Origin of the sequence: Paenisporosarcina sp. HGH0030 (assembly GCF_000411295.1) — a bacterium.
In the GTDB taxonomy this organism is placed as follows: Bacteria; Bacillota; Bacilli; order Bacillales_A; family Planococcaceae; genus Paenisporosarcina.
In genome coordinates this window covers 373,324-488,666 of the sequence record NZ_KE150421.1, presented here as the reverse complement: position 1 = coordinate 488,666, position 115,343 = coordinate 373,324, and the positions used below count along the sequence as shown (strand labels likewise).

Annotated in this window: 120 protein-coding genes and 1 riboswitch (1 of these 121 running past the window's edge); of the genes, 17 read left to right on the top strand and 103 right to left on the bottom strand. The window is 39.0% G+C overall.

All coding sequences use genetic code 11. The features are described 5' to 3' along the window. On the top strand, nucleotides 1-19 hold the final stretch of the coding sequence (locus tag HMPREF1210_RS02465; RefSeq protein WP_016427018.1) for a heavy metal translocating P-type ATPase. The gene continues 2,090 nt to the left of window position 1, outside the view; 19 of the gene's 2,109 nt are visible here — the last part of the coding sequence; its start codon lies off the left edge, out of view; the stop codon is at nucleotides 17-19. Nucleotides 20-330: 311 nt separating this feature from the next. On the opposite strand, the gene tatC is transcribed toward HMPREF1210_RS02465, so the two are convergent. The 6 genes from tatC to speD all read right to left on the bottom strand — a co-directional run bounded on the left by tatC (nucleotide 331) and on the right by speD (nucleotide 5,181). Further along, on the bottom strand, nucleotides 331-1,059 hold the full coding sequence (tatC, locus tag HMPREF1210_RS02460; RefSeq protein ID WP_016427017.1) for a twin-arginine translocase subunit TatC: 729 nt from the start codon (nucleotides 1,057-1,059) through the stop codon (nucleotides 331-333). A gap of 37 nt (nucleotides 1,060-1,096) precedes the next feature. Beyond that, complete coding sequence (locus HMPREF1210_RS02455; protein WP_016427016.1) at nucleotides 1,097-1,288, bottom strand: twin-arginine translocase TatA/TatE family subunit; 192 nt, start codon at nucleotides 1,286-1,288, stop codon at nucleotides 1,097-1,099. Between the two features lie 60 nt (nucleotides 1,289-1,348). Then, complete coding sequence (locus HMPREF1210_RS02450) at nucleotides 1,349-1,582, bottom strand: helix-turn-helix domain-containing protein (protein WP_369757702.1); 234 nt, start codon at nucleotides 1,580-1,582, stop codon at nucleotides 1,349-1,351. Nucleotides 1,583-1,593: 11 nt separating this feature from the next. Further along, a complete protein-coding gene (locus HMPREF1210_RS02445) occupies nucleotides 1,594-2,763 on the bottom strand; it encodes a ZIP family metal transporter (RefSeq protein ID WP_016427014.1) in 1,170 nt (389 codons plus the stop codon). A gap of 14 nt (nucleotides 2,764-2,777) precedes the next feature. Then, nucleotides 2,778-3,794: a multicopper oxidase domain-containing protein gene (locus tag HMPREF1210_RS02440; RefSeq protein WP_016427013.1), complete on the bottom strand. Its 1,017-nt coding sequence runs from the start codon at nucleotides 3,792-3,794 to the stop codon at nucleotides 2,778-2,780. Nucleotides 3,795-4,374: 580 nt separating this feature from the next. After that, nucleotides 4,375-5,181, bottom strand: a complete 807-nt coding sequence (gene speD / locus HMPREF1210_RS02435; protein ID WP_016427012.1) for an adenosylmethionine decarboxylase — start codon at nucleotides 5,179-5,181, stop codon at nucleotides 4,375-4,377. Between the two features lie 280 nt (nucleotides 5,182-5,461). Between speD and HMPREF1210_RS02430 the strand changes: the two genes are divergently transcribed. Further along, the gene (locus tag HMPREF1210_RS02430) at nucleotides 5,462-6,718 is read left to right on the top strand and encodes a hypothetical protein (protein WP_016427011.1); all 1,257 of its coding nucleotides are present in this window, start codon (nucleotides 5,462-5,464) and stop codon (nucleotides 6,716-6,718) included. Nucleotides 6,719-6,936: 218 nt separating this feature from the next. Here HMPREF1210_RS02430 and HMPREF1210_RS17915 read toward each other — a convergent pair whose 3' ends face one another. The 7 genes from HMPREF1210_RS17915 to HMPREF1210_RS02405 form a co-directional block, all read right to left on the bottom strand. Continuing rightward, nucleotides 6,937-7,089 (bottom strand): hypothetical protein, encoded by a 153-nt coding sequence (locus tag HMPREF1210_RS17915; RefSeq protein ID WP_155974198.1) that lies wholly within the window; start codon nucleotides 7,087-7,089, stop codon nucleotides 6,937-6,939. A gap of 725 nt (nucleotides 7,090-7,814) precedes the next feature. After that, nucleotides 7,815-8,354, bottom strand: a complete 540-nt coding sequence (locus HMPREF1210_RS02425; RefSeq protein WP_016427009.1) for an MFS transporter — start codon at nucleotides 8,352-8,354, stop codon at nucleotides 7,815-7,817. Next, nucleotides 8,351-9,787: an FAD-binding oxidoreductase gene (locus tag HMPREF1210_RS02420; protein ID WP_016427008.1), complete on the bottom strand. Its 1,437-nt coding sequence runs from the start codon at nucleotides 9,785-9,787 to the stop codon at nucleotides 8,351-8,353. The genes HMPREF1210_RS02425 and HMPREF1210_RS02420 overlap by 4 nt, the downstream gene beginning before the upstream one ends. A gap of 274 nt (nucleotides 9,788-10,061) precedes the next feature. Further along, entirely contained in the window at nucleotides 10,062-10,196 is a 135-nt protein-coding gene (locus HMPREF1210_RS18470; RefSeq protein ID WP_016427007.1) for a hypothetical protein, read from the bottom strand. A 17-nt stretch (nucleotides 10,197-10,213) separates the two neighbouring features. After that, nucleotides 10,214-10,747: a GrpB family protein gene (locus tag HMPREF1210_RS02415; protein WP_036659650.1), complete on the bottom strand. Its 534-nt coding sequence runs from the start codon at nucleotides 10,745-10,747 to the stop codon at nucleotides 10,214-10,216. 38 nt (nucleotides 10,748-10,785) lie between these two features. Next, nucleotides 10,786-11,196, bottom strand: coding sequence for a hypothetical protein (locus HMPREF1210_RS02410; RefSeq protein WP_016427005.1), 411 nt, complete (start codon nucleotides 11,194-11,196; stop codon nucleotides 10,786-10,788). 105 nt (nucleotides 11,197-11,301) lie between these two features. Next, on the bottom strand, nucleotides 11,302-11,487 hold the full coding sequence (locus tag HMPREF1210_RS02405) for a hypothetical protein (RefSeq protein ID WP_016427004.1): 186 nt from the start codon (nucleotides 11,485-11,487) through the stop codon (nucleotides 11,302-11,304). Nucleotides 11,488-11,661: 174 nt separating this feature from the next. Between HMPREF1210_RS02405 and HMPREF1210_RS02400 the strand changes: the two genes are divergently transcribed. Next, nucleotides 11,662-12,339 carry a YdeI/OmpD-associated family protein gene (locus HMPREF1210_RS02400; RefSeq protein ID WP_016427003.1) on the top strand — a complete coding sequence of 226 codons (678 nt, stop codon included), beginning with the start codon at nucleotides 11,662-11,664 and terminating at the stop codon, nucleotides 12,337-12,339. Between the two features lie 53 nt (nucleotides 12,340-12,392). On the opposite strand, the gene rnz is transcribed toward HMPREF1210_RS02400, so the two are convergent. The 5 genes from rnz to mce form a co-directional block, all read right to left on the bottom strand. Then, nucleotides 12,393-13,340: a ribonuclease Z gene (gene rnz / locus HMPREF1210_RS02395; RefSeq protein WP_016427002.1), complete on the bottom strand. Its 948-nt coding sequence runs from the start codon at nucleotides 13,338-13,340 to the stop codon at nucleotides 12,393-12,395. A gap of 1 nt (nucleotide 13,341) precedes the next feature. Continuing rightward, nucleotides 13,342-14,607: a DNA polymerase IV gene (locus HMPREF1210_RS02390; protein WP_016427001.1), complete on the bottom strand. Its 1,266-nt coding sequence runs from the start codon at nucleotides 14,605-14,607 to the stop codon at nucleotides 13,342-13,344. Between the two features lie 87 nt (nucleotides 14,608-14,694). Next, on the bottom strand, nucleotides 14,695-15,819 hold the full coding sequence (locus HMPREF1210_RS02385; RefSeq protein WP_016427000.1) for a M20/M25/M40 family metallo-hydrolase: 1,125 nt from the start codon (nucleotides 15,817-15,819) through the stop codon (nucleotides 14,695-14,697). 12 nt (nucleotides 15,820-15,831) lie between these two features. Continuing rightward, nucleotides 15,832-17,379: an acyl-CoA carboxylase subunit beta gene (locus HMPREF1210_RS02380; RefSeq protein WP_016426999.1), complete on the bottom strand. Its 1,548-nt coding sequence runs from the start codon at nucleotides 17,377-17,379 to the stop codon at nucleotides 15,832-15,834. Between the two features lie 5 nt (nucleotides 17,380-17,384). After that, on the bottom strand, nucleotides 17,385-17,795 hold the full coding sequence (gene mce, locus HMPREF1210_RS02375) for a methylmalonyl-CoA epimerase (RefSeq protein WP_016426998.1): 411 nt from the start codon (nucleotides 17,793-17,795) through the stop codon (nucleotides 17,385-17,387). A gap of 126 nt (nucleotides 17,796-17,921) precedes the next feature. Here mce and prli42 point away from each other — a divergent pair, with 126 nt between their 5' ends. Further along, a complete protein-coding gene (gene prli42, locus HMPREF1210_RS17910) occupies nucleotides 17,922-18,017 on the top strand; it encodes a stressosome-associated protein Prli42 (RefSeq protein WP_016426997.1) in 96 nt (31 codons plus the stop codon). 24 nt (nucleotides 18,018-18,041) lie between these two features. Here prli42 and HMPREF1210_RS02370 read toward each other — a convergent pair whose 3' ends face one another. The 13 genes from HMPREF1210_RS02370 to HMPREF1210_RS02310 form a co-directional block, all read right to left on the bottom strand. Then, nucleotides 18,042-19,031 carry an aromatic acid exporter family protein gene (locus HMPREF1210_RS02370; RefSeq protein WP_036659647.1) on the bottom strand — a complete coding sequence of 330 codons (990 nt, stop codon included), beginning with the start codon at nucleotides 19,029-19,031 and terminating at the stop codon, nucleotides 18,042-18,044. Between the two features lie 169 nt (nucleotides 19,032-19,200). Next, on the bottom strand, nucleotides 19,201-19,641 hold the full coding sequence (locus HMPREF1210_RS02365) for a BrxA/BrxB family bacilliredoxin (protein WP_016426995.1): 441 nt from the start codon (nucleotides 19,639-19,641) through the stop codon (nucleotides 19,201-19,203). Between the two features lie 62 nt (nucleotides 19,642-19,703). Next, nucleotides 19,704-20,798: a methylmalonyl Co-A mutase-associated GTPase MeaB gene (meaB, locus tag HMPREF1210_RS02360; protein ID WP_016426994.1), complete on the bottom strand. Its 1,095-nt coding sequence runs from the start codon at nucleotides 20,796-20,798 to the stop codon at nucleotides 19,704-19,706. Beyond that, complete coding sequence (scpA, locus tag HMPREF1210_RS02355) at nucleotides 20,798-22,951, bottom strand: methylmalonyl-CoA mutase (protein ID WP_016426993.1); 2,154 nt, start codon at nucleotides 22,949-22,951, stop codon at nucleotides 20,798-20,800. Before scpA ends, meaB begins: the two co-directional genes overlap by 1 nt. Continuing rightward, entirely contained in the window at nucleotides 22,941-24,596 is a 1,656-nt protein-coding gene (locus tag HMPREF1210_RS02350; RefSeq protein WP_016426992.1) for a methylmalonyl-CoA mutase family protein, read from the bottom strand. Before HMPREF1210_RS02350 ends, scpA begins: the two co-directional genes overlap by 11 nt. 262 nt (nucleotides 24,597-24,858) lie before the next feature. Further along, nucleotides 24,859-26,175, bottom strand: a complete 1,317-nt coding sequence (locus HMPREF1210_RS02345; RefSeq protein ID WP_016426991.1) for a dihydrolipoamide acetyltransferase family protein — start codon at nucleotides 26,173-26,175, stop codon at nucleotides 24,859-24,861. A 20-nt stretch (nucleotides 26,176-26,195) separates the two neighbouring features. Continuing rightward, nucleotides 26,196-27,179 carry an alpha-ketoacid dehydrogenase subunit beta gene (locus HMPREF1210_RS02340; protein WP_016426990.1) on the bottom strand — a complete coding sequence of 328 codons (984 nt, stop codon included), beginning with the start codon at nucleotides 27,177-27,179 and terminating at the stop codon, nucleotides 26,196-26,198. After that, nucleotides 27,179-28,189, bottom strand: a complete 1,011-nt coding sequence (locus tag HMPREF1210_RS02335) for a thiamine pyrophosphate-dependent dehydrogenase E1 component subunit alpha (protein ID WP_016426989.1) — start codon at nucleotides 28,187-28,189, stop codon at nucleotides 27,179-27,181. The genes HMPREF1210_RS02340 and HMPREF1210_RS02335 overlap by 1 nt, the downstream gene beginning before the upstream one ends. Before the next feature lie 29 nt (nucleotides 28,190-28,218). Beyond that, nucleotides 28,219-29,649 carry a dihydrolipoyl dehydrogenase gene (gene lpdA / locus HMPREF1210_RS02330; protein ID WP_016426988.1) on the bottom strand — a complete coding sequence of 477 codons (1,431 nt, stop codon included), beginning with the start codon at nucleotides 29,647-29,649 and terminating at the stop codon, nucleotides 28,219-28,221. A 16-nt stretch (nucleotides 29,650-29,665) separates the two neighbouring features. Further along, nucleotides 29,666-30,754: a butyrate kinase gene (gene buk / locus HMPREF1210_RS02325; RefSeq protein WP_016426987.1), complete on the bottom strand. Its 1,089-nt coding sequence runs from the start codon at nucleotides 30,752-30,754 to the stop codon at nucleotides 29,666-29,668. Between the two features lie 302 nt (nucleotides 30,755-31,056). After that, the gene (gene bcd, locus HMPREF1210_RS02320) at nucleotides 31,057-32,151 is read right to left on the bottom strand and encodes a branched-chain amino acid dehydrogenase (protein ID WP_016426986.1); all 1,095 of its coding nucleotides are present in this window, start codon (nucleotides 32,149-32,151) and stop codon (nucleotides 31,057-31,059) included. 30 nt (nucleotides 32,152-32,181) lie between these two features. After that, nucleotides 32,182-33,087, bottom strand: a complete 906-nt coding sequence (yqiS, locus tag HMPREF1210_RS02315) for a phosphate butyryltransferase (RefSeq protein WP_016426985.1) — start codon at nucleotides 33,085-33,087, stop codon at nucleotides 32,182-32,184. A 135-nt stretch (nucleotides 33,088-33,222) separates the two neighbouring features. Next, nucleotides 33,223-35,274, bottom strand: coding sequence for a sigma-54-dependent Fis family transcriptional regulator (locus HMPREF1210_RS02310; RefSeq protein WP_016426984.1), 2,052 nt, complete (start codon nucleotides 35,272-35,274; stop codon nucleotides 33,223-33,225). A 268-nt stretch (nucleotides 35,275-35,542) separates the two neighbouring features. On the opposite strand from HMPREF1210_RS02310, the gene HMPREF1210_RS02305 reads away from it, so the two are divergent. After that, on the top strand, nucleotides 35,543-35,791 hold the full coding sequence (locus HMPREF1210_RS02305) for a DUF2627 domain-containing protein (protein ID WP_016426983.1): 249 nt from the start codon (nucleotides 35,543-35,545) through the stop codon (nucleotides 35,789-35,791). A gap of 45 nt (nucleotides 35,792-35,836) precedes the next feature. Here HMPREF1210_RS02305 and HMPREF1210_RS02300 read toward each other — a convergent pair whose 3' ends face one another. The 29 genes from HMPREF1210_RS02300 to HMPREF1210_RS02165 all read right to left on the bottom strand — a co-directional run bounded on the left by HMPREF1210_RS02300 (nucleotide 35,837) and on the right by HMPREF1210_RS02165 (nucleotide 64,682). Next, nucleotides 35,837-36,562 carry a glycerophosphodiester phosphodiesterase family protein gene (locus tag HMPREF1210_RS02300; protein ID WP_016426982.1) on the bottom strand — a complete coding sequence of 242 codons (726 nt, stop codon included), beginning with the start codon at nucleotides 36,560-36,562 and terminating at the stop codon, nucleotides 35,837-35,839. A gap of 454 nt (nucleotides 36,563-37,016) precedes the next feature. Further along, complete coding sequence (spo0A, locus tag HMPREF1210_RS02295) at nucleotides 37,017-37,808, bottom strand: sporulation transcription factor Spo0A (protein ID WP_016426981.1); 792 nt, start codon at nucleotides 37,806-37,808, stop codon at nucleotides 37,017-37,019. A gap of 260 nt (nucleotides 37,809-38,068) precedes the next feature. Further along, the gene (locus tag HMPREF1210_RS02290) at nucleotides 38,069-39,028 is read right to left on the bottom strand and encodes a SpoIVB peptidase S55 domain-containing protein (protein ID WP_016426980.1); all 960 of its coding nucleotides are present in this window, start codon (nucleotides 39,026-39,028) and stop codon (nucleotides 38,069-38,071) included. Between the two features lie 112 nt (nucleotides 39,029-39,140). Continuing rightward, a complete protein-coding gene (gene recN, locus HMPREF1210_RS02285) occupies nucleotides 39,141-40,835 on the bottom strand; it encodes a DNA repair protein RecN (RefSeq protein ID WP_016426979.1) in 1,695 nt (564 codons plus the stop codon). A 15-nt stretch (nucleotides 40,836-40,850) separates the two neighbouring features. Beyond that, complete coding sequence (gene ahrC / locus HMPREF1210_RS02280; protein WP_016426978.1) at nucleotides 40,851-41,300, bottom strand: transcriptional regulator AhrC/ArgR; 450 nt, start codon at nucleotides 41,298-41,300, stop codon at nucleotides 40,851-40,853. 101 nt (nucleotides 41,301-41,401) lie between these two features. Beyond that, on the bottom strand, nucleotides 41,402-42,220 hold the full coding sequence (locus HMPREF1210_RS02275; protein WP_016426977.1) for a TlyA family RNA methyltransferase: 819 nt from the start codon (nucleotides 42,218-42,220) through the stop codon (nucleotides 41,402-41,404). After that, nucleotides 42,217-44,127, bottom strand: a complete 1,911-nt coding sequence (gene dxs / locus HMPREF1210_RS02270; protein WP_016426976.1) for a 1-deoxy-D-xylulose-5-phosphate synthase — start codon at nucleotides 44,125-44,127, stop codon at nucleotides 42,217-42,219. The genes HMPREF1210_RS02275 and dxs overlap by 4 nt, the downstream gene beginning before the upstream one ends. Nucleotides 44,128-44,200: 73 nt before the next feature. Beyond that, nucleotides 44,201-45,082, bottom strand: a complete 882-nt coding sequence (locus HMPREF1210_RS02265; RefSeq protein ID WP_016426975.1) for a polyprenyl synthetase family protein — start codon at nucleotides 45,080-45,082, stop codon at nucleotides 44,201-44,203. Beyond that, nucleotides 45,079-45,321, bottom strand: coding sequence for an exodeoxyribonuclease VII small subunit (locus tag HMPREF1210_RS02260; protein ID WP_016426974.1), 243 nt, complete (start codon nucleotides 45,319-45,321; stop codon nucleotides 45,079-45,081). Before HMPREF1210_RS02260 ends, HMPREF1210_RS02265 begins: the two co-directional genes overlap by 4 nt. Continuing rightward, on the bottom strand, nucleotides 45,318-46,676 hold the full coding sequence (xseA, locus tag HMPREF1210_RS02255) for an exodeoxyribonuclease VII large subunit (protein WP_036659643.1): 1,359 nt from the start codon (nucleotides 46,674-46,676) through the stop codon (nucleotides 45,318-45,320). The genes HMPREF1210_RS02260 and xseA overlap by 4 nt, the downstream gene beginning before the upstream one ends. Before the next feature lie 90 nt (nucleotides 46,677-46,766). Continuing rightward, nucleotides 46,767-47,627 carry a bifunctional methylenetetrahydrofolate dehydrogenase/methenyltetrahydrofolate cyclohydrolase FolD gene (gene folD, locus HMPREF1210_RS02250; protein ID WP_016426972.1) on the bottom strand — a complete coding sequence of 287 codons (861 nt, stop codon included), beginning with the start codon at nucleotides 47,625-47,627 and terminating at the stop codon, nucleotides 46,767-46,769. Between the two features lie 19 nt (nucleotides 47,628-47,646). Continuing rightward, nucleotides 47,647-48,036: a transcription antitermination factor NusB gene (nusB, locus tag HMPREF1210_RS02245; RefSeq protein WP_016426971.1), complete on the bottom strand. Its 390-nt coding sequence runs from the start codon at nucleotides 48,034-48,036 to the stop codon at nucleotides 47,647-47,649. 288 nt (nucleotides 48,037-48,324) lie between these two features. Continuing rightward, on the bottom strand, nucleotides 48,325-50,184 hold the full coding sequence (locus tag HMPREF1210_RS02240) for an ABC transporter ATP-binding protein (RefSeq protein ID WP_016426970.1): 1,860 nt from the start codon (nucleotides 50,182-50,184) through the stop codon (nucleotides 48,325-48,327). Beyond that, nucleotides 50,181-51,905, bottom strand: a complete 1,725-nt coding sequence (locus HMPREF1210_RS02235) for an ABC transporter ATP-binding protein (RefSeq protein WP_016426969.1) — start codon at nucleotides 51,903-51,905, stop codon at nucleotides 50,181-50,183. Before HMPREF1210_RS02235 ends, HMPREF1210_RS02240 begins: the two co-directional genes overlap by 4 nt. After that, nucleotides 51,902-52,378, bottom strand: coding sequence for a MarR family winged helix-turn-helix transcriptional regulator (locus HMPREF1210_RS02230; protein WP_016426968.1), 477 nt, complete (start codon nucleotides 52,376-52,378; stop codon nucleotides 51,902-51,904). Before HMPREF1210_RS02230 ends, HMPREF1210_RS02235 begins: the two co-directional genes overlap by 4 nt. A 354-nt stretch (nucleotides 52,379-52,732) precedes the next feature. Further along, entirely contained in the window at nucleotides 52,733-53,140 is a 408-nt protein-coding gene (locus HMPREF1210_RS02225) for an Asp23/Gls24 family envelope stress response protein (RefSeq protein ID WP_016426967.1), read from the bottom strand. 15 nt (nucleotides 53,141-53,155) lie between these two features. Continuing rightward, nucleotides 53,156-54,508 carry an acetyl-CoA carboxylase biotin carboxylase subunit gene (accC, locus tag HMPREF1210_RS02220; RefSeq protein ID WP_016426966.1) on the bottom strand — a complete coding sequence of 451 codons (1,353 nt, stop codon included), beginning with the start codon at nucleotides 54,506-54,508 and terminating at the stop codon, nucleotides 53,156-53,158. Nucleotides 54,509-54,518: 10 nt separating this feature from the next. Continuing rightward, nucleotides 54,519-55,031 carry an acetyl-CoA carboxylase biotin carboxyl carrier protein gene (gene accB, locus HMPREF1210_RS02215; RefSeq protein ID WP_016426965.1) on the bottom strand — a complete coding sequence of 171 codons (513 nt, stop codon included), beginning with the start codon at nucleotides 55,029-55,031 and terminating at the stop codon, nucleotides 54,519-54,521. 262 nt (nucleotides 55,032-55,293) lie between these two features. Continuing rightward, nucleotides 55,294-55,836 (bottom strand): SpoIIIAH-like family protein, encoded by a 543-nt coding sequence (locus HMPREF1210_RS02210; protein WP_016426964.1) that lies wholly within the window; start codon nucleotides 55,834-55,836, stop codon nucleotides 55,294-55,296. Next, complete coding sequence (locus HMPREF1210_RS02205; protein WP_016426963.1) at nucleotides 55,833-56,273, bottom strand: hypothetical protein; 441 nt, start codon at nucleotides 56,271-56,273, stop codon at nucleotides 55,833-55,835. The genes HMPREF1210_RS02210 and HMPREF1210_RS02205 overlap by 4 nt, the downstream gene beginning before the upstream one ends. 56 nt (nucleotides 56,274-56,329) lie before the next feature. Beyond that, nucleotides 56,330-56,491 carry a hypothetical protein gene (locus HMPREF1210_RS17905; RefSeq protein WP_196930490.1) on the bottom strand — a complete coding sequence of 54 codons (162 nt, stop codon included), beginning with the start codon at nucleotides 56,489-56,491 and terminating at the stop codon, nucleotides 56,330-56,332. 2 nt (nucleotides 56,492-56,493) lie between these two features. Then, complete coding sequence (locus HMPREF1210_RS02200; protein WP_016426961.1) at nucleotides 56,494-57,396, bottom strand: stage III sporulation protein AE; 903 nt, start codon at nucleotides 57,394-57,396, stop codon at nucleotides 56,494-56,496. A gap of 409 nt (nucleotides 57,397-57,805) precedes the next feature. Continuing rightward, a complete protein-coding gene (locus tag HMPREF1210_RS02195) occupies nucleotides 57,806-58,006 on the bottom strand; it encodes a SpoIIIAC/SpoIIIAD family protein (protein WP_036659311.1) in 201 nt (66 codons plus the stop codon). A 271-nt stretch (nucleotides 58,007-58,277) separates the two neighbouring features. Beyond that, complete coding sequence (gene efp / locus HMPREF1210_RS02190; protein ID WP_016426960.1) at nucleotides 58,278-58,838, bottom strand: elongation factor P; 561 nt, start codon at nucleotides 58,836-58,838, stop codon at nucleotides 58,278-58,280. 16 nt (nucleotides 58,839-58,854) lie between these two features. Further along, on the bottom strand, nucleotides 58,855-59,916 hold the full coding sequence (locus tag HMPREF1210_RS02185; protein ID WP_016426959.1) for a Xaa-Pro peptidase family protein: 1,062 nt from the start codon (nucleotides 59,914-59,916) through the stop codon (nucleotides 58,855-58,857). Next, nucleotides 59,917-60,360 (bottom strand): type II 3-dehydroquinate dehydratase, encoded by a 444-nt coding sequence (aroQ, locus tag HMPREF1210_RS02180; RefSeq protein ID WP_016426958.1) that lies wholly within the window; start codon nucleotides 60,358-60,360, stop codon nucleotides 59,917-59,919. A gap of 60 nt (nucleotides 60,361-60,420) precedes the next feature. After that, entirely contained in the window at nucleotides 60,421-60,843 is a 423-nt protein-coding gene (locus HMPREF1210_RS02175; protein ID WP_016426957.1) for a hypothetical protein, read from the bottom strand. Nucleotides 60,844-61,104: 261 nt separating this feature from the next. Further along, entirely contained in the window at nucleotides 61,105-63,669 is a 2,565-nt protein-coding gene (locus tag HMPREF1210_RS02170; protein ID WP_016426956.1) for a vitamin B12-dependent ribonucleotide reductase, read from the bottom strand. 176 nt (nucleotides 63,670-63,845) lie between these two features. Continuing rightward, complete coding sequence (locus HMPREF1210_RS02165; RefSeq protein ID WP_016426955.1) at nucleotides 63,846-64,682, bottom strand: biotin/lipoate A/B protein ligase family protein; 837 nt, start codon at nucleotides 64,680-64,682, stop codon at nucleotides 63,846-63,848. A 110-nt stretch (nucleotides 64,683-64,792) separates the two neighbouring features. Here HMPREF1210_RS02165 and HMPREF1210_RS02160 point away from each other — a divergent pair, with 110 nt between their 5' ends. Together HMPREF1210_RS02160 and HMPREF1210_RS02155 are read left to right on the top strand one after the other, a co-directional pair. After that, nucleotides 64,793-65,173, top strand: coding sequence for a rhodanese-like domain-containing protein (locus HMPREF1210_RS02160; RefSeq protein ID WP_016426954.1), 381 nt, complete (start codon nucleotides 64,793-64,795; stop codon nucleotides 65,171-65,173). 82 nt (nucleotides 65,174-65,255) lie between these two features. Beyond that, nucleotides 65,256-66,524: an ATP-binding protein gene (locus HMPREF1210_RS02155; protein ID WP_016426953.1), complete on the top strand. Its 1,269-nt coding sequence runs from the start codon at nucleotides 65,256-65,258 to the stop codon at nucleotides 66,522-66,524. A 378-nt stretch (nucleotides 66,525-66,902) separates the two neighbouring features. On the opposite strand, the gene gcvPB is transcribed toward HMPREF1210_RS02155, so the two are convergent. From gcvPB to HMPREF1210_RS02095, 11 genes are all read right to left on the bottom strand, one after another. Next, nucleotides 66,903-68,393: an aminomethyl-transferring glycine dehydrogenase subunit GcvPB gene (gene gcvPB, locus HMPREF1210_RS02150; protein WP_016426952.1), complete on the bottom strand. Its 1,491-nt coding sequence runs from the start codon at nucleotides 68,391-68,393 to the stop codon at nucleotides 66,903-66,905. Then, complete coding sequence (gcvPA, locus tag HMPREF1210_RS02145) at nucleotides 68,356-69,702, bottom strand: aminomethyl-transferring glycine dehydrogenase subunit GcvPA (RefSeq protein WP_016426951.1); 1,347 nt, start codon at nucleotides 69,700-69,702, stop codon at nucleotides 68,356-68,358. Before gcvPA ends, gcvPB begins: the two co-directional genes overlap by 38 nt. A 24-nt stretch (nucleotides 69,703-69,726) precedes the next feature. Beyond that, the gene (gene gcvT / locus HMPREF1210_RS02140; protein ID WP_016426950.1) at nucleotides 69,727-70,830 is read right to left on the bottom strand and encodes a glycine cleavage system aminomethyltransferase GcvT; all 1,104 of its coding nucleotides are present in this window, start codon (nucleotides 70,828-70,830) and stop codon (nucleotides 69,727-69,729) included. 199 nt (nucleotides 70,831-71,029) lie between these two features. Next, a riboswitch (glycine riboswitch) is annotated at nucleotides 71,030-71,122 on the bottom strand. 142 nt (nucleotides 71,123-71,264) lie between these two features. Next, a complete protein-coding gene (locus HMPREF1210_RS02135) occupies nucleotides 71,265-71,783 on the bottom strand; it encodes a shikimate kinase (protein WP_016426949.1) in 519 nt (172 codons plus the stop codon). A 205-nt stretch (nucleotides 71,784-71,988) separates the two neighbouring features. Then, nucleotides 71,989-72,429: a competence type IV pilus minor pilin ComGF gene (gene comGF, locus HMPREF1210_RS02125; protein WP_016426947.1), complete on the bottom strand. Its 441-nt coding sequence runs from the start codon at nucleotides 72,427-72,429 to the stop codon at nucleotides 71,989-71,991. Further along, the gene (locus tag HMPREF1210_RS02120) at nucleotides 72,414-72,713 is read right to left on the bottom strand and encodes a hypothetical protein (protein ID WP_016426946.1); all 300 of its coding nucleotides are present in this window, start codon (nucleotides 72,711-72,713) and stop codon (nucleotides 72,414-72,416) included. The genes comGF and HMPREF1210_RS02120 overlap by 16 nt, the downstream gene beginning before the upstream one ends. Beyond that, nucleotides 72,706-73,137 carry a prepilin-type N-terminal cleavage/methylation domain-containing protein gene (locus HMPREF1210_RS02115; protein ID WP_255349280.1) on the bottom strand — a complete coding sequence of 144 codons (432 nt, stop codon included), beginning with the start codon at nucleotides 73,135-73,137 and terminating at the stop codon, nucleotides 72,706-72,708. Before HMPREF1210_RS02115 ends, HMPREF1210_RS02120 begins: the two co-directional genes overlap by 8 nt. Next, on the bottom strand, nucleotides 73,124-73,450 hold the full coding sequence (comGC, locus tag HMPREF1210_RS02110; RefSeq protein ID WP_016426944.1) for a competence type IV pilus major pilin ComGC: 327 nt from the start codon (nucleotides 73,448-73,450) through the stop codon (nucleotides 73,124-73,126). Before comGC ends, HMPREF1210_RS02115 begins: the two co-directional genes overlap by 14 nt. 15 nt (nucleotides 73,451-73,465) lie before the next feature. Beyond that, nucleotides 73,466-74,530, bottom strand: coding sequence for a competence type IV pilus assembly protein ComGB (comGB, locus tag HMPREF1210_RS02105; protein ID WP_016426943.1), 1,065 nt, complete (start codon nucleotides 74,528-74,530; stop codon nucleotides 73,466-73,468). Next, nucleotides 74,499-75,542 carry a competence type IV pilus ATPase ComGA gene (gene comGA / locus HMPREF1210_RS02100; RefSeq protein ID WP_036659304.1) on the bottom strand — a complete coding sequence of 348 codons (1,044 nt, stop codon included), beginning with the start codon at nucleotides 75,540-75,542 and terminating at the stop codon, nucleotides 74,499-74,501. Before comGA ends, comGB begins: the two co-directional genes overlap by 32 nt. Nucleotides 75,543-75,681: 139 nt before the next feature. Next, on the bottom strand, nucleotides 75,682-76,083 hold the full coding sequence (locus HMPREF1210_RS02095) for a Spx/MgsR family RNA polymerase-binding regulatory protein (RefSeq protein ID WP_016426941.1): 402 nt from the start codon (nucleotides 76,081-76,083) through the stop codon (nucleotides 75,682-75,684). Nucleotides 76,084-76,333: 250 nt separating this feature from the next. Between HMPREF1210_RS02095 and HMPREF1210_RS02090 the strand changes: the two genes are divergently transcribed. Then, nucleotides 76,334-76,576, top strand: coding sequence for a DUF2626 domain-containing protein (locus HMPREF1210_RS02090; protein WP_016426940.1), 243 nt, complete (start codon nucleotides 76,334-76,336; stop codon nucleotides 76,574-76,576). A 104-nt stretch (nucleotides 76,577-76,680) separates the two neighbouring features. Here the strand turns inward: HMPREF1210_RS02090 and HMPREF1210_RS02085 are convergent, their stop codons facing one another. Beyond that, nucleotides 76,681-77,319 (bottom strand): MBL fold metallo-hydrolase, encoded by a 639-nt coding sequence (locus HMPREF1210_RS02085; RefSeq protein ID WP_016426939.1) that lies wholly within the window; start codon nucleotides 77,317-77,319, stop codon nucleotides 76,681-76,683. 162 nt (nucleotides 77,320-77,481) lie between these two features. Here HMPREF1210_RS02085 and HMPREF1210_RS02080 point away from each other — a divergent pair, with 162 nt between their 5' ends. Further along, nucleotides 77,482-77,661, top strand: a complete 180-nt coding sequence (locus HMPREF1210_RS02080) for a DUF2759 domain-containing protein (protein ID WP_016426938.1) — start codon at nucleotides 77,482-77,484, stop codon at nucleotides 77,659-77,661. Nucleotides 77,662-77,859: 198 nt separating this feature from the next. Here the strand turns inward: HMPREF1210_RS02080 and HMPREF1210_RS02075 are convergent, their stop codons facing one another. From HMPREF1210_RS02075 to HMPREF1210_RS02010, 14 genes are all read right to left on the bottom strand, one after another. Next, a complete protein-coding gene (locus tag HMPREF1210_RS02075; RefSeq protein ID WP_016426937.1) occupies nucleotides 77,860-78,966 on the bottom strand; it encodes a hypothetical protein in 1,107 nt (368 codons plus the stop codon). A 115-nt stretch (nucleotides 78,967-79,081) separates the two neighbouring features. Then, the gene (locus HMPREF1210_RS02070) at nucleotides 79,082-80,980 is read right to left on the bottom strand and encodes an LTA synthase family protein (protein ID WP_016426936.1); all 1,899 of its coding nucleotides are present in this window, start codon (nucleotides 80,978-80,980) and stop codon (nucleotides 79,082-79,084) included. Between the two features lie 407 nt (nucleotides 80,981-81,387). Continuing rightward, entirely contained in the window at nucleotides 81,388-81,594 is a 207-nt protein-coding gene (locus HMPREF1210_RS02065; RefSeq protein WP_016426935.1) for a YqgQ family protein, read from the bottom strand. 4 nt (nucleotides 81,595-81,598) lie between these two features. Continuing rightward, complete coding sequence (locus tag HMPREF1210_RS02060; protein ID WP_016426934.1) at nucleotides 81,599-82,171, bottom strand: 5-formyltetrahydrofolate cyclo-ligase; 573 nt, start codon at nucleotides 82,169-82,171, stop codon at nucleotides 81,599-81,601. 55 nt (nucleotides 82,172-82,226) lie between these two features. Further along, nucleotides 82,227-82,376 (bottom strand): 50S ribosomal protein L33, encoded by a 150-nt coding sequence (rpmG, locus tag HMPREF1210_RS02055; protein WP_016426933.1) that lies wholly within the window; start codon nucleotides 82,374-82,376, stop codon nucleotides 82,227-82,229. Nucleotides 82,377-82,536: 160 nt separating this feature from the next. Continuing rightward, the gene (gene phoU, locus HMPREF1210_RS02050) at nucleotides 82,537-83,196 is read right to left on the bottom strand and encodes a phosphate signaling complex protein PhoU (protein ID WP_016426932.1); all 660 of its coding nucleotides are present in this window, start codon (nucleotides 83,194-83,196) and stop codon (nucleotides 82,537-82,539) included. A gap of 19 nt (nucleotides 83,197-83,215) precedes the next feature. After that, nucleotides 83,216-84,040: a phosphate ABC transporter ATP-binding protein PstB gene (pstB, locus tag HMPREF1210_RS02045; RefSeq protein ID WP_016426931.1), complete on the bottom strand. Its 825-nt coding sequence runs from the start codon at nucleotides 84,038-84,040 to the stop codon at nucleotides 83,216-83,218. 27 nt (nucleotides 84,041-84,067) lie between these two features. Continuing rightward, on the bottom strand, nucleotides 84,068-84,946 hold the full coding sequence (pstA, locus tag HMPREF1210_RS02040; RefSeq protein WP_016426930.1) for a phosphate ABC transporter permease PstA: 879 nt from the start codon (nucleotides 84,944-84,946) through the stop codon (nucleotides 84,068-84,070). A 1-nt stretch (nucleotide 84,947) separates the two neighbouring features. After that, complete coding sequence (gene pstC, locus HMPREF1210_RS02035; protein WP_016426929.1) at nucleotides 84,948-85,895, bottom strand: phosphate ABC transporter permease subunit PstC; 948 nt, start codon at nucleotides 85,893-85,895, stop codon at nucleotides 84,948-84,950. Between the two features lie 233 nt (nucleotides 85,896-86,128). Beyond that, nucleotides 86,129-87,064, bottom strand: coding sequence for a PstS family phosphate ABC transporter substrate-binding protein (locus tag HMPREF1210_RS02030; RefSeq protein WP_016426928.1), 936 nt, complete (start codon nucleotides 87,062-87,064; stop codon nucleotides 86,129-86,131). Nucleotides 87,065-87,215: 151 nt separating this feature from the next. Continuing rightward, nucleotides 87,216-89,417, bottom strand: a complete 2,202-nt coding sequence (locus HMPREF1210_RS02025) for a penicillin-binding protein 2 (protein WP_016426927.1) — start codon at nucleotides 89,415-89,417, stop codon at nucleotides 87,216-87,218. A gap of 232 nt (nucleotides 89,418-89,649) precedes the next feature. Further along, complete coding sequence (locus HMPREF1210_RS02020; RefSeq protein ID WP_016426926.1) at nucleotides 89,650-90,258, bottom strand: superoxide dismutase; 609 nt, start codon at nucleotides 90,256-90,258, stop codon at nucleotides 89,650-89,652. 119 nt (nucleotides 90,259-90,377) lie between these two features. Continuing rightward, complete coding sequence (locus tag HMPREF1210_RS02015) at nucleotides 90,378-90,857, bottom strand: DUF456 domain-containing protein (protein WP_016426925.1); 480 nt, start codon at nucleotides 90,855-90,857, stop codon at nucleotides 90,378-90,380. Nucleotides 90,858-90,937: 80 nt separating this feature from the next. Beyond that, a complete protein-coding gene (locus tag HMPREF1210_RS02010; RefSeq protein WP_016426924.1) occupies nucleotides 90,938-92,569 on the bottom strand; it encodes a Na/Pi cotransporter family protein in 1,632 nt (543 codons plus the stop codon). A gap of 203 nt (nucleotides 92,570-92,772) precedes the next feature. Here HMPREF1210_RS02010 and HMPREF1210_RS02005 point away from each other — a divergent pair, with 203 nt between their 5' ends. The 4 genes from HMPREF1210_RS02005 to HMPREF1210_RS01990 all read left to right on the top strand — a co-directional run bounded on the left by HMPREF1210_RS02005 (nucleotide 92,773) and on the right by HMPREF1210_RS01990 (nucleotide 95,441). Continuing rightward, nucleotides 92,773-93,261, top strand: coding sequence for a DUF1189 family protein (locus tag HMPREF1210_RS02005; RefSeq protein WP_036659642.1), 489 nt, complete (start codon nucleotides 92,773-92,775; stop codon nucleotides 93,259-93,261). A gap of 52 nt (nucleotides 93,262-93,313) precedes the next feature. Next, nucleotides 93,314-93,646 carry a hypothetical protein gene (locus HMPREF1210_RS02000; RefSeq protein ID WP_016426922.1) on the top strand — a complete coding sequence of 111 codons (333 nt, stop codon included), beginning with the start codon at nucleotides 93,314-93,316 and terminating at the stop codon, nucleotides 93,644-93,646. A gap of 95 nt (nucleotides 93,647-93,741) precedes the next feature. Beyond that, nucleotides 93,742-94,848: a flavodoxin-dependent (E)-4-hydroxy-3-methylbut-2-enyl-diphosphate synthase gene (ispG, locus tag HMPREF1210_RS01995; protein WP_016426921.1), complete on the top strand. Its 1,107-nt coding sequence runs from the start codon at nucleotides 93,742-93,744 to the stop codon at nucleotides 94,846-94,848. 14 nt (nucleotides 94,849-94,862) lie between these two features. Then, on the top strand, nucleotides 94,863-95,441 hold the full coding sequence (locus tag HMPREF1210_RS01990; protein ID WP_016426920.1) for a hypothetical protein: 579 nt from the start codon (nucleotides 94,863-94,865) through the stop codon (nucleotides 95,439-95,441). Nucleotides 95,442-95,471: 30 nt separating this feature from the next. On the opposite strand, the gene HMPREF1210_RS01985 is transcribed toward HMPREF1210_RS01990, so the two are convergent. Genes HMPREF1210_RS01985 through HMPREF1210_RS01975 form a run of 3 tightly spaced genes read right to left on the bottom strand, consistent with a single transcriptional unit; the run spans nucleotide 95,472 to nucleotide 97,515 of the window. Next, complete coding sequence (locus tag HMPREF1210_RS01985) at nucleotides 95,472-95,882, bottom strand: Fur family transcriptional regulator (protein ID WP_016426919.1); 411 nt, start codon at nucleotides 95,880-95,882, stop codon at nucleotides 95,472-95,474. Continuing rightward, entirely contained in the window at nucleotides 95,879-96,745 is an 867-nt protein-coding gene (locus tag HMPREF1210_RS01980; RefSeq protein WP_016426918.1) for a metal ABC transporter permease, read from the bottom strand. Before HMPREF1210_RS01980 ends, HMPREF1210_RS01985 begins: the two co-directional genes overlap by 4 nt. After that, on the bottom strand, nucleotides 96,742-97,515 hold the full coding sequence (locus HMPREF1210_RS01975; RefSeq protein ID WP_016426917.1) for a metal ABC transporter ATP-binding protein: 774 nt from the start codon (nucleotides 97,513-97,515) through the stop codon (nucleotides 96,742-96,744). The genes HMPREF1210_RS01980 and HMPREF1210_RS01975 overlap by 4 nt, the downstream gene beginning before the upstream one ends. Before the next feature lie 103 nt (nucleotides 97,516-97,618). Here HMPREF1210_RS01975 and HMPREF1210_RS01970 point away from each other — a divergent pair, with 103 nt between their 5' ends. Continuing rightward, nucleotides 97,619-97,858: a hypothetical protein gene (locus HMPREF1210_RS01970; protein ID WP_016426916.1), complete on the top strand. Its 240-nt coding sequence runs from the start codon at nucleotides 97,619-97,621 to the stop codon at nucleotides 97,856-97,858. A 52-nt stretch (nucleotides 97,859-97,910) separates the two neighbouring features. On the opposite strand, the gene HMPREF1210_RS01965 is transcribed toward HMPREF1210_RS01970, so the two are convergent. Beyond that, a complete protein-coding gene (locus HMPREF1210_RS01965; RefSeq protein ID WP_016426915.1) occupies nucleotides 97,911-98,798 on the bottom strand; it encodes a deoxyribonuclease IV in 888 nt (295 codons plus the stop codon). A gap of 12 nt (nucleotides 98,799-98,810) precedes the next feature. Continuing rightward, a complete protein-coding gene (locus tag HMPREF1210_RS01960; protein ID WP_016426914.1) occupies nucleotides 98,811-100,112 on the bottom strand; it encodes a DEAD/DEAH box helicase in 1,302 nt (433 codons plus the stop codon). Between the two features lie 123 nt (nucleotides 100,113-100,235). Between HMPREF1210_RS01960 and vrrA the strand changes: the two genes are divergently transcribed. Both vrrA and HMPREF1210_RS01950 read left to right on the top strand, forming a co-directional pair. Continuing rightward, nucleotides 100,236-100,790 (top strand): VrrA/YqfQ family protein, encoded by a 555-nt coding sequence (gene vrrA, locus HMPREF1210_RS01955; RefSeq protein ID WP_016426913.1) that lies wholly within the window; start codon nucleotides 100,236-100,238, stop codon nucleotides 100,788-100,790. 65 nt (nucleotides 100,791-100,855) lie between these two features. Next, complete coding sequence (locus tag HMPREF1210_RS01950) at nucleotides 100,856-101,833, top strand: 4-hydroxy-3-methylbut-2-enyl diphosphate reductase (RefSeq protein ID WP_016426912.1); 978 nt, start codon at nucleotides 100,856-100,858, stop codon at nucleotides 101,831-101,833. 33 nt (nucleotides 101,834-101,866) lie between these two features. Here the strand turns inward: HMPREF1210_RS01950 and HMPREF1210_RS01945 are convergent, their stop codons facing one another. From HMPREF1210_RS01945 to HMPREF1210_RS01910, 8 genes are all read right to left on the bottom strand, one after another. Then, nucleotides 101,867-102,985 (bottom strand): Nif3-like dinuclear metal center hexameric protein, encoded by a 1,119-nt coding sequence (locus HMPREF1210_RS01945; protein WP_016426911.1) that lies wholly within the window; start codon nucleotides 102,983-102,985, stop codon nucleotides 101,867-101,869. Continuing rightward, entirely contained in the window at nucleotides 102,982-103,680 is a 699-nt protein-coding gene (locus tag HMPREF1210_RS01940) for a tRNA (adenine(22)-N(1))-methyltransferase TrmK (RefSeq protein ID WP_016426910.1), read from the bottom strand. Before HMPREF1210_RS01940 ends, HMPREF1210_RS01945 begins: the two co-directional genes overlap by 4 nt. A gap of 240 nt (nucleotides 103,681-103,920) precedes the next feature. Further along, complete coding sequence (gene cccA / locus HMPREF1210_RS01935; RefSeq protein WP_016426909.1) at nucleotides 103,921-104,283, bottom strand: cytochrome c550; 363 nt, start codon at nucleotides 104,281-104,283, stop codon at nucleotides 103,921-103,923. 140 nt (nucleotides 104,284-104,423) lie between these two features. Further along, nucleotides 104,424-105,563 (bottom strand): acyl-CoA dehydrogenase, encoded by a 1,140-nt coding sequence (locus HMPREF1210_RS01930; RefSeq protein WP_016426908.1) that lies wholly within the window; start codon nucleotides 105,561-105,563, stop codon nucleotides 104,424-104,426. A gap of 138 nt (nucleotides 105,564-105,701) precedes the next feature. Then, entirely contained in the window at nucleotides 105,702-106,832 is a 1,131-nt protein-coding gene (gene rpoD / locus HMPREF1210_RS01925; protein ID WP_016426907.1) for an RNA polymerase sigma factor RpoD, read from the bottom strand. A gap of 29 nt (nucleotides 106,833-106,861) precedes the next feature. Further along, a complete protein-coding gene (dnaG, locus tag HMPREF1210_RS01920) occupies nucleotides 106,862-108,673 on the bottom strand; it encodes a DNA primase (RefSeq protein ID WP_036659641.1) in 1,812 nt (603 codons plus the stop codon). A gap of 302 nt (nucleotides 108,674-108,975) precedes the next feature. Next, on the bottom strand, nucleotides 108,976-109,779 hold the full coding sequence (locus tag HMPREF1210_RS01915) for a pyruvate, water dikinase regulatory protein (protein WP_016426905.1): 804 nt from the start codon (nucleotides 109,777-109,779) through the stop codon (nucleotides 108,976-108,978). 13 nt (nucleotides 109,780-109,792) lie between these two features. Further along, nucleotides 109,793-110,431, bottom strand: coding sequence for a helix-turn-helix transcriptional regulator (locus tag HMPREF1210_RS01910; RefSeq protein WP_147640277.1), 639 nt, complete (start codon nucleotides 110,429-110,431; stop codon nucleotides 109,793-109,795). Between the two features lie 330 nt (nucleotides 110,432-110,761). Between HMPREF1210_RS01910 and HMPREF1210_RS01905 the strand changes: the two genes are divergently transcribed. Further along, entirely contained in the window at nucleotides 110,762-112,144 is a 1,383-nt protein-coding gene (locus HMPREF1210_RS01905; RefSeq protein WP_016426903.1) for a glycine--tRNA ligase, read from the top strand. A 106-nt stretch (nucleotides 112,145-112,250) separates the two neighbouring features. On the opposite strand, the gene HMPREF1210_RS01900 is transcribed toward HMPREF1210_RS01905, so the two are convergent. The 4 genes from HMPREF1210_RS01900 to HMPREF1210_RS01885 form a co-directional block, all read right to left on the bottom strand. Continuing rightward, on the bottom strand, nucleotides 112,251-113,018 hold the full coding sequence (locus HMPREF1210_RS01900; RefSeq protein ID WP_016426902.1) for an alpha/beta fold hydrolase: 768 nt from the start codon (nucleotides 113,016-113,018) through the stop codon (nucleotides 112,251-112,253). 71 nt (nucleotides 113,019-113,089) lie between these two features. Continuing rightward, nucleotides 113,090-113,527, bottom strand: a complete 438-nt coding sequence (locus HMPREF1210_RS01895; RefSeq protein WP_016426901.1) for a GNAT family N-acetyltransferase — start codon at nucleotides 113,525-113,527, stop codon at nucleotides 113,090-113,092. Nucleotides 113,528-113,646: 119 nt separating this feature from the next. Then, nucleotides 113,647-114,156 (bottom strand): DinB family protein, encoded by a 510-nt coding sequence (locus HMPREF1210_RS01890; protein ID WP_036659640.1) that lies wholly within the window; start codon nucleotides 114,154-114,156, stop codon nucleotides 113,647-113,649. A gap of 123 nt (nucleotides 114,157-114,279) precedes the next feature. Then, nucleotides 114,280-114,825, bottom strand: a complete 546-nt coding sequence (locus HMPREF1210_RS01885) for a GNAT family N-acetyltransferase (RefSeq protein WP_016426898.1) — start codon at nucleotides 114,823-114,825, stop codon at nucleotides 114,280-114,282. Nucleotides 114,826-115,343: the final 518 nt, after the last annotated feature.

Below are 115,343 nucleotides of genomic sequence, written 5' to 3'. Positions count from 1 at the left end.
GATCCGAACAAAATATTAAAATATTTGAGAAGAAAAAAGAGCCATTACCAATACCTTTTTACTCAGGGTTACTGATAATGGCTCTATTACATTATTATGCAATAAATATTTTTTCTTTAATTTAGAGTGGCTCACTTCACGTATAAACTATTAAACGTGTCACTTTTTTTCACGGTTAAATTGGTGAAAAGTAATAAGATTACATGTAAAGTAAGATCGACTTAACCAAAAGCGATAAAATCACAGCCAACAGAATTCTTTCTGAGGGCTTTTCTTGTTTACTGGGTGAAATATGAAATGGTAATTAGACTTTTAGTGAAAAGTGTGTTCTTACGTAACTAATTTATCTAACATTTTTTGTTGTCGTTTAATCACAAATTTAGACAATGTGATACTGCTTTCATATAACAGGAGTAAAGGAATAATCACAAGAATATCTGACAAGAAATCTGGTGGTGTAATCAATACGGAAGTAACAATCAACACAAAATAAGCATACTTTCTTATTTTTTGTAAAACATTCGGATTAATTATTCCTAAACTTGTTAAAAACATTATCACGACTGGCAATTCAAATAGAAACCCAAAAGGTAAAGTCATATTCAACAAAAACCGGAAATATTTTTCTGTTGTGAAAAAAGTAGTAAACATGTCATTGGACAATGACATTAAAAAACTCATCACTAGAGGAAATAAAATAAAGTACCCAAAACTGATTCCTATTATAAATAGAATAAATAGTGCCGGTACATACGCAAGTGACACTTTACGCTCCTTCTCTGTCAAACCTGGACTAATATATCGCCAAACTTGATGTGCAGCAACAGGCATAGTAGCAGCTAACGCGACAACACTTGAAATCATTAAATAAACCATCAATATATCGCTTGGACCCAATAAAGCTAGCTTAAATGGCAAGTCTTTGACCAGCAAGTGATAAATATCCTGAACGTAAATGAAGGCCAGCACAAAAAACAGTAGAAAAATTCCTAGAGTAATCATAATTGCCTTGCGTAATTCTTCTAAATGTTGAACAACATTCATGCTTTGACCTTTCATCTACAATCCTCCTTAAACGTACTTCATTATCTAATATTTACTCTTTATTTACTTGTTCTTTGGGAGTCGCGCTTTTTTCTTCTGATAAAAGATCCTTAGTTGAATTCTTGAACTCTCTTAATGTGGAACCGAAAGCTTTTCCGATTTCAGGCAATTTAGATGGTCCGAAAATGATAAGAGCAATAACCAATACCAAAATCAATCCTGGAATTCCTATATTTTGCATCATGATTTCCTCCTATTAATTGTTATGTTTTGAATAGCTGTATCTAAGCAAGGTAAAGGTTACTCAAAGATAATCATTCACTTCAATATTCTTTCCGAGCATTTTTAAGCCATGATTTATTTTCGCAATGGTTGAAAATCTAGGTAAGTAGTTTTGGTTGTTACATAATTTTTTAATGGTTGCATAACCGATGTTTGATGCTTTTTCTAACGAATAAATATTTATATCTTCTTGTTTATCGAGCCAAGCACCAAAATTACTCCTGTTATTATTAAGGTCCTTTTGCAACGTCTTCACCTCAGAAAAATTTAATATTTAACGAAAAAGGCTGTAAGATACATGATTAGCAGACCGATTGTGAAACCACTGAAGTTTAACCAAGAAACAGTAGGTTCCAAATGTTTCTTATGATCGTTAATTAACATTTTAGTGATGACATAAATTACTTGTAAGATGGCACCTGCACCAATCCCTAAGAACAATGCGCCGAGAATCGGTGAGAAAATGAAGCCACCAACCCAGGTACCAATAATTGCTGGAGCACCTGCTATTACGCCTAATAATACAAAGTCTCTTATTCTAGGTTTAATCTTCAACAAGGGAGCTGCTATTCCTATACCTTCAGTAATGTTATGAAGAGTAAAGCCAATGACTAAGAATGTGCCTAGTGCAGCTTCGCCAAGAGAGAACGAAGTACCGATAGCCAGCCCTTCCCCAAAGTTATGGAGCCCGATTCCGACAGCCATTAATAAAGCGATATTAAAAGGAGAAGAAACTTTCAATGCTTGTTTTTTCTGTGAATACTGGTCAAATCCAATTAATAATAAGAAAGTAAGAACTGCACCTAGCATTACCACCATAGTACCTTGCAAGACTGCAGGCGCTTCAGCACCCATTTCAAAGCCATCAGCCAATGTACCAATAAATAAGAATAGAAGTAACCCAACGGTAAGAGCAAGAATAGCGTTAATCCATTTTCGTGAGAAACGTTTCATGAATGGATACCACAATAAACCTAATGTAATGGGTACGATACCAACATAAAACCCTATAAACCCGTAATTAAGAAAATTGCTCCAGCTTCTTTCAGGAGTGAGTGTCGCAGCTGCAATTTCACCTTCTGTAATAATTCCATTTTCAGTAATTATCTTAATTACATGTGGATCGCCTTGCACCCAAGGGTAATTAATCGTAATTTCCCCTTCTTCAAATCGTTTTAATGATTCTGATGGAGAGACACCAAAATTCCATATCGAATCATTCACTATTACTTGAGATATCGTTAGGGGCTCTGGCCCAGTATTACTGATTGATATTTCAAACCCACTGTATGTTGTGTTAATTCGTTCAATATTTAGTACTTCGATTGGGGCGGCAGGGTCTTTTTCAATACCAGCACCATTGATCATCACCCAAGCAACTACTGCCACAAGTAACAATAGGGGTACTAATCCTGATATAATCCATTTAACTTTCATCTATTAACCCTCCTTTACTCTACTTCGAAAAATCCCATCCAGCCTAACTCAGCGAACTCACTTACATGAGCATGAAACATATATTTCCCTTTATACGGAAAACGCACTTCCAGAATCCCTCGCTCACCCTGACATTGCATAATTGTATCTGTAAACTGTGAAGGGTTATCATTTCGACCTGTTGGATAATACGTAAAGTAATTAGCATGCAAGTGGAAAGAATTTAATAAGTCGAATTCAGTTAAATTACTTAAGTATATTCGGACAAGTTGATCTTTCTTGATTTTAATCGGATGGTTCATAAATGCATTCGCATATCCATTCACCGTATAAAATTCGTTTTCGCCGTCTAAATCCAAATCAAATCCATTCATGACCATGTTCAATTCTAACGCCGGTTCTCTTGGCTTTTTTGGATCGATAATAAAATTACCATATAACCCTTTATGAATATGTCGAGCTAAAGGCATGACATGGCAATGGTAAATTTGTAATCCATATGGTTTTGCTTCAAATTCATACGTGAATGTCTGTCCGGGATATATAGACTCCAATCCATCCATTTCTGGTGGGTGAATTCCATGAAAATGAATCGAGTGAGGATGACTGCCTTTATTAATAAAGTTGAAACGTAAAAGATCACCCTCTGTACAACGAAACGTCGGTCCAGGAATCGTTCCGTTATACGTCCAACCAGGAAATTTAATCCCTTTTGCAATTTCTATTTCTTTATCAATAGCTTCAACTTCATAAACACGTAACGTTTGCCCATTTGGTAGCACACTCACTGTGCCATAATCAAACGTTGTAAGTGCTTTTTCAGCCATCTTATAGCCTTCGCTTTTTGAAACATCCGTCATTGTATTACTGTGATTCATGTTGCCGTGCTTATTACCACTGTGTGTAGCTGCTTTAATGACGGGATTTAATCCAGTCATTGTACTTAACAAATAACTGCCTGCTACCCCAATGACCCCGGCAGATCCCAACTTTAAGATGTCGCGTCTAGAAACGTTGTTTTCTTCGCTCATTGTTTGACCCTCCTCAAAAAAGTTTCCCTTAGGAAAGTTTATTGTTATTACACATACTTTATTCCTGAAGTAATCTTTTTGTCAATGACTATTTTTTTTTATTAAATAAAAAAATGTTTTATGATTGCAAGGTTGTTATTTTGTTATATTCTTGAGCAGAAGAAAAAGCACCCAACTTAATTAAGAGTGAAACTTGTCCTATTTTTTAACCTCCAATAATTTGGATTGTTAGTTTGAAGATACTGTTTTCAATTCAGTCGGATTTATTGGATGCCAAACCCACGAAAACTCTTAGTCCAAAAGGGAATTACCGAATTACTGTTTGTTTGAGTTTTTTCAACCATTTCCCTTCCTGCTACATCATCAATTCAAGATACTTTTCAACAAATAGGTCACGTTATTCTCATAATAAATTCACCAATTTCTTGTAAAACCGAGTCCTATAAAAATGAAAAAGCACTGCAATTTGAATTGCAGTGCTTTTTGTTGTTATTTGATTAACGTTTTAATATGTTATTTCTTCTTTTGTACATCAAAACAGAACAGGGTACCCTTTTTGGGGGACCTTTTTTTTGTCTATTTAAGACATATTTTTCGCGTAGAAGATTTCATCCATTTCTTTTTTCAGTTTCTTCGTAATCTCAATCTTTTCTTCTTCAGATAACTCATCTTCCTTGTACCCGAATAAGTAATTGTTAAGGTCAAATTTCTTCAGTTTACATTTTGTATGGAAAATGTTTTCCTGATAGACATTCACATCGATCATTTGGAAAACGTCCTGAACACTTTTAGGAATGAAATTTTGAATGGAATTGATGTCATGGTCTATGAAAAGTTTATGACCTTTCACGTCTCTCGTAAAGCCACGCACGCGGTAATCCATGACCATTACGTCTGTTTCAAAAGAGTGAATCAAATAGTTCAGAGCTTTTAGAGGAGAAATCTCTCCACATGTTGAAATATCGATATCTGCACGGAATGTACTGATTCCTTCGTCAGGATGGTACTCAGGATATGTGTGAACCGTTATATGACTTTTGTCCAAATGACCTACTACTGTATCAGGAAACGGCCCAGGAGATTGCTTGAATGATTCCAATGGTGATTCATCGACCGGTCCTTCAGAAACAAGAATCGTCACACTCGCACCTTGAGGCTCATAATCTTGTTGCGCAATATTTAAAATGGTTGCCTCAATCATATCTGACACGTTGGTCAAGATGTTCGTAAGACGCTCTGCATTATATTGTTCGTCAATATAGTTGATATAAGCCTCGCGCTCTTCCTTAGTTCTTGTGTAGCATATATCGTACATGTTAAAACTTAATGTTTTGGTTAGATTGTTAAAACCATGTAATTTAATTCTTTCATTTGGCGTTAAACTCATATTATGTAATCCCCTTCTCAACTAAATTTTAGACAAATTTTGCACAGTAATTAAAAATTTTTTTGTGAAAAAAGCCATATTTTTTACATGCTATATTTTTCCCGAATTTATTATTGTGAAACATACAGTCAATTATATCACTTTTTACAAAATGGCAAATTCAATCATTTTATATTCTTTAAGTCACGGCATAATAGTATAGAAAACGTGAAAAACTTTCCCATTTACTCAAGTGTAAGTTTTTTAATAAGGCACAACATATGAACTAAGAGGTGATTGTATGGTGAAACTTATTCATATGTTAGTGATATTCTGTTTTTTATTTCCTACTATATCGAATGCGGCACCAACTGATTCTACAGTTAAAGTCGCCTACATTAAGGACGGCTATTTGTGGATAAACGATAAAGGTTTAGACAAAAAAGTGACAGATCAAAAATCAAATTATCCTTATCCCCCACAGTGGTCTTTTGATGGTAAAATGCTTCTTTATCAAAAAGAAGTAAGGGCTACCATTAATGAAAGTCAAGGTACTGAAAATGAATTGTGGGTATATGATTTACAAACCAAAAAGCACCGTAAAATTTTTTATGATGGACACGATCCAAAATGGTCGCCAACTGAAAGTATTGTGGCTTTTCAAAGTGACGGTGTTTTAAACATATCTGACTTAACCAGTTTTTATAATATCGCTCTAGGAGTCGACGATTATGAATGGCAGCCGAATGGAAAGGGCTTTATCGCATCATCAAGTGCTTCCTTGAGGCCAGATGGATGGACACATCCAATCCTCTATACCATTTCATTAAAGGGTGGTTATCAAAACATCAGCGACTTAACAAAACACGTGAAAAAATTTTTAGTTATTCCAAAAGAACTTAAGAAAAATGATGTAAAAATCCCTTCAATCAATGCCCAATCGTTTGCTTATTCACCAAATAACAAATGGATATCTTTTATTGTGTCACCAACTGCTTCCTTTTCTATGGACAGTGATATGCTTTGTGTAATTTCTGCAGAAGGGAAAGAATTCACCGTACTCGATGAGGTAATCCTCGAGTTCCAGCCGAAGTGGTCATTTAAGGACAGTTTACTCGGTTATATCGCAGGCGGAGGACGAATCGTATTTGGTTTCAAAGATAAAGATTTAAAAGTAACTGAACTCCCTGCATACCATACTTTGACCCTTACTCCCAAAAACTATGCAGACATGGGATTTACATGGGTCAACGACCGTTCTCTTATCGTATCCAGAGTAAAAGAAACTGACTGGTCAAATGACCCTAAAAAACGACCCAAACCAACATTATATTTTGTAACTCTAGACAGTCAGAAACAAATCCAAATAACAATTCCTTCTAAAGATCAAGGAGATTATAACCCACAATTCCTGCCCTCGATAAACAAAATCACTTGGGTAAGACAAATCGATATCGCTTCTACCAAAGGGGATTTGTGGGTAGCCGAACTGAATGGGGAAAATGCACAAATATGGATACAAGATATCGGACCGTACTCCTTTTATCCTTCAAAATGATGGTTAGCTTAACAAAGTGAAAGCCAACTCTGGAAACATAAAAAAAACCATCCATGCGGATGGTTTTTTTAATTATTTTATTAATATAGATTTCTTTAATTGATCCAATCTTGCTACTTCTTCTTCCATTACATGAAGTCGTCTATGAATGCGATAAAAAATAGGTACGATTAATAACCACCACATAAATTCACTTCCTTCCTATAAATCTAAAGGTATCAATCCATCCCGCCACCAGTATAGTTGTTGTTATCACCCATCCGGTAATTCGAATCATCGCCTGGCTTTGCATGTGGGTGTGTTAATCGAAGTGGATAATTATTAATTTTCTTTCTTTTCCAGTCAATGTAAACGCCCATGCCGAAAAGCAAACCTAATATAACTCCAAAAAACCAACCTAATGTAATCCCTTCCCTTCATTTTTGGAAAAATAAATACAAAACCATACTGCGTCTATTTTCAACCGCTGTGATGCAGTACGGATTTAAAATACATTTAAGTTTGCAGGATTGTTGATTAGTAATGAAGAATACTATAAAAGATAATTACAAATATTAGGATGTTCTTCATGGATGCTTTTACGCTAATAGGGTTATTCATTGCCTTTGCCAGTCATCTATTTATTACCCAATTTTACTTTTAAAAAAACTAAATATAAAAAGCAAATGGAGAGGAATGATTTCTCAAGATAAAAATCGTTATATACTTGCTTTCGAGTTTGTCATTTATTTTTTTTTATTGCAAGTATGTTGAGCTTGGCTGAGAGGACTTACAATCAAACAAATTTAGGATTAATTTTGACTACTCCCATGTTTGCTTTGTTTTTTTTACTGGGGATAACTCGCGGATTTGAAGAATGGCTTTTACATGTAAAGAAAGAGCTTACTATTACGAGTGGTTAGGTTCAATTTTGATTTTAGTAACATTTTTAATTATCTTCATTGGACAACAAGCATAATCTAAGACCTACTATGTGTATTTTATATAAAACACAGTAAGAAAAGAACAGTAATCAAATTTTTTATGCTGAATGAATTGACATGAATCAGAAAAAACAAACACTGGAGCAAGACCCCAGTGTATGTAAAATCCAAGTTTAAACCTTAGTTTCAAGCCTCATCACATAAAACCCGCTCCATGCAAAAACGATTGATGCCAGATAAAAGATACTGCCAATCGTCAGAAAATCGACTAAATAGCCTGTTCCAATCACAGCAAAGGCAGCTCCTATAGATGTCCAAACATGATAACGACCGATTTCCTTCCCAGCCGTTTCTTTTTGAACGGTGCGTGCCAGAATCGTTTTTTCAGAGTTTTTTTGGACTGCGCCAAGTAAACCCATGATTATTTGAAGTACGTAGATATGCCAGATTTCAAAAGCCAATGGGAACACCAGCAAAATCAATGCCATCCCCCATGAATAAACCATTAAAAGAATTTTGTCTCCTGCTTTGTCAGCGAATTTCCCGATTATAGGATAACTTAGCGCAGCAGTTAATGCGAAAAGCCCATAAGCCCATCCGAACTGAACGTAGCTGTTCCCCACATTTTTTAGCAGCAATATATAAAATGGAAAAATCATGCTTGCTGCCATTCCAACTGTACCTTGATAAAGTATAAATTTTCTTGCATTCATTTGTGATACTCCTCATAGAAAAGATTCATGAAGCGCTCTTCTGGATCGTATTTTTCTTTCATCTCGAAGAATTCATTCATTCTCGGATATGCTTTTTCTAGCTGTTTCCTGGTCGGATAGTGATAATAAGGCAAATAATAGCTCCCATCATGATCCAGCGTTACATCAATCATTTTTCTGATGATTTGACCTGTGGATTCTATACTCTCTTCACTCTTGCCTTGATTAATAAGAATCACGAGTGCAAACATGTCATCTTTTGTGTAAGACATGACAGATTCTTCGTTTTGACCCACGTAGCGCACTGTGATGTTCAATAAGTTTAACTCTTTTTCATCTTCCAGCAATTTTCGCAAATCATCGATATACGAAGAATACTGATCAATCGGAACAAAATATTCCTGTAGCACTTCTGTGTTTGCAGCACTATCATAATCCATAAAAGTTGTCTCAGACCTCATGACATTATTTCTGGACATATATGAATGCTCCAACCGGTCATTATATCCTTCTTGGATATTCCAGAATGTATTTTTACCCCAGCCACTCAGACGTGAAAGACCAAGGAAAAATTTAGGGATGGCAATGATACTTTCCCGTTTCAACGAAGTGTAATCTTCTAAATTTGATTGTTCAGAAGCAGTAGAAAAATCAGTTACATACATATCCGTTAAAAAGCTATCTGGTGCTACTGAGATTCTGGCAAGATGCATTTTTACATCATCATTTTGCAAAACATTTTTTGTGAAATACGATGTGTATTCATCGTAAGAAATTGATTCTGTATGTACTTGATAAAGTTCGTCTTCTGTCAATTCCAAGGTCACATCTAAGATAACTCCGAAAAGCCCGTAGCCACCGATTACTAGTTTAAACAACTCTGCATTTTCATTCCGACTCACATTGATTATTTGTCCTTCAGCATTAAGTAAACGAAATGATTCTATCGTTTCAATCAGCGTATGATGGCGGATATCACGGCCATGAACATTCACGCTCATTGAACCCCCAACAGTGAAAATGTTTTGCGATTGACTGACTTTTAAAGCTAGACCGTACGGATTTATGTAAGATTGAATATCAGCCCATGTGACGCCACTTTGTACTGTAATGAGCTTATTTTTTTCATCCAGGTTGAGAATTTTATTATATTGCTTCATGTCGAGCATTATCCCCCCTGGATAAAGGGTTTGACCACCTTGACTGTGTTGCATACCTGCTATCGAAATCTTCTCGTCCTTCAGATCCGCCTTACGAACAATACTTTGGATTTCATCTTCACTATCGGTTGATTTCACGGATTTCATTTTGACAGGTAACAGACGTCCTCTGTCTTCTTGTGTCAGATTGGCTTGTTGAGACTGATACATGGTAAAGGAAGAAGCCAATACTACCGCATATATTACGATTGCTAAATATCGAATTTTGATCATTCTTAACCTCCAAAGGTCTATAAAAAGAAATAGGCTGCCTAAGCAACCATGATAGTGAACTATACATTTATCTCTATTTTCCTCTTCCTGACAACATATTGAAAGCTATTTCTTCCCCATCAATTGAAAAATTCCAACCAACTTGGATAATCATACTGCCCATTCAAAATTTGAAAGAATTTCCCCATGAATCCTAAGTGAACTATTCCATGTTCATAAGGCAATGCTTGCACCGAATAAGTGGAAAACAGATAAAAGTTTATTCTTTCTAATTCTATATCTTCTGGAATCTTAATACCGTCGTTTCTTCACTGAATTCTTGGTATTCTTGATTACTTGGATTGGATATGAAAGAAATGACTAGTAGAGACAATACAAGTAGAAAGGCTATGCGTTTCATTCTTGTCATTCACTATCACTCCCATCTCAACCTTTCAATCTCATGGCATAAATGCGTTTGACGAATTCTGCCTTATGATTCGTGTATTCCAGAATGCCACTATTGCTCTCTTTTACATATTCCAATTTGAGTTGTTCATATTCTTTTCTAGTTGCTTCGTGTGAGTTTAAATAATCTCTGAAGAAAATTAAGTTATTCCATAGTTCTTTCTTATATTCAACCAAATGGATAATATGCGTTTTCATATCATATGTGTCATCTGTAAATTTCGCAAAAACCACTTCTGATGGTCGTTCCACACCTAATCTTAAAAAGCCTGCTTTTTTAAGACCTTCTGAAAATGATTTATCGATTTGTTTTATTTCATCAAGACCAACGACAATATCCACTATTGGTTTTTCCATTAGCCCTCTAATGGATGTACTGCCGATGTGTTCAATCCTGCTACTTTCAAGCTTGGTGTGATTTTGTATTTCATGTTTTGTCTTAAGAAATTCCGTATCCCATTCATTTGAATGAGGTGCTAATATGATCTCATCTTTTTTCAATCCCAGTTTCAAATCCATACTCCCCCTCTTTTCTCATGATTACCAATGTGTTATGGAGCTAGGGTTCTATCCGTTGTATTTAATAAATATTCTTTCAGAATCTGAGTCTGTTCCTGCTCCAAATTTCCAAAACCTTCACTTTCGTTCTCACTGATAATCGTCGCCGTCTCATCGGCATTGAACCAAATGCTGTAGTAATCCAAACGTTCTGGTAGATTCTTATCAGTTTTCCGAAACAATGTTACTTTGACGACTTCCTCACGAGACATAGATGGCATTGTATTCGGGTCCCACTTAATTTCTTTGAACGCTTGATCGATATCAGCCAAACTTTGTTCATCAATAATCATCCAGGTTCCTTCAGTATTTTCCTCAGAGTTGACGATATCATAATAGACTCTGGTTAATGTAGGCGAACCTTCATTACTACAGCCAACAACACTAAACAAAATGAATGACAAAACGAAAAATCCTATTAGACTCTTCTTGATAATCATCTCTCCTTTAATTGCATTTATTGTACATAACGGATTTCCAAGAAACAGGTTCCAAAAAGTGAGGTGCGGTTATGAAGAACATTTTGACAATAGAAATATTACTACAATGACCACAGGCACCATCATGATTGTTGACCAACAACCTCCTTTAGATAGAGCCCCTAAATCACCAACCATGGATCGGTTAACAGCGTCTGCAAAATCAATCATGGGTCTACGATGTGGTCCCTTGTTCGATTTACTCTCATTTTCCAACTCATGATTCCCCCATACAGAAAATTTTGTTTATTCTAAATATAACAAAACAAGTAGATGGTATCACAGTTTTTTTGAATTTTATGGGAATTTATGAGCCGATACGATTATGTTTTAGCTCATTTGATTTTTCATATATAATAAAATTATTGAAGTACCAGAGGAGAATGAAGAATGAATTCTACTAAAAGTGTCATTGAAAAATTAGGCATACATAAATATTCCACCAAATTAATCTTAAATAAGCCAGAAACAGTCCATGATTTTGAAGATTTACACTATGATACGACCACAAAGGATACTCGCTACCAGTTCGTATTTATCTTCACTTTCACACTGAAAGATTTCACACAACAACTGAACACAATCATTGACAAGAATCTGATAGAAGACAATGGCTATCTATATTTTGCATATCCCAAAAAGAAGAATCCGACCTATAAAGAATTTATTGAACGTGATCGATTGTATGAAGATTTATCAGTTGATGAAGATGGTTATGTTCGAAACAGTCAACTGAAATTTTCGCGCATGGTCAGTCTGAATGAAAACTTTACAATTGTGGGATTGAAATCGTTGCCTAAGAAACCTAAAAAAACAGACAGCCTAAAAAATAGCCAATGTGTCGATGACTATATTGGATATGTCGAACATATCAAAGAATATTTAAGTCGCAATGAAGATTCTCTGGAAGCTTATAATAAATTGACTTTCGGCTATCAAAAAGATTGGGCACGATATGTGTATAGCGCGAAGAAAATTGAAACCCAAGAAAAACGCTTACTTGAAATGGAAACCATTCTAGGGGAAGGCTACAAGTCCATGGATTTGTATCGAAGAAAGAAAAAGTAAATGGTCTTGCAAAAGAAAAATAAGCGTAACTGAATTCCTTCATTCAGATACGCTTATTTATTTTTGATTCTTTTCAATTCATCTTGCTTCCATTCATATTCCGCAAAATCTTCCGCCACAGTAATGGAAGGAAATACGGATAATCCTTGTTTTCGCAAATCTTCTGCTTGGCTGGGTAAAAATCTGGCGCTGATATGTTGAACGATGAGATGTTTGGCTCCACTTACTTTCGCAACTTGTGCTGCCTGTGTAATTGTTGAATGGCCATAAGGTTTCGCAAGTTCCTCTGTACCTGCATCAAATGTCGCTTCATGAATAACGATATCAACGTCCCTGCTTAATTCAATTGACGCCTGGCAATAACGCGTATCTCCGAGAATACTTATAGAGAATCCATTTACCGGTCCAGCTGTTACATCCTGACTTAACACAGTTTGACCATTTTCTAAAACTACATCCTGCCCTTTTTTTAGTTTTGCCAACAAAGGTCCTTTCGGTACTCCTAGTTGAATGGCCTTTTCAATCAGTAATTGTGGTGGTAAAGGTTTTTGAATGACTCGATAGCCAAAACAAGGAATAACATGTTGCAACAATTTAGCCTCAACAGTAAATTGCTCATCTTCGAAAATTACGCCTTCTTCTATCTCAACAAAGTTCACTTTATATTGTAAAACGGTTCGCGATATACGAAGAGTCGTAGTAATCCACTCTTCAATACCGATAGGTCCATAAATGGTCAAAGGTTCTTTCCCGTCCATAAAAGAACGAGAACCCAGTAAGCCAGGCAAACCGAAAATATGGTCCCCATGCAAATGGGTAATAAATATTTTTTCAAGCTTTCTGGGCTTTAAGGTCGTATGCAGCATTTGGTGCTGCGTCGCTTCACCACAATCAAACAACCAAAAAGTGCCTCTTTCCTGCAGCAGTTTCAATACGAGTGCGCTTGTATTTCGTTGTTTGGAAGGCATGCCTGCGCCTGTGCCTAAAAATTGCAATTCCATATCAGGTGTTCTCCCTATCTTTGTGATCATCTAAAAAATCTTTACTGAAACTTGTCTTGGATTCATACGTCGGTTTCCTAACTTGTGTATGTCCTCTTGTAATCATATCTTTGCCGAATTTTGATTGTAGAGATTCTACCAGCTTCAATATAGGCTCTTCTTTTGCATGTTCCTCAAAATTGTATATGGATAATTGTTCGGTGAAGTCTACACGGTCTACAACGTTACTGACAGTCACGCCAAGCAGTCTAATAGCTTGGCCATCCCAATTTTTCGTAAACAATGACCATGCCACTTCAAAAATCTTATCCTTTTCATAAAGCAGATTGCGAAACGATTGACTGCGTGATGAATTTCTCCAATCCGCATCCCTAATTTGAATGGACACGGTTGGACCGGCGAGTCGCTTTGCTTCCAAACGGTTTGCCACTCTCGAACTCAAGTTTTGAAAGACTTTTCGCAGTTCATGTAAATCGGTTTCGTCACTCGGCAATGTCGTGGAGTTTCCTACACTTTTTGTATCATAAACGGAATCTGGGTCGACAAACCGTTCATCTTGTCCATTAGCTCGATTTTTCAGTCGAATGCCATTCTTCCCAAGTGCTTCTTTCAATAAACCTTCTTCAGCGTTGGCAATATCGCCAATCGTTTTCAAACCGATACTGTTCAATTTTTTCGCAGTGCTTTCGCCTACCCCATGCATTTCCAATACTGGTAGTGGCCATAAAACTTTATCTATATCCCGCTTTCGCAGGACCGTAATCCCCATGGGTTTCTTCAAATTCGACGCCGTTTTTGCTAAAAATTTATTTGGCGCAATGCCAATCGAACAAGGCAAATCCAGCTCCTGTACTAACCTTGTCTGAATGTCCGCTGCAATTTGTAAGGGTGACATAGGGCTATCAATTTCTGTGACATCCATATAACCTTCATCTATCGATACTGGTTCTACTTGTTTTGTATACGTTCTTAATAAATCAAACATCGCTCGAGATGCAATTCGATAACGCTCGAAATTTGGAGGCAACAATATTAGTTCGGGACATTTTCGCTTTGCTTCCCACACACTCATCGTTGTATAGACTCCACGGGCACGCGCCTCATATGAACAAGTTACGAGAATACCTCTTCGTTCTTTTGGATTTCCGGCAATGGCAATCGCTTTCCCTTTTAAAGTAGGATCATACGATTGCTCAACTGACGCATAAAAACTATTCATATCAATATGAAAAATAATACGAGATTTATTGCGTTTTATGTCCATCATTTCCTCATCGCCTCTTCATGTACTGAACATAATCATAACAAAAATCGAGACATCAGGTTAACCTGAAATCTCGACTTTAGCCATGCATTAAGCTTGTTTTGCGGAAACCTTAACAATTTCAACGAGTAAATCTGACAATTTCTCAAGTTCTTCTACAGGCATGCGTTCGTTTTTCGTGTGAATCTCTTCATATCCAACAGACAAATTCACCGTAGGAATGCCGAAGCCTGCAATGATGTTTGCATCACTTCCGCCACCACTTGTTCCTAGGTTTGGTGTGCGTCCAATGTTCTTGACTGCTTGAATGGCTACTTGCGTCACATGTTCATCTTCATCAAAACGGAAGCCAGGATACATTAACTGAATATCAATTTCGGCTTTTCCACCCATTGCAGCAGCGGTCTCTTCAAATACCGTTTTCATATGAGCAGTTTGAATGTCCAATTTATCTGGCACAATCGAACGTGCTTCAGCCAGAATATTCACTTCATCGCATACGATATTCGTTGCACCGCCACCTTCAAAACGTCCGATATTGGCAGTCGTTTCTTCATCGATACGACCTAATGTCATTTTCGCTATTGATTTCGCAGCAATGTTAATGGCAGAAATTCCTTTTTCTGGTGCAACGCCTGCATGTGCAGTTTTGCCCAAAATCTTCGCTCCAATTTTTGCTTGGTAAGGGGCTGCCGTAACGATTCCTCCGACTTTTCCATCTGAATCGACTGCAAATCCATATTTGGCAGTGATTAGAGAAGCATCTAATTGTTTTGCACCTGCAAGTCCACTTTCTTCACCAGCAGTAATAATGAATTGAATGTCCCCATGCTCAACTGACTCTTCTTTTAGGCGTTTAATCATGTCGAATAACGCCGCAATGCCTGCTTTATCATCTGCACCTAAAATCGTTGTGCCGTCGGAATAAATATAGCCGTCTTCGCGAAGTTCAGGTTTAATCCCTTTCCCGGGAACTACAGTATCCATATGAGTCGTGAAATATATTGTGTCCACATCTGCGAGAGTTCCTTTTAAAGTGGCGATTAAATTTCCAGCACCATGGCCACTTCGGGCAGCCGAGTCGTCTTCAATTACGTCAAAACCCAGGTCTTCCATTTTGCTTTTTAAGATAGGTGCAATTATTTGCTCATGTTTTGTTTCTGAATCTATTTGTACGAGTTCCAAAAACTCATCAATTAAACGTTGGTTTGTCATATTAAAACTCCTTTATAATGGGATATTGCCATGTTTTTTGGTTGGTCGGGTTTCTTTCTTATTACGCATCATATCTAGAGCCTGAATGAGTTTAATTCGCGTTTCGCGTGGATCGATTACATCATCCACCATACCTCGTGCAGCAGCTACATAAGGGTTTGCAAATTTTTCGCGATATTCCTCGATTTTTGTCGCACGCGTTTGTTCAGGATTGTCGCTTTGCGCGATTTCCCGGGAAAAGATTACGTTTGCTGCCCCTTGTGGACCCATTACTGCAATTTCTGCGTTTGGCCAAGAGAACACCAGATCAGCACCGATGGATTTAGAGTTTAGTGCTACATATGCTCCACCATATGCTTTTCTTAAAATGACTGTCATCTTCGGAACAGTTGCTTCAGAATACGCATACAAAATCTTCGCCCCATGACGAATGATTCCACCATGTTCTTGTTTAATTCCCGGGAAAAATCCGGTTACATCTTCAAACGTAATGATTGGAATATTGAATGAGTCACAGAATCGAATAAAACGTGCTGCTTTATCCGAAGAATTGATGTCGAGACCACCAGCCATTACTTTCGGCTGGTTACACACCAAACCTACGACTTCCCCTTTAATACGAGCCAGACCAATTACAATATTACGTGCAAACTCTTTCTGTACTTCCATGAATGAATCCTGGTCCACCACTTGTTCGATAACTATACGAATGTCGTAAGGACGAATTGCATCAAACGGTACAACATCCGTTAATTCAGGTCGATAATCATCCATTTGGTCAGCTTCCAGACGAGGTGGTTTCTCATCGTTATTTTGTGGCAAGAAACTTAGTAAATCTCTAACCTGCTGAAGTATTTCCTGCTCTGTTTTAGCACGGAAATGAGCATTTCCACTGATGGCATTATGTACTTTTGAACCGCCCAAGTCCTCAGAAGATATTTTTTCTCCTGTAACTGTTTCAATAACTTTTGGACCTGTAATAAACATTTGGCTTGTCTTATCGACCATAAAGACAAAATCCGTGATTGCTGGAGAATAGACTGCTCCACCGGCACATGGTCCCATAATGACCGAGATTTGCGGAATGACGCCTGAATAAATGGTATTACGATAGAAAATGTGGCCATATCCATCAAGAGACACAACGCCCTCTTGAATACGTGCACCACCAGAATCATTTAACCCAATGAACGGTGCGCCATTTTTAGCTGCCAAGTCCATGACATTGGCAATTTTCATCGCATGCATCTCACCAAGTGCTCCGCCAAATACTGTGAAGTCCTGAGAGAATAAATAAATCGCACGACCATTTACTTTCCCGTATCCTGTAACGACTCCATCCCCAGGACCTTTTTGAGTGTCCATGCCAAAGTCGACCGTACGGTGTTCAATGAATGGATTCAATTCAACGAATGTTCCTGGATCGACCAATAAATCGATGCGTTCACGTGCTGTCAATTTTCCTTTAGCGTGCTGTTTTTCAATTCTATCGTCTCCGCCGCCGAGTTCTATTTCACGCTTGCGATCATATAAATCATTGATTTTTTCATAAATGTCCATGTATATTACCCCTTTAACCCGCTTTTATCACACAATTCATAAAGTACACCGAAAGAAGACTTTGGATGCAAGAAGGCAACTTGAGCACCACCCGCTCCAATCTTCGGCTGTTCATTTAATATTCGTACGCCTTTTTCACGAAGTTCAATCATGCGTTCGTCGATGCCTTCTACTCCAAAAGCAATGTGGTGAATGCCTTCCCCTTTTTTTTCAATGAAAGAGTGAATGGCACTTTGTTCAGACATTGGCTCCAGTAACTCAAGTTTGACGTTACCTGCATCAATGAATGCCACACGAACTGATTCAGAAGCTACTTCTTCGATTTTCAAAACTGTTAAACCTAATGTTTCTGTATAATAAGGGATTGTTTCATCTAGATTTTTAACGGCGATGCCGATATGATCGACCTTTTTCAAAATAGCCACACCCTTCTGTTTTCTCCATCCTCTATTGTACCGATTTCTTTTTGAAAACTCTACCTCTTGAGAATTTTTTCAGTTTCTACTAAACTTAAGAATAGCTAGTTAAAGGAGTTGTCCCGCATGCGTAATGCTAATTTCCGCAAGTTTGTCATCTATTTAATGATCATCATGATGGCTTTATCAAGTATCTTGTTTGGATTAAGTTTGTTCTTTTAAAAAAACAGCTTCGAAGGAATCTTATTACTCCTTCGAAGCTGTCTTTTTTTTCATATTAAATCCAACAAAGCTACGTTTGATACGTAAATACTGTTCCATCTCTTCGATGAATTGATAAAGTGCCGCCATAGCCAAAAAGTTCTCATGATCTTTCGGCAGAGGCATCTTAGCAAAGTCTTCTTTAACCTCATCTAGCTTCGAAATAAACTTATGAGCCGTATTTCCGGAATGTACGTGATTCGCCAATTCTTCCATAAAGTCAGCGACAATGTAACAATGAGAAATGTTGACTGGCAACGCAGTTATTTTCGGTAAGACTCTCTCAATAATTTCGAACTGTTGTTCGCGCATATCGAAATATAGGTAATGCAGATTTTGTCTGCGGTTTAAATGGTTTTCGACATCCTGATAAGCAAGAGCTTTTCCTTTTTCAATCACTTCAGAGGCTTCAACAAGTTCTTTTCCATCCCAATCCGATTCTCCGTTTCGTAAATACGAAGTGATTTCATGAAAAATCTTCGAATACAAGGACTCGAGATCCAAACGATATTTTTTTAAATCTTTTTCAATTGAAGGCATGTATAAGTTAACTAACAATGCCACGCCAAATCCGACAATCATCAATTGAACTTCATTCCACAACAGTGACCATGACATATCTTTAGCATCAAATAAATGCAGGAGGATGACAACGCTAGAAACAAAGCCATCCTGAAATCTTAAGGATACAAGCGTTGGAATAAATAATATTAAAATAAGGCCGAAAACTAGTGGATGATACGCGATTCCTTCAAAAAATACGAAAGCGAACCCCACCCCGATGATGCTGGCAATGATTCGTGAATAAACTGCACGTAGTGACTTCCGTTTAGTGGGTTGAATGCACAAAACGGTCAAAATGAAGGCGGAACTATAATAATCCAAATTCAGAAACATGGCAATAAGCATGGCTATACTCGCGCCAACTGCCGTTTTTAATGTCCGATAACCGATTTTAAATCGCCGGAAATTCATGAGTACACCAACTTTCGCACGAAAAGTGTAAATCAACATTTTTCTTAACATGCATTTAGAGTAACCAAATATTTAATCTTCTAGCTTTATACGTGAAGAGTGAGCCCACGAGTGTAGAGTCAATAAATAAAGAAGAAAAAAGAGCACCGACTAAGTGCTCTTCCTTTCCTTATAGCTCGTCACAATGTTCTTCAAACAGTGCTTGAATGTGTGTGATGACTGACATTGGGTCATGTCCTTCGATTTCGTGGCGACCGATATCAGCAACAGCTTGTCCATCTTTTAATAGAACAAATGAAGGTGAAGAAGGCAAATGGTCATCCCCAAACAACATACGAGCTTGAGCAGTTGCTTCTTTATCTTGTCCTGCAAATACTGTTACTAAATGATTTGGTCGTTTGTCGTAATGTACTGCATTCGCTGCTGCAGGGCGAGCAATGCCGCCTGCACAACCACATACAGAGTTAATCATCACTAAAGACGTACCTGGACGGGCGAATGCTTGTTCAACATCTTCTGCAGAAGTCAATTGCTCATAACCACTTGCTTCCATCTCACCACGTGCCTGACGTACTATATCATTCATCAATAAGTTAAAATCCATGTTCATTTGAAAAACTCCTCTCAAACTTCACTATTAATAATAGCAGGTCATTAATAGACACGCAAAATCTAGGTTTTGGACGTGTTTGTAAATAATTGCTCAACTGCCTGTGAAACGGTCAGATCACCTTGTAAAATTTCTTTTTCCAGCAATTTCACTTGCGATTTTGTCTGTGGGGTTCCATAAAATTCATCCATTAGACGATCTAAAATCATCGTATGAAACCACTCTTTTGTCTGTGACTGACGGCGTTCATCAAAAACTCCTGATTTAGTCAACGTTTCTTTAAAAGAACCGATTACTTCCCAAACTTCGCGTATTCCCATTTTTTCAATAGAAGAGACAGGCATTGCTTTTGTCGTCCAGCCTAGACTGGCAGGTTGTAGGAAATGAAGAATTTGCTCATATTCGGCAACGGTCTTTTTCGACATTTTCAGATTGTCTCCATCCGCTTTATGCACAATCAGCAAATCGGCCAGTTCCATAATGCCTTTCTTCATTCCTTGAAGTTCGTCCCCCGCACCTGTTAAAACGAGTAACATAAAGAAATCGACCATGCCGCGTACAATCGTTTCACTTTGCCCAACACCGACCGTTTCAATCAAGATAACGTCGTAACCTGCAGCTTCACAAAGCAACATCGTTTCACGAGTTTTTTTGTGAACGCCGCCGAGTGTCCCTGCAGAAGGAGATGGTCGAATGAAAGCATTTTCGTGTCGAACGAGTTCTTCCATTCGAGTTTTATCCCCTAAAATACTGCCACCTGTAAGGCTTGAGCTCGGATCAATGGCGAGTACAGCCACTTTAAATCCAATGTCACACAAATATTTCCCGAACGCTTCGATAAACGTACTTTTCCCCGCACCTGGAACACCCGTGATGCCGATACGAATACTATTTCCCGTATGAGGCAGCAATTCCTGCAGTAACTGTTGACCAGTACGTTTATCGTCCATCACGGTACTTTCAAGCAAAGTGATGGCTTTAGCTAAATGGAGCCTGGAACCTTGACGAATTTCACGCGAAAAATCATCGACAGAAATCTCTTTTTTGTGAGATCGTCGAAATTGCTTTCGAGACGTTTGCCCCATGCCGTCATGAGTAGACTTTAGTCCACCCATCACATGCATTGCACTTTTCTGCTGGTTCTCTTGACCTTCCATTATTCCTTCACTTCCTCATACCCAAGACGTCTATAGATTTCTTCTATCACTTTCGCAGCTGCCACCGGAATGACAGTTCCTGGACCAAAGATTGCAGCAGCTCCATTTTCACGTAAAAACGCATAATCTTGAGCTGGAATGACGCCTCCAACCACAATAAGAATATCTTCGCGATTCATTTTCTTCAGTTCACTTTGAAGTGCAGGCACTAAGGTCATATGACCAGCTGCAAGTGAACTCACTCCAATTACGTGCACATCGTTTTCGACTGCTTGTTTTGCTGTTTCTTCTGGTGTTTGGAATAACGGACCAATATCCACGTCAAAACCTAAATCAGCAAATGCCGTCGCGATGACTTTGGCACCACGATCGTGTCCGTCCTGCCCCATTTTCGCGATAATAATTCGTGGACGGCGACCCTCGTTTTCTTTAAAGTCTTCCGTCATGTCTTTTACTGCCTGGATTTCTTCTTCATTTGAGAAGTTTGAACTGTATACGCCACTCACGGAACGAATCACCGCCTTATGTCGACCTGATACTCGTTCAATCGCATCTGAAATTTCGCCAAGAGTAGCACGAACACGCGCCGCTTGAACTGCACATGCCAGCAAATTGTCTTCCCCAGTTTCAGCCGCTTTTGTAAGAGCAGTCAATGCCAATTGAACGTCTTTTTCGTTTCGCGTTTGTTTCATTTTTTCAAGACGATCGATTTGTTTTTGACGCACGACCGTATTGTCAATATTCAAGATATCAATCGGTTCTTCCTCAGCAAGTCGGAATTTGTTGACACCGATGATGATTTCTTTACCAGAGTCAATTTGTGCTTGTTTCTTAGCAGCAGCTTCTTCGATTTTCATTTTCGGTAATCCCGTTTCAATCGCTTTCGCCATTCCGCCAAGTTCTTCGATTTCTTCAATCAATGCCCATGCTTTTTGCATCAATTCATCCGTCAATTTCTCGACAGCATAAGAACCTCCCCACGGATCGATCACTTTTGTCATCATCGTTTCTTCCTGTAGGAACAACTGCGTATTACGTGCAATTCGCGCTGAGAAATCCGTCGGTAACGCAATTGCTTCATCCAATGCATTGGTATGCAGGGACTGCGTATGCCCCATAGCTGACGCATTTGCTTCAATTAATGTACGTGTCACATTGTTGAATGGATCTTGCTCCGTTAAACTCCATCCTGACGTTTGAGAATGTGTTCGGAGTGCCAAAGATTTCGGATTCTTCGGATCAAAAGTCTGCATCATTTGCGCCCATATTCTTCTAGCAGCACGCATTTTCGCTACTTCCATGAAATAATTCATGCCAATTGCCCAGAAAAACGACAATCGGGGTGCAAATGAATCAATGTCGATTCCTGCTTTCAAACCAGTTCTCACATATTCCAATCCATCTGCCAATGTATAAGCAAGTTCGATATCAGCAGTTGCACCTGCTTCTTGCATATGGTAACCAGAAATCGAAATCGAATTGAATTTTGGCATAAACTTCGACGTGTATTCAAAAATATCCGCAATGATTTTCATCGACATTTTCGGTGGATAAATGTACGTGTTACGTACCATGTATTCTTTCAAAATGTCATTTTGAATCGTTCCCGTTAATTGCTCATGCGTAACACCCTGTTCTTCTGCTGTCACAATATAAAAGGCCAAGATCGGCAACACCGCCCCGTTCATGGTCATTGATACTGACATTTGATCTAAAGGAATGCCATCGAACAAAATTTTCATGTCTTCTATCGAATCAATTGCTACTCCAGCTTTCCCAACATCGCCTGTTACCCGTTCATGGTCAGAATCGTATCCTCGATGGGTAGCCAAATCAAAGGCTACTGAAAGCCCTTTCTGTCCCATTGCCAAGTTTCGGCGATAAAAGGCATTACTTTCTTCCGCAGTTGAAAATCCTGCATATTGTCGTACAGTCCATGGACGTGACACATACATCGTAGGATAAGGTCCTCGTGTATTTGGTGCAATACCTGGAAAATCCGACATATGATCAAGTTTTTCTACATCTTCTTTTGTATATCTAGAAGCCAGTCGAATGCCTTCATTCGTTAAATAGGATTCGTTAGCTTTTTGTGAGTCATGTTGTTGCGTTACAAACTGTTCCAGTTGAACTGCTTTGAAATCAGGCTTCATTACCATGGCCCCCATTCTTTTTAACATCAATCAATTGCTGCATTTTGGCAATGACATCCTGGCTAGCAAAAATAGAACCATTCAGACCTTGCTCGCGCCATTTGTTTTCTTCAGTATGTCTACCCGCAACATCAATTATTGTTTGTTGATCGGCAATATTTAAGAACTGTGGCAGAATTTCGTTCGTCATTTCATCCTTAGCTGCACATACCACATATTCCATCTGGTTAGATTTTACCCAATGCCATGCAGATTGAGCATCAGAAAATACTGGGCTCATGACTGGATTTAATCCTCCAGCTTGCAGGAAACCTTGGACAAAATCAGCTCTCGGTTTAACGTCTTTCAAAACGCCAAACGAGACAACGGCAGTTTGAAGTGGAAACTCACCGAAATGTTTTCGAAGCTGTTCGAAAGGAACTGCTAAGCGTCCGTATTCTTTTGCAGTGTCAGTTGTGACAATCGAATCTGACGGATTGGCATAAACATTCGTCCCGATTAATGAAGCTTTGCGTTTTGCGATTGCTTGTATTCTTGATGAGTGGACGTTTTTAGCCAGTGACATCAAATAATCTTCTTGTTCCGCTGGATTCATATCCAATGTTTTCAGGAACAAATCCCATGATTGTCTGACAAGGTCTGCAGTTAATGATTCGACATAAAATGAACCTGCTGAAGGATCAATCATTTTATTAACCATCGTCTCTTCGCGAATGACCAGTTGTACATTGCGTGCAATTCGCTCTGACGTTGGAGATGTGCCTGTCAATGCATCATGAGGTGAAACCGATAGGATGTCTGCGCCGCCTAGTACGGCTGAAAAAGCTGCATTTCCGGCTCGTAATAAATTAACAGTCGGATCTAATTGTGAGTATGATCTCAATGAAGTATTAGCAATAACGTTAATTGCTTCTTCCTTTTGGTTATATGCACTTGAAAACGCTTTCCATAATACGCGGAATGCACGTAATTTAGCTATTTCCATAAAGAAGTTCGTGTCGATTTCAAATTGTGTCGCGACTTTTGTTAATTCAGCTTGCTCTTCTGCTTGTTTCGATAGTGCCAACAATGCATAGGCAAGTTCATGAACGGCAGTACCACCAGCGTAGTGAATAGCACTGGTTGAAATATTTCTGCTAAGTGACTGAACTGAGACGGGACCTTCAATGTATCCATTCAGTTCATCTAACTGCTGCTGAGACATTCTGTCAAAGACTTGCATGATTTGATCGTCAGAGTCTTTAATTGATAAATGGAATGGGTGGCTATTCAACAATTCAGCCAAGTCCTCTATTTCAGTAGCTGACCAAGCCCATGAAGGAACTGTAGCTTTGTAGACAATCATGTCGTTACCTAGATTTAATTGTTCTTTTGCTTTATGTAGAAATTCTGAAGCCGAACCGGCATTTGTCGTTTGGGCAACAAGCCAAGTCGATTCTTTTTTCGCATGCGAAATGACGGCGGAATGATTCAATGTTTTATGTAAATGTTCAGCCGTATAAAGTGGTTCGAGGTCGATACCTTCAAAAGTCGGTGTAATCAATTGTTCATACGGTTTGCCTTTTAAAGTACGAACAGCTTCTTCTTGCCAATTTTCAAAATTCGCTTTAGGAAAAGTTGCCTGTTTCATTTGTTCGATTGTCATGTGGTCGCTTTCGCTTCCCTCCTTCGAATCTGTTACTCACTCTTAGTCTAACTGAGTTTGGGCCATGATAAAAGCACAAAAAACCCGATGACCGAGTTTCGGCATCGGGTAATTTTTTTGTCCAGTTTCAAGCGCAAGTTCGCACCTAAGCTTCAGTACCTCATGCGAAAACAGGTTTTCAATTCGGTCCTGCTCCTGCGGTTACTCGTCGCAAAGGGAACCTTTCAATCGCCGGTGTCGAATGGCGCTTTACACTTTTCTTTTAATAAACTGAAGTGTTTTCTTTCGTCATGTTTTCAAGGATTTCTTTTACGCGAGCTAAGAAGCGTCCGCAAACCAAGCCATCCAATACACGGTGATCAAGAGATAAACATAAATTAACCATGTCGCGAGCTGCAATCATACCGCCATCCATGATTACTGGACGTTTAACGATTGATTCTACTTGTAGAATTGCTGCTTGTGGGTAATTGATGATGCCCATTGATTGAATTGAACCGAATGAACCGGTGTTATTTACTGTGAATGTACCACCTTGCATTTCGTCAGATTTCAATTTACCAGCACGCACTTTGCCTGCCAATTCATTGATTTCACGACCGATACCTTTGATTGTTTTTTCATCAGCATTTTTAATTACCGGTACGAATAAAGCATCTTCCGTCGCAACTGCGATTGAAATGTTGATGTCTTTTTTCTGTACGATTTTGTCGCCAGCCCACATTGAGTTCATCATTGGGAATTCTTTTAAAGCTTGAGAAACAGCTTTTACGAAGAATGCGAAATACGTCACATTGAATCCTTCTTTTTTCTTGAATTCATTTTTGATGGAATCGCGGTATTGTACTAGGTTTGTTACATCTACTTCAATCATTGTCCACGCATGTGGTGCTTCATGTTTACTGCGCAACATGTTGGCAGCGATGGCTTTACGAATTCCTGTAACCGGAATTTCGATATCACCTACAGCTACTGGTACATTGACAGGAGCCGCAGCTGGTTTAGAAGCTTGAGCTGTGTTTTGAGTAGGTGCAGCAGTTTCTGCTTTAGGAGCAGCTTGTTCTGCTTTTGCCGTCGGGATATTACCGCTTTCGATAATCACAAGCAAGTCTTTACGCGTAATACGACCTTCATTACCCGTTCCGTCCACTAGTGATAAGTCGATATCGTTTTCTTGAGCAAGTTTCAGAACCGCAGGTGAATAACGGGCTTTCGCACCTTTTTCACGAACTGGAGTCGGTGCTGCAGCCTTCTTCGATTCAGCAGCAGGCATTTCTGCAGCTGTTGCTTTTTCTGTAGGAGTTTCTTCAGATGTTGATTCTTCTGAAGATGCACCACCTTCTGTTTCGATTGTACAAACAACTGCGCCAACTTCCAAAGTTTGACCTTCAGTAGCTATCAGTTCTTTAATTACACCTGTAAATGAAGAAGGAATTTCAGCTGTTACTTTATCTGTATTCACTTCAGCAAGTGAATCGTACTTATTCACTTTGTCACCCGGTTGAACCAACCATTTTTCGATTGTTCCTTCTGTTACGGATTCACCAAGCTGGGGCATTTTAATTTGTTCGATTGCCAATTGTAACTCCTCCTTTCAGGTTAAAATTCCGCAAGTTCACGCATTGCTTTTTCGACTTTATCTGGATTGATCATAAAGAATTTCTCCATTGTCGGTGCATAAGGCATTGCCGGTACATCAGGACCAGCCAAACGTTTAATTGGTGCATCTAGATCAAACAGGCAGTTTTCAGCAATGATTGCTGCAACTTCACCCATGATGCTACCTTCCATATTATCTTCAGTAACAAGAAGAACTTTTCCTGTTTTTGAAGCAGCTTCAATAATTGCTTCTTTATCCAATGGATAAATCGTGCGTAAATCAAGAATGTGAGCAGAAATACCATCCTGCTCTAAACGCTCAGCAGCTTGAAGTGCAAAGTGGACAGCAAGACCGTAAGTGATAACAGTGATGTCTTCACCTTCACGTTTTACGTCTGCTTTTCCGATTTCGATTGTGTAATCATCTTCAGGCACTTCGCCTTTGATTAAACGGTAAGCGCGTTTGTGCTCGAAGAACATTACTGGATCTTCATCACGGATAGCAGCTTTCAATAATCCTTTAGCATCGTATGGTGTTGAAGGAATAACGATTTTCAAACCTGGTTGGTTAGCAAAAATCGCTTCAACAGATTGTGAATGGTAAAGAGCTCCATGAATTCCCCCACCAAAAGGTGCACGGAAAACGATTGGACAAGACCAGTCATTATTTGAACGGTAACGAATACGGGAAGCTTCAGAAATGATTTGGTTAACAGCTGGCATGATAAAGTCAGCAAATTGCATTTCTGCAATTGGACGCATTCCATACATTGCTGCACCGATTCCAACGCCGGCAATAGCAGATTCTGCTAATGGAGTATCCATTACACGGTGTTCTCCAAATTGATCGTATAAACCTTGAGTAGCTTTGAAAACGCCGCCTTTACGACCTACGTCTTCACCAAGGACGAATACGTTTTCATCACGTTCCATCTCTTCTTTCATTGCGAGTGTAATCGCGTCAATATAAGACATAACTGCCATTATGCGTTCCCCCCGTCTTTTTCAGCATAGACGTATTTTAAAGCATCTTCAGGTGCAGCATAAGGAGCATTTTCTGCATAATCCGTTGCTTCATTTACTTCCTTCATAATACGGTCATTCAGTTCTTTTTCGATTTCTTCAGTCAAAATGTTCAACTCTGTCAAATACGCTGCGAATTTGCCGATTGGATCAGCAGCTTGCCCTTCAGCAAGGTCTTCCGCTGTACGATATTGACGTTGATCATCATCAGATGAGTGAGCTGTCAAACGATGCGATACTGCTTCAATAAGGCTTGGGCCTTCTCCGTTACGTGCGCGGTCTGCAGCTTCTTTCACTACTTTATAAACTTCTAAAGGATCTGTTCCATCAACAGTGAATCCAGGCATGCCGTAACCAATTGCACGGTCAGAAACGTTTTTAGCTGCTACCTGTCTGTCGTAAGGAACTGAAATCGCATATTTATTGTTTTCTACCATTGTGATACATGGTAATTTATGAACGCCTGCAAAGTTCAATCCTTCGTGGAAGTCCCCTTGGTTAGATGAACCTTCACCAAGTGTTACAAAAGTGATGAAGTCTTTTTGTTGAATTTTACCAGCTAATGCCACACCAACAGCATGTGGAAGTTGTGTAGTAACAGGTGAAGAACCTGTCAAAATACGATTTTTCTTTTGTCCAAAGTGACCAGGCATTTGACGTCCACCTGAGTTTGGATCTTCAGCTTTTGCAAAAGCTGAAAGCATCAAATCACGAGCTGTCATACCAAAGTGTAAAACAACACCCATATCACGGTAGTAAGGAGCGATATAATCTTTCGTGTTATCAAGTGCGAAAGCAGCTCCTACTTGTGTTGCTTCCTGACCTTGACAAGAAATAACGAAAGGAATTTTCCCTGCACGGTTCAATAACCACATACGCTCATCCACTCGACGTGCCATAAGCATCGTTTCAAAAATTTTCAGTACGTCATCGTTTGATAACCCTAGTTCTTCATGACGATTTTTCACCATCTGAACATCCCCCTTTTAATCTGATTTTTTTACATGTGAATTGCTTTACCTTCAACAGCCAACGCCGCTTCGCCCATTACTTCTGAAAGTGTAGGATGCGGATGAATTGTACTAGCAACTTCCCATGGTGTTGCATCTAGTACCATTGCCAGACCCGCTTCAGAAATCATATCTGTAACGTGTGGTCCAATCATGTGTACACCTAAAATATCATTCGTTTTCTTATCGGCAATAATTTTCACGAAGCCGTCTGATTCACCATAAACAAGCGCTTTACCAATGGCTTTAAATGAGAATTTACCAACTTTCACATCAAACCCTTGATCTTTAGCTTGCTGTTGTGTAATTCCAACGCTTGCTGCTTCTGGATTTGAGTAGATACAACGTGACACCAAGTTGTAATCAATCGCATGAGTTTTTTGACCAGCAATGTGTTCCACTGCTGTAATACCTTCATGAGAAGCAACATGTGCCAATTGTAATCCTCCGATTACGTCACCAATAGCATAAATATGGGATTCTTTTGTTTGGAATGTGTCTTTTACTTGAATAAATCCTTTTTCAACCACAATATCCGTATTTTCGATTCCGATACCTTCTACATTTGCTTGACGGCCAACCGAAACCAACATTTTTTCAGCAGTAAAGGTTTTTGTTTCTCCTTTGAATTCGGCAGAAATTGTTACACTGCCTTCAGCTGTTTCCAATGTTTCTGGTAAAACTTTTGCACTTGTAGCAAATGTAATGCCTTTTTTCGCTAATAGCTTCAGCATTTCTTTTGAAATGTCAGCGTCCTCAGTAGGAATAATGCGATCCGCATATTCAACTACTGTTACTTCAACACCAAAATCATTCAACATTGAAGCCCATTCAATTCCAATGACACCGCCACCAACAATCAAAATTGATTTTGGCAATTCGGTCATAGCCAGTGCTTCGTCCGAACTCATAACGTGTGTTCCATCGATTGTTAAACCAGGCAATGTACGTGGACGTGATCCAGTTGCGATAATCACGTTTTTAGGGATTAGCATTTCATTCTCATCGCCATTGTTCATTTCAACAGAAACCGTTCCACCTGGAGATGGCGAGAAGATTGATGGTCCCAACATTCTGCCAGTACCTTCATATACATCAATTTTCCCTTTTTTCATTAATCCTTGAACACCTTGATGAAGTTGGGAAACAATGCTTTCTTTACGGGCTTGTACACGTGAGAAATCCAATGAAACTTCTCCAGTATTTACGCCAAAGTCAGCTGCATGATTTTTTGTCGTCGAATATACTTCTGCACTGCGAAGTAGGGCTTTGCTTGGAATACAGCCTTTATGTAGGCAAGTTCCACCTAAGTTACCTTTTTCAACGATTGCTGTTTTAAGTCCTAATTGAGCCGCACGGATTGCTGCTACATACCCGCCTGTTCCGCCTCCAAGAATAACGATATCGTAATTATGAGCCATAACTTTCGGCCTCCTTTTATTTGAGGTTCGGATATACTTTTGCTTTTTCTTCCCCATTTAATACGCGTATTGCACCTTCAGATAATGCTTGCAATTCGTTCTCTCCGGGTTGGACTACTACATCAGCGATCCAGTTGATTCTTTTTGAAATGGATTCAACAAAATCTTTCCCATATGCTAATCCACCAGTTAATATGATAGCGTCAATTTTACCTTCAAGTACGGCACTAGCTGAGCCAATTTCACGGGCAACTTGATATGCCATTGCCTCGTAAACAAGTTCAGCTTCTTTGTCACCTTTTGCAATGCGTTTTTCAACCGCCACTGCGTCATTGGTTCCAAGATAGCTTACTAATCCGCCTTGACCGACTAATTTCTTCATAATTTCGTGACGGTAATATTCACCAGAAAAACAAATATCGATTAAGTCGCCTGCAGGAACTGTTCCCGCTCTTTCCGGACTGAATGGACCTTCACCGTGTAAACCATTGTTTACTTCAATTACCCGCCCATTCTCATGAACACCAATTGTAATACCGCCACCCATATGGGTTACAATCAGTCTCATGTCTTCATAGGCTTTGCCGCACTTTTTAGCATATCGTCGTGCAACAGCTTTTTGATTTAATGCATGAAAAATCGATTTTCGTTCGATTAACGAGAATCCTGAAATGCGTGCAATCGGAGCCAACTCATCGACGACCACTGGATCGACAATGTAAGAAGGAATATTTAAACCTGTTGCAATTTCAAATGCTAAAATCCCACCTAAGTTTGAAGCGTGTTGACCTGAAAAACCTTTTTTTAAATCTACTAACATTGCGTCATTTACCGCATAAGTTCCGCCTTCAATTGGACGAAGGAGTCCGCCTCTGCCACAGACAGCTGACAATTTCGAAATGTTGATTCCTTCTTCATCCATTGCTTCTAAAATGGTTTGCTTACGAAATTCGTATTGATCAATGATAGAAGAAAATTTGCCGATTTCCTCAGAAGAGTGTCGGATCGTTTTTTCCATCAATAAAACATCGTTTTCAAAAACACCAATTTTTGTAGATGTGGAACCCGGGTTGATGACAAGAATGCGATATGAATGTTCTTGCACAATGATTCCTCCCAAAAATGTCTTTAAAGATAAGAACAGATACAAACATAAATGAAAGTATCTGTCCTTTTCTTTTCTTTAAACAAGCTCTGTTAACTTTATTATGTCGATTTTTTATAACAACAGAGGGAATTAGCTCCCTTTCCGCGGACGAACTTGCAAGCCCGTTTTTCCGCAGGAAAGAATTTGGTCAAAGCTTTAGTTTGACCTAATTCTTTGCGACGATTCTAGCGCAAAAACAGAAGCACAGGTTTTGTCGCTTATTCCCTCGCTATCTACAAAATCGTTGTCAGAGCAATGTATTATCTTCCGCTTAAAATATGTTTTTCGTTTAGTAGAAAATTGCTGCGTGATTTTCCAACACGAGCGATACGTTCTTCAGCTAAACGGTCAGCTGCAACGTATGTAGGAATTCCTTGTGTACGTGAAATTTCCATTACTTTAGCAATGTTGTCATAGACTGTTTCTACTCGTTTCATTGCACGTTCACGGTTGTAGCCATATAGTTCATCAGCAACGTTTATTACGCCACCAGCATTGATTACATAATCAGGTGCATATACGATTCCAAGTTCGTGCAATTGATCGCCATGTTTTGTTTCTTTTAATTGGTTGTTTGCAGCTCCTGCAACAACTTTTGCTTTCAATTGTGGAATTGTTTCGTCGTTAATGATTGCGCCTAGAGCACATGGAGCAAAGATGTCTACATCTTGAGAGTAGATTTCATCCGTGTTCACTGCAGTAGCACCGAACTCTTCTACTACACGATCAACAGCTGCTTTATTGATATCCGTAACAATTAATTTCGCGCCTTCTTCATGTAAGTGACGGCATAAGTTGTATGCAACGTTACCAACACCTTGAACAGCGATGCGTTTGCCTTCAAGTGAATCGCTACCGAAAGCTTCCATTGCAGCAGCTTTCATACCACGGTATACGCCGTAGGCAGTTACTGGAGATGGGTTACCTGAAGAACCAAATGCAGGTGAGATACCTGTTACATAGTTTGTTTCTTCATGGATTAAGTCCATATCAGCTACAGTTGTACCAACATCTTCAGCTGTAATGTAACGACCGTTCAAGCCTTGGATGAAACGACCGAACGCGCGGAACATTTCTTCGTTTTTATCTTTTAATGGATCGCCAATAATAACCGTTTTACCACCACCAAGGTTTAAACCTGCAGCAGCATTTTTGTAAGTCATTCCTTTAGCCAGACGAAGTGCATCTTCAATTGCAGCTTCTTCAGAAGCGTAAGTCCACATGCGTGTACCACCCAATGCTGGTCCTAAAGTTGTATCATGAATCGCGATGATTGCTTTTAAGCCTGAAGTTTTATCTTGGCAGAACACCAATTGTTCGTAATCATAAGTCTCCATATATTTAAAAATTTCCATTTTAAATTCCTCCTTTGATTTGGTCGTTCATTAATTCTTAGATGAGCAAATTGCTAATGCTAAAGAGTTTAATTTACTTTCTGCGCTGTCTGAACGAGAAGTTAGGACAATAGGTGCTTTAGCCCCTACAATCACTGCCCCTACTTTTGCATGTGCAAAGTAAACAAGTGATTTGTATAAAATATTGCCTGATTCTATATTCGGTACAAGCAAAATATCTGCTTGTCCAGCATGTGGACCTGTCAAACCTTTGTGATGAGCCGCCTCAACTGAAATGGCATTATCCAGAGCAACTGGACCATCAATCACGCAATCTTTTATTTGTCCTCTTGTATTCATCGCAACCAGAGCAGCTGCATCAAGAGTTGGTTGCATTGATGGGTTGACGGTTTCAACTGCAGCCAATGGTGCAACTACAGGAGTTTCGACTCCCACGGCGTGAGCTACCTTAACGGCATTTTGCACAATTTGCGCTTTTTGCTTTAAATCAGGTGCAATGTTCATAGCCGCATCCGTAACAAAAATCAAACGATCAAAACCATTAATTTCAAATGCAGCTACATGAGATAGGACGCTTCCCGTTCGCAATCCAAAGTCTGGGTTCAAAACAGCTTTTAGGATAAGAGCGGTTGGAATATGTCCTTTCATTAATACATTCGCTTCATTTAAATGGACGGCTTTGACTGCTGCAATCGCTGCTTGTTGATCATCCTTTACGTGTTGTGTATAAATTTTCGGATGATTTAACAAGTGAGGATAGTGCATGACTATCATTTCTTTTAATTTGTGTTCGTCATCATATAGACGAAAACTCGCCATGTCATGCTCAATGGCCAAGTTAACCGCTTCAAGCACTTCCAGATTAGCAGCAGATGCAACCGCAACTACATTATCATCTGAAGAAGAAGCTTGTCGTATTAAATCGTTTAGATTCAATGAAATCACCTCAACATTCATAATTTAAGCATAAAACGTACCTTGTTAACAATAATGAAAACGCTTTATTTGGCAAGATTTCGTACTTTTCGGTATGCAAATGATTGCAAACCATGCAATTATTTGCACACATTGTTATTCTAGCTCATATTTTTCTAATTTATAATAAAGCGTACGAAGAGAAATCCCCAAATGTTTAGCTGTTTTAGATTTATTGCCATTCATCATTTTCAGAGTTGATGATAAAATCTCTTTTTCCATACGCTCCATTTGATCGGCAAGCGGCAATATCTCTTGTAATGGTTTTTTGGAGTCTGGTTCCTGGTGTTCCAACATCGACAATGGAAGATGATGGTCATCTAAAATCGATTCAGTTGGCCTCATAAAAATCATGCCCCTGCTGATAATATTTTCAAGTTCCCGCACGTTTCCTGGCCAAGAATAAACGACCAGCCTTTGCATGGCCACTTCGGATATCCGTTCGACGTTTCGACCATATTCTTGATTAAGCTTAACCAACAGACGTTCCGCAATAGCTGGAATGTCTTGTTTGTGATTGCGTAACGGTGGAATTTGAATGGGCATGCGGTTCAATCGATAATAGAGATCTTCTCTGAACTTACCTTCTAGCATTGCTTTTTCCATATGGATATTGGTTGCAGCAATTACTCTTACATCTATCGTGATGGATTTCGTACCACCAACTCGAACGATTTCATTCTCTTGCAAGACGCGAAGCAATTTTGCTTGTGTGTTGCTCGAAAGTTCACCAATTTCATCCAAAAAGATACTGCCATGGTTCGCTTCTTCAAATAATCCTCGTTTACCACCGAGTTTTGCCCCAGCAAAAGCATCTTCTTCGTAACCGAACAATTCACTTTCAAGCAGATGCTCCGCGATGGCTGCACAATTGACACGAATGAACTTATTGTACTTCCGATCACTGGAACTATGAATGGCATGGGCAAAAAGTTCTTTCCCCGTTCCGGATTCGCCTCGTAATAGCACGGTAACAGGCGTTTTAGCAGCCAGCTTAGCCTGTTCAATTGAAATTCTCATTTCGTGTGAATCACCAATGATGTCGTCAAAAGTGTACTTCGATTCCAGTGTACGAATGATACTTCTGGCGCGGTCAAGTTCTTTCATCAATGAACGGATTTCGGTCATATCATGAATGACACCGACGCTTCCTTTCAATCGATTATTGACAATGATTGGTGCCACATTCACGATGACTTCACGTTTTAACGGACCAACACGCATATTGACGCCACGGATAGGCTTACGCAGTTGCAGCACTTTCAAATGCATACTCTCGCCTTCGCTAATATCTGCAGTTGCTGGCTTTCCGATAATATCATCTGTTTCCAGCCCCGTAATTCTCGTATAGGCAGGGTTAATCAAAATACCCTTCCCTTCTTCATCCACAACGGAAATGGCATCATCACTTGACTGGATGATAGCTTGAAGCATGGTCTGTATTTCTTTTAAATTGGTTATTTCACCTGCTAAACTAACGACTTCCGTAATATCCTTGAAAACTGAAAATGCCCCGATACGGACACCTTTTTCATCTATGACGGGAAATCTTGAAGTGACAATTTTCGTACCATTACTCAGTACTAATTCGCGATTCACTTCTGTTCTGCCGGTTTCAAAAGTTCGTGGTAATTCACTGGAAGCAATGACATCATAAATTGGCTTACCAAGAGCTTGGTCCATTAAAATATCAGTCATTCTCTCAGCACTTTTATTGAAGAAGTTGACGTTTCCATTGGCATCAATACCTATCATACCTTCTTCAATCGAATTAAAAATCAATTGTTGTTTATGTGTTTCTTCACGAATCGTTTGAATAAATTGGTCCTTTTCTCTTATCAAGCGAATCAGTATATTCGCCACTGACCCAGGTATTAAGACGGTTTGTGAGGGTCTTTCCATTAAAAGTTCATCAAAAACTTCAGGCTGACCAGTCAAATCAAAAATCATATGTAAATCATCAGTTAAAAAAGGCTTCCATTCCGCACTTGCTGGAATGTTATGTTGTTTGGCAATCTGAATGGCAGGTGCTCGCTCATCAATATCAACTACTCGTTTTACATGAAAAAACTCAGCTGATAATAATAATTTCAAAATCGCGGTTCCGCCAACGCCGCCTCCAATGATTAAAACATTTTGCAAGGACATTCATATCCCTCTTTCGTCGTGTGCAATATATTGCAAAACCTTCCTCTATCATACCTCATTGAGTTTGACCTGACAATTATTCTAGGGTAGTGCAATGGAACGAAAATGATATTCCGTGTTAAACTAGACTAGATTATAATTTAATTGGCTCTGTTAAAAAATGCTATTGTTTATCGTAAATCTGCACCCTTACGGCATGCACGGCTGAATAATTAACAGCTTTCTTTAATTTAGTAATTTAATTTAATGCAGTAGGAGATGAAAACTATTGGCACGAATGTTAGCTTTTCTTGTGTTATTGATTCCTGGATTGATGGCGGCAGGTGGAATTAAACTTATACGTGATACCTTATTCGGAAAATTAATTGGGTCCATCCCATTTTTATGGTTACAATTCCTGATAGGTGTTGTTTTATTAGTTATCGGATTTGGATTTTTTGCAGGTTTCTTACTACATAGAGATCGGAAAAATGGTAAAGTACAAGCTAAATTCGCTAAAGGAAAAACGAAGAATTAACTTTAATTGCGTTAGCCACTAAAAAAAGGAATCCCGATTTCGAAATCAGGATTCCTTTTTCAATTGTTTCATTAATACTTTATCGGGATAATCGGTGATCCACCCCAAAACTACCGGGTGAGGATCAACTAAATATTTTTCATTTCCATCAATACCATAAAATCTTAGTGGCATGTTAGCTTTATAGGCCAAATCCAATTTCCTCTTCGAATAATGCCTTTTGTGCATATGAAGCGCATCTGCTGCAGTTAATCGGCCAAGCTCTTCCCAATTTGTTTTTTTCGTCCCGATATAAGCAGTCTGTAACATCGGATTACATTTTTTAATTCGTTCCAAAACATCATAATGAAACGATGAAAAATGAATATTCAAATGTGAATATGTCCGTTTAAACAATAGGGCAATTTGTTCTGGAGCATTCACAAACGTTTCTTTTAATTCTACATTCAATGCCAGTTCATTTTTCGCAGCAAAAGCCAGCACTTCCTCAAAAGTTTGTATAGATTCCCCATTTACTAATCGCCAGAAAGAGGTTCCTAATTTTAATTTTTTCACTTCTTCATAATACATTGACGAAACATCCCTACGAGTCCTGGCTAAGCGCCAAAAGTCCATATCATGGGTTACAATAGGTACTAAATCTTTTGTTAACTGTAAATCGATCTCTAACCCATCCGCTCCCAGTTCAATCGCTTTTGCAAAAGCAGCAGATGAATTTTCAAGTGCATACGCAGATGCACCACGATGTGCGTATATTGGTACTCTCATCATCTATCGTCAACACCTTGTCTGTATGTATAGTTTTCTTTACCCTATCTTCACTAATATATGCATCTTTTTCCATGGAACTGAGGTAAAAAACACAGATGCAGGAAAGACGTTACCTGTGTTTTATTATTTACCAGCCATATTTTTTCTAATAGCCATCACTTCTTTACATATTATACCAAGTTTACTTAGTTGCTCTCCTTTGTATAAGGAATTTTTCGTGAATTATTCAATAAAGAAATAACACTACGACATGGATTGCAAGATCAGCGAACTGAGCTATACGGTTTGTAAGAAAAATTCTAGTTGACTTTATATGACATACCTTTCGATAAAATAAAAAACCAATGAATAATAAAATTCATCGGTCATTTTAGTAAAAGTATTTTGGTTTTGAATCGGATTTTAGTTGAATTGGTTGGCTTACGAATGTCCGCAAACCTAGTCATCTCAATGATTAGCTAGCCATGTTTTCTAAGCGGATTTTATCAGCAATCATTGCTATGAACTCAGAATTTGTCGATTTGCTCTTCAAGTGATGAACAGTATAACCGAATGTTTTCGAGATGGACTCATAGTTTCCGCGGTTCCAAGCGACTTCAATAGCATGACGGATTGCCCGTTCTACACGAGATGACGTTGTGTTAAATTTAATCGCAATCTCAGGGTACAAGACTTTTGTGATTGAACCCAATAATTCGATATCTTCATATACCATGTGAATAGCTTCACGTAAGTACGCGTAACCTTTGATATGAGCAGGTACACCAATTTCTTTAATAACTGCTGTAATCGTTGTATCAATCATTTTTTGATTCACTTTTTGCTGTGGTTGGCTCTGAAGAACGCTCGTACGTGGAGCACTTTCTGTCTTATGGCCCGCTACTTGAAGAATTTGATTGACTAAGCGATCAAATTCAAATGGCTTCAGCATAAAGTAGGAAGCACCTAATTCCACTGCTTGTTTCATTACATCTTCTTGACCGAAAGCAGTCAGCATAATCACTTGTACTTTAGCAAAATTTTCGTTTGCCTGCATCATTTCCAGTACAGCCAATCCATCCAAGTGAGGCATGATAATATCTAGCAACAATACATCTGGTAAGTCATTTTCCATCATGGTAAGAATGACTTTTCCATTTGGAGCTGTTGTAATTACTTCAATTTGAGGATGACTTGATAAATAAGATTCTAGTGTTTTTACTAATTCTTTGTTATCATCTGCGATTGCTACTTTAATTTTTTCCATTAGTATTTCCCCCTTAAACGTCTCGCGAACATGGATGTTTGTTTTTACGGCACATTCTCCCAATTTCACACTGCAAAGTTAATTCGACATATTGTTAGTAAATCCTTTTAAGATTTGAAAAAGGAGCACATAGTCTGATGATTTAGACATTTTTCGTCTATTGTCAAGTTTTTCTAACAAAATGTCGAATAATCGTTATATACATCATAACAAATACGCAAAAAAATACCACACTTTTTACAGTGTGGTAAAAAATTTTTTCATGGATGTTTTTTCATCATTTCTTGTATTGGGATGGCTGCTCCTTTTACAGGATTGTCCACCACCATATGTGTAATGGCTCCAGCAAATTTCCCATCTTGAATAATCGGAGATCCGCTCATTCCTTGCAAAATGCCGCCAGTCTTTTTAATCAATTCTTTATCAGTGACGATAAACTGGAAAGTTGTTTCTTCCACTTTGATGATTTCGATATCATAAGAATTAACGTCATTTCCATCGATTGCCGTTAATAGCTCAGCATATCCTTTCTTGATATGTTTCGCTGTTAGCGTTGGAATTGCGTCTCCAGTTTGCAAGTCCGATTCAAGCAATTCCCCAAAGACACCATATACAGTATTTTCTTTCACGTCTCCTGCTTGAACATGAACAGATGCCTGTTTGGCGATTTTGTATCCTGGATTACCGGGAGTGCTTTTGTGTATGCGGGCTATATCTGATAAAAAAATTGATCCACCTAAAAATGGTGGTGTTTCAGAAATTTGCTGATCCACTATTTGATGTCCCAATGCACCATATTCTTGGGTTTTTGGGTCAACGTATGTGATAGTACCAATTCCTTCAGTGTGATCGCGAATGAAAGGAAGCATACTTTCTAACTGATCTGTTGATACTAATACAGATTTTCTTTTATTTTCACGAAGAATTTCAATGGATACTTGTGCTTCATTCGCATTTTTACTCATTTTTTTCCAATCGTCAATTGAGCCGATGGAATTTTCATTAAATGAGACTATTTGGTCTCCACTTTTAAACCACCACTTGTCATTAATCAGTACATCATGAACAAATGTAGGTTTTTCTAACTTCAATTGCACACCTATAGACTGTCCAAGCGGGATTAAAGCATTGTCATTTTTCTCAGCCCATGAATGAGCCGGGAAGAGAATCAAAAATCCCAAAAACATGGTAACAATCCTTTTATTCGCAACACATCGCATATTTCACCTCCATTTAACGGGATGTTCTTACTATGTGTCTGAACAGCATTGTTATGAACGGTAAATTTTCGAAAAAAAAAAGCACATGCTGTAGCAGCAGTGCTTCACGATTCTATACATATGATATTTTTTTTCGTTGCTCGGCAATCGACAATAATTCTGTTGCATGGTCTAAAGTCAATGATGTAATTTCTGCACCGGACATCATACGGCTTAACTCCTGGACACGATCTTTGCCAGTAACTTCCGTTAACTTCGTCATGGTCCGTTCGCCCATCACTTGTTTTTCAATCAATAATTGTTGATCGGCCATTGCAGCTACTTGTGGCAAATGTGTAATACACAATACTTGTGAAGAACGAGAAATGTTGGCAATTTTTTCGGCAATCGCTTGAGCAACTCGTCCACTGACACCTGTATCCACTTCATCAAAAATAATGGATGTAATGCCTTGATGTTTTGAAAAAATTCCTTTTAGGGCAAGCATCATTCTAGACAATTCCCCGCCCGAAGCAATTTTGGAAATCGGTTTGGCAGGTTCACCAACATTGGTTGACATATAAAAAGATACATCATCTTTTCCGTTTTTATCAAACATGTTCAGTGTTTTAAAAATCACTTCAAAAGTAGCCTTTTCCATAAATAATTCACGAAGTTGAATCACAATTGCTTCGCTCAGCTTTTTCGCTGCTTTTTTTCTAATTAACGTTAGTTCTTTCGATTCCACTTCCAAGTCTTTTTCCACTCGATCCAGTGCTTTTTGGCGTTGTTGAATTCTTTCATCGCGATTCACGAGACCATCCAGTTCATCGCCAATTTTTTGTCGATATAAAAGTATTTCTTCAATTGAGTTCCCATATTTTCTTTTTAATGACTGAATGGATGCTAATCTTTCTTCAATGACATTTAATCGTTCTTCATCAAATTCCGATTCGTCCATCACATTCTTTAGTTGATAGGACATTTCCTGTAGGGAATAGAAAGAATTCGATACAAGCTCAGCCTGCTCTTTGTACGTCTCGTCAAAAGAAGCAATATCTTCAAGTTCGCTCATGGCATTTCCAATCCAGTCCAAGCCTTTAGACTCACCATTTAAGGCTTCATATGCCGCAGAAATACGTTCGAATGTCTTATGGAAGTTTTGAAATTTCTTGCGTTCGAGTTGAAGATCTTCATCTTCATTTTCAATTAACTGTATCGCATCAATTTCATTAATTTGATATTGATACAAATCGATCCTCTGTGCAATTTGTTGTTCATTGTCACTGACAGAAGCCAATTCTTTTTTTAACTTTATGTACGTCTGGTAAAGACCGTTATAACTTTCTTTCGCTCGGTGAAGTTTACTTCCCGCAAATTGATCGAGCAAGGAAATATGGAAACGCTCGTCCATTAATTCCTGACTTTCGTGTTGTCCATGAATATCAATCAACGAGCCACCAATTTCTCTTAAAATGGCTATTGTCACCAATTTCCCATTTACTCGACAGACGCTTTTCCCATGATCATTAATATCTCTTCTCAAAATAACAGAATCATCGTCTACTTCGATTCCGACTTCCTGAAGCTTTTGAAATACAGGATGTTGTGGATTTTGTATAAAAAACAAGCCTTCAAGCTCTGCTTTTTTAGCACCGTGGCGTATAAATTCCTGAGAACCTCTTCCACCGGCCAGCAGGTGTACCGCATCAATAATGATGGATTTACCCGCTCCTGTTTCCCCGGTCAGCACCGTCAAACCATCAGTAAAGCTCACTGATACTTCTTCAATAATGGCAAAGTTTTTAATTGATAATTCCTTTAGCACAATGCATCACCTCTTTTAAAGCATTTCGAGTAGTCTTGTCCGAATGATATCCCGTTGATCTGTATCTTTACAAATAATCAAACACGTGTCATCGCCACAAATTGTACCCAGGATTTCTTTCCAATCCAAATGGTCAATCAATGAGCCAATGGCATGCGCATTCCCTGGCAACGTTTTCATTACTAGAAAATGACTTGCTCCATCGATGCTGACGAAAGCATCAGTTAATGCACGGTGCAGTTTTTGCATTGGATTAAAACGCTGATCCGCAGGTAGGCTATATTTGTATCGACCATCCTGCAGTGGTACTTTGACTAAATGTAACTCTTTTATGTCCCTGGAAACAGTTGCTTGCGTCACATTGTATCCGGCATTTTTAAGGATTTCCACTAAATCATCCTGTGTTTCAATTTCGTGATTGGCTATTATATCCCGAATTCGTATATGTCGTTGCCCCTTGTTCATCAATGGTCACTCCTAAAATGAATAAATATGCTTAATTATTCATATCGTACCATTTACGGCTCTTGCGTACAAGAAAAACACGACCTACAATGTAGGCCGTGTCATGATAGTTGTGAATGTGCTTCACGCACAATTTCTTTTAAGTGTTCCTCTGTAAAGGTTGTTTCATTTTCTTCCGTAGCTATTAAATGGAAAAGGAATTCTATGTTCCCTTCCCCACCCGTAATCGGTGAAAAAGAAGCATTTTTTAGAGTAAAACCGGTTTGTTGTGCAAAGTTCGCGATTGTTTCAAGCACATTTATGTGGACTTTTGCATCGCGGACGACACCTTTTTTTCCGACATTTGCTTTTCCTGCTTCAAATTGAGGCTTTACCAGCGCAATAACATCACTGCCAGGTACAAGCAAAGTTTTTAATACAGGCAGAATTAGCTTCAATGATATAAATGAAACGTCGATTGTCGCGAATTCAGGCATCCCTTCTGCAAGGTCGGCAGCCGTTACATATCGGAAATTGGTACGTTCCATAACCGTGACACGTTCATCTTGTCGGATTTTCCATGCAAGCTGATTATAGCCAACATCTAGCGCATAACAGTGGCGCGCTCCGTTTTGCAGGGCACAATCCGTGAAACCGCCAGTTGAAGCTCCAATATCGAGCATCAGTTTGTCTTTTACATTCACTTGAAAGAATTCCAATGCCTTTTCAAGCTTCAAGCCGCCTCTGCTGACATAGCGCAATTCATTACCTTTTACCTGCAAAGGTGAATCCATTGCGATTTTTTCACCTGGCTTTTCCAAACGAAGTTCATTCGTATATACGGTTCCCGCCATAATTGCACGTTTTGCTTTTTCTCTTGTTTCACAAAGTCCACGTTCCACTAGAAGGACATCGACTCTTTCTTTTGGGGTTTTTATCATAATACGTGAGTACCAGCCTTACCGATCTTATTCATTTTATTTTGTATCCGGGTGATTAATTCAGCCGAATTTAAATGTATTTCATTTAACAGTTCATCAACGTTTCCATGTTCAATAAATTGGTCTGGAATGCCCATTCGACTAACGGAAACGCCCGTATACTCATGGTCTTGCATAAATTCCAATATGCTGCTTCCAAATCCGCCTTGTAAAATCGCTTCTTCCACAGTAAATATTGGAAGATTACGTTCCACTAATTTATGCAGCATACCCTCATCAAGTGGTTTAATGAACCTTGCATTGATAACTTCTGCTTGGATACCTTCAAGTGCCAAGCGTTCTGCCGCTTCCATAGCCATTGGGATTGTGGTACCGAATGTTAAAATTGCCGCATCCGAACCTTTTCTTAAAACTTCCCATGAACCAATCGGTATGGAATGTAATTCTGCATCCATCGGAACACCGAGCCCATTCCCTCTAGGGTAGCGCAATGCAATTGGACCATCATTATAATCGATGGCGGTTTTCACCATATGCTGGCCTTCATTTTCATCTTTAGGCATCATGATCACCATATTTGGCAAATGACGTAGGAATGAAATATCGAATACGCCTTGATGGGTTTCCCCGTCAGCGCCAACAAGCCCTGAACGGTCAATTCCGATGAAGACATTTAAATTTTGACGACAAATATCATGTAAAACTTGGTCATATGCGCGTTGCAGGAAAGTTGAGTAGATGGCTAAAAACGGTTTCATGTCTTGTGTGGCAAGGCCAGCCGCCATAGTGGCTGCATGTTGTTCAGCAATGCCGACGTCATACATGCGTTCAGGGAATTCAGCCGCAAAGCCTTCTAATTTCGAACCAACTGGCATCGCAGGTGTTATAGCTACAATCCGCTCATCTTCACGTGCAAGTTTACACACGGTTTCAGCGACCAATCCACTCCATGAAGGTGCTTTTGTCGAAGACTTTACGAATGCACCGGTCTCCATTTTATAAGGACCTGTCCCATGCCAAGTACCAATTTTATCTTCTTCTGCCGGGCGGTACCCTTTGCCTTTTTTCGTGATGACATGAACCAATACTGGTCCCTTCATTTTTTTCGCGTATAACAAATTCTCTTGCAAATCTTCGTAATTATGTCCGTCAATAGGACCTAAATACGTAAATCCAAGTTCCTCGAAAAACACACCTGAAACTAGTAAATATTTTAAACTGTCTTTAACCCGTTCCGCCGTAGCTGCCAGTTTTCCACCGACTGCCGGGATTTTTTTCAACAAATATTCCAGTTCGTCTTTAGCCTTATTATATTTACCGGCTGTGCGAAGTTTTCCTAATACTGTATGGAGTGCGCCAACGTTAGGCGCGATCGACATTTCATTATCATTCAAAATAACAATCATATCGGTCTTTTCATGTCCAATGTGATTCAGTGCTTCTAAAGCCATTCCACCTGTAAGAGCTCCATCCCCGATAATGGGAATGATATGGTTTTTATCTTTTTTAATATCACGTGCAGCTGCCATACCCATCGCAGCAGACAACGAAGTTGAGCTGTGGCCTGTTTCCCAAACATCATGTTCACTTTCATTGCGCTTTGGAAAACCGCACAACCCTTTAAATTGACGTAATGTATCAAATTGATTTGCACGACCAGTCAATATTTTATGGACATACGCTTGATGTCCTACATCCCATATAAATTTATCATCTGGACTATTAAAAATACGGTGAAGAGATACAGTCAGTTCGACCACACCCAAGTTAGGACCAATATGTCCACCAGTGACCGATAATTTTTCAATTAAAAACGAACGAATATCTTCACTTAAAGTCAATAGTTCATCTTGAGATAATTCTTTAATAAAGGATGGACTTGTAATTGTATTTAAATCCACCGACATCACACACCTTTACACAATACTTGCGATTATTATCTTTCATTATATCAATGTCGTACGAATGTACAAACATTAACTATTTGCTGCGATTAACGATATAAGCAGCCAATTCATCCAATAGACCAGGCTCACTTGAAATATGGCGAAGTGATTCGATAGATTGGTTATAGTGCCAATCTCGTTTTATCTTTGCTCCATCCAGTGTTAATAATGCAGGGTACGTATTTTTTTCACTCGCAACATCTTTTCCTGCAGTTTTTCCTAATGACTCTGTGGTTCCTTCAATATCCAAAATATCATCCTGAATTTGAAATGCCAGTCCGATATGGAAACCAAAATCTTGCAACGCCTTTCTAGTACGGGCATCCGCCGAAGCCAAAATCGCACCTGCTAAAATGCTAAAGGATAATAAAGCACCCGTTTTATTGATATGTATGGTCTCCAATTCTTCTACAGAAATGATTTTTCTTTCGCTTTCAATATCCAAAACTTGTCCGCCAACCATACCTTCAGCTCCTGCAGCCTCGCTCATCAATTGTATAAGTTCCAGTTTGTCTTCTGCGGGTACTGTTTTCAAACGAGAAAGTACACCAAAACTATATGTTAACAATCCATCTCCAGCTAAAATCGCCAACGCGTCCCCATAAACTTTGTGGTTAGTTAATTTCCCACGGCGGTAATCATCATTATCCATGCTCGGTAGGTCATCATGGATTAGAGAATAGGTATGAACCATTTCAATAGCTGCTCCAACTGTAGAGGCTTCTGTATGTTTAACTTGTAAAAAGTCTAAGACAGCCAGTAAAAATAAAGGCCTTACCCTTTTGCCTCCTGCAGCCAATGAATAATTCATCGCTTCTTTCAAAATTTCCGGTGCATTGATCGACTGAACTTGCTCGGTCAATTGACGGTCTATTTCTGGAATATTCAGTTCAGTAAAATTTTGCAAACAAGTCATTGTGATGCATCCTCTTTTTCGATGGCTTCAAATGGCACTTTTTCTCCGCTGTCATCCATGATGGAAATCAATTGTTTTTCTGCATTGTGCAATTTCTCGTGGCATACCGTCGACATTTCCATTCCCTTTTTATAAAGTGAAATAGCATCCTCAAGAGGAACATCGCCTTGCTCCAGCTGACGTACAATTTCCTCTAATTGTTGAATTGCTTGGTCAAAAGATACGTTGGTTTTTGTCATGATGATTCTCCTTTAGACTGTTTGTTTATAGAGTCTATAGATGCGATTATGACTCCATCTTGTAATTTGATATGAAGTGGTTGATCTGGATTGATATCTTCAATTGATTTGACAACTTGATCATTTTGATAGGTCAGACTGTAGCCCCGATCCATGATTTTCAGCGGGTTCAATGCTTCCAGTAACTGAATCATATTACTGAAAGAACGAGCTTTCGTTTGTACATTTTTTTGAGCTGCCATATGCAAACGTTGTTGAGAAGCCTGAACATTTTTTTGATGTAGCAAAACCATTCTTTGTGGATTTTGCAATGTCAGACGCATGGTTTGCTGTGCAAGATGTTGTTGTTTTTGTTGGAAAATCGTACGCCCGTTTCTCTCCATCTGTTCATTCGCTCGGGTCAGTCTTTCAACAAACGGTCGGTATAATCTTTCAGGATAGGCCAGTGGATATGCAGACATCACCCGCGTCAACCTTTTTCGCTCCTGTGATAAAATAGCCGTAACAATCGATACCATTTGTGATTTTCTATTGGATACACGTTCAAGCAAATCCAGTTGATTTGGTACGGCAAGCTCTGCTGCTGCAGTTGGCGTTGGTGCGCGAAGATCTGAGACATAGTCAGCGATTGTCGTATCCGTTTCATGTCCGACAGCACTAATAATAGGAATGGTACTATTCGCAATTTCCCGCGCAACGATTTCTTCGTTGAAAGCCCATAAGTCTTCAATCGACCCGCCCCCGCGTCCAACAATACAAACATCAAGATCCGGATAGCTATGAGCACGTTTTAATGCTTTTACGATACTTGGTGCTGCACCGGCCCCTTGAACCAGAGCTGGAAAAATGATAACTTCTGCCAAAGGATAACGGCGGCTCAAAGTCGTGACAATATCCCGAATGGCTGCACCTGTTGAAGCTGTAATAACACCAATCTTTTGAGGGTATTTTGGAATCTGTTTCTTTCTAGAAGGATGGAAAAGTCCTTCTTTCGCCAATTTTTCTTTAAGCTGTTCAAAGGCTACAAATAGTTCACCAATACCATCAGGCTGCATCAATTGTGCATACAACTGATATTGGCCTGAGCCTTCATAAACATTCACATCACCTTGCAAAAGAACATTCATTCCGCTCTCCGGTTTAAATTTCAAACTTCTTGCTTGTGCCGCAAACATAACAGCAGGCATTCTTGTTTGATCGTCTTTAATTGTGAAGTAAATGTGTCCGCTTGTATGTATTTTGACATTGGATAGTTCCCCTTTGACATAAACATTGCGCAAATGGGGATCCGCATCAAATTTTCTTTTTATGTATTTGGTCAGTGCTTTCACTGTTAAATATGTCGAAGCAGTCACGTGCATTCAAACTCCTCACGAAGAAGAAATAGAAAAGCTGTCTTTCTATAAGAAAAACAGCTTCTTGCCTTTATTTTACCTGTTTTAACTTCATTTGTCTTGACGCAACTCATTTTCTGCAGATTGTACGGTGTTGGCCATTAACATGGTGATTGTCATGGGTCCCACTCCGCCTGGAACAGGTGTTATGTATGAAGCTTTTTCTTTTACTGCTTCAAAATCCACATCTCCACACAGGCGATTGTTTTCATCACGATTCATACCTACATCGATGACGACCGCTCCGCTTTTGACGTATTCACTCGTAATGAATTTCGTTTTACCAACTGCCACCACGAGAATATCAGCCTGCAAGGTAATTTCTTGTAGGTTCGGCGTCTTAGAATGCGCATATGTCACGGTTGCATCTTTTTGTAAAAGTAATTGGCCCATTGGTTTTCCTACAATATGGCTACGTCCTATGACAACAGCGTGTTTGCCTGCAAGATCAATTCCAGAGTATTCCAGAAGTTTCATGACCCCGTATGGCGTGCATGGAAGGAAAGTCTCCTGTCCGAGCATCATTTTTCCAACACTGATTGGATGGAAACCATCTACATCCTTAGTTGGGGAAATGGCTGCCAATACGGCAGATTCTCCAATGTGCTTCGGTAATGGTAACTGTACTAATATGCCATGAATGGTTGGGTCTTCATTCAGTGATTGAATCGTATGCACGAGTTCACTTTCAGTTAAATCTGACTCAAAAGAAAGTAAACGTGAATTCATACCAAGTGCTTCACACGTTTTTTGTTTATTAGAAACATAGGTTTTCGAAGCTGCGTTGTCACCGACTAAAATAACCGCTAAGCCTGGAGTAATGCCTTGATTTTTTAAGTGAATGATACGTTCAGATAAATCATTGCGTATCGCTTGTCCAATTTCTTTTCCATTAATTAATGCACTCGACATGTCTTTATTCCCCCTGCTGTCAGTTAGAAGTCTCGACCGTATATTTAGATAGAACTCCGTTCACAAACTTGCTTGATTTCTCATCACCAAACGTTTTACATAATTCAATCGCTTCATTCATGACTACTTTTGAAGGTGCATCCTGCATAAATAACAATTCATAAACTGCCAAGCGCAATACCGTGCGTTCGATCTTAGGTAAACGATCCAAAGACCAATTTTCTAACTTTGTTTTAAGTGATTCATCTATTTGCGTTAGTTGTTCAGTCGTTCCACGTACAAGCTTTTCATAGAAAGGATCATTGTCGCCATCTAAAACGTGGCTCATTGCATCTTCTATTGTTAACTCGGTGTTTTCTAACTGAAACAAAGTTTGCAACGCTTTTTCACGGGCTTCTCTACGTTTCATGGGTAGTCTCCTTTTATATGCATTCGAACACATCATAGCATATTTTGCGGGCACAAGACATCCTCAAAGGGAAGTTCGAATGTTCAGAAAAAGTACTCAATCAAATTTCGGACTGAAGTGAAAATCACTTAATCTCATCCAACGTAATAACCTATCCTTTTTATTATTATTTATTAACGTTATCTTTGCTCGAAAGCCCAAGAAGTTCGGCCATTACTATGCGCGTTTCAATCATTTCCCCCAATAAAAATGAGGCTCATTTCAATCAAGAAATGAGCCTCTTCCTATTTAAATCGCTAATTTTTCTGAGAATTGGCTATTGTAAAGATCTGCATAGAAACCATTTCTCTCCAATAACTCAACATGATTCCCTTGTTCAATCACTTTTCCTTGGTCCATCACCAAAATCAAATCCGCATCCTTAATCGTTGACAGACGATGGGCAATAACAAAGCTAGTACGGTCTTCCATCAAACGGTTCATCGCCTTTTGGATGAAGATTTCCGTCCGTGTGTCCACACTGGAAGTAGCTTCATCCAATATCATGATAGGTGGATCTGCCAGGACCGCTCGTGCGATTGTCAGAAGTTGTTTTTGCCCTTGTGATATATTCGAAGCTTCTTCGTTCAACACGGTTTCATAACCATCCGGTAGCGTACGGATGAAATGATCAGCATGGGCCGTACGGGCAGCCTCGAAGATTTCTTCATCCGTTGAACCACTTTTTCCATACGCGATATTGTCCTTGATCGTTCCATTGAAGAGCCACGTATCCTGAAGAACCATTCCAAAACTCTTGCGGAGATCGTTTCGGGACATGTTCCGTGTGTCAAGACCATCGATTTTGATCTTTCCGCCATTGAGTTCATAAAATCTCATCAATAGATTGATCATCGTCGTTTTTCCTGCCCCGGTAGGCCCAACGATTGCAACGGTCTGACCAGGCAACACATCGATGTTCATGTCTTGGATCAACAAATCATCTTCATACCCAAAATCCACATGTTCGAATGTCACAGCGCCATTGGCACGCTCCAGACTATCGGTCGTCACTTCTGTCATCTCTTCTGCTTCATCGAGCAGTACAAATACCCGCTCTGCAGCTGCAACCGTGGACTGAATGATGTTCGCGATGTTGGCTGTTTGTGTGATTGGTTGTGTAAACTGTTTTGAATAAGTGATGAAAGCTTGTATGTCACCTATTGAGATGGCACGCTGCGTTACCAAAATTCCGCCCACAACACTGATTAGGACATAACTTAAATTCCCAATGAAGAACATCATCGGCATGATGATACCTGAAATGAATTGAGCTTTGCTTCCCGCTTCATACAATACTTCATTGACCTTATCAAACTGAGCAACGGACTTTTTCTCATGCCCGAACGCTTTAACCACTTGGTGACCAGTATACATTTCTTCAATGTGCCCATTCAGCTGGCCAAGTGTACGCTGCTGATCGGCAAAGTGTTTTTGGGATTTTTTCAGGATCGGTTTTATCACAAATATAGACAGCGGTAAACTGACAATTGATATCAGCGTCAATAATGGACTGATCGAAAGCATCATGATGATAATCCCTAATATTGTCACGATTGAGGTAATGAATTGAGTTAGACTTTGTTGCAACGTGCTCCCTATTGTATCGATATCATTTGTCATACGGCTGAGCGTTTCGCCGTTTGATCGGCCATCAAAATATTTGAGCGGCAGTTTTTCAAGCTTATGATTGACGTCTTCCCTTAGATCGTAAACCGTTTCCTGTGCAACACTCGACATAATATATTGTTGCACATAGTTGAAAAGGCTACTTAAAACATAGAGCCCAACAAGGACCAGAAGAATCTGCCCAATTTTATCGAAATTGATGGCTGCACCAGGTATCCCTTGGAATTTCCCGTATGCACCTTCAAATAGTTCCGTGATTGCCGTCCCCATTATTTTTGGTCCAACGATCATAAATATGGTACTCAAGATTGCTGCAAAGAAAACGGCAACCAATTTATTTCGGCGCGGCTTCAAATAAGTCAAAAGACGTCTCAGTGTCCCTTTGAAATCTTTTGCTTTTTGCCCGCCCATCATCATCATGTTACCGCCACCAGGTCCTTGCCCCGGCCCACCACTTTGAGGTTTTTTTTGATTGGTCATGCGATTTCCTCCTCTGAAAGCTGTGATAAGGCGATTTCACGGTATACATCATTTGTTGCAAGCAACTCTTGGTGAGTACCCAAACCGACTATTCGTCCTTCGTCCAACACGATGATCCGATTCGCGTCGACCACTGTGCTGACACGTTGTGCAACCAGTAACACCGTCGCATTTTTCGTTTCATCTTTCAAGGCTGCCCGGAGTTTGGCATCTGTCTTGAAATCAAGTGCGGAAAAGCTGTCATCGAATATATAAAGATCCGGTTTTCGAATGAGCGCTCTAGCTATTGACAGCCGTTGCTTTTGCCCGCCGGACAAGTTCGAGCCACCTTGTTCGATTTCTGCAGCATAGCCTTCTTTCATCTTGCCAATGAAATCATCTGCTTGTGCAATAGCAGCCGCGTGCTCCATTTCATCCTGCGAGGCATCCTGTTTTCCGAAGCGAATGTTATCGGCAATCGTTCCCGTGAAAAGTATAGCTTTTTGTGGAACGAAACCGATTTTCGAACGGATTTCATCTTGTGACGCCTTACGGATATCAACACCGTTTACGCGAATGCTTCCACTTGAAATGTCATAAAACCGTGGAATCAAATTGACGAGAGTTGATTTCCCAGATCCTGTTCCGCCAATGATGGCGGTAATTTCACCAGGTTTAGCAGTAAAACTGATGTCTGATAAGGCAGGTTCTTCCGCTCCTGGATAGCTGAATGTCACATGCTCAAATTCAAGCGTCCCTCTTTCACGATCTGCCTTTTCCGTTCCTTCATCTAAGAAAGACGGTTTCATTTCCAGTACTTCGTTAATCCGTTTCGCCGACACAGCAGCACGTGGAATCATGACGAACATCATGGATGCCATGACAAGAGCAAACATGATTTGCATGACGTATTGGATAAACGCCATCAGGTCACCGATTTGCATTGCTCCATTATCGATCCGAATCCCACCGAACCAAATGATTCCGACGACTGTTAAGTTCATGACAAGCATCATTACAGGCATCAAAAACGCCATGACTTTATTTACTTTAATCGAAACATCCGTCAACTCTTTATTTGCTTGCTTCATTCGCACTTTCTCTTCGGTTTCCCGATTGAACGCGCGAATGACGCGAATCCCCGTGAGGTTCTCGCGTAAGACCAGATTCAAGCGATCCAGACGTTCTTGCACCGTTTGAAAAAGGGGTACCCCTTTTTTCAGAATCAGCAGGACGGAACCAATCAATACAGGCATGGTGGCAACAATCACCAATGATAATTTGGCATCTTTCGATACGGCCATGATGACCCCGCCTATTAACATGATCGGTGCACTGACAACCATTCTGAGCATCATGATGACGACTTGCTGGACTTGCGTGATGTCATTCGTTGTTCTCGTGATCAGTGAAGCGGTTCCCACCTCGTCAAATTCCTGCAATGAAAACTTCCCGACATGATTGAAGACTTTTCTGCGAATGTCACGTCCGAGTCCCATAGCCGCTTTGGAAGAATAATAGCTTGCAATGACTGATGCAGTGGCTCCAAGTGATGAAACCAACAGCATGAATCCTCCAATTTTCCATATATAAGGGGTGTCTCCCGTAACAACACCTTTATCAATGATGTCCGCCATCAGTGTTGGTAAAAAGAGGTCAGCCATCGATTGAATGAATACGAGTCCGACAACCGCGAATACAAGCCACTTATAAACGGATAAATATTTCAGTAATTTTATCAATTTGAACACTCCTCTTGTCCCAGTTCTTCCAGATGCTTTGTAATTTGTTGATGGGTACCAAGCAGTTCCTCGAATTGCTTATCAGTCAGGGATTCCGCCACCGATTGAAATGTTTGGTGAATGCCATTTTCTTGCATATGAATCTCTTTGATCCGTGCCAATCCATTTTCGCTGAGTGACAACAAAACCTCCCGTCGATTCCCTTCGACTTGTTGACGGTTCAGCAAACCTTCCCTTACCAACCCATCTACGGCTTGACTCAGAGTACTTTTAGGGAGAAAGGTTTTCTCGCCCACGTTTTTTTGAGTCATTTCCTTATGGATGACGATGGTCATCAATATTGTGTACTGGGGAATGGATAATCCATTTTCCACCGCTGACTTCTGGACGAACCTCATCATGTTCTTTTGAATGTTCGAAAATGAACGTAATAATTGAATGGACTTTGTTAAATTTTGATTTTCATTGTCCAATTGACTCCTCACCATTCCTTCCTAAACGAACTGTTCTAAATCGAACAGTTCGTTTTTGGTCTTTCAAATTTACTCTCATTATAAGAGATTGTCAATCTATCCACACGAAAAAAGACCTTACCCAAGTGAATGCACACATGAAAGGTCTTTGCTTTTGTAGTATTTACTTGTCATCTTCTTTTGTTTTCGTAAACTCTGCGGATAACTGGTGGTCCTCTACTTGTTTATCGGCAATTCCATTATGAGGATGTGGATGATGTCGCGCATTTTTTACGCACTAAATTGTGCTGTTACCCCAAACTTGATTATCAAAACAAAAAAACACCGTCCGGATAGACCGAACGATGTTGTGAGTTATTCGTTTGTTGTTTCTTTTTGTTGTTCGAACTGAATGCCAGTAATATGGACATTCACTTCTTGTGTTTCAAGTAACGTCATATTTAAAATTGCTTGACGCACTTGACTTTGAACTTCTTTGGCTACTTTAGGAATCGACGCGCCGTATTTCACAGTGCAATAAATTTCAACAAATAGACCTTGATCAGTCAATTCTGTCTTGATTCCTTTACCGTGAACTTTTTTGCCGAGACGTTCGGCAACTCCTGTTGCAAAACTTCCACGGGTACCGGCCACTCCCTCAACATCTGTGGTGGCAATTCCAGCGATTACTTCTAAAACCTCTGGTGCTACTTCAATCTTTCCTAACTCTTCTTTACCAGACGGAATCATTTGCAAATAAGCTGTTGTTGTTTTTTCAGCCATTCCAATCATCCTTTCCTAGGAATTCATGACGTCGTATTTCTCTAAAAACTTCGTATCGAAATCACCAGATTTGAATTCTTCATGGTCCATCAATTTTGCATGGAAAGGAATTGTTGTATGAACACCCTCTACAACAAACTCACTCAGTGCACGCTTCATTTTTGCAACCGCTTCTTCACGGGTATCTGCATAAGTAATCAGTTTTGCGACCATTGAATCATAGTAAGGAGGAATGCTGTAGCCTGAATACATTGCTGAATCCACGCGTACACCATATCCGCCCGGCGCTAAATACATATCAACTTTACCCGCTGAAGGCATGAAGTTTTTCGAAGGGTTTTCAGCGTTAATGCGACACTCAATTGCCCAACCTTTAATTTTCACGTCATCTTGTGTATAAGCTAATTTTTCACCAGAAGCGACTTTAAGTTGTTGTTGAATCAAATCAATGCCGGTTACCATTTCAGTAACAGGATGTTCAACTTGAATACGCGTATTCATTTCCATAAAGTAAAACTTTTGATTGATGTGATCGAATATAAATTCAACTGTCCCTGCACTGCGATAATTAACGGCTAGGGCAGCTTTAACAGCCGCGTCACCCATCTGATTACGAATTTCCGGGGATAGCGCTGGAGATGGTGCTTCTTCTACTAGTTTTTGCATACGGCGTTGAATTGAACAATCACGTTCCCCTAAATGAATCGCATTGCCAAAACTATCAGCCAAAACTTGAATTTCAACATGACGGAAAATTTCAATGAACTTCTCAATATAGACACCAGGGTTTCCAAAAGCAGCAGCTGCTTCTTTTTGTGTAATCTGAATGCCTTTAACAAGTTCTTCTTCCGTACGTGCGACACGAATACCTTTACCGCCACCACCGGCAGTTGCCTTAATAATGACCGGGAATCCTATTTCACGAGCGATTTCCAGACCTTCTTTTTCATCCGCAACAATACCTGTGGATCCAGGCACAACCGGTACGCCTGCTTTTCGCATTGTTTCACGCGCTACATCCTTCGTACCCATTCTGGAGATAGCGTCAGAAGTAGGACCGATGAACGTTATATTACATTGTTCACACAGCTCCGCGAAACTCGCATTCTCTGCCAAAAAGCCATAACCGGGATGAATGCCATCACAACCCGTTAACTTTGCAACACTGATAATATTGCTGAAGTTCAAGTAACTATCTTTCGATTGTTTTGGACCGATACAATAAGCTTCATCTGCCATTTGAACATGCAACGCTTCACGATCAGCTTCCGAATAGACGGCAACTGTTTCGATATCCAACTCTTTACACGCACGAATAATACGAACCGCGATTTCACCACGGTTAGCAATTAATACTTTTTTCATCATCCGTTCCCCCTCAGTTCGCTTTTACTAAGAACAGAGGTTGGCCGTACTCTACGAGTTGTCCATCTTTTACTAAAATTTCTACAATCTCGCCAGACACTTCTGCTTCGATTTCGTTGAATAATTTCATCGCTTCCACAATACATACAATCCCGTCTTCTGTTACTTTATCACCTACTTGAACATATGCCGGTGTATCCGGTGAAGATGACTGATAGAAAGTTCCTACCATTGGTGAAGAAATTTTAAGAAGAGATTCATCATTAACAGCTGATTCTTTCGTCTCTACATTTGCAATTGTTTCTTTTACAGTTTGAGCAACCGGTGTTGGATTCACTTCTACTGCCACTGGAGCTTCAACAGCAGGTGCCGCTGGTTTTGATTGAGGTACAACTGTTTCAGTAGATACATGTACACCATTCTTTTTCAGTTTAACTTTCGTGCCTTCTGACTCGTAAATAAACTCATCAATGGATGAGTGGTCAATTAATTTAATAATTTCACGAATTTCTTGTACTTTTAACATACCGAACTCCCCTTACCCTATATCGAATTACGTTCCTCTTCTATTTTAGACGTTATTGAGAAAATTTGAAATAGATAACCTAAATTTTTTAAGAGTTGGTCCTAATCCGAAAGGTGAAGAAGCCCGTTTTAGTCTGACACCGGCGTTGATAAACAAGGTTTCCTTTGCGACGAATAACCGCAGGAGCAATGATTCGATTTTAATCCGGCATGGTTTTGTTAAGAAAAATGAAAAAAAGGACCATATCGGCCCTTTTCGTTCATTATGAAGCTGGTTGGAATGCTACCGTTACTTTTTTTGCATCTTCCCATTGTTTCATTACGATGTGAATAATTTCATTTGCTTGTGATTTTCCAAGTTCATCAGCGATTACAGTTACATCTACTTTCCCTGTATCTGTCTGTACATAGGCATCTGAGTAACCTAGTGAACGAATGAGCATTTCAAGCATTGCTTCCGTTGATTCGCGTACTGTTAAATCGTTAATAGTTGAGTAAGCTTCATTTACTTCATCAGCCGACATTTCGTTTGACGCAATTTGTGTTGTTAATTGTGTTTTCAACTCACTGCGTTCGTTTAGTAATTCCATTCTCATTTCTTCAAATAACGCACTTTGAGCATATACTGGTGTAACTGATTCATCTTCAGTTGTGTCTTCGACCTTCATTTGATCAAGGTCTTCATCTGAGAAAATAGCTAAACCATCAAAGGGCATATTGTTAGGTTCGTTCACGTAATACACCGAAATTACTGCTACCAAACTTAATAGAGTTAGCATCCATACTGTACGTTTTTTGACTTTCATTTAGAAACCCCTTTCTCATCCATCGGGACGACGACAATTCGATGTTCTGGCAGTAATAATACTGCTGCTAAGTATTCTTTTAACATAATTCTGGTTTTTGCTTGATCTGCTCCAGTGGCTACTACCAATACTGATTGAATAGTTTTTTGCTCATTGGTTGTCTGATCAAACAAGGCAAAGCTAGGTTTTTCCGTAACTGTTTGTTGAGGCTCGTTCATGCCTGTGTAAAAAAATAATTCGACTTCACCTACCCCAGCCATTTTTTCCAATGCCGTTTTCAATGAGTGTTCCAGCGTTACTGCATCTTGTGACTGACTGGATGTGTTAGGTTGCTTGGTGAAAATGGATTCATTCAGTAAGAAAAACACCATGAATACCAAGAGACTCGCGAGCAGGATCCCGCTTTTCATTCGATTCGTTTTAATGGATGGAATCACGCTCCTCTCTTAAGTGAGACAGGCATTTGATAAACTATATGACAAGCATTCCTCAACTATTCATAGAAAAAAGAAGAGATAAACAATAACATGTACATGGCAAGTCCCAGCTTCGTATATTCTTCTATCTTTTCATTTGAATCAGACTTCTGGAAGATAGCCTGAAGAACTTCACTCAGCAGAATAATGAACATTAATCCCTTTAACCATTCAGCCATCATTAACCCCTCATCATCATGGAGAATTTTACTAATATCACAATGAAAATGGCTGTATAGAAAAACGCAAAGGCAATAAGAAATGACAAGATACTTAAAACGAAAATCGACTTTCCGATATCATCAAGAAAACTGGCCAGATCCTCTGGTCCGAATGGTTCAATAATGGCAGCCACTACTCGATAGCAAAACGCGATACTGATGGTTTTCAAAGTAGGGATCAACACAACCAGTAGGATTGTGATGGCAATGCCACCGCCAGTAATCGAAGTGATTGAAGAAGAAAATCGAGTAAATGTACTAAGACTCTCAGAAAAAAAAGAACCAACAAACGGGATGTTTTGCTGAATGATTTTTTTGATGGGCTCCGTAACAGCACTTGAGATATTCCAAGAAATAAACCCTTGCACCGAAATGAAAAAACTATAAATGACGACTACTGCTGAAACGATACTTAGTAAAGAAGTGCGAATAATATCGGTCAGTTTTGAAAATGGGGTAGCCGGATGAAAGCGACTAATGAAGTCCAGCAATATGGTGGTCATAAGTAATGGAATAAGGATTCTTTCGGTCAGCACCACTGTAAATTGAATAAATACATAGAGCGCAGGGTTCCAAATTGAAAATGCCATCGTTCCACTATTCATCAACAAGCCCGCTGTCAACACGGGGTAGACACTCATAAAAACCGTCACCATCTGTCGCGCAAATTGCTGCATAATATGCATCGCATCAATGGCAGGCGTCAATGTATACAGGACAGCAATACAAAACAGGGATAACCTTGTCCATCGTTTGGCTGCAGGAAATAAAATATCGATGATCATCGCAAAAACAATAGCGATCAGCAGTACGATAAAGTATCGGGTTACACCAAAAAAATAGGCATACAAGGGTTCAAGCATGAACCTTCTCACCTCTTTTACACCTATATTATTCGATCAATAGCCGCGTCAGCGTGTTAAACATTTGCTGAATGAGAGGCAACCAATAGGTGAGAATCAACACATGACAACTTATCGAAATGATGGGAACAAATGTATTCAGATTTAAATTTCGGCACCATTCAATCAAGGCTTCACCTATAAATGTCACGAATACAGAAATCAGCAATACTCTGGCTATTGGGAGCGCTTCCTTAGGTGCAGATTCAAGAACGTTTCTTACGATTGGAAAAAGAGTTTGAAATAAAATATTCGAGAGTAAAATAAAAAAGAAAAAGCTCAAAAGTAGAGGTGTAAATTGCGGTAGGATTTGTTTAAGCAACAACATCAGAAATATGATTACTATCGTTACCAGGATCATTTGCATGACTTACACCGAAATGGTAAGCCATTCGAAAAAAGTAGTGATTTCTTGAAAGAAGAAACGTAGGAAACGTAACATTTCCACGGTCATATACAGATACCCAAATACAAATAAAAAGAATGAAAATTCTTTTTTCCCCGTCTGTTCAAAGAAAAGGTGTAACAATGCAAGAATCAATCCGATTCCTGCCACTCGAATTACATCCATAAATTCCGACTTGTCCCCTCCTCTGTCTATTCATCGTATGCAAAAAGAAGCTGAGACATGAAAAAAAGTTGCCAATAGCACTAGGTGCAATTGGCAACTTTATTTTTTATTCATTATTTAGGTAAGTAATAAATTTTCAAGGATTTTCTTCCTTAAAAATTTATGGTATGTCCAGTTTCAAGCGCCCACTTGCTCCTGCGGTTACTCGTCGCAAAGGAAACCTTCCCTCCACGCCGACGACAGGCTAGAGGCGCACTTTACACTTTTCTAATTATTGTGCTCTTGAAACGTAAGCCGCTTCAGATGTGTTGATGATCAGTTTATCACCTTGGTTAATGAAGAAAGGAACTTGAACTGATAATCCAGTTTCCAAAATTGCAGGTTTCGTTCCGCCACTAGCTGTATCACCTTTAATACCAGGTTCTGTTTCAGTAACTTCCAAAACAACCGTATTCGGCAATTCTACACCTAACGTTTCCCCTTGGTATTGCATGATATGCACTTCCATGTTTTCACGAAGGAATTTCAATTCGTACTCGATTTGTTTTGAATCAAGTTCAATTTGTTCATACGAGTCAGTATCCATGAAATTATGAGTATCACCATTTGCGTAAAGATACTGCATTTTGCGGTTATCAATTTGAGCTTTCTCCACTTTTTCTCCAGCACGGAATGTTTTTTCATTCACTGCACCTGTACGAATGTTGCGTAGTTTAGAACGAACAAACGCTGCACCTTTACCTGGTTTCACGTGTTGGAAATCAAGTACGCGCCAAATACCGCCATCTACTTCAATTGTTAAACCTGTTTTAAAATCATTTACAGAAATCATGAGTGTTCCTCCAAAATTATAAGATAAGTAACTCTTTTGTAGAATGTGTTAATTTTTCAAGCCCTGTAGCTGTAACAATCGCATCATCTTCAATACGAACCCCACCGACACCAGGTAAATAAATACCCGGCTCAATTGTGATTACCATACCTTCTTCCAGAACAGTTTCCGAACGGAAAGATAATCCAGGGCCTTCGTGTACTTCTAATCCGATACCATGTCCTAAAGAATGACCGAACGCTTCACCATAACCTTTGGATTTGATATAATCACGAGCGATTGCATCCGCCTCAATTCCAGTCATACCTGGTTTGATTTTTTCCAAAGACAACAGTTGTGAGTCTAGTACAATTTGATAAATTTCTTTTAATTGCTCACTCGGTTCACCGATAGCAACAGTTCTCGTTACGTCTGATACATATCCATTATACAACGCACCGAAGTCCAATGTAACAAAATCACCTTTTTCGATGACTTTATCCGTCGCGACACCATGTGGAAGTGCAGAACGAAGCCCAGATGCCACAATAATATCGAATGAAGATGATGATGCTCCTTGTTTGCGCATAAAGAATTCAAGTTCATTAGAAACTTCCAATTCCGTTTTTCCAGGTGCGATAAATGTAAGGATATGTTCAAAAGCCGCTTCAGCGATATCCGCGGCAGCCTTAATAATAGTAATCTCTTGTGGCGTCTTAATCAAGCGGATTTTCTCAATAAGACCTGATACAGGTACAAGTTCAGTATTAACTGCCTTTTTGTAACTCTCATACATGGCATAGCTCATGTCGTCTTTCTCAAAACCTACTTTTCTCACATTCATTTTTTCTAATTGGACACTTACTTCTTCCAGTATCGTTTTCGTATGTTGGACAATTTCAAAGTTTTTAATCTGTTTTGCCGCTTGTTCCGTGTAACGGAAATCCGTAATAAAAACAGCTTGATCTTTGGAAACGATGGCAATACCAGCAGTCCCCGTAAAATCAGTTATGTACCGGCGATTGTAGCCACTTGTAATTAACAAGGCGTCAATCTGGTGTTCCCCTAAAGCTTCACGTAATTTAGACAATTTCTCCATTTAAGATTCCCCTTTTCTTCTATGTAAAAATGTTTCTAGTGCTAAAGTATAACCGAAAGTTCCGAGACCACATATTTGACCAACACATTCAGGAGCCAAGACAGATTTGTGACGAAAACTTTCTCTGCTATGGATATTAGAAATATGAACCTCTATTACCGGAACGGTAATGGAAGCGATGGCATCACGTATCGCATAACTTGTATGAGTATAAGCTCCAGGGTTGAAAATAATGCCGTTAATTCCATCATCTTCTGCATTGTGCAGCCAATCAATTAGTTCACCTTCGTGATTCGATTGCTTACATTGAACATGAATATCCGATTGTTTTCCGTAAGTTATAAGCTTTTGCTCTACATCTTCCAACGTTTCATGTCCATAAATAGCAGGTTCACGTTTTCCTAAACGATTTAGGTTAGGCCCATTTAAACAAAGAATTTTCATCTTTTTTCCTCCAGTTCCATCGTGCCCCCTTCATTTTATCATAACAAATAGTTGCAGCAACTACTTTCTCTTGTCATCATAAACCTCTTGGTCATAGTAATGAATCGTCTCGGCAAGGGCTCTGCAAATTATTAAAATAACCGAAATAATCGGTACCGACTTCCAACTTATATGGGAAAAATCTTGATAAATACTCCATTCCAGCAGAATCCAGATGGCAAATCCAACAACAATTGACGTGGCAATCGCCGGCATTTTGCTGACAATCATGAACAGAGCCATCGCAAGATTGATGACCAAGAAGACGACCAGAAAAGTAAAAAACCATTTGACTGATGGGTGAGCGTCGGAAAATACTTGCCATCTCTTAGTCCATTTTATTGGGCTCCATGGAATATAATCAAAAACATATAAAAACTTTAATATTATAGTGAAAACCACAGCATGTGCTACTGAAATCGTTAAGAAGTGAGTACCTTTCATTCAAATCACAATCCTTTCTATTTATTCAATTTTGACTAACCTCACTCTCTCTATTCATAGATATAGTGCTTTTTTAAAAAATTAGTACAATTAAAGCGATAATTACTGTTGCAAGCGTTGATACGGCTCTTTCATTGTTAAACAGATTAATCTAAAACGAAAAAACGCACGTTGTATCCCAAGGATACAGCGTGCGTTTTCTTCATCTAATAAATCTACTTGCTAGTGGCATTCTCAAAACAGCGTTTTTAACTGTTAAACTTAAAGTCCACATTTCAATTGAGCACCGCAATTTGTACACGTATTACAGCCACCCATTTCTTTTACGGTCCCCTGACGGCAAACAGGACACGTGTTTCCTACTTCTGAGCCGATTGTGACATTCGTTGAACGAAGATCTTGGATTGTATCGATCAGGACAACTGGACGTTTCCCAATGATGGTTTCTTCATAATGATGTTCATCCATCACATTTTCTTCCGCTTTAAGTGTCAGGACTTGTGCATCACGGCTGCCATCCACATAAACTGTCCCGCCTTTAGCACCACCACGATAAAGTCTTTCATAAACGCCTTGTACTTGTTCAACTGTATAACCACGTGGTGCATTAACAGTTTTCGAAATCGAGCTGTCAATCCAACGTTGAATTATGCACTGAACATCCGCATGCGCTTCAGGTGCCAATTCCATTGAAGCAACAAACCATTCTGGCAAGCTTTGTTCATCTGCTTCAGGGTTTGCGTTCAAGTATTCCTGAACAATGTCCGCTTTTACTTCGATGAATTTCCCTAAACGGCCACTACGATAGTACGTGAAGGAGAAATAAGGTTCCAGACCTGTCGACACTCCCACTAATGTTCCAGTTGATCCAGTTGGTGCTACGGTCAACAAGTGAGAGTTGCGAATGCCTGTTTCTTTGATAGACTGACGAACATGCTCAGGCATTTTTTTCATAAATCCGGTATTGATGAAAGCGTCTCTCAGACGGTTAGTTTCTTCATTTGTTTCCCCTTGCAAGAACGGGAAACTTCCACGTTCTGCAGCAAGTTCTGCAGATGTTTCATATGCTGTTACTGCTATCGTTTCGAAGATTTGGTCGACAAGAACGTTACCTTCCACTGAACCGTACTCTTTTTCACAATAAATTAGTAAGTCTGCAAGCCCCATTACTCCTAGACCAACACGACGTTCACCCAAAGCTTGTTTTTTATTGTCTTCAAGGAAGTAAGGTGTTGCATCAATAACATTGTCCTGCATGCGAACTCCAACACGTACTGTTTCTCTCAAGCTATCAAAATCGACAGTTTTTGTATCTTTATTCGCAAACTGAGCTAAATTCACAGCTGCCAAGTTACATACAGAATTAGGTGCCAACGGTTGTTCTCCACATGGGTTGGTAGCAACCACTTGTTGTCCATACGCTTTTGCATTGGTCATTTCGTTTGCATTGTCGATAAAGAAAATGCCAGGCTCTGCAGAATACGTTGCACAAACGTTAATGAGATTCCACAAATCTTTCGCTTTCATCGTACGGTAAGTTCGGATGGCATGTCCTTGTTTTTCCCATTCACGTACATCCCCGACTTCGTGCCATTTCTCATTGTACGTTACCATTTCCTCAGCTGAATAACTTTCAACAGCGGGGAAGCGTAACTCGTGATCGCCGTCTTCTTCCACAGCTTTCATGAAATCGTCGGTCAATGTCACAGATATATTGGCTCCTGTTAAGAATTCGGAATTGTTAACACTATATGTGCCTCCATCGTGGAGTTTCGTTTCTGCATCACGGAAAATTGCATCACTGAATCCACCCTGGCCAGGAATTGTCTTGTAATTTACTATCCCTTGGTACATTGCTTCTTCTTGATGTGTCAGAGCTTTAAATTTAAGCTTGTCTTTCGCTAATTGCTTGATAGTTTCATCATTTGTATTTTCAATCAGGAAACGTAGAATTCTAGGATTTTGCATTTTGGAAATGATGAATTCCGCAATGTCAGGATGCCAATCTGCCAACATAATCATTTGAGCGCCTCTGCGACTGCCGCCTTGCTCAACCAAATGTGTTAGTTTTGCGATATCGTCCAACCATGAAACAGAACCAGATGACTTTCCGTTTACACCTTTAGCGAGTGTATTGCGTGGACGCAAAGTTGATCCGTTTGTTCCAACTCCCCCACCTCGACTCATAATTTCCATTACTTGTTTACGGTGATCGGAAATACCTTCACGGGAATCCGGCACAAAGGGCATAACGTAACAATTGAAGTATGTAACGTCTGTTCCTGCACCCGCTCCATAAAGCACACGTCCTGCGGGAATAAATTTCAATTGGACCAATTGCTGATAAAACTTTTCAAACCATTCTTTTTTCTTCTCTTCAGAAGTTTCAACAGAAGCAAGTCCGGTCGCATTGCGTTTAGCAATTTGCTCATAGAAAACTTCCAAAGGTTTTTCGATGACATTAATGGAACGAGTTACAATACCCGACTCCTGCTCAATTGGATCATCAATTGCACTTCTATAATCTTCTTCAATTAAAACACGTACTTTATTTGTCGAATGATCGATGGAAACAACATAACCCAAACCGCGGGCAGGGAATTTCGGGTCTTCCTTAACCGTCAATACGACAAAGTCGCCTGCTTTTAGTGTTTTCTTTTCAGTATCTTTAAAAGAATAGCGGTCAATCATGACTAACCTAGATACACCTTTGTGAGTTAATGTCATGTCATTCGTGATGGGATGAACTTGAGGGAATGAAATGATGTCATTATTCAACATTTCAATGTTTAACTCCCCTATTTGTTGCTTGGAAACTAGTACCATTTACTACTCCTCCTTAATTAACAGAAAAAACACTACATATAGTGTTACGCGTTGTGTTTAGGGTACTATATATTGACATCTAAATCAAATAAAGCGGATGTATGTTCGAACATACACACACAACGTCTATAGGAAAATACTACTTATTTTTTGGTCAAATTAATTCTTTTTACCTATTATTTACGGTATGTCCATTCGTCATTTGCATAACGTCGAGTTTCAAGCTTTTTCACATAATCCAATTGCTCGATTGTTAGCACATATGGTTGAAAATTGACATTAAGACCTTCAGCAAAACCATCTTTAAATGCTTCTTCACATTCTTCGATCGTAACTGGAGTTTCCCGCAAACGATTTATTGCCACCGCTTTTTGCGGAAGGCCTCTACGAACTCGCTCTTTTACTGCTTCCGATGGATAGTTAAATAAAGAAACTAGTTTATCTTCATCCAGGTCTAAAAGAATCGCTCCATGTTGAAGAATGACACCTTTTTGTCTTGTTTGTGCACTTCCTGCTACTTTTTTACCTTCCACAACTAGTTCATACCATGACGGTGCATCGAAACAGACGGCACTTTTTGGATTTTTTAAATCACTCTTCATTTTATCAGTATCAGGCACCGAGAAATAGGCGTTCAATCCAAGCTTCTGAAAGCCAATCAATAACCCTTCACTTAGCACACGGTAAGCTTCCGTGACGGTCGCAGGCATATCTTGATAGTCTTCACTGACGATAATGCTATATGTTAATTCATGTTCATGCAATACGCCACGTCCTCCGGTGGGACGTCTGACAAAACCTAAGTTATGCTCTTTGACAGCATCCATGTTGATTTCTTTTTGGACATTTTGAAAATAACCTATGGATAATGTTGCAGGTGCCCATCCATAGAATCGGACAATAGGTGGAAGGATCCCATCACTATGCCAGTCCATTAAAGCTTCATCCAGCGCCATATTGAAGGACGGACTGCAAGCGCCAGAATTAATAAAATACCAAATCGGTTTAGACATAATATTTTCCTCCTCAAAATGTCGCAATGCTATTCATATTAACAAACCGATTGTATTGTGGCTACACTTTCTTTTATAATAAGTACATAGATAGAAAGGGGAAAGTTGTTTTGACATTTGTATACATTATCTCTGCTGCATTATTTGGTTTGATCATTTACTTTTTAATCTCGTCTTTGCGATTAAAAAAGGCTGTATCAGGTTTAACACAAGAACAATTTATTGAAGGATACCGTAAAGCACAACTTGTGGATGTGCGTGAACCTAAAGAATTTGAAGGTGGGCATATCCTTGGAGCACGTAATATTCCTTCATCACAAATGCGTCAGCGTTACAAAGAAATTCGTGCGGACAAGCCCGTATACTTATATTGCCAAAATAGTGCAAGAAGCGCACGTACGGCATTGTTCCTTAAGAAAAAAGGCTATAACCAGATTTACCAACTGCAAGGCGGTTTCCGTCAGTGGACTGGGAAAATCAGAACAAAATAAGTCATTCAAAGTTCTTCCAAACGGAGGAACTTTTTTTAAACTTAAACGTATTTATGTAAACTAAATAATATTGGAGGTTGCAATGAAACCAAATACACTTATTACCCACCAAGAAGACACCAGACACTCATTGCCTCACTATGAAGATCTCGCATTTGTTTCCCGCAGAATCATCGAAACTTTGCAGAAGAGACTTCCAGGTCCATGGCAACATATTTATATAGGAGAGACTATATCTCAGCTTGATGCACATGTCCTTGAAATGATGGAAAAAGGATTGCTTTCATTTGAATCACTCAGCCATATTTATGAATCACGAACACTCGGTAAAGTGTCGGCAACTTCGGAAGACGCCAATGACAACCATTTAATAGTCAGCAATACTTTTGAGAACCAAATCATTTATTTCCCTGATCATGAAGTGGCATTGACAGTTGTCTCATTCTACACAACAGACCATACCTGGCCTGAATTCCAATGCTATGCTCAATCAGCTGAAAAAGCGTTGGAATTCCTGAAGGACATCAATGAAAAACTGCGCCAGATGCTGATGCAGTCCGTTACCTTTTTAGTAGACACGGAGGATGGAGTAAAACGCCGTAATTACGGCGAGCATGCTGTAGTCAGTCGTGAAGAAGTCATGTTGGAAGAGTCAATCAAACAGGACATCTTCCGTTCTATCGATCAGTTCTTTACTGCGGATGGCCAATTTTTCAAGGAATACGGATTACCTTACAAAAGGGGAATTTTATTATATGGATCTCCCGGCAACGGAAAAACAACACTAGTAAAATCCATTACAGGGTCAACTAATGCTCCGGTTGTTTATTGGCAAATCACGGAATTTACAGGTAGTCATTCCATTCAGGAAGTATTTGGCATTGTCACGCAATTGGCACCAGCCATTCTTGTCATCGAAGATATTGATTCCATGCCGGAATACACCCGCTCCGTCTTTCTCAATACACTGGACGGTACACAATCGCGTGAAGGGTTGTTCATTATCGGAACCACCAACTATCCGCAAAAAATTGATCCTGCATTGATAAACCGTGCCGGTCGATTTGATCGTGCTTACGAAATTCCGTCTCCCTCTGTATCAGTACGCGAGCACTATTTACGAAAAATGGATCTTAAAGATATTTTCTCAGAGGAACAAGTTTATGATATGGCTAGACTGACCAAAGGCTTATCGATGTCCCAATTAAATGAATTGTATATGTCAGTCGCACTGAATTGGCATTATGACGGTGAACTTGCTTACGAGAAACGGATTAAAGAGCTCCAAAAACAAAATAAACGGTCAAAGAAAAATGATTGGGAAGATGAAGAAGCATCCATTGGATTTTAATTAAATGCTATGTCAGATAAATCTTTTGATGTTAGAACTTTACAATTTTTGAATAATAAGAAATCAGCAATTTATCAAAGTTTATCACAGTAAACGGGTGATTAAATGTTTGAAATAATCTAAGATGCCGGTAACCTTAAAGTCTCTTGTTATATAAAGGTTCGCCCTGAAAACTATGAAGGCGAATGTTGGAATACTTCTTCCATTTTCTTTACAGAAGAAAACTTTAATTTTATCAGATCGAGTTAGTTAAGTGCAAGCCTGCGGAGAGCACAGCTATTTTGCGGTATATCTACCATCACATTGAACCTAGCTTATAAAAAAAGAGGGGCTGTTCTCAAAAGTCATTTTCATGATTTTTGGACAGCCCCTTTCTAGTTATGCTTTTTTATAACGTAATACTGGTGTACGGGCAGCTTTAGTCTCATCCAGACGTTTAATAACTGTTGTATGAGGAGCTTGTTGCACGATTTCAGGTGTTTCTTCGACTTCCTTCGCTATTTGGATCATCGCATCGATGAACGCATCTAGCGTTTCTTTGGATTCTGTTTCTGTCGGTTCGATCATCATGCCTTCTTCTACATTTAATGGGAAGTAAATTGTTGGCGGATGATATCCAAAGTCAAGCAGTCGTTTAGCCATATCGAGTGTACGGACTCCCAATTTCTTTTGACGACGGCCACTCAATACAAATTCATGTTTACAATGACGATCATACGGCAAGTCGAAATGAGGCTGCAGACGACGCATCATATAGTTTGCGTTTAATACAGCGTATTCTGTTACGGCTTTCAATCCGTCTGGACCCATTGAACGAATATACGTATAGGCACGTACATTGATTCCGAAGTTTCCATAGAACGGCTTCACTCGCCCGATTGATTGAGGACGATTGTAATCGAAGTGGTAGCCTTCTTCTGTTTTTACAAGTACTGGTTTTGGCAAGAATGGAATCAAATCTTTCTTCACGCCAACTGGACCAGATCCAGGTCCACCACCACCGTGTGGGCCTGTGAATGTTTTATGCAAGTTTAAATGAACACAGTCGAAGCCCATATCGCCTGGACGTGCTTTTGACATAACCGCATTTAAGTTTGCTCCATCATAGTACAACTTCCCACCAACACCGTGGATAATAGAAGCCATTTCTAAAATGTTTTCTTCAAATAATCCTAAAGTATTCGGGTTCGTTAACATTAACGCAGCTGTATCTTCCCCAACCACTCTTCTTAAATCTTCTAAATCAACCAAGCCGTTTTCGTCAGATTTAACCGTGATTGTATCAAATCCAGCTACCGTTGCCGATGCTGGGTTTGTCCCATGAGCAGAGTCAGGTACGATTACTTTCGTACGATGTGTGTCCCCGTTTGCTTCATGGAAAGCACGAATCATCATTAGAGCAGTCCACTCTCCATGAGCACCTGCAGCCGGTTGAAGCGTTAAATCATCCATTCCCGTAATTTCAATCAAATGTTCTTGAAGATCATACATTAATTCCATTGCACCTTGAACAGTCTCTTCATCTTGAAGTGGATGAATATTAGCGAATCCAGGGAAACGCGCGACTGATTCATTGATTTTCGGATTGTATTTCATCGTACAAGAGCCTAATGGATAAAATCCTGAATCGACACCGTGATTACGCTTAGAAAGTGCTGTATAGTGACGCATGATATCCAGTTCAGATACCTCAGGAAGTTCCGCCGCTTCTTCTCGAAGCAAACCTTCAGGCAACAACGTTGATAAATCTACTTCTGGAATATCAAGATCAGGTAAGCTATAGCCTACTCGGCCTTCTTTTGTCATTTCAAAAATTAATGGTTGATTATCTTTATGCACGGAAAGACCCCATTTCTTGCACAAGTGCATCGATTTCTTCTTTCGTCCGTTGTTCAGTGACTGCGATTAACGCATGCCCTTCCAATTTTCCATCAACTTTTCCTAAGTCGAATCCACCAATGATGCCTTTATTAAACAACTCTTTATTTATAGTTGTTACAGACGTTTTAACGTTGACAACGATTTCGTTGAAGTGTGGACCTTGGTACGCTACTTCAAAACCTGCCGCTTCAAATGCTTTTTTCGCATAGTTCGTTTTCAGGATATTTTGAGTGGCAATTTCCTCCACACCTTTTTTACCAAGCGCAGTCATTGCTACTGAAGCAGCAAGTGCATTCAATGCCTGATTCGAACAAATGTTAGAAGTTGCCTTGTCACGACGAATGTGTTGCTCACGCGCTTGCAAAGTTAAAACAAAACCACGTCGTCCCACTTCATCTGTTGTTTCTCCTACTAGACGCCCTGGAACTTTACGCATTAATTTATTCGTAACCGCAAAGTATCCACAGTGAGGTCCGCCGAAGGACTCAGAGATACCGAATGGCTGCGCATCACCTACGACAATATCTGCACCAAGTTTACCTGGTGAAGTCAAAATCCCAAGTGCCAATGGGTTTGAAGAAACCACCATCAAAGCCTTCGCTCCATGTGTAACTGCTTCAACTTTGCGCAAGTCTTCCACTTGACCAAAGAAGTTAGGATATTGAACAAGAACAGCAGCAGTATTGTCATCGATCATTTCGCTTAATGCATCAATATCAGTTACGCCGTCTTTAGTTGGAATCTGAACAACTTCAATCGATTGACCCAATGCATACATGCGAACCACGTCTTGAGATTCTGGATTGACTGCACCGGAAACGAGAAGTTTTTTGCGTTTTGTATGACCAGCTGCAAGCATTCCTGCTTCTGCAAGTGCTGTACCGCCGTCATACATCGAAGAGTTCGCCAAATCCATTCCAGTCAACTCACAAATCATTGTTTGGAATTCAAAAATAGCTTGAAGCTCACCTTGTGAAATTTCTGGCTGATATGGAGTGTAAGCTGTATAGAATTCAGAACGAGAAATAACATGGTCTACAATAATCGGCTTGTAATGGTCATATACACCAGCACCTAAAAAGGATGCATATGCTTTATTGTCCGCATTTTTCGCAGCCATTTGAGACAACTCTTTTAATAAAGAAGACTCTGATTTGGCTGCTTTAATTTGATATTCTCCTTGGAAACGAACTTTTTCAGGAATATCTGAGAATAGCTCATCTATAGAAGAAACACCAATTGTATCCAACATTTCTTTTTGATCTTGTTCCGTCATTGGCAAATAACGATGTTTCATTGGGTCATGACCTCTTTCCGACAGTTATTTTTGGCGTTTATAAAACGGAGTTGCCACGGTAACAGCTTTCAAGCGCTTCCCACGAATCTCCACTTCAACTTCAGTTCCAAGCTCCGTGAATTCGCTGACAATCAAGCCCAAGCCAATATTTTTCTTCAGCGTAGGGGATTGTGTACCTGTTGTAACTTCTCCAATAGCTTGATCATCTTTAAAAATGGTATAGCCATGTCTAGGAATGCCTTTATCAATCATTTCCAATCCTACTAATTTGCGTGGGATACCCGCTTCTTTTTGTGCAACAAGCGCTTTTTGACCGATAAAGTCATCTTCTTTTTTCAATTTCACTGCAAACCCAATTCCCGCTTCCAGTGGTGAAATATCACTTGAAAGCTCCTGGCCATACAGTGCCAAGCATGCTTCAAACCGAAGAGTATCCCGAGCACCTAGACCACAAGGTAATACTCCGTCTTCTTTTCCTTCTTCCAAAATCAAGTCCCATAGCGCGACTATGGAAGCAGGTTCTCCGTATATTTCAAACCCATCTTCACCTGTATAACCTGTTCGCGACACTAAAGCATCATATTCGCCAAGTTTTACATTTGTTTTGAATTTAAAGAAGCCGATTTCGCTTAAATCTTCTTTTGTCAGTCTTTGCAGAACTTTTTCTGCAAGTGGTCCTTGCAATGCAAGTTGACCATATGAATCTGAAACATTAAGTGCAACGGTGTCACCGATCATGAATTTTTTCATCCACTCAAAATCTTTTTCGATATTAGAAGCATTGACGACAAGTAAATAGTCATTCTGTGCAATTTTATATACTAATAAATCATCGACAGTACCTCCATCTTCATAGCACATTGCATTATACTGCGCTTGGCCATCTTGAAGTTTGGAAACGTCATTTGTCAGCAATTTTTGAAGATATACAAGGCTATCTTCACCGCGAACGATGATTTCACCCATATGTGAGACATCGAATAATCCTGCTTTTGTGCGTACCGCTTCATGTTCTTCTTTTATACTGGAAAATTGAACAGGTAGTTCCCATCCACCAAAATCAATAGTTTTGCCACCGTACGGTTTATACGAATCAAATAACGGCGTGCGTTTTAAATTTTCCGACATTTCATTTTCCTCCTCTTCACTAAGCAATCTTTCTTATAAGATCTGGTCTCCAGATTTCAAAATGAATAATCTTGTACCCACAAAAAAGGACAGAGAATCCCCTTTATAAGAGAATTCTCTGTCCTGGCACCTGAAAGTTTACCTGAAATCGGCTTTCCTCTTTGGTAGCTATGAAGTGTAATAGCATTCTCCAGAGATGCGTCCTATACGAGTCTTTTTTACCTGAGAGATTCGTAGCTTCTACTTGCTCCTTCGGCGACGCGACTGGCGCGTTCTCTCCCCGTATATTCATCCGCCCAAAACATGCGTTTTGGTATATTAAGAAATCAATGAACAAAAGCGTGTACCGCTTCGTCTATATCCTAACATTGATTCAAAGTAAGCGCAATCTATTTTCTTATTACACTCTAAAGGCGAACGATTTATAATTATTATCAAAAATCGTTCGCCTTTAAGCGATTTACTTGAAATGCTGCATATTCAGTTATCTGTCTTAACGAGCGTCCTTCGGTTCTTACGGTAATATGGGCAGTTGCTTTATAATAACGCTTTCGCATGGTATATAACGCTTCCAAATCTTCCTTAGTAGATGATTGTACAATGGGTCTGTTAACATCACGATGAATTCGTTTCCATATATCAGCAAACGTTGCATCCAAAAACAATACTAAACCGGTTTGACGCATGACTTTACTATTGCTTGGGTTAACAGCAACACCTCCCCCAGTCGATACGATACACCACTCATCTCTGAAGGTTTTCAGAAATTCATGTTCTTGTTGACGAAAAAAAGGCTCGCCGTATCTTTCAAAAATTTCAGGGATTGTCATCCCCATTTTTTTCACAATCTCCTGATCCATGTCGTAATAAGGAATTTTTAGCGAAAAGCTTAATCGTCGGCCGATAGCGCTTTTTCCTGATCCCATGAAACCAATTAAATAAATTTTTTTCATATCCCTACCCCGCTCACTTCACTACAAATCATCACTAAACGACTATTATCGCTAATTTTCCATTTTAATAATAGTAGCAGAAATATAATGACTTTCCAACATTTCATAGATATTCATCTGTGATATGTAAGAAGTAACAAAGTAAAGAAGTATACCGGACACAACAAATAATAGAACGATGGATACGGGCAGTAAAAATCCAGATTCATTGCGAGGATATAAACACTTCATATGCACGTTCCTCTTTTCGTCCGTTTAAAAACTCAACTTGGGCGATTACTTGATCACCATCAACTTGAAACTTACACATTTTAACCCCCGTTAACAAAGGCTCATGTCCCAAACGATTCTTCTGTTTGCGAATGAGTGATGGGTAACATTCAATATCATACTCCACCCCATCTTTTTTCAGACGAATTCCTGTCTGATTGACTTGTTCTTCTATCACAGTGACCGAAAAGAGGATTTTTTCCATTTCCAATGAAAACATTTCCCATTCAAGTGATACTGATTGAAAGAAATGCTTTTCCACTTGCGTAAACCATACAGAATAAAACAAAATGAGTTGAGAAAACAACAACAGAACTGCAAGCTGAATGACTGCATCGACTAATGTGTATCCCCTATCCGTTAAAAGGTTTCGCACGACTCTGTGCTCTCTCCAAAAAAAACATACCGTACACACATTGTTGGATCTGTCCATTGCCAGGAATAAGACACATTGTCGAGAAATATTTCACCTGACATTTGCCCATTTTCAATTAAAGTTGCTGCTTGGTTTTTCGCAATTGCCACATGCAATGCCACTTTCTTTTCGGCAAGATTAAACATCATTTGATTTGCCATAGGCAACAATGTCCCAAATAACAAAAAAAGAATACTGACCGTGAGAATCGTTTCGACGAATGAAAATCCTTGGTGATTATTCAAGACTCATCCGTCCTTTCCCGATAAAGACCCGGACAATCTTAATGCCCCCGGGCGTCACAAATGCAATCGTTCCAAATTTTTCAATTGTACCATTCGGTAAATAGGCAAGCTCGGTTAAAGTACTACTGGAAGATAAACTGTAACCTGCAGGTAAATTTCTCTCGAAAAGAGGTTCGTATAGTGATTTTCTTCCAATGTAACGAGTACCTCCTGCGTTAAAAATCAGTTTAACGTACCTTTTTTCTTCCACAGCAGTCATTTGAGTGTGTATGGCATCGAGTTTCAATTGGTTATAGAATAAATCAAATGTGTGTCTTTCAACATACTGATTGTTCGCATACAACACACTCGTACTGATGACCAGCACAATCGTCAAAACGAGTAATAACTCTAACAACGAGTAGCCTTTATTATCCAGCGACATCATCCGTCACAGATACAAGTCCGGTAGTTGCATCTATTTGTATCTGATTACCATTTGGACAAGATGTTTCACCTTCATTTAAATAATCGTTATCTGTTAAATCTGAAAGTGTGGGAACATCTTTCATATCGATCCGATATGCTTCGACTTGCCCTTGAACCATTTTGATATAAGCCTCGCACCCTTTTTCATCAATCGTTGCCGAATGCTTCGTCACATTGGGAATTGCGATTAATATTAGAACGGAAATTATCAGTAATACGACCATCATTTCAATTAAAGTGAACCCTTTTTGGCACTTTATCTTTTTCATACTTGCTTCCTCCTATTAAATAAAATCTATCATTCCATAAACAGGCAACAAAATGGATAAATACGCAGCCAAAATACAAATTGCTAATACGCCAAATAACACAGGTTGGACAAAAGACAAAGATTTCGTCAAGGATTCTTCAGTCTGTTCATTCAGCAAATCACTGTAAATCAATAGCTCCCTGTCTAAATGTCCGCTTACCTCACCATGCGAAATGTATGTAGGAAAATCATCCATAAAACAATCTGCTATCTGAACTGCTTGTTTCAAAGAATCTCCCAATAGAATGGATGTGTATATATTTGTAGATATAACTTGCAAATAAGGTTGGTAATTTTGTTTTTTCAAAACATCCAAAGCATGTTGCAAAGATAATCCACTGGCTAATAATGTCCCAAGTTCCTGTGAAAAACTTTTCGTCCAAAATAATTTCATCCAATTGGATAAGATGGGTGTTTTTAATAAGATGGATAATTGATGTTCATAAGAATACCGTTGAATTCCCCAGCGAAACAAAAACACCATGATAAAGACCAACAGACAGACAGTGACTAACACATCTGGCAAATGCAGCAATAAGCTTGTCCAACTCATCGTGTTCGAAGATGCAGTATTCTGTCTGGAATTTGCAAGCAACTGCATGTTTGGTAAAAAATAAGTACGAAATGCCAAAAACAACCCTGCCAGCATACAAAATAAAAATACAGGATACATGACCACTTTTTTAAGGCTCGCTTTTGCCCGATCCAGCATAGCAATGTGCGTATGAAGACAAAGTAGCGCTTTCTGTAATTTTCCATGGGATTCCGCCATTTGGATAGATAATAAATAACTCTTGGGAATTCCTAATGTCATCAATAACGTGGTGACTCCATCTCCATTTTTCAAGTTGGCCGCAAGTTTGTTGTGTGCTTCTTCACTTGCTTTTACATGGTGAGGCAACAGCATTACCAAAGAATCGTAAAATGTGTATCCTTCAGACAAGAGCGTAGAGAGTCTGTTTAAAAACTGGGCTTGTTTTTTCCTGGGTATTTGACAATCTCGTACTTCAATACGTGACGGGAGAAACTTTAATGACACCCAGTTTCACTCCTCGCTCGTACTGATTGGAAAGCGTATACTTTTGTGGCATGTTAAAAGATCCACCTATTTTTATCGTATGGATTGCTTCTTCAAGAGTTTGACCATACAGAATTTCATACAAAGAAGAGCGGTTAGGCGTTACTCGATCTCCTTCCCTATCATATGAAGTGATTACTAGTTGTTGGCTTGTAATTCCAAGAATAGATTGTTGTAAGTCATCAATCGGAATCCCCAAATCCATTAATCGATATAGACATCCAATCGGATTCTTAGCATGTACAGTCGTAATAACTAGATGTCCTGTTAAAGATGCTTGAACAGCTGCTTGGGCTGTTTCTGAATCACGAATTTCTCCAATCATTATGACATCTGGCGAATGGCGTAATATCGCTTTCAAACCTGAAGCATAGGAAATTCCAGAACGTTCGTTCACTTGTATTTGAAGCAAGTGGGATTGACTGTTTTCCACCGGGTCTTCCAGGGAAATGACATGCCGATTCAATTGATGCGTACTATAACTTGTAAGTGAGTACATAGTTGTCGTTTTCCCACAGCCAGTTGGTCCGGTGATGCATATCAAACCTTGACGGGATATCATTAAGTCATGCAGTAATTTAGCTGCATCACGATAAAGAGCAAGTTCTTGTAATGGTTTAGAATCATCATGCAATTGAATTCTAATTACAAGACTTTCTTTATTTTGAACAGATGGTAAAGTCGAAACGCGGAAAGAACATTCTTGTGTATTGAAGATTTGTTGGAATGAACCACTTTGAGGTTTTCGTTTTTCACTGATGTCAAGAGAGGATAAAAACTTGAAGTAAGAAATCATACGATCCCCGATGTCCAGGTGAAGCTTACCTGCTGGGACCAATTTTATGTGTAAGCGAAAATAAATTGTATACCCTCCTGATGTAGGAATTAAATGAATATCAGAAGCCCGTGCTAATACTGCTCGATTAATCAACTCTTCACTTTTTTGTTCAATAATATTCTGTAATTCATTCATGTATAAGACCATTCACCCACAACAGGTTAGGACCGCTCATACCCTGTTCTCGACATTATAAAGTCATAAGCATAAAAAATATATATTTTTCAGCAAAATAAAAATTCCCCACCCTTTAAGGCAGGAAATTTTTATTTTACTACTTATAATGCGAGGAATAATTTACTTTTGCCGCAAAAGGAACCCAATGTTCCGGTTGATACCCTACCACTAATTTCTTGCCATCTGTCAAAATCGGTCTTCTCAATAACTTTGGATTATGTACCATCAATTCAACCACTTTTGATAATGGCAAGTCATCGATATTCAGAATCAAGTCTTTAAATGATTGACTGCAGGTAGCCAGAATTTCATCAATACCTTCCGTTGTCAGTGTCAAAAGAAAAGAGAGTTTTTCAACAGTTGGCGTTTGACTGAATATATGTCTTTCTTCGAATCTAATCTGGTTAGAGATTAACCATATTTTCGTTTTTCGACTAGAGGTAAATGATGGATAAGTATAGAATGTTAAATCAACCCTTAGAATTCCTCCAATTCCCATTTCATTTGTTTTTTACAGATTGTAAAACGTTTTCAACAAATATAAGAAACATCTTTAAAAACATTTAATGTCGATTATATTTGGACATACTTAACTGAACAGAAAATTTTTTTGTCTTTTTTCAAGTAAGAATTCACAACTTCCACTGTTCTGTCACATTCTAAAGACATTCAAGAGTTTACATCTGGGAACCGAATCATCTATAATGAGGTAGAGATTATTGTATAGTTGTAAAAGGAGGGGACTACTCATGAACAATATGTATAAAGTGATGGGTTTCTGGACAGGGATTTTCGCAGTTATGTTTTATTTAGGTGATATGTATCAGGCATCATTATTATTTCTAGCAAACACAGGTTTATTTATTCTTTTAGGTTTCTTAAACCTTTCAGAGCGTATGTATATTTACATCTTTGGAGCATATTTAACGGTGTTTTTTGCTGGCTTCACTTACTATACGACATTTATTTACGTACCTGGCGCTGGACACTGATCAAGATTATAAAAAGACAGTCATTTCATATGGCTGTCTTTTTTGTTTGGGATTTTTGGTCTCCATAAAAACCGGTTATTTAACTATGGACACACGCCTCTTTGTCAAAATCCATTAAGAAACGGATTATTGCCCATTTCTTCTGCAGGAGTCGTAGGATTACCATGTCCAGGATAGCAGATTGTTTCTTCTGGTAAAGTAAGCAGCTTATTGTGAATAGAATTAATTAACTCTTTATGGTTACCATAAGGAAGATCCGTTCTCCCTATGCTGCCTTGGAACAATGTATCGCCAACAATTGCGAAACCGTCTTCTTCAAACCAATAGGAAATGCTTCCAGGTGAATGGCCAGGCGTATGGAACATCTGACATGAAAACGGTCCGATTTCCAACTTACCATCTGCATCAATCAATACATCTGCTGGTCTTCCTTCCACTATAGGCAATTCGCGAAAGCGTGCTGAACCATTTTTAGTCGAATCAGAAAGCCAATTTTTTTCTGCCTGATGTATATAGACTTGAACATTGAACGCATCACGTACTACATCGACAGCTCCAATATGATCGAAATGAGCATGCGTTAAAATAATTGCTAAAGGTTTTACCTGTAATCTCCGCAATTCTTTAATTAAAGCATCTCCTTGTTCACCTGGATCAAAGATCAAACATTGTTTTTCTTTATTGGTTACCACATAGCAATTGGTCTGCAATGGACCTAGTGGGAACGTACGTATATTTAACATGTCAATCACCTCAAGATTATTGTAGCAGAAACTCTGTCGGCATTCTCGCAGTTCATATATCCGACACTTTTTAATCCTCGACAAATCATATTTAAAAACTTATAATAAGGTAGAAAACTTGTACTCGGCATTCATTTTCTGATGTCAAAAGGAGTGTCTATAATGAACTTATTAATGGTTATTTTTGGCCTGGTTGCTATCTTTGGTGCAATTGGTTCTTACCAAGCATTTAAAGAGAAAAACCTTTTAGGATTAGTCTTCAACGTAGGAACTTTTGCAATTTTTGGATGGTTCACAGTGATGACGATTTTAGAACACGGATTTCCACCAGCATTACACTAATACCATAAAAAAGCTGACGTTCACACGAACGTCAGCTTTTTTTATATTATGGCTCTGATAAACTATTCGGTTACTTTATCGTAGGCGCAAGTACTCTCTCAATTTTTATTCAATCATCACAGTTTTCTTTAACTGATCTTAAAATATTTAGTTCCAATTAAATTATCGATTAATAGTGCCACGTAGGCACTTTATTTATTATTCCTGCAATGTAATCCAAGGCAATGTTTCACCACTTTTAACCTTTAGCAAATTTTCTAATTGAACTCCTGTTAAACAATATTGGCCAGATGGATTGCACGAAAAGGATTCATAAGGTCCTTTCAAGATTGTTTTCATAGGCTCAGTAATAGACAATTGGACAAGATCAAAGTCTGATGGGATATCATCCATTAAACCTGATTGAGACGCTTCATATGTCAACATAGTTCCATCACTAAGCCATTCTATTTCTGGAACAAACCATTGCGAGTAATTACTGATGGACGGCAATTCGAACGTTGTTGATTTCCCATCCCGATACCGTATCAGTGTGTACAAAAACTTTTGCTGATCATCTGAAATACTTACTCGCACTTCAACATCATCTGTAGCCGACACGTGAATAATATTGGTAGCGTCCGACTCTGCTTCCTTCTTCGTCACGGTATTCACTTCACGTAATGTTCCACCACTTAATGAATCGTTTTCTGGCCAATTAATAGTGTATATAGAGGATTCTTTTCCCCATTTACCAAATGGATCATTTGTTTCAAAGCGTTTCATTTCTTTTGTTCCGCTTGAATAGACAAAAGAATCAAACGTCCAGTCTTCATAAAATGCACTGAAAAAAATTTCATCAGATTGAGTTGGATGCCAGTCCCAATACAATTCGGATGATTCAATCGTTAACTTGTCCAATTCCTGACCTGCCAACGAAAAAAAATGTATGGACGCGCTCAACGAATTACTGGACGTTACAATAGCAATTTTAGACAAGTTCGGATGGATCCTCGCTTCAATGATAGGTTCTGAAATTGTAAAGATTATTTTGTTAGCCCCGGTTTCAATATGATAGGAATTAATTTGATAGTCCGATTGTTGTCTTGTTATATAGAGAATCTCTTCATTAGAAACCCAGCCAATCACGCTTTCAAAATTCCCGTTCAGCTCTGATAGAGGTAAAATTGTATCTTCTTCTTTATTCGGTTGTTCTTGTTCAGGGGAAATTGATTTTTCTGGTAAGAAAGGTTCTGAGACATTCTGCTGGCAACTTGTTAAAAGAAGCAAAAGAAATATACTGTAGTATCGAATGCTTCGTCTCATCACCACTCCCCCTTTCCTATATACAAGTAGTACGTATAGAATCGATATGTGTTTCAATAAATAAAAAAACGTCAAAAAGTGATTCCACACTTTTTGACGTTTTTAACAGAATACATTATTTACGTTCAGTAGTCTCATCAATTAGCAGGTTGCCTGTTTTTTCATCGTAAAAACGAAGCAAATCCCCATTGATGATTTGATCTGAGTATCCAAGTTCTTCTGCCGCCCGTTCAATGTAAGGTGCACAAGCTTTAGCCTCTGTTTCTAAACCAGTTTCCTTGTCGTAACATACATTTCCTGCATAAACCACTTTATCAGTAACAAAGCGGCCATCACGGAATACAACAAATTCTTCATGGTCTTTAGAAAAGATATCTGCACCCATTTGCATATCTTTACTTGTGTCTACACCCAATAAATGTAGAATAGTTGGACGAATGTCGATTTGACCAGCAACTTCTTCAACAACTTTACCCTGGTTCGATCCGGGAATATGAATGAACATTGGTACACGTTGTAATTGAGCAGTTTCAAAAGGTGTAATTTCTTTTCCTAAATATTGTGCCATCGCTTCATTATGGTTTTCAGAAATACCATAGTGGTCACCGTACATGACAATGATTGAATCCTCGTATAACCCTTTAGCTTTCAAGTCTTCAAATAAAGATTTCACTGATTCATCCATGTAACGTACTGTCTGGAAGTAACGATTCAATGTTCCTGAATTTGAATTGTATTCAGGAATAAATTGATCTTTCTCTTCCAAATGGAAAGGATAATGATTCGTCAATGTAATCAATCGTGAGTAGAAAGGTTGTTCCATTTCAGCCATATGATTAACTGATTGTTCGAAGAAAGGTATATCTTTCATTCCCCAGTTAACTGAATCGCCTTCAGCAATATCGTAACTTTCCACATCATAGAATTTTTCAACATTCAAGGCATTATACATAATGTCACGATTCCAGAAACTCTTGTTATTCGCATGCATGACATTTGTGAAATAACCTTTTTCATTTAATGATTCGGCCATTGAATTGTAAGTGTTCCCACTATTCGTAAAGAACACTGCGCCTCCACCTAATGGGTAAAGGCTATTCTCTACCACGAATTCAGAATCGGAAGTTTTTCCTAATCCTGTTTGATGGTAGAAATTCGGGAAGTAATACGTATCTTTGTCTTTCGTTAATTCATTCAAGAAAGGTGTAATAACTTCACCGTTCATTTCTTCATTCACTACAAAATTTTGAAGTGATTCAAGTGAAACAACAATTAAGTTTTTGCCTTCAGCAGTACCAAATACTTCGTAATTAGGTTCTGCTTGATTTGATCGTACATAGTTATTGACTTCTACTAGTTCGCTGCCATCAGCTAATGCTCGCTGTGCATGAGATTTCGATTGAATGTAAACATCGTATATATGATAATTATACATTCCGATATTCTTCACTAATAATTCACGGTCAAAACTTCTAGTTAACAATTGTGGACGCTCAGTTTCTGCTAATCCTAAGTTCAGGAATAAAACTGCTGCTGCCAACACAAAATATGCTCTACGGATAGCTGGTCTTACTGCAACTTCTGTCACTTTCGGCAACCATTTAATTGCCGCAAATAATAACGCAACATCAACAAAGTAGAATACATCCGTGAAGTAAATACTTTCGGCTGCAGATGCACCTAAGTCTCCGAAATTGCTCGTCTGGAACAATACCGGAAGTGTGATGAAATCGCTAAAGAAACGGTAAAATGCGACGTTGGCGTATAAAATCACCGCTAATATTGTACTCGTAATTAATAAATATCGATTTCTGGCTTTAACGGATTTAAAGAATAATGAGATACCATACACAAAAAGCAAAAAGCTTAATGGATTTATAAACAAAATTACTTCTTGCATGACATTTTCAATTTTCATATCAAAACTCGTATGGTATACCACATAGGTTTTAATCCAAGTCATTAAAATGGCTAGAGCCAAAATCGAATGTTTAGGTATTTTTATGTTCTTCATTCCTAACATCCTCCTTATCACTTTCAAACTTTGAATTTTTCAGCAAAAAGTCATCGTGCAATCCCATTTATAAGAATGGCAACGACTGACCTCCACATGAATTATTTAATTTCCCGTAACAAACGGTAAGAGCGACTTTATTGCAGAAAGTCTATTTTATTCAACGAAAGAAAGAAACATTAGTATATCTTAATCCTTTTTTTACAACCATGCAACTTTCTGTTAATAATCCAAGAGTAAAATAGTTAGATGTCTATGTTTCCTTCACCTAGTTACCCTTTATAAGACGGCTGAAACATATAAAAGTTTCGTTTTTGTTAAAAAAAAGTAAATTTTTTTCAAGCCACCCCTATATTTTACCAAAAACAAAAACAACCTGACCACTTTCGTCAGATTGTCTTTTCATTTTATTTTATGTTTTTGTCATTTAAACGTGACCGTTCTTGCCGAATTAATAGAATAGCCATCTGAAAATCCTGCGTTTCCATCATATGCGAGTTATACAATTCGCGAATTTCATCTTCCATTAACACTAAATCAGCCTGACGGTCTGTTGTGTAGATAAAAGTTCCATAGCGTTTTAAATATTGAAGAACATCATAAATTGATTTCATACTTTCACTCCGTTTTCATACATACAATCCGTTTTGTTTCGGTCAAGATACATTGTACTGGTAAATCAAATTGTTCGATAGGAACTTGTTCAACAATCTGTCTGTCAAAAGCCATCGCGATTGTTGATCCTGTGTATGTGCTTAAATAACGATCATAGTAACCTCCACCAAAGCCAATACGATATCCTTTTGGATCAAATACGACTCCCGGAACAATGTGTACATCAATTTGAGGCGTATCCAGTTTAGTTGTAAGGGCGGGAATCGGTTCTTTTAATTTCATATATACTACCTCAAGTTGATTAAAGGAGGTTATTTCAAAAAAAGTCATTTCCCTTGTGGCGGGATGACACTTCGGAACGGCCACTCTTTTCCCTTGTTGCCAAAACTTTTCAATTAATTTCCATGTATCTACTTCAGGAAATGCAGATAATGTGATACCGATTACTTGCGCTGTTTTGACCGTTTCTTCCATTAGTACTTTTCTATGTATCATACATGAATGGTTTTCATGTACCTCTGGTAATAAATTATTTAAATCGTTTAAGATTGCTTTTCGAATTGTGGACTTTTCCAATAATATTCCCTCCATGAAAAAAACCAAAACCTGAGCAGGTTTTGGTTAAATGGTTTTATTTTGTTTCACGGTGTAAAGTCATTTTCTTTTCACGTGAGCAATATTTTTTCATTTCAAGACGTTCCGGGTTGTTACGCTTGTTTTTCTTAGAAATATAGTTGCGCTCGCCGCAATCTGTGCAAGCTAGTGTGATGTTAACGCGCATCATTATCCCTCCCACTCTAATCAGGAATCTTTTAAATCTTATGAGCAATGATTTATACGACTAACCTATTATATCATACCTCATTGAAAAATCTACTACCAACTGTGAAATATTTCTCGACATAGAAAGAGAAAGACAAAACGTGTCTTTCTCCGTCCATTTACTTATTCAGTTCGTAATGACGACCTTTGACCAAATAAAATAATTGTTCCGCTATATTGGTTGCATGATCGGCTGATCGTTCCAAATAACGGCATACAAATGACAGTTGCGTAACTTGACTTAACATTTGCGGATTTTCAGCGCCCACTTTTAAAAGTTGTTGAATGGTTTGACCATACAAATTATCCACTTGATCATCAAGCTCAGCAATCTTACGTGCATCTTCAATATTTTCTTCGATAAATGCTTTCATTACTTCCGTTAGCATTGTAATGGTTTTAGACCGCATTTCTTCGATATTCTTGATTGGTGAAACGAAATCGGCTTTACCAATACGGATATTTTCTTTTGCAATATTGACAGCATAATCTCCAACTCGTTCCATATCATGGGCAGCTTTCAATAATACAATCAATCGACGCAGATCCGTAGCAACCGGTTGCTGTTTTGCCAACAATAAAATGACACGGTCATTAATTTCTTCTTCCAAACGATTAATATGCTTGTCATTTTCAATGATTGATAGGGCTACATCGACATCGTGGCTTAATAATGCATCAATTGATTTATTTAACGTAGAAATGGCTAAATTGCTAAGCATTAAAAATTGCTCCTGAACACCTCTTAGCTCGTGTTCGAATTTTTCTCTTACTACCATTCAAATTCCTCCTTCTGGATCATCCAAAGCGTCCTGAAATGTAATCTTCTGTACGTTTGTCAGAAGGTGTAGAAAAAATTGTATCAGTCTTATCAAACTCGATAACTTCTCCATTCAGGAAGAAGGCAGTTTGATCTGAAATCCGTGCAGCTTGTTGCATATTGTGCGTGACAATGATGATGGAATAGTTTTTTTTCAATTCCTGTACAAGTTCTTCCACTTTAAGCGTAGATATCGGATCAAGAGCAGAAGTTGGCTCATCCATTAAAATCACATCTGGTTCAATTGCAAGAGCACGTGCAATACAAATACGCTGTTGTTGTCCACCCGAAAGACCGTATGCATTTTCGTTCAATCGGTCTTTCACTTCATCCCAGATAGCCGCTCCGCGAAGACTTTGCTCGACGATTTCATCCAGGGTTTTTTTGTTTTTAATACCATGTATACGCGGACCATAGGCAATATTGTCATAAATTGATTTTGGGAATGGATTTGGTTTTTGAAAAACCATTCCCACTTTTGTTCGCAACTCTTCGACCCCGTAATCGGCATCGAAAATATTTCGATCCCTGTAAATGATTTCTCCAGAAGTCTTTACCGAAGGTACTAATTCAACCATACGGTTCAATGTCTTGATATATGTCGATTTCCCACAACCTGAAGGTCCGATAATTGCAGTCACTTCATTTTCTTTGATTGCTAAATCGATGTTCTTCAATGCGTGGTGCTCGCCATACCATAAATTTAATTGACGCGTATCATATACAATGTTTCTATCTATCGTTTCTGGTTTAGTGCTTGTTGAACTTGTTGTATTTTGTTTGTTTACATTCAGTTGAACCATTTTGAAACCCTCCCGTGCCGAATCGGCTTAATAACGTTTTTGGAATTTATTTCGAATGAACACAGCAATTGAATTCATCAGTAACAAGAAAATCATTAAGACGATTATTCCTGCTGAAGCTACATGTTGAAATGCTTCCTGTGGACGTTTTGCCCAGTCAAAGATCTGCATTGGCATTGCAGTAAATTGACTAAGTAAATTTTCTGGCAAGAATTGAATAATAACTGGTATACCAATTACTACAAGTGGAGCTGTTTCGCCAATTGCTCTGGATAAAGCTAAAATTCCACCGGTTAAGATACCCGGAATCGCTGAAGGCAAGACAACTTTGACAATGGTTTGCCACTTGGTTGCTCCCATTCCATAAGAAGCTTCTCGTAAATGATTCGGCACTGAACGAATGGATTCCTGTGAAGCTACGATAATAACAGGCAGAATGAGCAAACTCATCGTAAATCCGGCAGCCAGAACACTATTCCCTAAAGCTAATGCTCGTACAAAAATCGTTAAACCGAGTAAACCAAACACAACAGATGGTACGCCTGCTAAGTTCGCGATATTCATGCGAATGAATTGTGTGATCTTGTTTTTCTTAGCATACTCTTCTAGGTAAATTGCTGAACCCACACCTAAAATCAAGGATACTGGTGCAACAACGGCCATCATCCAAAGCGATCCAACCAATGCCGCTTTAATCCCTGCTTTTTCAGGGAACCGCGAACCAAAGTTTGTAAAGAATTCAGGAGTTAAATACCCCACACCTTGACTCACAATACGATAAAAGAGTACTGCCAGCGATAACAAAGCAAATAGTGTGGCCATGAAAAATATGGTTTTAAATATTTTATTAACAATCATCCTGCCACTCATTCGTTTAACCACGGATGTATGATCGATATATTTCATCTTAATATTCCTCCCTAAAGCGTTTTGAAATCGCATGAGCTAACCAGTTCATGAGAAGAGTGAAGAGGAATAAAGTAAATCCGACTGCGTAAATCGAATAATAGATGGTTGTTCCATATCCAGCATCACCGGTTGAAACTTGTACAATATAAGCAGTCATTGTTTGAATCGAGTCTGTCATATCCAAATCGAATCTTGGTGTTGACCCTCCTGCCAAAGAAACAATCATAGTTTCTCCGATAGCACGTGACACAGCAAGAACGATGGAAGCCATAATACCTGATAAGGCTGCAGGTAATACTACTTTGATAGCCACTTCAAGTTTTGTTGCTCCCAGGGCTAACGCCCCTTCACGAATAGAGTTCGGAACTGAAGACATGGCGTCTTCTGAAAGAGATGCAATCATGGGCAAAATCATAATTCCCACTACAATACCAGGACTTATTGCATTAAAAATCTTCAGTTCAGGTATAAATTGTTGCAGCAAAGGTGTGACGAAAGTTAAAGCAAAAAAACCATAAACAATTGTAGGAACTCCTGCCAATACTTCAAGAACTGGCTTGATTACCCGACGCATATTGTCACTTGCATATTCACTTAAATAAACAGCTGATGCTAAGCCGAATGGCACCGCAACCACGACAGCGATCAGTGTGACTTTAAGAGTCCCCGCAACTAACGGCAAAATTCCAAAGAGTGGTTCGTTATTTGAGAAAGGCAACCATTCTTTACCGAAAATAAAATCAAGGAAAGGAACTCGCTTAAAGAACTCAAACGTTTCGAAAAGCAGAGTGAATACTATACCAAACGTAGTTAATACTGAAATTGAGGCAATTATGAAAAGAATAACTGGAATTGATTTTTCTATCCACTTTTTTCCTTTCTTACCTTTTTGCTTTGCAATCATCTGCTGGACAGATAATTTGGAAGCTTGTTCATTTGAAGCCATTTGAAATCCCCCTATACGTAAGAAAAGTGAAAATGCGAAACCCTGGCATTCGGTTTAACCGGAAGAACAGGCTCAATAGTTGGCTGTCGCTTACGTGCGATTTGGCGCTCACACGTTGACTTATCAACTGTCTCTTCAGCTTTCTTATCAATTAACATGAGAAGAGAGTAGCACCAGTGCTACTCCTTCTTAACCGCTTATTGCAAAACTTACTTTTTACTTCTATTAAAACTTTATTTTAGTGCTTCTAAAGCTTTAAGATCTTCTTTATAAGTTTCTTCTGGAGATCTTACATAACCGACAGCTTCAGCCATATCCCCAGCATTTTCAACCGTATACTTCATGAAATCATATACTGCTTCATTGTCTTTTACTGAAGAGTTTTTAACATAAACGAACAATGGACGTGAAAGTGGTTGATATTCACCAGATTCAATTGTTTCGTTAGTTGGTTCAACTCCATCAATAGTTACAACGTTCATTGAATCTTTGTTAGCAAGGTAGTAAGCATAGCCAAAGAATCCAATTGCATTTTTATCTCCTTTTACACCTTGTACTAAGACATTGTCATCTTCAGAAAGTGTTGCTGATTTTACGATATCTGCATCTTCAAGAATGACTTCGTTGAAGTAGTCAAATGTACCAGAATCAGTTCCTGGTGAGTAGAAAACAACTTCTTCATCTGGCCATTCAGGATTAATATCAGACCATTTTTTTGTTGTCCCATCTTCTACCCATAATTTTTTAAGATCATCTACTGTTAAATCTTTAGCCCAATCGTTTTCTTTATTTACAACGATTGATAAACCGTCATACGCAACTTCTAATTCAGTAAAATCAATACCGGCTTCATCAAGCTTAGCCGACTCTTCTTCTTTAATTGGACGTGAAGCATTTGAGAAATCTGTTTCTCCGGCAATGAATTTTTCAAAACCGCCACCTGTTCCAGAAACACCAGCAGTTACTTTAACGTCTGGTTGAACAAGTCGATATTCTTCAACTAATGCTTCCGTAATCGGAGCAACTGTAGATGAACCATCGCCAGAAACTGAGCCAGACAGTTGTTCTGTCGCTTCTCCGTTTCCTTCTTTATCTTCATTACCACATGCACCAAGTAAAAGTGCCGAGCCAATCATTGTTGACATCATAACGAATTTCAAGTTTTTCATCTGTCTAGTTCCCCCTAAGGTTGGTTGTTGTTTTCCCTTACAAACAATACTTTAAACGTTCAATGTTGAGGACATATAAACTGAATGTAAAGAAATTGTAAACAAAAAAAAGACCATGATATTGAAGTTATCATGGTCTTTTTTTTATATATTATTCAACTGATTTTTCGGTATCTTCTTCTATTTCAGTAGTTGAAAATGCAGGTTTGATAGTTTTCAGTGTTGATGATTCGTTTTCTTCAGTTTTGCCATTTTCCTTTTGTATCGCAAAATAAGCATCGACGACTTCACGGGCAAGAATTGTTCCCGAACTTTCATACACGCCATTATGATATGGCGCCCATGGAATCATGACGGCATAAGCGATTTCAGGATTATCAAATGGTGCAAAACCGATGTGTGTGGAGTTGATTGTATTGTCTCCCCAGTAATCTTCTTTCGGCCCGTAATAAACTACTTGGGCAGTTCCGGTTTTCCCGGCAGCCTGGTATGGTGCATCCCCAAAATATGATCTCGCAGAGCCTTGATTGCCGTAGTAAACACGGTTCATCCCTTTTTTGATATGTTCTATTTGACTTTGCGTATTGTTAATACGATTCATTACGGTCGGACCTATTTCTGTGACAAGTGGACCCATCGTAATACCGTCAGAAGAAGGTTTTCTGATTTCTTTCACAACATGTGGTTGAATACGACTTCCGCCGTTGGCAATCGTGGATACATATTGCGCCATTTGTAACGGAGTATATGTATCAAATTGACCAATCGTTAAATCCAGCAGTTTCCCTGCCTTCAATTCTTTCCCCTTAAAACCGGTAGCTTCGCCAGGCAAGTCAATCCCTGTTGGAACACCTAAGCCGAATTGTGCATAGGAATTACGTAGCGTACCAAATGCAGCCTCATCAATATCGATGGGTTGATCAGGTCGGTAAATGGCATTGGCTAAGCGGAAACCAATTTTAAACATATAAACGTTCGAAGACCTTTCAAGTGCCTGCAGGTCACTCATGGGAATTCTTGAAGATCGATTGAAAATCGAACTTTTCGGCTTTGTACCTTTAATTCTAATCGGTTCATCTATCATAACTTCGTTCATTTCAAGAACACCTTGGTCGTAACCGGTGAGAATTGTTGCTGGTTTAATGACTGAGCCTATTTCATAGGAAGTGGTGAACGTTCCATATGCATAATCATTGACTACCTGTTTACCGTTCTCATCTTTCCCAAGTTGTTTTCCTACCATTGATATTACTTCACCTGTATTAGGATCCATTACAACAACAAAGGCACGGTCCAATAAGTTTGAACCATTTTTCTTTTTCAGTTCCAAGATTTTCGTTTCTACTAAACTTTCAACTTTCGCTTGAAACTCGCTATCGATTGTTAACACTAGATCTTTTCCAGGTTGACCTTCAAAGACTGTTTCCGTTTCGGTTACTGTACCTTTTCCGTCAGTAATATTTTTCACAACGGTTTTCTGACCTTGTAGGATATCTTCATACTGCTGTTCAATATAACTGCGACCTACCCGGTCATTTCTCGTGTAATCACGCGAGATGTAATAGTCCAGTTGGGACCTTGGAATCCCTTCTTTCGGGGATGTGGTACGACCTAAAATAGCAAGTGGTGATTTAGGAACTCGAACCCAATCGGTCGTGGTATTGACTCCTACCATTTCTGTCAATCGCTCAGAAACACGTGCAAATTCTTCAGGTGTCACATTTTCACTTTTAATGATTTGTGGTGATAATGCATACCCCGATGCCATTTCGCGATATATAGCCAGAACTTCAAGTTGCTGATCAGTTATAGTGGCAAGTTCTTTTTCTGTAATCCGCTCTCTTACCAATTTGTCGATTTGTTTCTGCAAATCCGCTGACGAAAGTGTTTCGTCCGCCAACAATTTGTTTTCTTCTTTCTTGGATACTTTTTCATAAGCTTCTTCTTTATGTAGTTGAATCCAATAATCCTGTTTATCCCGCAATGTCACACTGTCTGTCTCTTTCTCGATTAACTTTGCCAACTGTTCAGCAATAGTTAACATTTCCTCTTGTTTGGTCGTTTGCAATTTAGTATACGTAATTGCATTTTTAGGTTCATTATCTACTAAAATACGCCCTGCACTATCATATATTCTTCCTCTTGGAACACTTGTATTAACAGGTACCTCTTCCGTTCTTTTCAGTTCACGGACGAAATCTTCTCCTTTGACAATCTGTAAATATCCGAGGCGTAAAATGAGGATAGAGAATAACAAAAAGATGGAGAAAAAGAGGATATTCATTCGAAATGCGACATTTGCGAGGTGTTTTGCCTTTGCACTTGCCGCTCTCTTTTTTGATGTTTTGCGCACTGCCGCAGTCCTCCTTCTAGCTTTCTAACTGTAATGTAGTATATCATTTTGCGCAAAAAAACACACACTCATTTAACGAAATGAGTGTGTGTTATGTTTCATTTATCGATAATTTGTCTAGCTTCAAGCGCCAGCTCGCACCTCCGCTTTAGTAACTCATTCGAAAACAGGTTTTCGATTCGTTATTTCCACCGTCGGGGTCGAGCTAGAGTGGCACTTTACGCTTTTCTTATTATTTAGCAGATTCGTATCGTTTTGATACTTCATCCCAGTTTACTACATTCCAGAAAGCGCCAATGTAGTCAGGACGACGGTTTTGATAGTTTAGGTAATACGCGTGCTCCCAAACATCTAAACCAAGAATAGGTGTAGAACCTTCCATAATCGGAGAGTCCTGGTTTGGTGTAGAAGTTAATTCTAATTCACCGTTTTTAACTGATAACCAAGCCCAGCCAGAACCGAAGCGAGTTGTTGCTGCTTTAGCAAACTCTTCTTTGAATGATTCAAAGCCACCAAATTTCGCATCAATTGCTTCAGCCAATGCGCCTGATGGGTTTCCACCACCGTTAGGAGATAATAATTCCCAGAACAATGAATGGTTGGCGTGACCGCCACCGTTGTTACGAACTGCAGTACGAGCAGATTCAGGAACTGCATCAAGGTTTGCAATCAATTCTTCAACTGATTTGCTAAGAAGGTCATCGTGACCAGCAAGAGCGTTGTTAAGATTTGTTACATATGCGTTATGGTGTTTCGTGTGGTGAATATTCATTGTTTCTTTGTCAATATGTGGTTCTAGTGCGTCATACGCGTAAGGGAGTTGTGGTAATTCGTAAGCCATGTGTCATTTCCTCCTAAAGGATCTCTAATTAGTTTTTACATTTAATAGCGTATCAAAATAAGTTCTCTCGTTCAAATATTATCAATGCAATTTTGTGAATTCAGTCTTTCGACTGAATATCAGACAACCCAAAAGAAAATGACAATCATGACGATTTGCACGATACCCTTTGTAATAACCGAAGTCAGGAACCCAATTACTGATCCAAACCCAGTTTTAATTGCTTGTTTGATGGATGTGCGAGCAAAAAGGAGCTCGGCAATAATCGCTCCTAAAAAAGGCCCTAGAATAATTCCTGCAAACGGCAAAACAATAGGTCCTATTAATAACCCAATTGTACTCCCCCATATACCGGCTTTACTCCCACCATATTTTTTCACGCCGAATGCATTTGCCATCATATCGGCTCCAAAAAGTAAAATGACAAATAATACTTCAATTAACCAGAACCACCAAGGGAGTTCAGCGAACGAGAAAAACACCCCATACAATAAAAATCCACCTACGATAAAAATTACAGATGGAATGATTGGGTAGACGAGTCCAATGAATCCAATAACAAAACTAATAATGATAAGTCCCCAGCCAAAAATTTCCATTATTTCCCTCCAATAAAAAAATCTCCTCTTAATCGTGCCTTACATTTTGCAAGATGTAAAGCACCAGAGGAGATGTCATTTTATGCTCTCTTACCTAATACTGCCTCCGCAATGTTGACAGCGTGATCACCGATTCGTTCCAGGTTACTAACAATATCCACAAAGACCATCCCCGCTTGAGGTGAACATATGCCTTCATTTAGACGTAAAATATGCTTTTTACGGAATTTACGTTCCATTTTATCAATTAAATCTTCCTGCTCCGCTACTTCACGGGCCAATCCAAGGCTGTTTGTGTCCAATGCTTCCAATGCTTTTTCAACAGTTCCTATCGTTAATGTGAACATTTCTGTCAAATCTTTAATCGCATCGTCCGTTAACTTAAGACGGTTAACTTCCTGGTAGTCAATCAACTCAATAATGTTATCAAAATGATCACCAACCCGTTCGATATCACGAACGGTTTCCATTAACATAATATGTCGAGTAGAGTCTGCTTTGGAAATAGATTCAGCTGAAATTTTCACTAAATAATCCGTGATTTTGTTATCCAGATTATTAATGGCATCTTCTAGCTGGTAACCCGTTTCTGCATGTTTTTTATTATGTGTTTTCAAATATTCAAAGGACTCCTGCAATCCTTGAACACTGAAGCGACCCATACGCAAAATTTCTTCTTTCGCTTGTCCGATAGCAATGGAAGGAGCTGTCTCGATAAAGTGTGGATCTAAATGCTTCGGTTTATATTCTATCGTTACTTCTTCGCCTGGAATTAATTTCGTTACAAGGTATGCCCATGCACCGATGAATGGAAATTGAATAATGGTGTTGGCTACATTGAACGTACCATGTGCAAAAGCAATTTGCATTTTTTCTCCTATATCTAAAACGCCAGACAACCATTCAACATACATAGTGAAAGGTTCTAAAATCATCATAAAAATAATTGTACCTACCACATTAAATAAAACGTGTGTAGCTGCTGCGCGTCGAGCTGCAATCGAAGCACCAATTGATGCGAATACAGCTGTAATGGTTGTTCCGATATTATCTCCGAAGAGAACCGGTAGTGACGCATCCAGATTTAAAACCCCTTCTGAATACAAACCTTGAAGAATTCCGACTGTTGCACTTGAACTTTGAACGATTAATGTAAATACCGTTCCGACAATTACGCCTAGAATGGAATGTTCTCTCATATTGACGGTTAAATCGATAAATGCTGGTAATTCGCTAAGAGGTTTCATTCCCCCGCTCATTAATTCCATTCCTAAAAACAAACCACCGAAACCGAAAATAACTTCTCCCAAATTTTGAATCTGGCTTTTCTTGAAAAAGAAAATCAGGAAAGCACCTATTGCCATAACGGGCAAAGCGTATTCTCCCACATCAAACCCTATAATGAAAGCAGTGACTGTTGTACCTATATTGGCTCCCATGATGACACCGATTGCTTGTTTTAACGTCATAAATCCAGCACTGACAAGACCTACGGTTATGACAGTCGTACCTGAACTGGATTGAATTAATACTGTAACCGCAATCCCGACTAAAACACCCATAAATGGGTTCGTCGTAAATCGATCTAATATATCACGTAATCGATCACCTGCTGCTTTTTGCAGGCCGTCACCCATGTATTTGATAGAGAACAAGAAGATCCCTAGACCTCCAATGAATTGAAACATCATTTCTTGCCAATTAAGTTCCACGATTCAATTTCAACCCCTGTATGTACAATTATCAACAGTCCCCATTATGAAGAATTCGACAAATGATTGTAAAGAACTTCATTAAATATTTACAAGAACTTAACAATCAGGGCAGCTTTGTACGTAATTTGTACAAATAATTCTTAAAATCTATCTATGGAAAGTAGTATGATAGCTTATAAGGAGTGATTTTCTTGTCAATCATGCAACTATTCTTAGCTTCCATAACCAGCCCGAAAAAAATTGCCGCTTTCCGGCTTCTGCCCATAGGCAAAGTCCTTTTATATGTGTTTTTATTTGTCACCATACTGTCTATCCTTTCGTTCATACAATTTACGTCTGGATTGGTAGATGACTCTTCTTCTATAGTTGGTTTGATAGATTATGTAGAAGACATGGAATGGATTCTGTATCCCTTTGCCTTTATTACTCAATTTATCATGTCCACTCTATTATTGTTTGTCCGAATCAGTATAATGGCTTTCGTCGGAATGATGATTTTGAAAGTTTGGAAACGCCGAGGAGATTACCGGCATGTTTGGCGCACCACAGCATTTGCCTATACCGTACCAACTGTGCTATCAATTGCTTTCTTATTTACAAACCTTTCAGACGGATGGATTACCATCAGCACTTCAATCGTATGTGTAATCTATTTAGTGCTTGCCCTAAAATATTATCCCAAAAAATAAGTATATTCCTTCTTTGTTCAGCATAAGTTGTTGTACAAAGGGGGATTTTTTTATGCGCATTATTGGACTAGCAATCTCAATATTATTGCTTTCTTATATTATTAAAGTAGATTTACTCGATGGCACAATCTCTCTGGCTGCTTTTACAAAGACAGAACCTGATTGCGTTCAACAAGAAGACTATGATGTGTTTCCTGTTCAAGCTCTCGAAGGAGATACCGTATTGTCATTGTTTGGCGTGTACCCTTCAGAAGTATGGGTGAGCTTCCCCGAACGGTTGGAAGCTTTCTATAAAGAAAATCCTCATTTGCGAAACCAAGCATTGCAAGCAGGAGAAATAATAAAGGTTCCAATTTACAAAGACATGCCATTATCTTGCTCATAATTTTCCAAGTAACGTTTCTTCCTTGTCATATCCTTTTCATGACTGCTAAAATAAAGAATAGTGAAGGCTATGAGCCCGAAAAGGAGAGAATTTTCATGAGTGAAATTATTCACCGTTCCAAAACTCGACCGGTTCGTGTCGGCGAAATTACAATTGGTGGCAGTAATGAACTATTCATACAAAGTATGACCACAACAAAAACACATGATGTTGAAGCAACAGTTGCAGAAATTCTGCGTCTGGAAGAAGCGGGATGTCAAATTGTTCGCGTTGCATGTCCGGACGACCGTGCTGCTGATGCTATTGCTGAAATTAAAAAACGTATTCATATTCCACTTGTTGTGGATATTCATTTTGATTATAAATTAGCATTGAAAGCCATTGAAAATGGCGCGGATAAAATCCGTATCAATCCGGGTAACATTGGTCGACGTGAAAAAGTGGAAGCTGTTGTTAATGCAGCTAAAGCGAAAGGCATTCCAATCCGTATTGGTGTAAATGCTGGATCACTTGAACGCAAAATCATCGAGAAGTATGGCTATCCTACTGCCGACGGTATGGTTGAAAGTGCACTGCATCATATCAAAATTCTAGAAGACTTGGATTTCCATGATATTATCGTATCTTTAAAAGCTTCTGATGTGAGTTTGGCAATTGAAGCTTATGTGAAAGCTTCACAAGCATTCGACTACCCGCTCCACCTTGGGATTACGGAATCAGGTACTTTAGTCAACGGATCAATCAAGAGTGCTGCCGGACTTGGTGCACTATTAAGCCACGGAATCGGTAACACATTACGAGTGTCTTTGAGTGCAGATCCAGTCGAAGAGATAAAAGTTGCACGTGAGTTATTAAAAGTGTTTGGACTTTCATCAAATGCAGCAACATTGATTTCATGCCCAACTTGCGGTCGAATTGAAATCGACTTGATTTCCATTGCGAATGAAGTGGAAGAATACATTTCCACTATTAAAGCACCGATTAAGGTCGCTGTTCTTGGTTGTGCGGTAAATGGACCAGGGGAAGCCCGTGAAGCCGATATCGGCATTGCAGGTGCTCGTGGCGAAGGATTGTTGTTCATGAAAGGAAAAACAGTCCGTAAAGTGCCAGAAGCAACTATGGTAGAAGAATTGAAAGTGGAAATCGATAAGATTGCACAAGAATACTTCGACAAACAGGAAAAAGAAAAATTAAACGCGTAAAGGAGTTTTAGCATATGTCTAACTACCGATTTGGCATCGATATAGATGGTACGGTCACATGCCCGACTTCTTTACTGCCCCATATCAATAAAGCTTTTGAATGTAACTTGGTACTGGATGATATTAAAGAATACGATTTAACGAAAGCTTTTCCTGTTACAACGGAAGATTTTTATAAATGGTTCAAGCAAGCAGAACCTGAAATTTATGCGACATCCCCTATTCAAGTGGATGCACACGCAATATTAACTGCATGGAAGAAACAGCACGAGTTGTATTTCATATCGGCACGTGGTCACAATGTTCGCGACGTCACCTTGCAATGGTTTATTGAACAAAATCTTGAGTACGATCATATCGAACTGATTGGGACACATGATAAGATTCAAACGGCAAGAAATTTTGAAATTGATGTGTTTTTTGAAGATAAACATGACAATGCAGTTGGCATCGCCGAAGAGTTGAACATTCCTGTGTTATTGTTCAATACGCCGTATAATCAGCAACCTGTTCCAAATGGCGTGATTCGCGTGAATAACTGGCTTGAAGCAGACAGCTGGATCCAACATACATTTCTTAAACAAAAAGCGTGAGGCCTAGGCCTCACGCTTTTTATATATAGTTTACTGACACTCTGGACATTTACCGTAGATTTCGAACTTATGATTTTCAATCTGATAAGCCGGCAGTGTTTCCTGTAGCAGATCCATTGGGCATATATGGACTTCCTTGATTTTGCTACAAGTCATGCAAATGAAATGATGATGGTGATGATCCGTTTCACACTGCATTCTGAAATGGCGTTCACCTGACAGTTCGGTTTCTTCTAAAATTCCTAACTCCACAAAAGTACTTAAATTTCGATAGATTGTGTCATAGCTCATGCCAGGATAATCTTTCTTCATCACGTCCAACAAGTCACGGGCAGTCAAATATCGTTCATTGTCTTTAAATAAATTCAATATTTGTTCTCGCTTATCTGTTTTTTTATAACCATTTTCTTTTAATAGGTCCCATGCCTTCGTAATATTCATACGAGACGACCCCTTTCATTTTTCGTGACGACACCCAACCATATCTTTTTACCGATTAATACAAGCAGTAATATGGCGATGGATGTCACAACGATTGTTCCACCTGGTGCGATATTTAAATAAAATGCAATCACAAGACCAATAATCACTGCAGCTTCGCCAAACAAAACGGCATACAGGATAGCTTGTTTAAAACCTTTAGCAAGACGCATGCTTGCTGCAACAGGTAAGGTCATCAAAGATGATACAAGGAGAATTCCCACAATCCGCATGCTCGCAGCAATGACGAGCGCTGTAACAACCATAAACAATAAGTGAACCCATTTCGCTGGAAGACCTGAAGCTTTTGCATATTCCTCGTCGAATGATAATAAAAATAATTCCTTATAAAACATCAACAAAAATACGACGACAATCAAAGCAATGATCAGAACTATCCATAAATCTTGTCGACTGACCGCCGATACAGAGCCAAACAAATAACCGAATAAATCGGAACTAAATCCATTGGCCAATGAAATAAAAATGGCACTGAAACCGATACCAGCAGACATAATGATTGGGATTGCAAGTTCCTCATAGTGTTTATATAAACGACGCAATCTTTCAATCAATACTGAGCCTGTAACAGCTGCAACAATACCCAAATATAATGGGTTCAAAAGAGCGAAAAAGGCGGTGGTTTGAGATAAATACAAACTTCCTGCAATTCCTGCTAAAGTTACGTGACTGAGAGCATCTGCAATAAGCGATAGTCTCCTAACGACGATGAACACGCCAAGAAGTGGCGCAATCAAGCCTATGATGATTCCTGATGCAAACGCATTTTGTAAAAATTCATAGTTAATCAGTGCTGATATCATCGAGTTCCCTCACTTTTCACGTGGTGAATTTTACGAACTGAGTGCCCATACCAGGCTTGACGGTCTTCGTCGCTTAATTGGTTGAAATCATTTTCTAAGCCGTGGAAATGAATCGTCTGATTCAAACATGCCACGTGACTGATATTGCTTGAAACAGTATCGACATCATGAGTCACAAGAATGAGTGTTATTTGTTGTTCACGATTCAATTCCGCAAGCATATTATAAAACGATTGCACATGCTGATGATCTATCCCGACGGTTGGTTCGTCCAGTATCAGGCATTTTGGTTCGGCAACAAGTGCACGAGCGATAAACACTCGTTGTTGCTGACCACCAGATAACTCCCCTATGGATTGGTTCATAAACTCCACCATCCCTACAGAAAGTAGAGCATTTTCCACTCGTTGCTTTACGTCTTTTGGGTATTTTTTAAAGAGTCCTGATTTTTTCACGAGACCGCTCGCAACCACTTCAAACACTGTCGCTGGAAAGCCTGTATTGAAAGCATTTGATTTTTGAGAGACATAGCCAATCCATTCTCTATGTTTAAAATCCTGACTTTTCTGTCCAAATAACTCAACGGTCCCGGAGATGGGCTTCAGCAATCCTAATATTATTTTTAACAATGTCGACTTCCCTGATCCGTTAGGTCCCAGTACTGCGAGGAAGTCCCCTTGCTTTACTTGTAGAGAAATGTTCTTCAATACAACAGTTTGATCATATTGAAATGACACATTTTGTATGTTGATATCTAATGGCGTTTTCATCAAGCTCGCCTCTTTCTAATTCATAATCATTACGATTTACAATGCATTAGTATATCGAAGAAATGACAAGAAGTAAACTCTATTATCTTGAAAGGATGAATTAATGGATATTTGGGAACTTGTTCAAGCAATAAAAGATAAACCGGATGATGAGATTGCCAAAATGACCAGTATACTTCCCGTTACCCTGACGGTAGAAGAAGTGAAATTAGTCCGCCCTATCTTTGACAAAGCCTCACTTCAATGGTTATTGTTTGGGCCACCAGCGCATGTTCATAAACAACTTCAAGGGATATTAGGAAAAACACGCACCAAAAAGCTTTTCACACATTTTGGACTATAATCAATCGACAAAAAAGAGACTCTAGCAAATATATGCTTGAGTCTCTTTTGATTTAAGAACGTAAATTCTCAATGCTTTCTGGCATGAACGTCTGTTTTTTGAACATGTCAATTTCATAAAGATAAGGTGCTTTTTTGTTTTTCGCATCTGATCCGACGAAAGGTGTTTCTAGAATTTTAGGAACTGCAGTAAGCTGGGGATGATGCACGATATAATTAAGTGCATCAAAACCAATTTCACCAAATCCTATATTTTCATGACGGTCTTTACCTGCACCGCGGACATTTTTACTGTCATTAATATGAAGAACTTTCAAACGATCCAGTCCGATCAACTGATCAAACTGCTTTAAGACACCATCAAAGTCTTCAACAATATCGTAACCTGCATCATGCGTATGGCAAGTATCAAAACAAACCGACATTCGTTCGTTATGTGTCACGCCATTTATGATTTGTGCAAGCTCTTCAAAAGATCGACCACATTCTGTACCTTTTCCTGCCATCGTTTCTAAAGCGATTTGCACAGGGAAATCTTGTGAAAGCACTTCATTTAGGCCTTCAATAATCTTTGCAATACCGACATCTGCTCCTGCCCCAACATGTGCTCCAGGATGCAAGACGATTTGTTTGGCACCCAATGCGGCAGTTCGCTCAATTTCTTTTTGTAAAAACTCGACGCCGAGTGCAAACGTTTCTGGTTTCAACGAGTTCCCGATATTGATGATATATGGCGCATGAACCACAATGTTCGACATACCATTCGCCAACATATGTGCTTGTCCCGCTTCAATATTCAATTCTTCTATCGGTTTACGACGCGTATTTTGTGGTGCACCAGTATAAATCATAAAAGTGTTTGCCCCATAAGACGCAGCCTCTTCACTGGCTGAGACCAGCATGTTTTTTCCACTCATGGAAACATGTGAACCTAATAGCATAAAGAACACCCCTTACTTTTTGCGGTTTTTGATGCGGCGTTCTCTCTTCTTGATTTTGTCCATTTCCCATTTCATATTACGTTTGTATCCTGGTTTAACCTTTTTCGGTTTACGGACCATTGATTTTGCTTTCGCATCAATTTCATCTTCAGTTGTTTTTTTACGATTTTTGCGTGTGTGGCGTTCTTTTAAAGGTGACCACTCACCATCAACTACATCCACATGAACAAAAGGAATTCCCATTTTTTCGATGCGGATAATCGCGTCTTCATCTGTCGGTTCATATAATGTAATAGCTGTGCCTTCCAAACCTGCACGAGCTGTACGTCCGACACGGTGAATGAAGAATTCCAAGTCTTCTGGCAGCTCATAGTTGATGACATGGCTGACACCTTGAATATCGATACCACGGGCAGCAAGATCTGTTGCAACGATGTATTGATATTCAAGTTCACGGACTTGTTTCATCATGCGTGTACGTTCACGTGGTGCTAAATCACCATGAATCCGTCCTACACGATAACCCGCTTCAGCTAAATAATTGGCTACGTCATCAGCATTTTTTCGAGTGTTGGCAAAAATAATAGCCAAGTAAGGATTAATCCCATTCAACACTTCAACTAAACGTTTCTTTTTCGATTTGCTTCGAACAGGAACCAGATTGAAGACAATTCCTTCTGCTACTGGTCGTTTTTCACCAATGTTGATGTGTACTGGAGACTCCATATATTTCTTCAAGAATGGTTGCAAGCGTTCAGGAATCGTCGCTGAGAATACGAACATTTCAAGTGAATCTGGCATTTTTCCTGCAAATGCATCGATATCTTCGATAAAGCCCATGTCAAAAGCGAGGTCTGCTTCATCTACTACTAATATCGGTGCTGTATGAACAAGCAAAGCATTCTCTTTGACTAAGTCACGAATACGACCTGGTGTCCCAACCACAATATGTGGTTGTGATTTTAACTTGTCAATCGAACGTTGTTTATCAGTTCCACCGATAAACAATTTTGATTGAATGTCTGTACCTTCAGTCAGTTTGCTTAGTTCTTCGAAAATCTGGGAAGCAAGTTCACGTGTTGGGGAAGTTATGATAGCTTGTAATTCTGTTTTGTCAGTGAGGATTCGCTCAACAATCGGAATTAAAAAACTATGCGTTTTCCCTGTACCCGTATGTGCTTGGCCAATCGCACTTTTTCCTTTAAGAATTAGAGGTATCATTTCTTTTTGAATAGGGGTTGGTTCTGTAAAGCCTAATTTACTAATGGCATTTTGTAAAAAAGGTTGAAAATCATAATCTGTATATTTGGACATTTTTTGCCCCTCCTTACGTTCTTCCATTGTATCATGTTTTGATTATTTTGAAGACCATCAGCTTATCATAGTTGTAGTGTGCCCTCTGCGTCAATTAACTATTTATTTAGAAAGGAGGATTTTATGCGTTATCAATCTTTTTATCCATTCGCACAATCACAAATGCCGAATGTTTCACCGAGGCACTCGATGCCGCAAAGCTTTTCTGGTGGAAGTCCAACCCAAATGCCTTTTGGTGGTTTAGGGAATGCCTTTGGTAATGATAATCCATCCCAAGCGCCTTTTGGTGGTTTTGGGAATGCCTTTGGTAATGATAATCCATCCCAATCGCCTTTTGGTGGTTTAGGGAATACCTTAGGTAATGCTAATAGATCCCAATCGCCTTTAGGTGGTATTGGGAATGCATTAGGAAATGGTGGATTACCACAGGGAACGAACCGTGTTGAGCAGTTCATGGAAACCGCTGACCGTTTCTTGAACACCGCTCAGAAACTGACACCTATGGTCCAACAAGTTGCACCTATGGTCCAAAACATACCGGCATTATGGAGAATGTACAGAGGTTTTCAAAATATGCCTGACGCTACGGCCACTGCCAGCGCTGTCCGTAATGTTGCATCCGCTGCCCCCCGCCTTGGTGGAACTTCACAACCACGTATTTTCCAGCCACCCTTTTGATTTTTGAATTCGCCGCTCCTCTCAGTTATAATAAAACTTAACAACTTCTGAGAGGAGTGCTACATATGCAAGTACTCAAAATTTCCCCACGTGGTTATTGTTACGGCGTCGTGGATGCAATGGTAATCGCTCGTAATGCAGCGATGGATACATCCCTTCCACGCCCGATTTATATATTAGGTATGATTGTTCACAACAAACACGTTACCGATGCCTTTGAAAAAGACGGGATCATTACGCTGGATGGAGAGAATCGTAAAGAAATTCTGGAAAAAGTCGAGGGCGGCACAGTCATCTTCACTGCCCACGGAGTTTCACCTGAAGTCCGTGAATTAGCCAGACAAAAAGGATTGGTGTCAATTGATGCCACTTGTCCTGACGTGACGGTTACTCACGATTTGATTCGTGAAAAGACAGCTGAAGGATATCAAGTCATTTATATCGGCAAAAAAGGACATCCAGAACCTGAAGGAGCAGTAGGTGTTGCGCCACATGCTGTTCACCTTGTACAGACGGTCGAAGATGTTGAACAACTGAACATTCAGGCAGAAAAATTGATTGTGACAAACCAAACGACGATGAGTCAATGGGATGTTGCTGCCTTAATGGAAAAATTATCACTTAAATATCCTCATATCGAAGTGCATAAAGAGATATGCCTGGCTACTCAAGTTCGACAAGAAGCGGTCGCAGATCAAGCCGGTGCTGCCCAATTATTAATTGTTGTCGGAGATCCGATGAGTAATAATTCAAATCGCCTTACCCAGGTATCCGAAGAAATTGCCAACACCCCTTCTTACAGGATATCCGACTTATCTGAGCTTAAACTTGAATGGTTAGAAGGAATTGAACTCATTGCGGTTACAGCTGGCGCTTCTACACCGACACCTATCGTAAAAGAAGTTGTCCAATTTTTAGAGAAGTATGACCCACAAGATCCACAAACCCATCGTTTGGATCGTACGGTTACAATTGATAAGATTTTACCTAAAATCAAAACTCCTAAACCGGTTGACCGGATTGAACCCTATACACTTACTTAATGAAAAAAGCTATCCAGCAATGGATAGCTTTTTTCATAGAATTCGGAAGGGCTCAGTGGAAATTTCCGATGCAATAAATGTACAGTCGAATTTTTTCTCTTTACACATGGCATTCATTTTTTCGGAAACACCTTTTTTCATTATGGATTCAACATGATGTCCTGGATCAATTACATTTAAGCCGAGTGCTTGTGCATCCTGTGCAACATGGAAATATAAATCCCCCGTTACAAGGACATCAGCCCCTGCCCGTTTTGCTTTTTGGATGTACTTATTGCCGTCCCCTCCCAAAACAGCCACTTTACGGATATTTGCCGAAGGATCGCCTACAACACGCACAAAAGGAACAGACAGTCGATTTTTGACTTGTTGAGCAAACTCATCAAGAGTCATTGCTCGTTCAAGCTCTCCAATGCGGCCAATTCCTTGCTGCTGTGTTTTTGAATCAAGTGTCCATATATCAAAAGCCACTTCTTCATATGGATGATTTGTATACATGGCTCTTAGGATTTTTGATTTTTGGGAAGCAGGGAAAATTACTTCCACTTTATCCTCTTCTACTTCTTCCAGGTGATTCTTAGTGCCGATAAAGGGATTTGATCCATCTATAGGCTGGAATCTCCCCTTGCCGGTGGATGAAAAACTACAGCTATCGTAATTGCCGATTTGCCCTGCTCCAGCAGATGCGAGCGATTTACGTAGATCTTCTGAAGATGAGGTCGGTACAAACACGGCTAACTTCATCATCGGTTCCGCATATGTTTCTTCCAGAATGTTGATTTGTTTTAATCCGAGTGCTTCGGCCAACAAATCATTCACCCCACCCGGTGCCACATCCAGATTGGTATGGGCAGCATAAACAGCAATGTCATGTTTGATGCAAAGCGTAAACATTTCACCTGATGGCGAATCTGTACGGAGATTTTTTAATGGACGGAAAATAGGTGGATGATGTGCGAGAATCATCTGGCATTTTTTGTCGATTGCTTCCTGTACAACTTCAAGTGTAACATCGAGTGTAACCAATACATTTTTAATGGGTAGATTCAATTTACCGATCTGTAAACCGATGGGGTCATCTTCTAATGCAAAGAATTTAGGCGACCAGGACTCAAATAATTGAATGATTTCGTGTCCATTCGCAGTTTTCATGCACTGAGAGCCTCCTTTACAATCTTCAATTTTTCTTCGATTTCATCTTTTTTCATCTGTACATCTTTTGATAATTCAGCTACGCGAATCGCTTCTAATATGCGTTCCCATTCAGCTGATTCTTTCTCCCATTTTTTACGGAACGCATCATTACGATCCTCCATTAAAAATGGACCAAGGAGCAACTGTGCTGCTGTTAAAGACATTTTTCCTCTTTCCAACACCAGAATTTCGTAAATCTTGTCGTCTTCCTGCAAAATTTCTTCTGCAATTAGCTTCCATTCATTTAATATTGCCCATTCTCGAATTGCTTTCGCGTGAATATTCGGTTGTAAAATGAGTCTGTCCACCGTTATCAGTCTGTCGATATCTTGGTCTAAAATGGAGGCAATCAATGGACCACCCATTCCAGCTATTGTCACTGTATCAACAGAATCTTCTTTTTCGATTGCTTGCAGTCCGTTTGCAAATCGAACCGTAATTTGTTCCTGCAATTGTTCAGCACGAACCTGATTGCGTGCCGATTCATACGGTCCTTTTGCCACTTCCCCTGCTATTGCTTTTTCAGCAATCTGCTGATGAACAAGATAACATGGTAAATAAGCATGGTCACTTCCTATATCTGCCACAATTGAACCTTTTTCAATAAATGAAGCGACACGTGTTAATCGCTCTGAGAGACGTTGTGCGTTCAACGAAATCCTCTCCTTTCTTCTATAAACAAGATTGTACCATAGACATGAAAAAACGGGTTCCCGAATGTAATGGGAAGACCGTTGAAAATGATTTTTTCGTCTATTCGCGGTTTCAGAGGTCCTTTTCGCGGTATTGTGAATTTCACACTTTCTATTCGTGCACTTTTGTATTCTATTCACGAAGCATGACAAATCTAGTGCATGAAAAAACCCTTATCCATTTCGGATAAGGGTTTCAGCTTATTTTAGACTTAAAATGTAATCAGCCATTTGTGCTGCTTGATCTTCAGGTAGTAAACCAGCAGGCATGCCAGATCCTTTACCATTTACGATAGTTTTAGTAATTTCTTCTTTAGATAAAGAAGTACCAGCTAAAGCAGGACCTACTGAACCTTTAAGATCTCCGCCGTGACAAGAAATACATTTTCCTTTCGCCACTTCTGGATCGAATTCTGCAGTTTCAGCTTTTCCGCCTTCTGCGCCTCCTTCATGTTCAGAAGCGATTTCTTCTTTTTTATCAACACCTTGAATTGATAAGAAGAAAATAAGACCGATACCAAATGCCATAATTAAAATGAAAGGAACTATTGGATTTTTTTGCATCATGTAACCTCCTTTTTCGTTCGTTCTTTTTCTAGAATAGAATCAGTCAACAGTGTTATTGTACTGCATTCCATCAAAAACGAAAAGTCTTATCTCGGAAGTTTTCACGGATTGTGATAAATTCGACAATTTAGCGAAATTTAACAGCCGATTAAACGAGCAATTACCATTCGTTGCACTTCTGAAGTACCTTCGCCAATTTCGCATAATTTAGCGTCGCGCATATAACGCTCAACTTCATATTCTTTCATATAGCCATATCCACCGTGAATTTGAACGGCTTGGTCAGCAATCTGCATGGCGATTTCAGAAGCATATAATTTACACATTGATGCTTCTTTTGAGAATGGACGACCTTGATCTTTAAGCCACGCAGCTTTATAGACCATCGTACGAGCCAATTCGATTTTCATGGCCATATCCGCTAATTTGAATTGAGTGATTTGGAAATCGGACAATGGTTTACCGAATTGTTTGCGTTCTTTAGAATAACGAAGCGCACGGTCGAATGCTGCCTGAGCAATCCCTACCGCCATTGCGCCAATACCGATACGACCGCCATCGAGTGTTACTAAAAACTGACGGAATCCTTCGCCGCGTTTGCCTAATAGATTTTCTTTTGGTACTCTCACATTCTCTAAAACTAGTTCTGTTGTATTAGAAGCATTTAAGCCCATTTTTTCGTAGTTATCAATCACTGTGAATCCTTCGGCATCAGTTGGCACAATAATCGCACTGATTTCCTTCTTACCATCTACTACTCCGGTAATCGCTGTGATTGCCAAATGTTTCGCATAGCTTGCGTTCGTAATGTATACTTTGCTGCCATTAATGACGAAATCGTCACCATCTTCAACTGCACGTGTTTGTGTACCTCCTGCATCTGAGCCTGCATTCGGTTCAGTTAACCCAAAAGCTCCAAAAGATTCACCTGTGCAAATCGGCGTTAAATATTTATGTTTTTGTTCTTCTGTTCCAAACAAATTAAGCGGTGCCCCACCTAAAGAAATATGCGCTGAATACGTAATACCGGTAGATGCACATGCTCTGCTAAGTTCTTCAGTAACAATAGCAAAACTGATTGTATCTGCACCAGCCCCACCATATTCTTCTGAAAACGGTAAGCCCATCATCCCCATGTCGGCTAACTGTTTAAAAATTTCTTTTGGAAAAGCTTTCGTCCGATCACGTTCTATCGCACCTGGTGCTACAACTTTATCCGCAAACTCTTTCATTGTCTTGCGAATCATCTGATGTTCTTGCGATAAATCAAAATTCACTACATTCAACCCCTTTTAATTTTAAAACGCTTTCATTTTTCATTATATATGAAATATTCTAACATTCACAACTATTATTCTTCTATTAAAAAAGAGAACAAAAAAAGATGCTCACCGGTGTGAGCATCTTTGAACATTCTATTCTAAAAAGTCTTTCAGTCGTTTACTTCTTGAAGGGTGGCGCAATTTTCGTAAAGCTTTTGCTTCGATTTGACGAATACGTTCACGCGTAACACCAAATACTTTCCCTACCTCTTCTAAAGTGCGTGTACGTCCATCATCAAGACCAAAACGCAAACGCAATACATTTTCTTCTCGGTCAGTTAAAGTATCTAAAACGTCCTCTAACTGCTCTTTTAACAACTCATAAGCTGCATGGTCAGATGGAGATTGTGCATCCGAGTCTTCAATGAAGTCTCCTAAGTGCGAATCATCCTCTTCCCCGATAGGTGTTTCAAGTGAAACTGGCTCTTGAGCAATCTTTAAAATTTCACGCACTTTTTCAGCTGGCAATTCCATTTCTTCCCCTATTTCTTCTGGAGAAGGCTCGCGACCTAGGTCTTGAAGCAACTGTCGCTGAACGCGGATTAATTTGTTGATGGTCTCAACCATATGGACAGGGATACGAATCGTACGAGCTTGGTCAGCAATAGCACGTGTAATCGCTTGTCGAATCCACCAAGTTGCGTACGTACTGAATTTGAATCCTTTACGGAAATCAAATTTTTCCACCGCTTTGATTAGACCCATATTACCTTCCTGAATTAAATCCAGGAACAGCATGCCACGGCCAACGTAACGCTTGGCAATACTTACAACCAGTCGTAAGTTCGCTTCTGCTAAACGTTTTTTCGCTTCTTCATCGCCTGCTTCAATACGTTTAGCCAAGGCAATTTCTTCATCTGCAGAAAGTAAGTCAACACGACCGATTTCTTTTAAGTACATTCGCACTGGGTCATTGATTTTAACACCAGGTGGTACACTTAAATCGTTTAAATCGAATGTTTCCTCTTCTTGCCCTTTTTTCATTAATTTTTCTAAGTCTTCTTCATCGCCGTCTTTACGACCAAGCTCCACACCTTGTGCTTCTAGCTGTTCAATAAATTCTTCGATTTGATCTGATTCCAACTCAAATACGGATAATTTTTCAGCTATGTCAGCAAAAGTCAGCTCCCCCGATTTTTTACCCAGTTCGAGTAGAGATTTTTTTGCTTCTTCTAATGTGACCTCAGTTTCTACCTCTTTTGAACGCTCAGACTTGTCCGCCATAAGTCTTCCTCCTTTAAAAACCAATCAATTTACATCGTTGATAACGATTTTTTCAAATCGATCATTTGTTTTGCTAGCTCTAAAGCACGTGTCATATCCTGAAGTTTTTCTGCTTCTTTGGACTCGTGCATTTTCGTTTGAATTTGAAGCTCGATTCGATGTTTATTTATTTGTCGTAAGCAGTCGGAGACTTCTTCACTTGCATGTTCCGGGTCTCGTTCTGTTAACGTTGCTTCCATGACCAGCTTTCGTAGTTCTGTATCTTCTAGAATTTCTAGAAAACGATGTGTATCAGCTTGAGGATATGTGTCGTAGAAACCTATGAGACGAACAAATATCGCTTCATAAGGATCGTGGATGAATACGTGTAGGCCATGATCTTGGTGTAAACGATCGACAATATCAACTTGATGTAACATATGAGCGAGCAACAATTTTTCAGCCCGATCAATTGCCTGTATACGCTTACGACTTACCGGAGCGTTTTGGGCAACAGGAGGAGCCTGTTGTCTCGAGTTCTGCTTAATATTTTTCCCTTCAATCTTTCGAAATTGCTGATAAATCGCATCTTCCGAAATATTGGTTTCATTGGCTAATTGCCGAATATATAAATCGCGTTCAACTGGTGAAGAATTTCCGACAAAGTGTTCGAGAACTTCTTGCACGTATTGTAACGTGTCATTTTCAAATTGAAAGTTTTTATTGCGTCTTGCAACCATCATCATAAAAGCCAAATAAGCATGGGGTCGTTCAATTATTTGTTTTTCGAATGCCTCTGCTCCATTTTTTTGAACAAAGTCATCCGGGTCCATTTGATCTGGCAGGATGGCTATTTCCGTTTTCACTTTATCCTGCATTAATAGCTGTGCAGCACGTTTTGCAGCTTCTAGCCCTGCAGCGTCCCCATCGTAACAAAGTGTCACAGAATCAGTTAGACGTTTCAGTTTATTAACATGTTCCTTTGTAAGCGAAGTACCCATCGTAGCAACAGTATTCATGATGCCCGCTTTTGCCGCTGCTATAACATCCATAAAACCTTCCATGACAATCACTTTATGCTTTTTACGGATTATAGGGCGCGCAACATCCAAATTATACAAAACTTTGCTTTTTTGAAATATCGGAGACTCAGGACTGTTCATGTACTTTGCATCCTGCGACTCCGTATTTAATACACGTCCAGAAAATGCTATGACATGTCCCGCTTCATCACGAACCGGAAACATGATTCGTTCTCTAAATCGATCGAAGTATTCATTTTTATTTTCTTTTTGAATGAGCAGACCACTTTGTGCCATTTCGGTCGGATTGAATCCTTTACGTTCAAGCAACGTGGTTAAGGCATCCCAATTAGGTAGTGACCACCCAATTCTATACTGTTCAATAAGCTCTCTTGAAAATCCTCTTTCTTCTAAATAATGAAGGGCTTTTTCTCCTTCTTCCGTATTTAGAAGCAAGTGATGGTAGTAATTCATAGCAAACGTGTGCGCTTCTTTCATTCTTGTTTCTTCTTTGGATACCGTTTTAGCTTCGCCATTCTGAGGTTCAATGTCCAGGTCGATACCTATACGTGATCCTAATTTGCTAACTGCTTCCTGAAAAGAAAGATTGTCGATATCCATTACGAAGGTAATGGCATTTCCTCCGGCACCACATCCAAAACAATGAAAGATTTGTTTATCTTGTGAAACTGAGAATGAAGGTGTTTGTTCTCCATGAAAAGGACAAAGACCAAACCAGTTGCGTCCACGTTTTGTTAATTGAACGTATTCGCTAATAACATCAACAACATCATTACTCGTGCGAATCTGTTCAATTGTTTCTTCCGGAATTCGTTGCACGTTGTCATCACCATCTTTATAGGCTAAATATTGAATTCGAGATAATCGATGAAAATCCTGCAAGTTTCGACAAAAATAATAAAAAAAATACATATTACCCCCTTTGTAGAAGTAATACTGTTTTTTTCTATAGTGATTTTCAAAAATCTAAATTATCGAAATCTTGACAAAACTTACGAAATGACAACCCTTATTAAATATTTTTACCACAATTTTTATTATAAAACGTTTTTCTTGAAAAATCCACAAAATAATTATTATTTCAAAAGAAAAAACCTTCCCTCATAGGGATGGTTTTCACCTTACTGGATTTTGTTTAAGATGACATTTGCTGTTTCTTCGACTGCACGATTCGTCACATCAATCACATGACATCCAATTCGGGAAACTACTTTTTCAAAATGGACGATTTCTTGTTTAATGCGTTCCAATTTTGCATAGCTTGCATCATCATTAAGTCCTAAAGCAATCAATCGTTCTTTCCGGATTGAATTTAACTTCTCTGGAGAAATGACAAGTCCGAAACATTTTTCCGGGTCAACTTTGAATAACTCTTCCGGAGGCTCTACTTCAGGCACTAATGGAACATTTGCGACTTTATATCGTTTGTGTGCTAAATACTGAGATAAAGGGGTCTTGGAAGTGCGGGAAACGCCGACGAGGACGATGTCAGCCAATAGTAAACCACGTGGATCCCGTCCATCATCGTATTTTACAGCAAACTCAATTGCTTCAATTTTTTTGAAATAATCGTCATCCAATTTCCGCACTAACCCTGGTTCTTCAAAAGGAATTTCATTCAATTCAAGTTCAAGTGTATCCATGAGCGGACCCATTAAATCGATGGATCTTACACTATGTTTTGCACATTCCATTTGCAAAGTTGAGCGCATCTTTTTTCGGACAAGCGTATATAAAATAATCGCTTGCTGCAGTTTTGCAAGATTTACAATTTCTTTTACATGATCGAGTGTCGCGATATGAGGGAATCGTTTTAAGGACGTATCCTGTAAACCAGGTCTAAACTGACTTACCGCTGCTTTCGCAACTAACTCTCCTGTTTCGCCCACTGAATCCGAAACAATAAATATTTGCAATTTTTTCATGGTTTCCGTCACCTCACAAATCGTGATTTTCCGCTAATGACAGAAAAGCACGTGTAATGTTTGTTTTGGTCAAACGACCAATCACTTCGTAACCATCAGGATGTTGTTTTACGATTGGCAAAGCATCTATTTGTTTGTCAATCAACTTCTTCGCGGCATGGATAAGTGAGTCGTGTTTATAACAAAATGTTATATTTGGCATCCGAGTCATTATGATATGTACGGGAATTTTATTTAAGTCCTGTTGACCTAAACTCGTGCGGAGTAAATCTTTTCTTGATAATACGCCTGTTAAATATGAATTTTTATCTACAACAAATAGCGTGCCGACATCTTCCAAAAACATTTGACAGATGGCATCATATACGGTCATATCTTCTGCTACTACAATCGGGATTGACTGAAAGTCCCGAACCTTCATATTCATCATGCTGTCAGAAACAGCTTGACCAGTTTTTTTGCCTGAATAAAAATATCCTACACGAGGTCGTGCATCCAGAAACCCCGACATGGTTAATATAGCTAAATCCGGTCGAAGTGTAGATCTTGTTAAATGCAGACGCTCTGCAATTTGTTCTCCTGTAATCGGACCATTTTCTTTTACAATTAGCAAAATGTCCTCTTGACGTTTGTTGAGTTCGATCGGACTCACCGCCTCAAAAAGTGTTATACTCAATGTTCAATATTATATACTAATTAAGTGGGCTTATCTAGTACCCTGTTTAAGTGGCACTTTAGATTTTTATATGCTACAATATAGTCAATTATATAGACGAAGATAGGAAAATAAGTATTGTTCATCCTTTAGCGAGCAGAGGCGGTGCAAGTCTGCAACGAACAAGAAAAGGCGTCCTGGAGTCATGTTAATGAAAGTGGATTGCTTTTAGCAATTAACTGGGGTGGAACCGCGGGTATTATGCACTCGTCCCCGGACATTTAATGTCCGGGGACGAGTGCTATTTTTATTTTTGGAGGGATTGTTATGACAATCACAATGGAAAATGTAGTTAGTTTAGCGAAACACAGAGGTTTTGTCTTCCCTGGCTCGGATATTTATGGAGGCTTAGCCAACACTTGGGATTACGGTCCACTTGGAATTGAACTTAAGAATAATATCAAAAAAGCTTGGTGGCGCAAATTTGTTCAAGAATCTCCTTATAATGTTGGTCTTGATGCAGCTATCTTGATGAATCCTAAAGTTTGGTCAGCATCAGGTCATATCGGAAATTTCAATGACCCTATGATTGACTGCAAAAAATGTAAAGCACGCCATCGTGCAGACAAACTGATTGAAGATGCTCTTGAAGCAAAAGGAATCGAAATGATTGTTGACGGACTTCCATTCGAAAAAATGGAAGAATTAATCAGCGAACACGCCATTATTTGTCCAGATTGTGGAGCTCAAGAATTCACGAACATCCGTCAGTTCAATTTAATGTTCAAAACTTCTCAAGGTGTGACGGAAACTTCTTCTAACGATATTTACTTACGTCCAGAAACAGCACAAGGGATTTTTGTAAACTTTAAAAATGTGCAACGTTCAATGCGAAAAAAAATGCCATTCGGGATTGCTCAGATCGGTAAGAGTTTCCGTAATGAAATCACGCCAGGTAACTTCACATTCCGTACGCGGGAATTTGAGCAAATGGAACTTGAATTCTTCTGTAAGCCAGGTGAAGATTTGGAATGGTTTACTTTCTGGCGCGACTATTGTAAAAACTGGTTACTGAACTTAGGTTTGAACGAAGAAAACATGCGTTTACGTGATCACGATAAAGAAGAACTATCACATTATGCATCGGCTACAACAGATGTGGAATATAAATTCCCATTCGGCTGGGGCGAGCTTTGGGGTATTGCAGACCGCACAGACTTCGACTTAAAACGCCATATGGAGCACTCTGGTGAAGATTTCAACTATATAGATCCGATAACGAATGAACGTTATGTACCATACTGTATCGAACCATCATTAGGTGCAGACCGTGTCACACTGGCATTCTTATGTGATGCATATGCTGAAGAAACTCTTGAAGGTGATGATAAACGTACCGTGTTACGTTTCCACCCTGCATTAGCTCCGGTAAAAGCAGCTATCTTACCATTATCGAAAAAATTAGCTGAAGGCGCTGGTGAAGTGTTTGCTAATTTAAGCAAATCATTTATGGTCGATTATGATGAGTCTCAATCAATCGGTAAACGTTACCGTCGACAAGACGAAATTGGAACACCTTTCTGTATCACGTATGACTTTGATTCAGTTGAAGACGGTCAAGTAACTGTACGTCACCGTGATTCAATGGAACAAGTACGTATGCCTATCGTAGAAGTTAAAGCATATATTGAAAAACACTTAGAATTTTAATTTAAACAGGATTGAAACATTTATGCTCAATTGCTCTATAGAATAAATTAAGGGAGGGAGATGTGAATTTTATCACAACTCCCTCCCTATTTTTATCAATATGAGACTACTTGTTATGGGCTAGTTCATTTATTTCGTTTGCACAATTTTTGATCGTATCAATGACGACTCTTGGCTCTGATAATTGCGGGAAATGTCCACTTTTATCAGCAACAATGTGTTTACTATTCTTTGACAATGTCAGTAATTCCAATTGATTATCTTGTCGTTTTATTCGTACTTCCTCTGGCATCATTCGGTTTTTCTTCCCACCTGTAACAACAAATACAGGTATTTCGGGAAAAGCATCTATTTGATGAATTTGACTCACAGTTCGTTTTACAAAATTTACTTCATCGAATTGTTTGTGTGAAGATAAGGAATCCAACATTTTGAGCATCTTATTTATTGTTTTTACTGCCTTACCTTCAAATTCTTCAAGTTTGATATCTTTTGGATGGCTGGATTCCAAAAAGACAATTCCAGCTACTTCGTTAGGATAGAGTCGCGCATATAAATTTGCATATAAGCCCCCTAGAGAATGTCCAACAAATAAGTAAGGAGGTTCAAATCCCAAGATTTTTAGTGTTTCATGGAGAGTATTAACAATTGTCATTCCATCTTGATTTTCGATTGGCTTATCGCTACCAGTAACACCAAATCGATTATAAGAAAATACTGATGAGAATTGCGAAATTTCCGGGAGTATTTTCATCCAACCTTCAATGGGACCCGACCCACCGTTAATCAAAACGACATTGGGTTTACCTTTTCCGCTAATATTATATTGCAGCTTTCCTTTAGATGTTTCCACGTAATATTTCTCTATTTTCAATGCGCATCACCTCATTTTGTACGAGGTCACATGAAGTAAAACCGGTAATTGAATAGAGAAACTTCTGAACCTCATATTAATTTTTTTGTAAAACCCGTACTTTTACCAATATATCCATTTCTTATATAAAAAGCATGTGCTGGTATTCGCTCTTCTCTATTTCCACTGTTTAAAGTTATGGAACCTGCTCCTTGCACAATAGCCCATTCTTCGCAAGCTTTCAATAGCATTGAGCCGACCCCTTGTTTCCTTTGTTTTGAACTTATAACGAATGCCTGTATTCGTGCAAATACTCCAGTAAATTCGAAAGATAGAGCCTTGCATAACCCTGCAAAACCAATTAATTGATTATTTTTCACAACCACTAATGTTTCATATTCAGTATGACTTAATAATAACTCAAATCGTTTCGTAAGTTCTTCAAGTGATGTAGGATAACCTAATTCCGCCATCAGTTCGAGTAAATCTTCATAATCAGATGATTGCACTGTCCTAATTTCAATTGTCATTGATTAACCATCCTGTTAACTTTATATTTTGTATCACTTTTAAATGATCTTTTAAATGTCCCAAAAAGAAAAATGCTTTACTCCATCTTGAAGTAAAACATAAGTTCAATTGATTAAGACTATCGGGTGGTTTGGTACAGTGATTTAATTTCTTTTATTTGCTCAATGTGCCGCTGTTCATGTAAATAAATTAATTCGATCCATTGATAAAGAGGTAAATCACCAAAGTATGGATGTTTTACTGATTTGTCAACCAAGATCGATGTATCTTCTACAGTATTTAAGATGTTGTTTAATAAATTTCTTGAATTGCTTAATTGGTCAATAATTTGATGAGTCTCGGCAGATTCAATTTGAGGCATAACGATTTCTGGTGCTTCCAACTTATTTGACCTGTCTAATAAAAAATCGATTTTTTTGGGTTCTGCACTGATGTTGGATTTTTTGAGTCCATAAGCAATTGCCTTAGCAAAAATTTCTTCTGTCAAAGCTAAGTGGTTGCATATTTGCGCAATACTCCAGCTCTTTATTCCAGGAGTATAATTGAATTCTTCATCACTTAATAAATTCATTTCATTTAGCAGATTATTTCTCGTTATTAACAGATTTTCATTTTCAAATTTACTCAAAACATCCCAACCTTTCAAGTCAATTTATCTACCACGTAACATACTATTCGCCATGCTTTAAAATATTCATGAATAGTTATCGCACGGAATAATTGCATACAAAAAGTTAAACGAATAAAAGAGTCAACCATTAAATCTCCCCATCAATATGGTATTATAGAAATTTCCATCAGAAAGAAGTTTATCTTTTCTTAGCATCCCTTCCACTTCAAAACCATATTTTTTATATAGTTCCATTGCTTGATCATTGGTTTCGAGAACCTTCAAGGTTATTTTCTTAATATCATTAGAATCTGCCCATTGAATGGATTGTTGTAAAAGGTTTTTTCCGATACCATAGCCCCAAAACTCTTGTAATACACAGACACCAAATTCCACTTTATGAGAACTTCTTTTTAATTTGTTCCCTTCACATCTTGAAAAACCAACAATTCTACCATTAACTTCTGCCACTAAAAATAGGTTGCTAATGCTTTCCATATCATCTTTAATTACTTGTTTAAAGCCTGTTTCGTCTATGTATGCCTCGCCTTTTTCCCTATCTAAATTTTCCGTTTCTCCATCTATTTGCAATCTAACTTCAGATAAATTTTTCGCATCGGTTTCTATTGCAGATCTTATAGAATAACGTAAATTATTGATAAAACATCCCATAGGATTAATTTTCATTCCATGGCCTCCTGGTCTTAATGACCCGCAATCTTGATCTTATCATTTTTTTCATTACTAAAAATGACGATCAACTCATCTATTTCCTTCAGATAATCCTCTGGAAAAAGTGTTCTAATTGATGTTAATTTTTCTTTAAATTCCTTAATTGGATCTTTATTAAAAGTTGCTACCGATTCCGATCCATAATAGTGTTTTATTTCACTAAGTATCCCCTATTTGTCCTGTGAGATTAAATTGATACGCTTTCTAGGCATAAAAAAGGTCTTCTAGAGAAAACGAAAACCCAGACTGTAGACAAACAAAAAAATGAGTGAATATAACTGTATACTATTGAAAAAGAGCCTATGCAAGAAAATGTTGATTTCCATTGCGGCGGACGCGTTTCGCGGGCACGGCTTCAGTCTCCTCGTCACTACGTTCCTGCGGGGTCTTCAGCTCGTGCTGTTCCCGCTGAAGTCGCCGCCTCCACTCCAATCAAAAGAAATGCTTCTGTAAGCGTGTCTCTGCAAAATATT

What these genes read in the sequence shown, in the direction of transcription:
- tatC (WP_016427017.1), bottom strand. Translation starts at nt 1,059, where the DNA reads ATGAAAGGTCAAAGCATGAATGTTGTTCAACATTTAGAAGAATTACGC.
- HMPREF1210_RS02455 (WP_016427016.1), bottom strand. Translation starts at nt 1,288, where the DNA reads ATGATGCAAAATATAGGAATTCCAGGATTGATTTTGGTATTGGTTATT.
- HMPREF1210_RS02445 (WP_016427014.1), bottom strand. Translation starts at nt 2,763, where the DNA reads ATGAAAGTTAAATGGATTATATCAGGATTAGTACCCCTATTGTTACTT.
- HMPREF1210_RS02440 (WP_016427013.1), bottom strand. Translation starts at nt 3,794, where the DNA reads ATGAGCGAAGAAAACAACGTTTCTAGACGCGACATCTTAAAGTTGGGA.
- speD (WP_016427012.1), bottom strand. Translation starts at nt 5,181, where the DNA reads ATGAGTTTAACGCCAAATGAAAGAATTAAATTACATGGTTTTAACAAT.
- HMPREF1210_RS02430 (WP_016427011.1), top strand. Translation starts at nt 5,462, where the DNA reads ATGGTGAAACTTATTCATATGTTAGTGATATTCTGTTTTTTATTTCCT.
- HMPREF1210_RS02425 (WP_016427009.1), bottom strand. Translation starts at nt 8,354, where the DNA reads ATGAATGCAAGAAAATTTATACTTTATCAAGGTACAGTTGGAATGGCA.
- HMPREF1210_RS02420 (WP_016427008.1), bottom strand. Translation starts at nt 9,787, where the DNA reads ATGATCAAAATTCGATATTTAGCAATCGTAATATATGCGGTAGTATTG.
- HMPREF1210_RS18470 (WP_016427007.1), bottom strand. Translation starts at nt 10,196, where the DNA reads ATGACAAGAATGAAACGCATAGCCTTTCTACTTGTATTGTCTCTACTA.
- HMPREF1210_RS02400 (WP_016427003.1), top strand. Translation starts at nt 11,662, where the DNA reads ATGAATTCTACTAAAAGTGTCATTGAAAAATTAGGCATACATAAATAT.
- rnz (WP_016427002.1), bottom strand. Translation starts at nt 13,340, where the DNA reads ATGGAATTGCAATTTTTAGGCACAGGCGCAGGCATGCCTTCCAAACAA.
- HMPREF1210_RS02390 (WP_016427001.1), bottom strand. Translation starts at nt 14,607, where the DNA reads ATGATGGACATAAAACGCAATAAATCTCGTATTATTTTTCATATTGAT.
- HMPREF1210_RS02385 (WP_016427000.1), bottom strand. Translation starts at nt 15,819, where the DNA reads ATGACAAACCAACGTTTAATTGATGAGTTTTTGGAACTCGTACAAATA.
- HMPREF1210_RS02380 (WP_016426999.1), bottom strand. Translation starts at nt 17,379, where the DNA reads ATGGACATTTATGAAAAAATCAATGATTTATATGATCGCAAGCGTGAA.
- prli42 (WP_016426997.1), top strand. Translation starts at nt 17,922, where the DNA reads ATGCGTAATGCTAATTTCCGCAAGTTTGTCATCTATTTAATGATCATC.
- HMPREF1210_RS02370 (WP_036659647.1), bottom strand. Translation starts at nt 19,031, where the DNA reads ATGAATTTCCGGCGATTTAAAATCGGTTATCGGACATTAAAAACGGCA.
- HMPREF1210_RS02365 (WP_016426995.1), bottom strand. Translation starts at nt 19,641, where the DNA reads ATGAACATGGATTTTAACTTATTGATGAATGATATAGTACGTCAGGCA.
- meaB (WP_016426994.1), bottom strand. Translation starts at nt 20,798, where the DNA reads ATGGAAGGTCAAGAGAACCAGCAGAAAAGTGCAATGCATGTGATGGGT.
- scpA (WP_016426993.1), bottom strand. Translation starts at nt 22,951, where the DNA reads ATGAAGCCTGATTTCAAAGCAGTTCAACTGGAACAGTTTGTAACGCAA.
- HMPREF1210_RS02350 (WP_016426992.1), bottom strand. Translation starts at nt 24,596, where the DNA reads ATGACAATCGAACAAATGAAACAGGCAACTTTTCCTAAAGCGAATTTT.
- HMPREF1210_RS02340 (WP_016426990.1), bottom strand. Translation starts at nt 27,179, where the DNA reads ATGGCAGTTATGTCTTATATTGACGCGATTACACTCGCAATGAAAGAA.
- HMPREF1210_RS02335 (WP_016426989.1), bottom strand. Translation starts at nt 28,189, where the DNA reads ATGGTGAAAAATCGTCATGAAGAACTAGGGTTATCAAACGATGACGTA.
- lpdA (WP_016426988.1), bottom strand. Translation starts at nt 29,649, where the DNA reads ATGGCTCATAATTACGATATCGTTATTCTTGGAGGCGGAACAGGCGGG.
- bcd (WP_016426986.1), bottom strand. Translation starts at nt 32,151, where the DNA reads ATGGAAATTTTTAAATATATGGAGACTTATGATTACGAACAATTGGTG.
- HMPREF1210_RS02310 (WP_016426984.1), bottom strand. Translation starts at nt 35,274, where the DNA reads ATGTCCTTGCAAAATGTTTTAATCATTGGAGGCGGCGTTGGCGGAACC.
- HMPREF1210_RS02300 (WP_016426982.1), bottom strand. Translation starts at nt 36,562, where the DNA reads ATGATGAGAGTACCAATATACGCACATCGTGGTGCATCTGCGTATGCA.
- spo0A (WP_016426981.1), bottom strand. Translation starts at nt 37,808, where the DNA reads ATGGAAAAAATTAAAGTAGCAATCGCAGATGATAACAAAGAATTAGTA.
- HMPREF1210_RS02290 (WP_016426980.1), bottom strand. Translation starts at nt 39,028, where the DNA reads ATGCGATGTGTTGCGAATAAAAGGATTGTTACCATGTTTTTGGGATTT.
- ahrC (WP_016426978.1), bottom strand. Translation starts at nt 41,300, where the DNA reads ATGAACAAGGGGCAACGACATATACGAATTCGGGATATAATAGCCAAT.
- HMPREF1210_RS02275 (WP_016426977.1), bottom strand. Translation starts at nt 42,220, where the DNA reads ATGATAAAAACCCCAAAAGAAAGAGTCGATGTCCTTCTAGTGGAACGT.
- dxs (WP_016426976.1), bottom strand. Translation starts at nt 44,127, where the DNA reads ATGTCGGTGGATTTAAATACAATTACAAGTCCATCCTTTATTAAAGAA.
- HMPREF1210_RS02265 (WP_016426975.1), bottom strand. Translation starts at nt 45,082, where the DNA reads ATGACTTGTTTGCAAAATTTTACTGAACTGAATATTCCAGAAATAGAC.
- HMPREF1210_RS02260 (WP_016426974.1), bottom strand. Translation starts at nt 45,321, where the DNA reads ATGACAAAAACCAACGTATCTTTTGACCAAGCAATTCAACAATTAGAG.
- folD (WP_016426972.1), bottom strand. Translation starts at nt 47,627, where the DNA reads ATGTCGAGTGCATTAATTAATGGAAAAGAAATTGGACAAGCGATACGC.
- nusB (WP_016426971.1), bottom strand. Translation starts at nt 48,036, where the DNA reads ATGAAACGTAGAGAAGCCCGTGAAAAAGCGTTGCAAACTTTGTTTCAG.
- HMPREF1210_RS02240 (WP_016426970.1), bottom strand. Translation starts at nt 50,184, where the DNA reads ATGACCAATCAAAAAAAACCTCAAAGTGGTGGGCCGGGGCAAGGACCT.
- HMPREF1210_RS02225 (WP_016426967.1), bottom strand. Translation starts at nt 53,140, where the DNA reads ATGGCTGAAAAAACAACAACAGCTTATTTGCAAATGATTCCGTCTGGT.
- accC (WP_016426966.1), bottom strand. Translation starts at nt 54,508, where the DNA reads ATGATGAAAAAAGTATTAATTGCTAACCGTGGTGAAATCGCGGTTCGT.
- accB (WP_016426965.1), bottom strand. Translation starts at nt 55,031, where the DNA reads ATGTTAAAAGTACAAGAAATTCGTGAAATTATTAAATTAATTGACCAC.
- HMPREF1210_RS02210 (WP_016426964.1), bottom strand. Translation starts at nt 55,836, where the DNA reads ATGAAAGTCAAAAAACGTACAGTATGGATGCTAACTCTATTAAGTTTG.
- HMPREF1210_RS17905 (WP_196930490.1), bottom strand. Translation starts at nt 56,491, where the DNA reads ATGGCTGAATGGTTAAAGGGATTAATGTTCATTATTCTGCTGAGTGAA.
- HMPREF1210_RS02200 (WP_016426961.1), bottom strand. Translation starts at nt 57,396, where the DNA reads ATGCTTGAACCCTTGTATGCCTATTTTTTTGGTGTAACCCGATACTTT.
- HMPREF1210_RS02195 (WP_036659311.1), bottom strand. Translation starts at nt 58,006, where the DNA reads ATGGATGTAATTCGAGTGGCAGGAATCGGATTGATTCTTGCATTGTTA.
- efp (WP_016426960.1), bottom strand. Translation starts at nt 58,838, where the DNA reads ATGATTTCTGTAAATGATTTTAAAACAGGTTTAACAATTGAAGTAGAT.
- HMPREF1210_RS02185 (WP_016426959.1), bottom strand. Translation starts at nt 59,916, where the DNA reads ATGGAGAAATTGTCTAAATTACGTGAAGCTTTAGGGGAACACCAGATT.
- aroQ (WP_016426958.1), bottom strand. Translation starts at nt 60,360, where the DNA reads ATGAAAATTCTTTGTTTAAATGGGCCTAACCTAAATCGTTTAGGAAAA.
- HMPREF1210_RS02175 (WP_016426957.1), bottom strand. Translation starts at nt 60,843, where the DNA reads ATGAAAGGTACTCACTTCTTAACGATTTCAGTAGCACATGCTGTGGTT.
- HMPREF1210_RS02170 (WP_016426956.1), bottom strand. Translation starts at nt 63,669, where the DNA reads ATGGTACTAGTTTCCAAGCAACAAATAGGGGAGTTAAACATTGAAATG.
- HMPREF1210_RS02165 (WP_016426955.1), bottom strand. Translation starts at nt 64,682, where the DNA reads ATGTCTAAACCGATTTGGTATTTTATTAATTCTGGCGCTTGCAGTCCG.
- HMPREF1210_RS02155 (WP_016426953.1), top strand. Translation starts at nt 65,256, where the DNA reads ATGAAACCAAATACACTTATTACCCACCAAGAAGACACCAGACACTCA.
- gcvPB (WP_016426952.1), bottom strand. Translation starts at nt 68,393, where the DNA reads ATGCACTTGTGCAAGAAATGGGGTCTTTCCGTGCATAAAGATAATCAA.
- gcvPA (WP_016426951.1), bottom strand. Translation starts at nt 69,702, where the DNA reads ATGAAACATCGTTATTTGCCAATGACGGAACAAGATCAAAAAGAAATG.
- gcvT (WP_016426950.1), bottom strand. Translation starts at nt 70,830, where the DNA reads ATGTCGGAAAATTTAAAACGCACGCCGTTATTTGATTCGTATAAACCG.
- HMPREF1210_RS02135 (WP_016426949.1), bottom strand. Translation starts at nt 71,783, where the DNA reads ATGAAAAAAATTTATTTAATTGGTTTCATGGGATCAGGAAAAAGCGCT.
- HMPREF1210_RS02115 (WP_255349280.1), bottom strand. Translation starts at nt 73,137, where the DNA reads ATGTCGCTGGATAATAAAGGCTACTCGTTGTTAGAGTTATTACTCGTT.
- comGC (WP_016426944.1), bottom strand. Translation starts at nt 73,450, where the DNA reads ATGAAAAAGATAAAGTGCCAAAAAGGGTTCACTTTAATTGAAATGATG.
- comGA (WP_036659304.1), bottom strand. Translation starts at nt 75,542, where the DNA reads ATGAATGAATTACAGAATATTATTGAACAAAAAAGTGAAGAGTTGATT.
- HMPREF1210_RS02095 (WP_016426941.1), bottom strand. Translation starts at nt 76,083, where the DNA reads ATGGGAATTGGAGGAATTCTAAGGGTTGATTTAACATTCTATACTTAT.
- HMPREF1210_RS02090 (WP_016426940.1), top strand. Translation starts at nt 76,334, where the DNA reads ATGAACAATATGTATAAAGTGATGGGTTTCTGGACAGGGATTTTCGCA.
- HMPREF1210_RS02085 (WP_016426939.1), bottom strand. Translation starts at nt 77,319, where the DNA reads ATGTTAAATATACGTACGTTCCCACTAGGTCCATTGCAGACCAATTGC.
- HMPREF1210_RS02080 (WP_016426938.1), top strand. Translation starts at nt 77,482, where the DNA reads ATGAACTTATTAATGGTTATTTTTGGCCTGGTTGCTATCTTTGGTGCA.
- HMPREF1210_RS02075 (WP_016426937.1), bottom strand. Translation starts at nt 78,966, where the DNA reads ATGAGACGAAGCATTCGATACTACAGTATATTTCTTTTGCTTCTTTTA.
- HMPREF1210_RS02070 (WP_016426936.1), bottom strand. Translation starts at nt 80,980, where the DNA reads ATGAAGAACATAAAAATACCTAAACATTCGATTTTGGCTCTAGCCATT.
- HMPREF1210_RS02065 (WP_016426935.1), bottom strand. Translation starts at nt 81,594, where the DNA reads ATGAAATCAATTTATGATGTTCTTCAATATTTAAAACGCTATGGAACT.
- rpmG (WP_016426933.1), bottom strand. Translation starts at nt 82,376, where the DNA reads ATGCGCGTTAACATCACACTAGCTTGCACAGATTGCGGCGAGCGCAAC.
- phoU (WP_016426932.1), bottom strand. Translation starts at nt 83,196, where the DNA reads ATGGTAGTAAGAGAAAAATTCGAACACGAGCTAAGAGGTGTTCAGGAG.
- pstB (WP_016426931.1), bottom strand. Translation starts at nt 84,040, where the DNA reads ATGGTTCAACTGAATGTAAACAAACAAAATACAACAAGTTCAACAAGC.
- pstA (WP_016426930.1), bottom strand. Translation starts at nt 84,946, where the DNA reads ATGAAATATATCGATCATACATCCGTGGTTAAACGAATGAGTGGCAGG.
- pstC (WP_016426929.1), bottom strand. Translation starts at nt 85,895, where the DNA reads ATGGCTTCAAATGAACAAGCTTCCAAATTATCTGTCCAGCAGATGATT.
- HMPREF1210_RS02030 (WP_016426928.1), bottom strand. Translation starts at nt 87,064, where the DNA reads ATGAAAAACTTGAAATTCGTTATGATGTCAACAATGATTGGCTCGGCA.
- HMPREF1210_RS02020 (WP_016426926.1), bottom strand. Translation starts at nt 90,258, where the DNA reads ATGGCTTACGAATTACCACAACTCCCTTACGCGTATGACGCACTAGAA.
- HMPREF1210_RS02015 (WP_016426925.1), bottom strand. Translation starts at nt 90,857, where the DNA reads ATGGAAATTTTTGGCTGGGGACTTATCATTATTAGTTTTGTTATTGGA.
- HMPREF1210_RS02005 (WP_036659642.1), top strand. Translation starts at nt 92,773, where the DNA reads ATGCAACTATTCTTAGCTTCCATAACCAGCCCGAAAAAAATTGCCGCT.
- HMPREF1210_RS02000 (WP_016426922.1), top strand. Translation starts at nt 93,314, where the DNA reads ATGCGCATTATTGGACTAGCAATCTCAATATTATTGCTTTCTTATATT.
- ispG (WP_016426921.1), top strand. Translation starts at nt 93,742, where the DNA reads ATGAGTGAAATTATTCACCGTTCCAAAACTCGACCGGTTCGTGTCGGC.
- HMPREF1210_RS01990 (WP_016426920.1), top strand. Translation starts at nt 94,863, where the DNA reads ATGTCTAACTACCGATTTGGCATCGATATAGATGGTACGGTCACATGC.
- HMPREF1210_RS01985 (WP_016426919.1), bottom strand. Translation starts at nt 95,882, where the DNA reads ATGAATATTACGAAGGCATGGGACCTATTAAAAGAAAATGGTTATAAA.
- HMPREF1210_RS01980 (WP_016426918.1), bottom strand. Translation starts at nt 96,745, where the DNA reads ATGATATCAGCACTGATTAACTATGAATTTTTACAAAATGCGTTTGCA.
- HMPREF1210_RS01975 (WP_016426917.1), bottom strand. Translation starts at nt 97,515, where the DNA reads ATGAAAACGCCATTAGATATCAACATACAAAATGTGTCATTTCAATAT.
- HMPREF1210_RS01970 (WP_016426916.1), top strand. Translation starts at nt 97,619, where the DNA reads ATGGATATTTGGGAACTTGTTCAAGCAATAAAAGATAAACCGGATGAT.
- HMPREF1210_RS01965 (WP_016426915.1), bottom strand. Translation starts at nt 98,798, where the DNA reads ATGCTATTAGGTTCACATGTTTCCATGAGTGGAAAAAACATGCTGGTC.
- HMPREF1210_RS01960 (WP_016426914.1), bottom strand. Translation starts at nt 100,112, where the DNA reads ATGTCCAAATATACAGATTATGATTTTCAACCTTTTTTACAAAATGCC.
- vrrA (WP_016426913.1), top strand. Translation starts at nt 100,236, where the DNA reads ATGCGTTATCAATCTTTTTATCCATTCGCACAATCACAAATGCCGAAT.
- HMPREF1210_RS01950 (WP_016426912.1), top strand. Translation starts at nt 100,856, where the DNA reads ATGCAAGTACTCAAAATTTCCCCACGTGGTTATTGTTACGGCGTCGTG.
- HMPREF1210_RS01945 (WP_016426911.1), bottom strand. Translation starts at nt 102,985, where the DNA reads ATGAAAACTGCGAATGGACACGAAATCATTCAATTATTTGAGTCCTGG.
- cccA (WP_016426909.1), bottom strand. Translation starts at nt 104,283, where the DNA reads ATGCAAAAAAATCCAATAGTTCCTTTCATTTTAATTATGGCATTTGGT.
- rpoD (WP_016426907.1), bottom strand. Translation starts at nt 106,832, where the DNA reads ATGGCGGACAAGTCTGAGCGTTCAAAAGAGGTAGAAACTGAGGTCACA.
- HMPREF1210_RS01915 (WP_016426905.1), bottom strand. Translation starts at nt 109,779, where the DNA reads ATGAAAAAATTGCAAATATTTATTGTTTCGGATTCAGTGGGCGAAACA.
- HMPREF1210_RS01905 (WP_016426903.1), top strand. Translation starts at nt 110,762, where the DNA reads ATGACAATCACAATGGAAAATGTAGTTAGTTTAGCGAAACACAGAGGT.
- HMPREF1210_RS01895 (WP_016426901.1), bottom strand. Translation starts at nt 113,527, where the DNA reads ATGACAATTGAAATTAGGACAGTGCAATCATCTGATTATGAAGATTTA.
- HMPREF1210_RS01885 (WP_016426898.1), bottom strand. Translation starts at nt 114,825, where the DNA reads ATGAAAATTAATCCTATGGGATGTTTTATCAATAATTTACGTTATTCT.